Origin of the sequence: Sphingomonas sp. PP-CE-3A-406 (assembly GCF_003688625.1) — a bacterium.
Lineage (GTDB): Bacteria > Pseudomonadota > Alphaproteobacteria > Sphingomonadales > Sphingomonadaceae > Sphingomonas.
Window position 1 is genome coordinate 112,457 of sequence record NZ_RCWY01000003.1, and the last position, 108,630, is coordinate 221,086.

The 108,630-nt window shown below is 66.4% G+C and carries 114 protein-coding genes, 2 tRNA genes and 1 riboswitch (2 of these 117 only partly in view); of the genes, 53 read left to right on the forward strand and 63 right to left on the reverse strand.

Features of this window, described 5'->3' with window-relative positions:
* Nucleotides 1–831: the 3' portion of a glycosyltransferase family 2 protein gene (locus tag C8J44_RS12445; protein WP_121904811.1), read on the forward strand. 207 nt of this gene lie to the left of the window's left edge; 831 of the gene's 1,038 nt are visible here — the last part of the coding sequence; the start codon falls outside the window, past its left edge; the stop codon is at nt 829–831.
* 215 nt (nt 832–1,046) lie between these two features.
* Here C8J44_RS12445 and C8J44_RS12450 read toward each other — a convergent pair whose 3' ends face one another.
* Nucleotides 1,047–1,775 (reverse strand): bifunctional 2-polyprenyl-6-hydroxyphenol methylase/3-demethylubiquinol 3-O-methyltransferase UbiG, encoded by a 729-nt coding sequence (locus C8J44_RS12450; RefSeq protein ID WP_121904812.1) that lies wholly within the window; start codon nt 1,773–1,775, stop codon nt 1,047–1,049.
* A gap of 28 nt (nt 1,776–1,803) precedes the next feature.
* The gene (locus C8J44_RS12455; RefSeq protein ID WP_259466845.1) at nt 1,804–2,208 is read right to left on the reverse strand and encodes a GtrA family protein; all 405 of its coding nucleotides are present in this window, start codon (nt 2,206–2,208) and stop codon (nt 1,804–1,806) included.
* 111 nt (nt 2,209–2,319) lie between these two features.
* Between C8J44_RS12455 and C8J44_RS12460 the strand changes: the two genes are divergently transcribed.
* Nucleotides 2,320–4,110 (forward strand): AcrB/AcrD/AcrF family protein, encoded by a 1,791-nt coding sequence (locus C8J44_RS12460; RefSeq protein ID WP_259466846.1) that lies wholly within the window; start codon nt 2,320–2,322, stop codon nt 4,108–4,110.
* A gap of 120 nt (nt 4,111–4,230) precedes the next feature.
* Here the strand turns inward: C8J44_RS12460 and C8J44_RS12465 are convergent, their stop codons facing one another.
* The 6 genes from C8J44_RS12465 to C8J44_RS12490 all read right to left on the reverse strand — a co-directional run bounded on the left by C8J44_RS12465 (nt 4,231) and on the right by C8J44_RS12490 (nt 8,281).
* On the reverse strand, nt 4,231–4,851 hold the full coding sequence (locus tag C8J44_RS12465; protein ID WP_056053460.1) for a MarC family protein: 621 nt from the start codon (nt 4,849–4,851) through the stop codon (nt 4,231–4,233).
* On the reverse strand, nt 4,848–5,723 hold the full coding sequence (folD, locus tag C8J44_RS12470) for a bifunctional methylenetetrahydrofolate dehydrogenase/methenyltetrahydrofolate cyclohydrolase FolD (RefSeq protein WP_121904813.1): 876 nt from the start codon (nt 5,721–5,723) through the stop codon (nt 4,848–4,850). Before folD ends, C8J44_RS12465 begins: the two co-directional genes overlap by 4 nt.
* The gene (locus tag C8J44_RS12475; protein WP_259466847.1) at nt 5,720–6,031 is read right to left on the reverse strand and encodes a DUF167 domain-containing protein; all 312 of its coding nucleotides are present in this window, start codon (nt 6,029–6,031) and stop codon (nt 5,720–5,722) included. The genes folD and C8J44_RS12475 overlap by 4 nt, the downstream gene beginning before the upstream one ends.
* Nucleotides 6,028–6,330, reverse strand: a complete 303-nt coding sequence (locus C8J44_RS12480) for a YggT family protein (RefSeq protein ID WP_060526004.1) — start codon at nt 6,328–6,330, stop codon at nt 6,028–6,030. The genes C8J44_RS12475 and C8J44_RS12480 overlap by 4 nt, the downstream gene beginning before the upstream one ends.
* Nucleotides 6,331–6,547: 217 nt before the next feature.
* Nucleotides 6,548–7,465, reverse strand: a complete 918-nt coding sequence (gene argB, locus C8J44_RS12485; RefSeq protein WP_060526005.1) for an acetylglutamate kinase — start codon at nt 7,463–7,465, stop codon at nt 6,548–6,550.
* Nucleotides 7,466–7,633: 168 nt separating this feature from the next.
* Nucleotides 7,634–8,281 carry a queuosine precursor transporter gene (locus C8J44_RS12490; RefSeq protein ID WP_121904814.1) on the reverse strand — a complete coding sequence of 216 codons (648 nt, stop codon included), beginning with the start codon at nt 8,279–8,281 and terminating at the stop codon, nt 7,634–7,636.
* Between the two features lie 127 nt (nt 8,282–8,408).
* Between C8J44_RS12490 and C8J44_RS12495 the strand changes: the two genes are divergently transcribed.
* Nucleotides 8,409–9,674 carry a NupC/NupG family nucleoside CNT transporter gene (locus tag C8J44_RS12495; protein ID WP_121904815.1) on the forward strand — a complete coding sequence of 422 codons (1,266 nt, stop codon included), beginning with the start codon at nt 8,409–8,411 and terminating at the stop codon, nt 9,672–9,674.
* Between the two features lie 202 nt (nt 9,675–9,876).
* On the opposite strand, the gene C8J44_RS12500 is transcribed toward C8J44_RS12495, so the two are convergent.
* The 3 genes from C8J44_RS12500 to C8J44_RS12510 form a co-directional block, all read right to left on the reverse strand.
* Nucleotides 9,877–10,431, reverse strand: a complete 555-nt coding sequence (locus C8J44_RS12500; RefSeq protein WP_121904816.1) for a fasciclin domain-containing protein — start codon at nt 10,429–10,431, stop codon at nt 9,877–9,879.
* 83 nt (nt 10,432–10,514) lie between these two features.
* A complete protein-coding gene (gene dapF, locus C8J44_RS12505; protein ID WP_121904817.1) occupies nt 10,515–11,453 on the reverse strand; it encodes a diaminopimelate epimerase in 939 nt (312 codons plus the stop codon).
* Nucleotides 11,454–11,492: 39 nt separating this feature from the next.
* A complete protein-coding gene (locus tag C8J44_RS12510; RefSeq protein ID WP_121905438.1) occupies nt 11,493–11,957 on the reverse strand; it encodes a DUF6456 domain-containing protein in 465 nt (154 codons plus the stop codon).
* Between the two features lie 99 nt (nt 11,958–12,056).
* Between C8J44_RS12510 and C8J44_RS12515 the strand changes: the two genes are divergently transcribed.
* A complete protein-coding gene (locus tag C8J44_RS12515; RefSeq protein ID WP_121905439.1) occupies nt 12,057–12,617 on the forward strand; it encodes a helix-turn-helix domain-containing protein in 561 nt (186 codons plus the stop codon).
* Nucleotides 12,618–13,193: 576 nt separating this feature from the next.
* Complete coding sequence (locus C8J44_RS12520; protein WP_147453196.1) at nt 13,194–13,409, forward strand: hypothetical protein; 216 nt, start codon at nt 13,194–13,196, stop codon at nt 13,407–13,409.
* Between the two features lie 321 nt (nt 13,410–13,730).
* Here the strand turns inward: C8J44_RS12520 and C8J44_RS12525 are convergent.
* From C8J44_RS12525 to C8J44_RS12555, 7 genes are all read right to left on the reverse strand, one after another.
* Nucleotides 13,731–13,806 (reverse strand) — tRNA-Val (locus C8J44_RS12525).
* Nucleotides 13,807–13,858: 52 nt separating this feature from the next.
* Nucleotides 13,859–14,806: a MarR family winged helix-turn-helix transcriptional regulator gene (locus C8J44_RS12530; RefSeq protein WP_121904819.1), complete on the reverse strand. Its 948-nt coding sequence runs from the start codon at nt 14,804–14,806 to the stop codon at nt 13,859–13,861.
* A gap of 105 nt (nt 14,807–14,911) precedes the next feature.
* The gene (locus tag C8J44_RS12535; protein WP_121904820.1) at nt 14,912–16,411 is read right to left on the reverse strand and encodes an NAD(P)(+) transhydrogenase (Re/Si-specific) subunit beta; all 1,500 of its coding nucleotides are present in this window, start codon (nt 16,409–16,411) and stop codon (nt 14,912–14,914) included.
* A gap of 27 nt (nt 16,412–16,438) precedes the next feature.
* The gene (locus C8J44_RS12540; RefSeq protein ID WP_056487475.1) at nt 16,439–16,756 is read right to left on the reverse strand and encodes an NAD(P) transhydrogenase subunit alpha; all 318 of its coding nucleotides are present in this window, start codon (nt 16,754–16,756) and stop codon (nt 16,439–16,441) included.
* A 1-nt stretch (nt 16,757) separates the two neighbouring features.
* Nucleotides 16,758–17,210 carry an endonuclease domain-containing protein gene (locus C8J44_RS12545; protein ID WP_121904821.1) on the reverse strand — a complete coding sequence of 151 codons (453 nt, stop codon included), beginning with the start codon at nt 17,208–17,210 and terminating at the stop codon, nt 16,758–16,760.
* Nucleotides 17,207–18,328, reverse strand: a complete 1,122-nt coding sequence (locus C8J44_RS12550; RefSeq protein ID WP_121904822.1) for an NAD(P) transhydrogenase subunit alpha — start codon at nt 18,326–18,328, stop codon at nt 17,207–17,209. The genes C8J44_RS12545 and C8J44_RS12550 overlap by 4 nt, the downstream gene beginning before the upstream one ends.
* A 4-nt stretch (nt 18,329–18,332) precedes the next feature.
* Nucleotides 18,333–18,491, reverse strand: coding sequence for an aa3-type cytochrome c oxidase subunit IV (locus C8J44_RS12555; protein WP_404969226.1), 159 nt, complete (start codon nt 18,489–18,491; stop codon nt 18,333–18,335).
* Nucleotides 18,492–18,604: 113 nt separating this feature from the next.
* On the opposite strand from C8J44_RS12555, the gene C8J44_RS12560 reads away from it, so the two are divergent.
* Nucleotides 18,605–20,020, forward strand: a complete 1,416-nt coding sequence (locus C8J44_RS12560; protein ID WP_056053510.1) for a sigma-54 dependent transcriptional regulator — start codon at nt 18,605–18,607, stop codon at nt 20,018–20,020.
* 134 nt (nt 20,021–20,154) lie between these two features.
* Here C8J44_RS12560 and C8J44_RS12565 read toward each other — a convergent pair whose 3' ends face one another.
* The 7 genes from C8J44_RS12565 to glmM form a co-directional block, all read right to left on the reverse strand.
* Nucleotides 20,155–21,039 carry a bestrophin family protein gene (locus C8J44_RS12565; protein ID WP_060526015.1) on the reverse strand — a complete coding sequence of 295 codons (885 nt, stop codon included), beginning with the start codon at nt 21,037–21,039 and terminating at the stop codon, nt 20,155–20,157.
* Nucleotides 21,040–21,106: 67 nt separating this feature from the next.
* Nucleotides 21,107–22,165: a dihydropteroate synthase gene (folP, locus tag C8J44_RS12570; RefSeq protein ID WP_121904823.1), complete on the reverse strand. Its 1,059-nt coding sequence runs from the start codon at nt 22,163–22,165 to the stop codon at nt 21,107–21,109.
* A gap of 151 nt (nt 22,166–22,316) precedes the next feature.
* Complete coding sequence (locus C8J44_RS12575; protein WP_121904824.1) at nt 22,317–23,456, reverse strand: site-specific DNA-methyltransferase; 1,140 nt, start codon at nt 23,454–23,456, stop codon at nt 22,317–22,319.
* A gap of 176 nt (nt 23,457–23,632) precedes the next feature.
* Nucleotides 23,633–24,271: a ribonuclease HII gene (locus C8J44_RS12580; protein ID WP_121904825.1), complete on the reverse strand. Its 639-nt coding sequence runs from the start codon at nt 24,269–24,271 to the stop codon at nt 23,633–23,635.
* Complete coding sequence (locus C8J44_RS12585; protein WP_121904826.1) at nt 24,259–25,119, reverse strand: bifunctional hydroxymethylpyrimidine kinase/phosphomethylpyrimidine kinase; 861 nt, start codon at nt 25,117–25,119, stop codon at nt 24,259–24,261. Before C8J44_RS12585 ends, C8J44_RS12580 begins: the two co-directional genes overlap by 13 nt.
* A 331-nt stretch (nt 25,120–25,450) precedes the next feature.
* Nucleotides 25,451–25,666 (reverse strand): DUF1272 domain-containing protein, encoded by a 216-nt coding sequence (locus tag C8J44_RS12590; protein ID WP_121904827.1) that lies wholly within the window; start codon nt 25,664–25,666, stop codon nt 25,451–25,453.
* On the reverse strand, nt 25,666–27,006 hold the full coding sequence (gene glmM / locus C8J44_RS12595; protein WP_121886383.1) for a phosphoglucosamine mutase: 1,341 nt from the start codon (nt 27,004–27,006) through the stop codon (nt 25,666–25,668). The genes C8J44_RS12590 and glmM overlap by 1 nt, the downstream gene beginning before the upstream one ends.
* 69 nt (nt 27,007–27,075) lie before the next feature.
* On the opposite strand from glmM, the gene C8J44_RS12600 reads away from it, so the two are divergent.
* Both C8J44_RS12600 and C8J44_RS12605 read left to right on the forward strand, forming a co-directional pair.
* Entirely contained in the window at nt 27,076–28,347 is a 1,272-nt protein-coding gene (locus C8J44_RS12600) for a dicarboxylate/amino acid:cation symporter (RefSeq protein WP_121904828.1), read from the forward strand.
* On the forward strand, nt 28,322–29,314 hold the full coding sequence (locus C8J44_RS12605; protein ID WP_121886385.1) for an aldo/keto reductase: 993 nt from the start codon (nt 28,322–28,324) through the stop codon (nt 29,312–29,314). Before C8J44_RS12600 ends, C8J44_RS12605 begins: the two co-directional genes overlap by 26 nt.
* Before the next feature lie 118 nt (nt 29,315–29,432).
* Here C8J44_RS12605 and C8J44_RS12610 read toward each other — a convergent pair whose 3' ends face one another.
* Nucleotides 29,433–31,034 (reverse strand): peptide MFS transporter, encoded by a 1,602-nt coding sequence (locus tag C8J44_RS12610; protein WP_121904829.1) that lies wholly within the window; start codon nt 31,032–31,034, stop codon nt 29,433–29,435.
* 108 nt (nt 31,035–31,142) lie between these two features.
* Here C8J44_RS12610 and C8J44_RS12615 point away from each other — a divergent pair, with 108 nt between their 5' ends.
* Together C8J44_RS12615 and C8J44_RS12620 are read left to right on the forward strand one after the other, a co-directional pair.
* Nucleotides 31,143–31,718 carry a nitroreductase gene (locus tag C8J44_RS12615; RefSeq protein WP_121904830.1) on the forward strand — a complete coding sequence of 192 codons (576 nt, stop codon included), beginning with the start codon at nt 31,143–31,145 and terminating at the stop codon, nt 31,716–31,718.
* Nucleotides 31,719–31,756: 38 nt separating this feature from the next.
* Nucleotides 31,757–32,113, forward strand: coding sequence for a GntR family transcriptional regulator (locus C8J44_RS12620; RefSeq protein WP_056053547.1), 357 nt, complete (start codon nt 31,757–31,759; stop codon nt 32,111–32,113).
* Between the two features lie 283 nt (nt 32,114–32,396).
* Here the strand turns inward: C8J44_RS12620 and C8J44_RS12625 are convergent, their stop codons facing one another.
* Both C8J44_RS12625 and C8J44_RS12630 read right to left on the reverse strand, forming a co-directional pair.
* Entirely contained in the window at nt 32,397–33,212 is an 816-nt protein-coding gene (locus C8J44_RS12625; protein ID WP_121904831.1) for an arylamine N-acetyltransferase, read from the reverse strand.
* A gap of 624 nt (nt 33,213–33,836) precedes the next feature.
* Entirely contained in the window at nt 33,837–35,549 is a 1,713-nt protein-coding gene (locus C8J44_RS12630) for an acyl-CoA dehydrogenase (protein WP_121904832.1), read from the reverse strand.
* 46 nt (nt 35,550–35,595) lie between these two features.
* Here C8J44_RS12630 and C8J44_RS12635 point away from each other — a divergent pair, with 46 nt between their 5' ends.
* On the forward strand, nt 35,596–36,609 hold the full coding sequence (locus C8J44_RS12635) for an L-threonylcarbamoyladenylate synthase (protein ID WP_121904833.1): 1,014 nt from the start codon (nt 35,596–35,598) through the stop codon (nt 36,607–36,609).
* Nucleotides 36,610–36,735: 126 nt separating this feature from the next.
* On the opposite strand, the gene msrA is transcribed toward C8J44_RS12635, so the two are convergent.
* Nucleotides 36,736–37,278: a peptide-methionine (S)-S-oxide reductase MsrA gene (msrA, locus tag C8J44_RS12640; protein WP_121904834.1), complete on the reverse strand. Its 543-nt coding sequence runs from the start codon at nt 37,276–37,278 to the stop codon at nt 36,736–36,738.
* A gap of 59 nt (nt 37,279–37,337) precedes the next feature.
* Here msrA and galE point away from each other — a divergent pair, with 59 nt between their 5' ends.
* The gene (gene galE / locus C8J44_RS12645) at nt 37,338–38,336 is read left to right on the forward strand and encodes a UDP-glucose 4-epimerase GalE (RefSeq protein WP_056053559.1); all 999 of its coding nucleotides are present in this window, start codon (nt 37,338–37,340) and stop codon (nt 38,334–38,336) included.
* Entirely contained in the window at nt 38,333–39,166 is an 834-nt protein-coding gene (locus C8J44_RS12650) for a CoA ester lyase (protein WP_056053563.1), read from the forward strand. The genes galE and C8J44_RS12650 overlap by 4 nt, the downstream gene beginning before the upstream one ends.
* Here the strand turns inward: C8J44_RS12650 and C8J44_RS12655 are convergent.
* From C8J44_RS12655 to folK, 3 genes are all read right to left on the reverse strand, one after another.
* Entirely contained in the window at nt 39,146–39,736 is a 591-nt protein-coding gene (locus tag C8J44_RS12655) for a phosphatase PAP2 family protein (RefSeq protein WP_183128774.1), read from the reverse strand. The two genes, C8J44_RS12650 and C8J44_RS12655, sit on opposite strands and share 21 nt — an antisense overlap.
* 86 nt (nt 39,737–39,822) lie before the next feature.
* Nucleotides 39,823–39,898, reverse strand: a tRNA-Lys gene (locus C8J44_RS12660).
* 21 nt (nt 39,899–39,919) lie between these two features.
* Nucleotides 39,920–40,429 carry a 2-amino-4-hydroxy-6-hydroxymethyldihydropteridine diphosphokinase gene (gene folK / locus C8J44_RS12665; protein ID WP_121904836.1) on the reverse strand — a complete coding sequence of 170 codons (510 nt, stop codon included), beginning with the start codon at nt 40,427–40,429 and terminating at the stop codon, nt 39,920–39,922.
* Nucleotides 40,430–40,451: 22 nt separating this feature from the next.
* Between folK and C8J44_RS12670 the strand changes: the two genes are divergently transcribed.
* On the forward strand, nt 40,452–41,186 hold the full coding sequence (locus tag C8J44_RS12670) for a uracil-DNA glycosylase (RefSeq protein WP_121904837.1): 735 nt from the start codon (nt 40,452–40,454) through the stop codon (nt 41,184–41,186).
* A 111-nt stretch (nt 41,187–41,297) separates the two neighbouring features.
* Here the strand turns inward: C8J44_RS12670 and C8J44_RS12675 are convergent, their stop codons facing one another.
* Nucleotides 41,298–42,272, reverse strand: a complete 975-nt coding sequence (locus C8J44_RS12675) for an MBL fold metallo-hydrolase (protein WP_259466848.1) — start codon at nt 42,270–42,272, stop codon at nt 41,298–41,300.
* Between the two features lie 131 nt (nt 42,273–42,403).
* Between C8J44_RS12675 and C8J44_RS12680 the strand changes: the two genes are divergently transcribed.
* Nucleotides 42,404–42,979: a DUF4337 domain-containing protein gene (locus tag C8J44_RS12680; RefSeq protein ID WP_121904839.1), complete on the forward strand. Its 576-nt coding sequence runs from the start codon at nt 42,404–42,406 to the stop codon at nt 42,977–42,979.
* 105 nt (nt 42,980–43,084) lie between these two features.
* On the opposite strand, the gene aguB is transcribed toward C8J44_RS12680, so the two are convergent.
* Complete coding sequence (aguB, locus tag C8J44_RS12685) at nt 43,085–43,945, reverse strand: N-carbamoylputrescine amidase (protein ID WP_121904840.1); 861 nt, start codon at nt 43,943–43,945, stop codon at nt 43,085–43,087.
* A 173-nt stretch (nt 43,946–44,118) separates the two neighbouring features.
* Between aguB and ung the strand changes: the two genes are divergently transcribed.
* Both ung and C8J44_RS12695 read left to right on the forward strand, forming a co-directional pair.
* Nucleotides 44,119–44,814 carry a uracil-DNA glycosylase gene (ung, locus tag C8J44_RS12690; RefSeq protein ID WP_121904841.1) on the forward strand — a complete coding sequence of 232 codons (696 nt, stop codon included), beginning with the start codon at nt 44,119–44,121 and terminating at the stop codon, nt 44,812–44,814.
* On the forward strand, nt 44,811–45,107 hold the full coding sequence (locus C8J44_RS12695) for an alkylphosphonate utilization protein (protein WP_121904842.1): 297 nt from the start codon (nt 44,811–44,813) through the stop codon (nt 45,105–45,107). Before ung ends, C8J44_RS12695 begins: the two co-directional genes overlap by 4 nt.
* 36 nt (nt 45,108–45,143) lie before the next feature.
* On the opposite strand, the gene C8J44_RS12700 is transcribed toward C8J44_RS12695, so the two are convergent.
* The gene (locus tag C8J44_RS12700; protein ID WP_121904843.1) at nt 45,144–45,998 is read right to left on the reverse strand and encodes a hypothetical protein; all 855 of its coding nucleotides are present in this window, start codon (nt 45,996–45,998) and stop codon (nt 45,144–45,146) included.
* A 144-nt stretch (nt 45,999–46,142) separates the two neighbouring features.
* Here C8J44_RS12700 and C8J44_RS12705 point away from each other — a divergent pair, with 144 nt between their 5' ends.
* Both C8J44_RS12705 and C8J44_RS12710 read left to right on the forward strand, forming a co-directional pair.
* Nucleotides 46,143–46,391 carry a type II toxin-antitoxin system Phd/YefM family antitoxin gene (locus C8J44_RS12705; protein WP_121904844.1) on the forward strand — a complete coding sequence of 83 codons (249 nt, stop codon included), beginning with the start codon at nt 46,143–46,145 and terminating at the stop codon, nt 46,389–46,391.
* Nucleotides 46,388–46,654, forward strand: coding sequence for a Txe/YoeB family addiction module toxin (locus C8J44_RS12710; protein ID WP_121904845.1), 267 nt, complete (start codon nt 46,388–46,390; stop codon nt 46,652–46,654). The genes C8J44_RS12705 and C8J44_RS12710 overlap by 4 nt, the downstream gene beginning before the upstream one ends.
* A gap of 29 nt (nt 46,655–46,683) precedes the next feature.
* On the opposite strand, the gene C8J44_RS18285 is transcribed toward C8J44_RS12710, so the two are convergent.
* The 7 genes from C8J44_RS18285 to C8J44_RS12740 form a co-directional block, all read right to left on the reverse strand.
* Nucleotides 46,684–47,472 carry a hypothetical protein gene (locus C8J44_RS18285; RefSeq protein WP_147453197.1) on the reverse strand — a complete coding sequence of 263 codons (789 nt, stop codon included), beginning with the start codon at nt 47,470–47,472 and terminating at the stop codon, nt 46,684–46,686.
* A complete protein-coding gene (locus C8J44_RS12715) occupies nt 47,462–48,511 on the reverse strand; it encodes a DGQHR domain-containing protein (protein WP_121904846.1) in 1,050 nt (349 codons plus the stop codon). The genes C8J44_RS18285 and C8J44_RS12715 overlap by 11 nt, the downstream gene beginning before the upstream one ends.
* Before the next feature lie 48 nt (nt 48,512–48,559).
* Nucleotides 48,560–50,428 carry a phosphomethylpyrimidine synthase ThiC gene (thiC, locus tag C8J44_RS12720; RefSeq protein ID WP_121904847.1) on the reverse strand — a complete coding sequence of 623 codons (1,869 nt, stop codon included), beginning with the start codon at nt 50,426–50,428 and terminating at the stop codon, nt 48,560–48,562.
* A gap of 39 nt (nt 50,429–50,467) precedes the next feature.
* A riboswitch (TPP riboswitch) is annotated at nt 50,468–50,577 on the reverse strand.
* Between the two features lie 362 nt (nt 50,578–50,939).
* Nucleotides 50,940–52,004 carry a ferritin-like domain-containing protein gene (locus C8J44_RS12725; RefSeq protein WP_121904848.1) on the reverse strand — a complete coding sequence of 355 codons (1,065 nt, stop codon included), beginning with the start codon at nt 52,002–52,004 and terminating at the stop codon, nt 50,940–50,942.
* Nucleotides 52,005–52,052: 48 nt separating this feature from the next.
* Entirely contained in the window at nt 52,053–53,072 is a 1,020-nt protein-coding gene (locus C8J44_RS12730; protein ID WP_121904849.1) for a ferritin-like domain-containing protein, read from the reverse strand.
* A 205-nt stretch (nt 53,073–53,277) separates the two neighbouring features.
* Nucleotides 53,278–54,141 (reverse strand): MipA/OmpV family protein, encoded by an 864-nt coding sequence (locus tag C8J44_RS12735; protein WP_259466849.1) that lies wholly within the window; start codon nt 54,139–54,141, stop codon nt 53,278–53,280.
* Nucleotides 54,142–54,211: 70 nt separating this feature from the next.
* Entirely contained in the window at nt 54,212–54,721 is a 510-nt protein-coding gene (locus C8J44_RS12740) for a DUF2141 domain-containing protein (protein WP_259466850.1), read from the reverse strand.
* 411 nt (nt 54,722–55,132) lie between these two features.
* Between C8J44_RS12740 and C8J44_RS12745 the strand changes: the two genes are divergently transcribed.
* Nucleotides 55,133–55,333 (forward strand): hypothetical protein, encoded by a 201-nt coding sequence (locus tag C8J44_RS12745; RefSeq protein ID WP_060526054.1) that lies wholly within the window; start codon nt 55,133–55,135, stop codon nt 55,331–55,333.
* Here the strand turns inward: C8J44_RS12745 and C8J44_RS12750 are convergent.
* Nucleotides 55,317–55,865: a GNAT family N-acetyltransferase gene (locus C8J44_RS12750; RefSeq protein ID WP_121904850.1), complete on the reverse strand. Its 549-nt coding sequence runs from the start codon at nt 55,863–55,865 to the stop codon at nt 55,317–55,319. The genes C8J44_RS12745 and C8J44_RS12750 overlap by 17 nt on opposite strands.
* A gap of 530 nt (nt 55,866–56,395) precedes the next feature.
* Here C8J44_RS12750 and crtY point away from each other — a divergent pair.
* The 4 genes from crtY (at nt 56,396) to C8J44_RS12770 (ending at nt 60,933) form a co-directional block, all read left to right on the forward strand.
* Nucleotides 56,396–57,562: a lycopene beta-cyclase CrtY gene (gene crtY / locus C8J44_RS12755; RefSeq protein WP_121904851.1), complete on the forward strand. Its 1,167-nt coding sequence runs from the start codon at nt 56,396–56,398 to the stop codon at nt 57,560–57,562.
* Nucleotides 57,559–59,037 (forward strand): phytoene desaturase, encoded by a 1,479-nt coding sequence (locus C8J44_RS12760; RefSeq protein ID WP_121904852.1) that lies wholly within the window; start codon nt 57,559–57,561, stop codon nt 59,035–59,037. Before crtY ends, C8J44_RS12760 begins: the two co-directional genes overlap by 4 nt.
* Before the next feature lie 197 nt (nt 59,038–59,234).
* On the forward strand, nt 59,235–59,816 hold the full coding sequence (locus tag C8J44_RS12765; RefSeq protein WP_121904853.1) for a TIGR00730 family Rossman fold protein: 582 nt from the start codon (nt 59,235–59,237) through the stop codon (nt 59,814–59,816).
* Nucleotides 59,817–59,985: 169 nt separating this feature from the next.
* A complete protein-coding gene (locus tag C8J44_RS12770) occupies nt 59,986–60,933 on the forward strand; it encodes a phytoene/squalene synthase family protein (protein ID WP_121904854.1) in 948 nt (315 codons plus the stop codon).
* 72 nt (nt 60,934–61,005) lie between these two features.
* Here the strand turns inward: C8J44_RS12770 and C8J44_RS12775 are convergent, their stop codons facing one another.
* On the reverse strand, nt 61,006–61,326 hold the full coding sequence (locus C8J44_RS12775) for a hypothetical protein (RefSeq protein WP_259466851.1): 321 nt from the start codon (nt 61,324–61,326) through the stop codon (nt 61,006–61,008).
* Nucleotides 61,327–61,369: 43 nt separating this feature from the next.
* On the opposite strand from C8J44_RS12775, the gene C8J44_RS12780 reads away from it, so the two are divergent.
* The gene (locus C8J44_RS12780; RefSeq protein ID WP_121904855.1) at nt 61,370–63,199 is read left to right on the forward strand and encodes an ABC transporter ATP-binding protein/permease; all 1,830 of its coding nucleotides are present in this window, start codon (nt 61,370–61,372) and stop codon (nt 63,197–63,199) included.
* Nucleotides 63,200–63,693: 494 nt separating this feature from the next.
* Here C8J44_RS12780 and C8J44_RS18775 read toward each other — a convergent pair whose 3' ends face one another.
* The 4 genes from C8J44_RS18775 to C8J44_RS12795 all read right to left on the reverse strand — a co-directional run bounded on the left by C8J44_RS18775 (nt 63,694) and on the right by C8J44_RS12795 (nt 65,800).
* Nucleotides 63,694–63,918: a hypothetical protein gene (locus tag C8J44_RS18775; protein WP_259466852.1), complete on the reverse strand. Its 225-nt coding sequence runs from the start codon at nt 63,916–63,918 to the stop codon at nt 63,694–63,696.
* 261 nt (nt 63,919–64,179) lie between these two features.
* A complete protein-coding gene (locus C8J44_RS18780) occupies nt 64,180–64,767 on the reverse strand; it encodes a type I restriction endonuclease (protein WP_259466853.1) in 588 nt (195 codons plus the stop codon).
* Between the two features lie 89 nt (nt 64,768–64,856).
* Nucleotides 64,857–65,516 carry an SdpI family protein gene (locus tag C8J44_RS12790; protein WP_121904856.1) on the reverse strand — a complete coding sequence of 220 codons (660 nt, stop codon included), beginning with the start codon at nt 65,514–65,516 and terminating at the stop codon, nt 64,857–64,859.
* Nucleotides 65,498–65,800, reverse strand: a complete 303-nt coding sequence (locus C8J44_RS12795; RefSeq protein WP_121904857.1) for a metalloregulator ArsR/SmtB family transcription factor — start codon at nt 65,798–65,800, stop codon at nt 65,498–65,500. Before C8J44_RS12795 ends, C8J44_RS12790 begins: the two co-directional genes overlap by 19 nt.
* 279 nt (nt 65,801–66,079) lie before the next feature.
* Between C8J44_RS12795 and recQ the strand changes: the two genes are divergently transcribed.
* The 3 genes from recQ to C8J44_RS12810 are packed head-to-tail and all read left to right on the forward strand — an operon-like array spanning nt 66,080 to nt 68,702.
* Nucleotides 66,080–67,849, forward strand: a complete 1,770-nt coding sequence (recQ, locus tag C8J44_RS12800) for a DNA helicase RecQ (RefSeq protein ID WP_121904858.1) — start codon at nt 66,080–66,082, stop codon at nt 67,847–67,849.
* Nucleotides 67,846–68,274, forward strand: a complete 429-nt coding sequence (locus tag C8J44_RS12805; protein ID WP_121904859.1) for a TIGR01244 family sulfur transferase — start codon at nt 67,846–67,848, stop codon at nt 68,272–68,274. Before recQ ends, C8J44_RS12805 begins: the two co-directional genes overlap by 4 nt.
* The gene (locus C8J44_RS12810) at nt 68,271–68,702 is read left to right on the forward strand and encodes a hypothetical protein (protein WP_121904860.1); all 432 of its coding nucleotides are present in this window, start codon (nt 68,271–68,273) and stop codon (nt 68,700–68,702) included. Before C8J44_RS12805 ends, C8J44_RS12810 begins: the two co-directional genes overlap by 4 nt.
* 601 nt (nt 68,703–69,303) lie before the next feature.
* On the opposite strand, the gene C8J44_RS12815 is transcribed toward C8J44_RS12810, so the two are convergent.
* The 6 genes from C8J44_RS12815 to C8J44_RS12845 form a co-directional block, all read right to left on the reverse strand.
* Complete coding sequence (locus C8J44_RS12815) at nt 69,304–70,662, reverse strand: ammonium transporter (protein WP_121904861.1); 1,359 nt, start codon at nt 70,660–70,662, stop codon at nt 69,304–69,306.
* Nucleotides 70,663–70,673: 11 nt separating this feature from the next.
* The gene (locus C8J44_RS12820) at nt 70,674–71,012 is read right to left on the reverse strand and encodes a P-II family nitrogen regulator (RefSeq protein WP_056053652.1); all 339 of its coding nucleotides are present in this window, start codon (nt 71,010–71,012) and stop codon (nt 70,674–70,676) included.
* Nucleotides 71,013–71,313: 301 nt separating this feature from the next.
* On the reverse strand, nt 71,314–72,888 hold the full coding sequence (purH, locus tag C8J44_RS12825) for a bifunctional phosphoribosylaminoimidazolecarboxamide formyltransferase/IMP cyclohydrolase (protein ID WP_121904862.1): 1,575 nt from the start codon (nt 72,886–72,888) through the stop codon (nt 71,314–71,316).
* Between the two features lie 231 nt (nt 72,889–73,119).
* Entirely contained in the window at nt 73,120–74,856 is a 1,737-nt protein-coding gene (locus C8J44_RS12830) for a heparinase II/III family protein (RefSeq protein WP_259466854.1), read from the reverse strand.
* The gene (gene rpe / locus C8J44_RS12835) at nt 74,853–75,509 is read right to left on the reverse strand and encodes a ribulose-phosphate 3-epimerase (protein ID WP_121886421.1); all 657 of its coding nucleotides are present in this window, start codon (nt 75,507–75,509) and stop codon (nt 74,853–74,855) included. The genes C8J44_RS12830 and rpe overlap by 4 nt, the downstream gene beginning before the upstream one ends.
* A gap of 163 nt (nt 75,510–75,672) precedes the next feature.
* Entirely contained in the window at nt 75,673–76,950 is a 1,278-nt protein-coding gene (locus tag C8J44_RS12845) for an RsmB/NOP family class I SAM-dependent RNA methyltransferase (RefSeq protein ID WP_121904864.1), read from the reverse strand.
* A gap of 103 nt (nt 76,951–77,053) precedes the next feature.
* On the opposite strand from C8J44_RS12845, the gene C8J44_RS12850 reads away from it, so the two are divergent.
* Together C8J44_RS12850 and C8J44_RS12860 are read left to right on the forward strand one after the other, a co-directional pair.
* Nucleotides 77,054–77,212 (forward strand): DUF1674 domain-containing protein, encoded by a 159-nt coding sequence (locus C8J44_RS12850; protein ID WP_082441494.1) that lies wholly within the window; start codon nt 77,054–77,056, stop codon nt 77,210–77,212.
* Nucleotides 77,213–77,419: 207 nt separating this feature from the next.
* Nucleotides 77,420–79,273: an AsmA family protein gene (locus C8J44_RS12860; RefSeq protein ID WP_121905442.1), complete on the forward strand. Its 1,854-nt coding sequence runs from the start codon at nt 77,420–77,422 to the stop codon at nt 79,271–79,273.
* 180 nt (nt 79,274–79,453) lie between these two features.
* Here the strand turns inward: C8J44_RS12860 and C8J44_RS12865 are convergent, their stop codons facing one another.
* Both C8J44_RS12865 and tsaD read right to left on the reverse strand, forming a co-directional pair.
* Complete coding sequence (locus C8J44_RS12865; RefSeq protein WP_121904866.1) at nt 79,454–80,431, reverse strand: NAD(P)H-dependent glycerol-3-phosphate dehydrogenase; 978 nt, start codon at nt 80,429–80,431, stop codon at nt 79,454–79,456.
* Nucleotides 80,428–81,453: a tRNA (adenosine(37)-N6)-threonylcarbamoyltransferase complex transferase subunit TsaD gene (gene tsaD / locus C8J44_RS12870; RefSeq protein WP_121904867.1), complete on the reverse strand. Its 1,026-nt coding sequence runs from the start codon at nt 81,451–81,453 to the stop codon at nt 80,428–80,430. The genes C8J44_RS12865 and tsaD overlap by 4 nt, the downstream gene beginning before the upstream one ends.
* Before the next feature lie 60 nt (nt 81,454–81,513).
* On the opposite strand from tsaD, the gene hemC reads away from it, so the two are divergent.
* The 4 genes from hemC (at nt 81,514) to C8J44_RS18295 (ending at nt 86,354) form a co-directional block, all read left to right on the forward strand.
* Nucleotides 81,514–82,422: a hydroxymethylbilane synthase gene (hemC, locus tag C8J44_RS12875; protein WP_404969212.1), complete on the forward strand. Its 909-nt coding sequence runs from the start codon at nt 81,514–81,516 to the stop codon at nt 82,420–82,422.
* Nucleotides 82,419–84,104 (forward strand): uroporphyrinogen-III synthase, encoded by a 1,686-nt coding sequence (locus C8J44_RS18785; protein ID WP_259466855.1) that lies wholly within the window; start codon nt 82,419–82,421, stop codon nt 84,102–84,104. Before hemC ends, C8J44_RS18785 begins: the two co-directional genes overlap by 4 nt.
* Nucleotides 84,105–84,490: 386 nt before the next feature.
* On the forward strand, nt 84,491–85,183 hold the full coding sequence (locus C8J44_RS12885; protein WP_121904868.1) for a DUF4336 domain-containing protein: 693 nt from the start codon (nt 84,491–84,493) through the stop codon (nt 85,181–85,183).
* Between the two features lie 280 nt (nt 85,184–85,463).
* Entirely contained in the window at nt 85,464–86,354 is an 891-nt protein-coding gene (locus C8J44_RS18295) for a hypothetical protein (RefSeq protein WP_147453199.1), read from the forward strand.
* Nucleotides 86,355–86,522: 168 nt separating this feature from the next.
* Here C8J44_RS18295 and C8J44_RS12890 read toward each other — a convergent pair whose 3' ends face one another.
* Together C8J44_RS12890 and C8J44_RS12895 are read right to left on the reverse strand one after the other, a co-directional pair.
* Entirely contained in the window at nt 86,523–87,827 is a 1,305-nt protein-coding gene (locus C8J44_RS12890; protein WP_121904869.1) for an MFS transporter, read from the reverse strand.
* Nucleotides 87,824–88,147 (reverse strand): antibiotic biosynthesis monooxygenase, encoded by a 324-nt coding sequence (locus C8J44_RS12895; RefSeq protein ID WP_121904870.1) that lies wholly within the window; start codon nt 88,145–88,147, stop codon nt 87,824–87,826. Before C8J44_RS12895 ends, C8J44_RS12890 begins: the two co-directional genes overlap by 4 nt.
* 215 nt (nt 88,148–88,362) lie before the next feature.
* Between C8J44_RS12895 and C8J44_RS12900 the strand changes: the two genes are divergently transcribed.
* Nucleotides 88,363–88,977, forward strand: coding sequence for a class I SAM-dependent methyltransferase (locus C8J44_RS12900; protein WP_056053681.1), 615 nt, complete (start codon nt 88,363–88,365; stop codon nt 88,975–88,977).
* Between the two features lie 239 nt (nt 88,978–89,216).
* On the opposite strand, the gene C8J44_RS12905 is transcribed toward C8J44_RS12900, so the two are convergent.
* Nucleotides 89,217–90,377, reverse strand: a complete 1,161-nt coding sequence (locus tag C8J44_RS12905; RefSeq protein ID WP_121904871.1) for a phosphatidylserine/phosphatidylglycerophosphate/cardiolipin synthase family protein — start codon at nt 90,375–90,377, stop codon at nt 89,217–89,219.
* Nucleotides 90,378–90,495: 118 nt separating this feature from the next.
* Here C8J44_RS12905 and rpoZ point away from each other — a divergent pair, with 118 nt between their 5' ends.
* On the forward strand, nt 90,496–90,840 hold the full coding sequence (rpoZ, locus tag C8J44_RS12910) for a DNA-directed RNA polymerase subunit omega (RefSeq protein WP_056053686.1): 345 nt from the start codon (nt 90,496–90,498) through the stop codon (nt 90,838–90,840).
* 328 nt (nt 90,841–91,168) lie between these two features.
* Here the strand turns inward: rpoZ and C8J44_RS12915 are convergent, their stop codons facing one another.
* On the reverse strand, nt 91,169–92,107 hold the full coding sequence (locus C8J44_RS12915; protein ID WP_056053689.1) for a ribose-phosphate pyrophosphokinase: 939 nt from the start codon (nt 92,105–92,107) through the stop codon (nt 91,169–91,171).
* Nucleotides 92,108–92,203: 96 nt separating this feature from the next.
* On the opposite strand from C8J44_RS12915, the gene gltX reads away from it, so the two are divergent.
* From gltX to C8J44_RS12970, 11 genes are all read left to right on the forward strand, one after another.
* Entirely contained in the window at nt 92,204–93,529 is a 1,326-nt protein-coding gene (gene gltX / locus C8J44_RS12920) for a glutamate--tRNA ligase (RefSeq protein ID WP_121904872.1), read from the forward strand.
* 513 nt (nt 93,530–94,042) lie between these two features.
* Nucleotides 94,043–94,708, forward strand: a complete 666-nt coding sequence (locus C8J44_RS12925; protein ID WP_121904873.1) for an energy transducer TonB — start codon at nt 94,043–94,045, stop codon at nt 94,706–94,708.
* Nucleotides 94,709–94,763: 55 nt separating this feature from the next.
* Nucleotides 94,764–95,111: a hypothetical protein gene (locus tag C8J44_RS12930; protein ID WP_121904874.1), complete on the forward strand. Its 348-nt coding sequence runs from the start codon at nt 94,764–94,766 to the stop codon at nt 95,109–95,111.
* Nucleotides 95,108–96,091: a bifunctional diaminohydroxyphosphoribosylaminopyrimidine deaminase/5-amino-6-(5-phosphoribosylamino)uracil reductase RibD gene (gene ribD, locus C8J44_RS12935; RefSeq protein ID WP_121905444.1), complete on the forward strand. Its 984-nt coding sequence runs from the start codon at nt 95,108–95,110 to the stop codon at nt 96,089–96,091. Before C8J44_RS12930 ends, ribD begins: the two co-directional genes overlap by 4 nt.
* On the forward strand, nt 96,091–96,702 hold the full coding sequence (locus C8J44_RS12940) for a riboflavin synthase (RefSeq protein WP_121904875.1): 612 nt from the start codon (nt 96,091–96,093) through the stop codon (nt 96,700–96,702). The genes ribD and C8J44_RS12940 overlap by 1 nt, the downstream gene beginning before the upstream one ends.
* On the forward strand, nt 96,686–97,840 hold the full coding sequence (ribB, locus tag C8J44_RS12945) for a 3,4-dihydroxy-2-butanone-4-phosphate synthase (RefSeq protein ID WP_121904876.1): 1,155 nt from the start codon (nt 96,686–96,688) through the stop codon (nt 97,838–97,840). The genes C8J44_RS12940 and ribB overlap by 17 nt, the downstream gene beginning before the upstream one ends.
* Nucleotides 97,840–98,262 (forward strand): 6,7-dimethyl-8-ribityllumazine synthase, encoded by a 423-nt coding sequence (gene ribH / locus C8J44_RS12950; RefSeq protein WP_056064133.1) that lies wholly within the window; start codon nt 97,840–97,842, stop codon nt 98,260–98,262. Before ribB ends, ribH begins: the two co-directional genes overlap by 1 nt.
* The gene (locus C8J44_RS12955; protein WP_121904877.1) at nt 98,259–98,804 is read left to right on the forward strand and encodes a GNAT family N-acetyltransferase; all 546 of its coding nucleotides are present in this window, start codon (nt 98,259–98,261) and stop codon (nt 98,802–98,804) included. Before ribH ends, C8J44_RS12955 begins: the two co-directional genes overlap by 4 nt.
* The gene (locus C8J44_RS12960; RefSeq protein WP_121904878.1) at nt 98,797–98,997 is read left to right on the forward strand and encodes a DUF4169 family protein; all 201 of its coding nucleotides are present in this window, start codon (nt 98,797–98,799) and stop codon (nt 98,995–98,997) included. The genes C8J44_RS12955 and C8J44_RS12960 overlap by 8 nt, the downstream gene beginning before the upstream one ends.
* Nucleotides 98,998–99,096: 99 nt before the next feature.
* Nucleotides 99,097–99,912 carry a DUF1206 domain-containing protein gene (locus tag C8J44_RS12965; protein WP_121904879.1) on the forward strand — a complete coding sequence of 272 codons (816 nt, stop codon included), beginning with the start codon at nt 99,097–99,099 and terminating at the stop codon, nt 99,910–99,912.
* A 48-nt stretch (nt 99,913–99,960) separates the two neighbouring features.
* The gene (locus C8J44_RS12970; protein ID WP_056053716.1) at nt 99,961–100,335 is read left to right on the forward strand and encodes a hypothetical protein; all 375 of its coding nucleotides are present in this window, start codon (nt 99,961–99,963) and stop codon (nt 100,333–100,335) included.
* Nucleotides 100,336–100,338: 3 nt separating this feature from the next.
* On the opposite strand, the gene C8J44_RS12975 is transcribed toward C8J44_RS12970, so the two are convergent.
* Both C8J44_RS12975 and C8J44_RS12980 read right to left on the reverse strand, forming a co-directional pair.
* Nucleotides 100,339–100,833, reverse strand: a complete 495-nt coding sequence (locus C8J44_RS12975) for a hypothetical protein (RefSeq protein WP_259466856.1) — start codon at nt 100,831–100,833, stop codon at nt 100,339–100,341.
* Between the two features lie 260 nt (nt 100,834–101,093).
* Nucleotides 101,094–102,182, reverse strand: coding sequence for an alkene reductase (locus tag C8J44_RS12980; RefSeq protein ID WP_121904880.1), 1,089 nt, complete (start codon nt 102,180–102,182; stop codon nt 101,094–101,096).
* Nucleotides 102,183–102,233: 51 nt separating this feature from the next.
* On the opposite strand from C8J44_RS12980, the gene C8J44_RS12985 reads away from it, so the two are divergent.
* The 6 genes from C8J44_RS12985 to C8J44_RS13010 all read left to right on the forward strand — a co-directional run bounded on the left by C8J44_RS12985 (nt 102,234) and on the right by C8J44_RS13010 (nt 108,526).
* On the forward strand, nt 102,234–103,229 hold the full coding sequence (locus C8J44_RS12985) for a DMT family transporter (RefSeq protein ID WP_082444226.1): 996 nt from the start codon (nt 102,234–102,236) through the stop codon (nt 103,227–103,229).
* A complete protein-coding gene (locus tag C8J44_RS12990) occupies nt 103,226–103,879 on the forward strand; it encodes a COQ9 family protein (protein ID WP_121904881.1) in 654 nt (217 codons plus the stop codon). Before C8J44_RS12985 ends, C8J44_RS12990 begins: the two co-directional genes overlap by 4 nt.
* Nucleotides 103,880–104,052: 173 nt before the next feature.
* Nucleotides 104,053–104,328: a FeoA family protein gene (locus tag C8J44_RS12995; protein WP_060526089.1), complete on the forward strand. Its 276-nt coding sequence runs from the start codon at nt 104,053–104,055 to the stop codon at nt 104,326–104,328.
* Between the two features lie 9 nt (nt 104,329–104,337).
* Nucleotides 104,338–106,212 (forward strand): ferrous iron transport protein B, encoded by a 1,875-nt coding sequence (gene feoB, locus C8J44_RS13000; protein ID WP_121904882.1) that lies wholly within the window; start codon nt 104,338–104,340, stop codon nt 106,210–106,212.
* A 170-nt stretch (nt 106,213–106,382) separates the two neighbouring features.
* A complete protein-coding gene (gene ssb, locus C8J44_RS13005) occupies nt 106,383–106,988 on the forward strand; it encodes a single-stranded DNA-binding protein (protein ID WP_121904883.1) in 606 nt (201 codons plus the stop codon).
* Nucleotides 106,989–106,993: 5 nt separating this feature from the next.
* Nucleotides 106,994–108,526: a sensor histidine kinase gene (locus tag C8J44_RS13010; protein ID WP_259466857.1), complete on the forward strand. Its 1,533-nt coding sequence runs from the start codon at nt 106,994–106,996 to the stop codon at nt 108,524–108,526.
* On the opposite strand, the gene C8J44_RS13015 is transcribed toward C8J44_RS13010, so the two are convergent.
* Nucleotides 108,516–108,630: the end of a response regulator gene (locus C8J44_RS13015; protein ID WP_121905447.1), read on the reverse strand. It continues 272 nt past the right edge of the window; the window shows 115 of its 387 coding nt (coding positions 273–387); its start codon lies beyond the right edge, outside the window; its stop codon occupies nt 108,516–108,518. The genes C8J44_RS13010 and C8J44_RS13015 overlap by 11 nt on opposite strands.

Genomic DNA, 108,630 nt, shown 5'->3' on the forward strand with positions numbered 1-108,630 from the left:
CTCTCGCGCAACCACGGTCACCAGCTCGCGCTGACCGCCGGCCTGGACCTGTGCGCGGGCGAGCAGATCTTGATCATCGACGCCGATCTCCAGGACCCCCCCGAACTCCTGTCCGACATGCGCGCGGCGATGGCGGCGAGCCAGGCCGACGTCGTCTACGCAGTGCGCCGCCAGCGCGCGGGCGAGACGGTGTTCAAGAAGGCGACCGCCGCCGCCTTCTACCGCCTGCTGACCCGGATGACCGAGACGCCGATCCCGCTCGACACCGGCGACTTCCGCCTGATGAGCCGGCGCGCGCTGGACGCGTTCCTGTCGCTTCCCGAACAGGCCCGCTTCATCCGCGGGATGGTCGCCTGGATCGGCTTCAAGCAGGTGCCCTTCCCCTACGATCGCGCCGAGCGTCTCGCGGGCGAGACGAACTACCCGCTGGCGAAGATGATCCGCCTCGCGTTCGACGCCGTCACCGGCTTCTCGACCGCGCCGCTGCGGTTCGCCAGCCATGCGGGGCTCGCGCTGACCGGCGTATCGCTGCTCCTGTTCGTCTACATCGCGATCGGCTGGCTCTCGGGCAGCGCGGTGCAGGGCTGGACCTCGACGATGCTGGTCACCGTGTTCCTGGGCGCGGTGCAGATGTTCGTGCTGGGGATGATCGGCGAGTATCTCGGGCGGCTGTACGTCGAGTCGAAGCGCCGCCCGCTGTATATCGTTGCCGACGTTGCGGGGCCGATCCAGGGCAAGGCGACACTCGGATTCCGCGCGGAGCCGGTCGAGGCCCCCCTCCCCGACCGTCTCGAGCCTGCTGTTACCGCGGCGTCACCGCCCAAAGGTTAGGATAAGGTCACACCAAGAAACACTTCGACCGGCCGTGAATATGGGTCTTCATCGTCATACGCGTGCAAAGCCGGTCGGCGCCTGGGGTACACAGGCGATAGTGACGGCCTGAACGAACCGGATGACGAGCATGACACCGGCGGGGTGTGTAGGACAGCGGGAAATGCCCCGGTCTTCGCCTGAGAACGGGAAGAAGGCGGTACGTCCCTTGAGTGTCAGCGCGGCACCGCCAGCGTCACGATCGAGACGCCCGGGGTCATCGGCAGGCGACCGACCATGTGGCGTTCCAGGCGGAAGATCTTCTCGAACAGCGCGTTTACCAGCTTGGGTGGCGGGGAGTCGTCGCTGTCGTCGCGGCCCGAAAGGCGTCCGGCGATCCGCGCCGCCGCCGCCAGCGGGAACAGCAGCGAGTTGAAATAGCCGAGCTTTTCCGGCTTCAGGCCCGCCGTCTCGATCGCTGTCTTGAGCGTGGCCTTCGAATAGCGGCGGTGGTGGTGGTTCACGGTGTCGTGTGCGCTCCACATCCACTGGTGCGCCGGCACCGCGATCAGTATCTTGCCGCCGGGCGCGAGGCAATCCGCCATCGCCTTCAGCGCGGCGACGTCGTCCTCGATATGCTCGACCACGTCGAGCACTGCGATCAGGTCGTAGTGCGCGCGGGGAACACCCGGCAGCTCGGGCAAGGGCGCTGCGCCGACCGGCTTGCCGAGGCGTTCGCTGGCGATCTCGCGCGCCGCGGGATCGATCTCGATCGCGTCGATCTCGCCGAACTCGGCCAGCATCGGCAGGTTGTGGCCGGTGCCGCAGCCGATCTCGAGGATCTTCGCGTCCTTCGGCAACGCACCGTAGCGGGTCAGGTAATCGGCCAGGATGTCGCGGCGCGCGCGGTACCACCAGTGGGTGGAATCGTGGGCGGCCATCCGGTCGTAGACGATGCGGTCCATCAGTAAGTCGTCCAGTTCGTTGGCAGCATCAGTTGAAAACCCAGAGACGGTTGAGCACGAAACTCACGATCGCCGCGAGCAGCACGGCGGGGACGAGCGGGATCCACGGGTGCAGGTGGAACACTGCGGTGCCGACCCACGTGATCAGCGCGTTGAGCGCCAGACCTGCGCCCTGGACGATCACGAACTTCACATGCCGCCCGGCGCCCGGCTCCTTGGCGTGCCCCTTGAAGCTCCAGCGGCTGTGCAGGAAGAATCCGACCACGACGGCGACCACGAAGGCGAACGGCACCGCGGCCACCGCCTGGCGTGGCGGAAAGACATACGCGGTCAGCGGCAGGTAGACGAGCGAATACACCACGCTGGAAATCCCGCCGGCGATTCCGAAGCGCACGAGCTGGCCGAGCATGCCGCTCGCCCGTATCTGCTCCATCTGTCGCCAAATCGCCTGCATGCCCGCCTTGTTCTTTACCGATACCGCGATAGAGCGGCGCCGAAGACAAGCCCGCGCATCTAGTGTGCGTGCGGGCAGGAGGAAAGCGTTTTGGATCAGGCCCCCGCTTCTCGACAGCGCACGCTGCTGGACGAACTCGACCGGCATTGGATCGCGTTGACTTTGCTCGCCTGGGTGGCGGTGGCGGCGTGGTCGATGTTCGATCGCTGGGGCCAGATCCGCTGGCTGTCGCTCGGCGATACCGACGACAACATGCGGCTGATGCAGGTCCGCGCGCTGCTCGACGGCCAGGGCTGGTACGATCTGCGCAACTACCGGATGAACCCGCCGGTCGGCTTCGACATCCACTGGAGCCGGATCGTCGACCTGCCGATCGCCGGGCTGATCCTGTTCTTCCGCCTGTTCACGAGCAACAGCTGGGCGGAGCGGCTGGCCTGCGGGATCGCACCGTTGCTGCCGCTGTCGATCGCGATGCTGGGGATCGGCGCGACCGTGCGGCGGCTGATCAGCCCGTACGCTTGGCCCCTCGCAGTCGTGATCATGGTCGGCGCGACCGGCACCATGCTGATGTTCATGCCCGAGCGGATCGATCATCACGGCTGGCAACTCGCCATGCTGAGCCTGACGGTGGCGGGGCTGTGCGATACCAACGGGCGTCGCGGTGGCGCGATGGTCGGGCTCGCGAGTGCGGTGTCGCTGTCGATCGGGCTCGAGCTGCTGCCGTATGCGGCGATGGCGGGGGCGATCATCGCGCTTCGCTGGGTGTGGGACCGGTCGGAGGCCGAGCGGCTGTCGATCTATGCGCTGACGCTCGGCGGCGGCAGCACGTTGGGGTTCGCACTGTTCGCGTCGAACGCCAACCAGGCGATGCGCTGCGATGCGCTGACGCCGGTATGGCTGAGCGTAATGATCGCGGCGGGGATGCTGCTGTTCCTGCTGGCGCGTTTCGGTCCGGCGTCGCGGGGCGCTCGGCTAGCACTGGCGGTCGTGGCGGGTGCGGCGATCGTCGCGGGGTTCGCGCTGGTGTTTCCACAATGCCTGGGGCGGCCCGAGGGGATCTCGCCCGAGCTGCAACGCAACTGGCTGGACAATGTCCGCGAGGCCAAGCCGATCTACAAGCACAGCTTCCGCGTCGGGTTCGCGCTGGCGACGCTGCCGATCATCGGCCTGATCGGGGCGATCCTTGCGGCTTGGCGTGCGCGTCGCGACGACCGAGCCGTCGGCTGGGCGGCGGTGGCGCTGTTCACCGCGTTCGCGTGCGCGATGCTGCTGTGGCAGGTTCGCGCCGGACCGGCGGCGCAATTGCTGGCGATCCCGGGGGCGACCGCGCTCGGGTGGCTGATCCTGCCGCGGCTGCTCGGCAACCGGTCGGTGGCGGTGCGCGTGCTGGGGACGGTCGGTGCGTTCCTGATCGTGTCGGGACTGTTTGCCGGAATGGTGATCCAGTATTTCCCGATCGACCGGCCGAAGCCGTATGAAAAGCGCGTCAACATGGCGACCGGCAATTGCCTGCGGACGACCGTGCTGCTCGCGCTGAACAAATACCCCGCGCAGACCGTGTTCACGTTCGTCGACATGGGGCCGCGGTTGATCACGATCACGCATCATGACGCGGTGGCGGGGCCGTATCACCGCAACGGCGATGCGATCCTCGATGTCCAGCATGCGTTCGGGGGGACGCCAGACCAGGCGCATGCGATCATCAGGCGGCATGGCGCGACGATGCTGTTGCTGTGCCCCAATGCGGCGGAGTCGACCAACTACAAGGCGCGCAGCCCGAAGGGGTTCTATGCGCAGATGGCGAACAACGATGTGCCGGCATGGCTGACGCCGCTACCGCTGCCGGCGAAGTCGCCGTTGCGGTTGTTCAAGGTGGACTGAACCACCACCGTCATCCCCGCGGAGGCGGGGACCCATATCCTCTGAAGTCAGTGATAGATCGCACGGTCAGCCAGTATGGGTCCCCGCCTTCGCGGGGATGACGACTGGAGTTACGGCGAGTTAGCGCAGCACCTCGGTCAGGCCGTCGATCACGAACTGCACGGCCAGCGCGGCCAGCAGCACGCCGAGCAACCGTGTGATCACCGCCTCGATCTTCGCGCCCAGGATCCGCATGATCGGGCCGGCCGCCAGCAGCGCGACCAAGGTCAGCAGCAGGATCGTCACCATCGCGCCGAGCACCACGGCCGAGCGCTCGAGCCCGCTGTTGCGGCTCATCAACAGCATCACCGACGCGATCGAGCCGGGGCCCGCGATCATCGGCATCGCCATCGGGAAGATCGAGACGTCCTCGACCTCGGGATCGCTCGCCACCTTGGCGGCACGGTCCTCGCGGCGTTCGGTGCGCTTTTCGAACACCATTTCGAGCGCGATCAGGAACAGCATGATGCCGCCGGCGATCCGGAAGCTGGCGAGGCTGATGCCCAGACCCTTGAGCAACGCCTCGCCGAACAGCGCGAACACGAACAGGATCGCCGCCGCCACGCCGACCGCGCGCATCGCCATCGCGCGCTTCTGCACGGTCGAGGCACCGGCCGACAGACCCGCGTAGATCGGTGCACAACCGGGCGGATCGATGACCACGAAGAACGTGATCAGCGACGAGATGTAGAGCTCGATCACAGTGCGGCCTCGTCGATGGCGACGCCTTCGCGACGATCTGCGGATACCAGCGTGTTGCGGAGCAGGCAGGCGATCGTCATCGGCCCGACGCCGCCCGGCACCGGCGTGATCGCGCCCGCGACCTCAGCCGCACTGGCGAAATCGACGTCGCCGACAAGGCCGGCGTCGGTGCGGTTGATGCCGACATCGATGACGGTCGCGCCGGGTTTCAGCCAATCGCCCTTGATCATCTCCGGGATACCGACCGCCGCGACGACGATGTCGGCGCGGCGGATATGCGCGGGAACGTCCTTGGTGCGGCTATGGACGACGGTCACGGTGCAGCTTTCGCGGAGCAGCAACTGCGCCATCGGCTTGCCGACGATGTTCGAGCGACCGACGACGACCGCTTCGAGCCCGCTCAGCGAAGGCAGCACGCTCTTCAACAGCATGACGCAGCCGAACGGCGTGCAGGGGACGAAGCCGGGCAGACCGGTCGCGAGGCGGCCGGCGTTGATCGGGTGGAAGCCATCGACGTCCTTGTCGGGGTCGATCGCAGAGATGACCGCCTGCTCGTCGATATGCTTCGGCAGGGGTAGCTGGACGAGGATTCCGTCGATCGCCGGATCTGCGTTGAGCGTCGCTACCAGGGCGAGCAGGTCTTCGGCGGGGACGTCGGCGGGAAGGCGGTGCTCGATGCTTTCCATCCCGGCTTCGCGCGTCGCCTTGCCCTTCGAGCGGACATAGACGTTGGAGGCGGGATCCTCGCCGACCAGCACCACGGCGAGGCCGGGCGCGCGGCCTGCCTGCGCCCTGAAGGCGGTGACGCCGTCTGCGATACGGGCCCGGAGGCCGGCGGCGAAGGCCTTGCCGTCGATGATGGTCGCGCTCATGCCCGCGGCCCATAGAGCGCGGACGCGATTTCCGCCAGTACGGTGGAGCCGCCCTCGATGTGCAGGCGCTTAAGCCGCGCGGTTTCGCCGGAGACGATCGTGACGGCGCGCTTGGGTACGCCGAAGGTCTTGGCGACGAGCGCGACCAGCCCGGCATTCGCGGCGCCATCGACGGGGGCTGCTGCCAGCCTCGCGGCAAAATGCTCGGGCGTTCCGGCGGCGAGTGCGTCGCGACCACCGCGCGGCGTTACCCGGACGGCGATCGCGAGGCCGTCATCGACCGCGCGCCAGGCTGTCGGCCCTATCAATAGGCTGCGACGAGGTAGTTCTGCGCGATGTTCGGGATGACGATGTTGGTCAGGATGTAGAGGATCAGCAGCACGACCAGCGGCGACAGGTCGAGCGCGCCGAAATCGGGGAGCACGCGGCGGATCGGGCGATAGAGCGGCTCGGTGATCTTCTGCAGCGCGTTCCACACCGTGCGGACGAAATCGCTGTGCGTGTTGATGACGTTGAACGCGATCAGCCACGACAGCACCGCCTGGATGACGATGACCCACCAGACGAGGTTGAGCAGCAACTGGACGATCTGAAGAAGGGCGATCAAGGCAAGGGTCTCCGCTGGTGTGGTCCGGATATAAGGTGGCCGAGGGAGAACGAGAAGGCCTGTGGTGTCGCTGGCCTGCGCCCGGTGATTCGAGCCGCACCCTCTCCCTCAAGTTCCCGTCATCCTGGGCTTGACCCAGGATCCAGAGTCGCAAACGTTACCCTGGCGGCTCTGGATCCTGACTTTCGTCAGGATGACGGGCGTGAGAGGCGACCTCCTACCGCGAGCGCCCGTTCGCGCTGACCAGCGTGCCCGCGCCCTGCTTCGTAAAGATCTCCAGCAGCATCGCGTGGGGTACGCGGCCGTCGATGATCACTGCGGCATCGACGCCCGATTCGACCGCCGCGACGCAGGTGTCGAGCTTCGGGATCATGCCGCCGGTCACCGTGCCGTCGGCGCGGAGTTCGGCGATCCGCGCAGGATCGAGGTCGGTCAGCAGTTCGCCCTGCTTGTCGAGCACACCGACGATATCGGTCAGCAGGAAGAACCGCGCGGCACCCATCGCGGCGGCGATCGCGCCCGCCATCGTGTCGGCATTGATGTTGTAGGTGTGGCCGTCGGCGCCGATGCCGATCGGGGCGATCACCGGGATGATATCGGCCGCGATCAGCGTGTCGAGGATCGTCCGGTCGACTGCGATCGGCTCGCCGACGAAGCCCAGATCGACGTGCCGCTCGATCCCCTGGAGCTTGTCGGGCTCGCGGCCGTGGCCGACTTTCTGCGCGAGGACGAGGCCGGCGTCCTTGCCCGAGATGCCGACCGCGCGACCGCCCGCCTGGCCGATCCAGCCGACGATCTCCTTGTTGATCGAGCCCGCCAGGACCATTTCGGCGATCTGCGCGGTCTCCGCATCGGTGACCCGCAGGCCGTCGACGAAGCGCGATTCGACGCCGAGACGCTTCAACATCGCGCCGATCTGCGGCCCGCCGCCGTGCACCACCACTGGGTTGATGCCGACCGCTTTGAGCAGCACCATGTCCTCGGCGAAATCGCGCTGCAGCTCGGGATCGCCCATCGCGTGGCCGCCGTACTTCACGACGAACGTCTTGCCGGCGTAACGCTGCAGATACGGCAGCGCCTCGGTGAGCGTTTCCGCCTTGGCGAGCAGGGCGGGATCGGGCGTGTGATCGGTCATCCGCGTCCCTTAGCCAGTGCGAGAGGCCAGCGAAAGCATCGCCGCGCATCACCAAGTCCGTCATCCTGACGAAAGTCAGGACCCAGGATCACAAACGGCGTCTCTGGTGGCTCTGGGTCCTGACTTTCGTCAGGATGACGGAGGGAGGTGTCAGGGTGACGGAAGGGGTCAGACCCGGTCCAGCCGCCGCCCGAGCTTCACGAAGAACGTGATCATGAACGGCACCAGCACGATCGACAGCACGACCTTGGTCAGCATCTGCCCCTCCATCAGCGCGACGATCGGCCGTTCGCCGAGGAACGAGATGGTGATGAACAAAATCGTGTCGATGATCTGCGAGATAATGCTCGCGATCATGCCGCGCAGCCATACCAGCTTGCCGTCGCCGCTGCCGACCTGTCCCGACAGCTTCGAGAAGATCAGCACGTTGAGCGTCTGCGAAATTCCGTACGAGATCAGCCCCGCGATCATCATCCGCGAGCTTTGCCCGACCACGACCGGGAACGCGTCGACCGCGGGCGGGTACATCCCCGGATCGTGCGGCAGTGCCAGCACCAGGTGGATCAGCGCCGCCGACACCAGCAGCGGGATGAATCCCAGGCGCACCAGGAACGTCGCGGTCTTCTGGCCGTGCAGTTCGGCGATCGCGCTGCTCAACACGACCAACAGGAGGAAGCCGAAGATCCCCGCCTCGACCGCGAGCGGGCCGAGCGCGACCTGCTTCACCCCCAGCACGCCGGCGATGCACACCATGCCGCCGTACAACACCGAGAAAACGAAGAGCGAACGCGGGAACGCGGGAAGTGGTTTGTCCATCGCGCGGGACGCTAGCGAAAACCGCCGCCCCGTCAAATGACTAGCGACACGCGCGACGGCGTGTCATGTCGGCGGGCTTGCGCAGCCGGGGGGCCGCGTGTGTCATCGCAGGAAACGCAGGGCGTCCATGGAAAGACTAGTCATCGGCCTTGCAGGCATCGCCGTCATCCTCGGCATCGCCGTGCTGCTGTCGAGCGACCGCCGTGCGATCCGCCTGCGTATCGTCGGCGCCGCGTTCGCGTTGCAGGCCGGGATCGCGGTGCTCGTGCTGTATTCGAGCTTCGGCAAGGTCGTGCTCGGCGAGATGTCCGGCGGGGTCGCCAATTTGCTCGGCTATTCGCAGAAGGGCACCGAGTTCCTGTTCGGCAAGATGGCGACCCCCGAAATCGGCGGGCAGAGCTTCGCGATCGCCGCGCTGCCGGTGATCATCTTCTTCGCGAGCCTCGTCTCGATCCTCTATTATCTTGGCATCATGCAGTTCGTGGTGCGCTGGGTCGGCGGCGGGATCGAGAAGGTCATCGGCGTCTCGAAGGTCGAATCGCTGTGCGCGGCGGCGAACATCTTCGTCGGCCAGAGCGAATCGCCGCTCGTCATCCGGCCGTATCTGGCGGGGCTCACGCCGGCGCAGTTGTTCACGGTGATGACCAGCGGCATGGCCGGCGTCGCGGGCACCATTCTCGCGGCGTATGCGTCGATGGGCATCCGTATCGATTATCTGCTGGCGGCGAGCTTCATGGCGGCGCCGGGCGGCATCCTGATGGCGAAGATCATCATGCCCGACCGCGTGATGCCACCCGAGGGCGAACTGGCACTCGGCGACCAGCCGGGTGAATCGGGCGCGGGCGAGCCCATGCCGCAGGCGACGCATGACGAGGAAAAGCCCGCCAACCTGATCATGGCCGCCGCCCAGGGCGCGCAGACCGGCGTGCGGCTGGCCGTCGCGGTCGGCGCGATGGTGCTGGCGTTCGTCGCGCTGGTGGCGCTGGCGAACGGTTTGCTCGGTGGGCTCGGCAACATGATCGGGCTGCCGGGGCTTAGCTTCCAGGGGCTGCTCGGCTATGTGTTCGCGCCGATCATGTTCCTGCTGAACGTGCCGTGGAGCGAGGCCGGGATAGCCGGCGGGCTGTTCGGGCAGAAGATCGTGCTGAACGAGTTCGTCGCGTATATCTCGCTCGGTACGCAGCAGGGGCTGAGCGCGCGGACGATCGCGGTCATCACCTTCTCGCTGTGTGGGTTCGCCAACTTCTCGTCGATCGCGATCCAGATGGCAGTCACCGGCAGCCTCGCGCCGAACCAGCGTCCGATGATCGCCAAGCTCGGCCTGCGCGCGCTGGCGGCGGGGAGTCTCGCGAACCTGATGTCGGCCGCGCTCGCGGGCCTGCTGATCGGCTGAACCGTCCGTCATCCTGACGAAAGTCAGGATCCAGAGCCACGAAGGTGTTGATTGTTACCCTGGATCCTGACTTTCGTCAGGATGACGGGACTGGGATGACGCAGTCCCGAAACGCAATCGGGCCCGCCACCTTTCGGCAACGGGCCCGACGCAAACCACCTCGCGGGGGAAAAGCGAGGCAGCTATCTCGCGGAAGCGCCGATTACGGCAGCATCACCGTGTCGACGACGTGGATCACGCCGTTCGACTGCATGACGTTGGCGATCGTGATCTTACCCTTGTGGCCCTTGCCGTCCATGATGCCCCAGCCGCTGCCGACCTTCTTGAACATCAGCGGCTCGCCCTGCACGGTCGTGTAGGTCGCGGTGCCGCCGTTGGCCTTCGCCTTGGCGGCGATGTCGGCGGCGGTGATCGTGCCGGGGACGACGTGATAGGTCAGGACGCTGGCAAGCTGCGCCTTGTTCTCGGGCTTGAGCAGCGTGTCGACGGTGCCCGCCGGCAGCTTCTTGAACGCGGCGTTGGTCGGCGCGAACACGGTGAACGGACCCGGGCCCGACAGCGTCTCGACGAGACCAGCGGCCTTGACCGCGGCGACCAGCGTGGTGTGATCCTTCGAATTGACCGCGTTCTCGACGATCGTCTTGGTCGGATACATCGCGGCGCCGCCGACCATCGGGTTGGTCTGGGCTGCGACGATGGCGCCGCCGCTGACGGCAATTGCGGCCGCGACGATCGCGGTACGAATGAAGTGGTTCAAGGCTTCTCTCCTGCGTGCGGAGCCGGTGTGCGGCGCCACTGCGGGGAGATACGGACGTGCCGCGAGAAGGACGCAGCCGGTGTTCAGATCGTCGCGAGAAGTCCCGCCCAGGCCCCGATCTCATCGTCATGCCGCCGCGTGACGACCAGATCGCTCGCGGTCGCCGTGTCGAGATCGACCTCGATCGTGCCCGTCCACTCGAACGTCGCATTGCCCGACAGCGTCACCATCGCCGCCTCGCTCGCCTCGGCGCGAACCAGCCCGCCCTTGTTGAACACCGTCGTCGGCGTGTCGTACGCAATCCGCCCGGTCAGGCACGCGGCATAGGTCGACGCCGCCATCGCGCTGCCGCAACTGTCGGTCAGCCCGACGCCACGCTCGAACGTCCGCACGAACAGGTCGCGGTCACGCACCTCGACGAAACTGACGTTGGCGCGATTCGGCAGCCAGTCGGGCGCCGCCTCGCACGCTTCGCCGACGCGGATGAGTTCGGCTTCGTTGACGGCATCCACGAACGTCACGAGATGGGGGTTGGGCATCGCCACCGCCGTGAAGGCGCGGTCCGTCGGCAAGCGCGCTATCGGCGTATCGACGATGCGATCGGTCCCGACCGTCATCGGCCACGCCGCGACGTCCAGAGACGCGGGGCCGGCGATCTCGCGAACGGTGAACACGCCATCGGCGATATCAGCATCGCGCTCGACGGCCGCGTCGCTCGTCTTCAGCAGCGCCATAGCAGTCTCGGCACCCGTGGCCGCGAACCCCGCGCGCGCAACGCAGCGCAGGCCGTTGAGGCATGTCTCCGACTCGCTGCCGTCCGAATTGAACATCCGCATGCCGAACGCGTGGGTCTCGTCGCCGGCGGTCAGCAGCAGGAGTCCGTCGCCACCCACCGGTCCAGCGCGATCCGCCAACGCCCGCGCAACGGCAGCCCAAGCCGCATCGCCAAGAATCGACGCGCGTGCGTCGATCAACGGAAAGTCGTTGCCGGAGCCGTGGCATTTGATGAGGTCGAAGCGCATACCCGCCACTTAGTGCCGCCCGCGGACCAATGCGAGCGCCTAACCGATCCCGTAATGCGCGGCCAATCGATCGAGTGCGAGCGTCAGCACGACCCGCCCGGCGCGCGCCGGCCATTGCAACGCCTTCTCGGCCACCGGTAGCCCCTCCCCCGCGCAAACCACCCGCCAAAGGATATCCGCCAGCCCCGGCCCCGCTGCCGCCAACGCTTCGTCGAACCGACTCTTCGCCGCGATCTGCGCCGACGTCGGATCGAGCCCGTCATGGCCTCCCCCATCGACGCGCTCCGCCCAGCGCATCGTCACGCTGGGCGCAATCGACGCGCGTTCGTAGTCCGCGCGCAACCGCTCCCCCGCCTCGAACTGCCTCGCGTCGATCAGCGCGCGCGACCGCAGCCACCCGAGCGGCGACTCCGCGAGGTTCACGGTGACGGTACGACCGCGACGCATGCCGGCCGGCTGTGGAACACCCTCCGAATCGACCGTCCGCTCTACCAGTTCGCGCATCCGCCATCTCCCGTTGCGCTTGGCGGTTGCCATATCCGCATGGTTGTAGGACAGAAGAATAACCCATCTGGTTTGGAGTCGTTCGATGATCGCATTGCAATGATCACCGCCATTCGCGAAGTCCGCCGCGCCAAGGGGCTGACGCTGGAGGACGTCGCCAAACGCTGCGCTCCACCGACCACCGCGCAGACGATCGGGCGGCTGGAGACCGGCACGCGCACCGTGTCGATCGGCTGGCTCAACCGGATCGCCCCCGCACTGGGCGTCGAGGCGGGGGATCTCGTGACCTTGCCGGACCGTACCGACCTGCCCGTCGCCGCAATCCTGGACGGCCGTGGCGCGCATGCGCCGCGTCGCACCACGACGGCACCACCACCCCAGGTCGCGCCGGGCCAGATCGCGATTATCGTCGCGGGCGGGGTCGGCGACTATCGCACCGGTGACGTGATCTGGTGCGCGATGCTGGCCCCCGCCGATTTCGCAACCGCGCTCAACCGCGACGTACTCGTCCCGCAACCAGCAGGCCGGTTCGCGTTCGGCAGGCTGATCGCCGTCGCTGGCGCGGTGACGCTGTTACCGCCGAATACCGGTTCGCAATCCCTGAAGATCGAAGATCCCGGCTGGCTCGCAGTCGCAGTGCGACTGATCCGCGATCTTTGAGCGGTGGGCGATGACCCCGCACACGGGCCCGAGGAACAGCCTCGCCTCCTTGGATATGCCGTCTCAGTGCTCTTGGTTGCCTCTCGTGCGATCGGCTGCCTCCCTGCCAGAACGGCCTTCCGCAATGAGCGGGATTTAGCGCTCGCCCGCACCCGCGTCGCATTGCTCCGATTACGCGAAGGGTCGCAAGGTTCCTCGTAGACGGCGTCGCGGGGCAAAGACCGCGCTCCGCTCCGCCTTCCGATGAATGGCCGGAAGCGCCAGCCCCACCCCGACCAGAACTGACCAGATTAGACACGACACTGTTCCAGTCGTCCGCCGATCGATAAGTTCCGGCATATCGCCACGACCTGCACGCCTGACAGGATCGGGAGTATCGCTTCGGCTAGCGCCGATCGGCAGCCGTCAGCTGCCCGCGATGCTCTCGATTGTGGCGAAGGCCGCTCCCTGCGCTGGCGCGGCGACCTGCTCGCCACGCTCGTCGCGGAGCGTTACTGCTGATTACGAACGCTCGGGTGGACGCCGATCTCGTTTTTCAGGCGTTTGACTATCGACAACCCTGACGACGAGAGCCCGATGACAGACGCCGCAGACATTCTCAACGACATGATAATGGAGCAAACCCGCGAGCCGATGACTCGGGCAGATGCGGAAGAGCTGGCCTATCGATGGTATGACGTCGCTATCGGCAACGGTTCAAGCGCTGCAGAAATGGACGACGCTGCCGGAATGCCGGTCCCCGACTATATCCTGCAAACGTTCGGAGAAGCAGGCCAGGAACTGATTCTATAGTGCGCGCGAGACCAGCTCGACGTCGCCCCGAAGCTCGGTGACTTGGTAGGTATCAACATCCCATCGCGTTGCCTGGCACCGCGCGCCCCACCACGTTAGTCGTAAAGGTGATCTCGTTGCGGATGATCGCGTTGGCGGCGTTCGCCGCGTTGAACGTAAGCGCCCCGGCCCTTCGAGACGGCAAACTCGCTCGCCCGGCCCCGAAGTCCGCACGAAGAAGATTGAGGCACGGTCGACCGCGACCAACGGTAAAAATTCGCCGGAGTTCGTGTTGCCGGCCCATGCCGGCACCAACAGCGCAGCATGGTCAAAGGAAAAGGGTGGTGGGCGATGACGGGCTCGAACCGCCGACATTCTCGGTGTAAACGAGACGCTCTACCAACTGAGCTAATCGCCCCCTCTCGGGTGAGGGTGCGATGCCAAAGCCGGGCGGCCGGGGCAAGCTAAAATCACGGAATCCGCAGGTCGGCACCCCGTGTGGCCACAATATACCCGCGCATCGCCTCGCTTGCGCGGTCCGACAGCACCATGAAGGCGCGTCGCCGGTCGTGCAGGTCGGGACGGCGTTCGAATAGCCCGGTATCGGTCATCCGCGCGATCCAGCGCAGCGCGGTGGTCGGCGCGACCGCGGCGGCGATGCACAGGCTCGACACCGACACGCGGCCGCGCTCGAGTTCGGCGGCATAGAGATCGAGCAGCATGTCCCAGCCCGGATCCTCGAACAATGCGGTGCCGAAGAACTGGTCGCGCAGCCGCCGCGCGCGGATCGCCCGCCGGACGTCGGCTGCGCTCGGCTCGGCCAGCGACGGCGGCGCGCCGTAGCGGTTCGTCCGATCGCCGACGATCGGCGCTGTGGAGGCATCGCCCTCGATCTCCGCGCGCGTCAGTCTTGCCAGCGCCTCGGCTATCCGCGCAACTTCCGTGTTCAGGCGTTCCAGTCGCGTCCCATCGGTCTCGCGGCCGACATCGAACACGCCTGCGGGGCTGCGCACGCGTTCGGCGGCGACGACGATCGCCGCGACGCAGTCCGCGACGCTCGGGTCGACCAGCAGGATCGTCCCGCCGCCGAGCGTCGCCGCCGCCACCGCGTCGATCTGGTCGCTCCCCATCGCGACCACCAGCCCCGCCTCGAGCACGGCAGCGCGCTCGACGATCCGCGGCAGGTGTTCGGCAAGGACCGCGACGTCCACCCCCTCGGTCTCGACCACGACGACCTGCGGCGCGGCGTGCAGGCTGAACGGCGCCTGCCAGTCGATCCTCGCGACCACGCGCCCGTCCATCGCGGCGAGTGCAGCGGCGAACCGGTCGGGCGCGTCCGCACTCGCGACAAGGACTGCGGCGATCCCGGTATCGTAACGCGTGTCGGCAGGATCTCCGCCCGGTAGGATCATGATCATCTCCGCTGTGTCGCAAAGACTAACCTCGATCATCCTCAAAGCTACACGCGAACTGGGTCGAGTTTCGTTGTACTTTCACGCCTGCCCAGCAAGGTCGCGTTCGGCCTAGTCGAGCGCCTTGACGATATCCTCGACCATCTTCTTGGCATCGGCGAGCAGCATCATCGTATTGTCGCGGTAGAACAGCTCGTTATCGACGCCGGCATAGCCGACGCCGCCCATCGAGCGCTTGATGAACAATACCGTCTTCGCCTTTTCGACGTCGAGCACGGGCATGCCGTAGATCGGCGACGACTTGTCGGTCTTGGCCGCCGGGTTGGTCACGTCGTTCGCGCCGATCACGAACGCGACGTCGGTCTGCGCGAACTCGCTGTTGATGTCCTCGAGCTCGAACACGTCGTCATACGGCACGTTCGCTTCGGCCAGCAGCACGTTCATGTGCCCCGGCATGCGGCCCGCAACGGGGTGGATCGCATATTTCACGCGGACGCCCTCGGCCTTCAGCTTGTCGCCCATCTCGCGCAGCACGTGCTGCGCCTGCGCGACCGCCATGCCGTAGCCGGGGACGATGATGACCTGTTCGGCCTGGCTCATCAGGAATGCGGCGTCTTCGGCCGAACCGCGCTTCCACGGCCGATCGACGGCTGAGCCGCCACTTCCCGCGGCTGCATCGCTCGCTCCAAAGCCGCCCGCGATCACGCTGATGAAGCTGCGGTTCATCGCGCGGCACATGATGTAGCTGAGGATCGCGCCCGAACTGCCGACCAACGCGCCGGTGATGATCATCGCGCTGTTGTGGAGCGTGAAGCCCATCGCCGCGGCCGCCCAGCCCGAATAGGAATTGAGCATGCTGACCACCACCGGCATGTCCGCGCCGCCGATCGGGACGATCAGCAGGAAGCCGATGACGAAGCTCAGGATCACGACCGTCCAGAAGATCCACGGTGCCTGGTCGGTGACGAAGTAGGCGATCAGGCCGAGGATGGCAGCGAGCAGCGCGAGGTTGATGACGTGGCGGCCGGGCAGCATGATCGGCTTGCCGCCCATGTTGCCGTTGAGCTTGAGGAACGCGATGACCGAGCCGGAGAAGGTGATCGCACCGATCGCCACGCCTAGACCGAGTTCGATCCGGCTGACCGGGTGGATGACCGCGAACGGCTGGCCGATCAGCGGAATTACGAGGTCGGAGATCCCGAATGCCTGCGGGTTGAGATACGCCGCAACGCCAACCAGCACCGCGGCGAGACCGACGAGCGAATGGAAGGCGGCGACGAGCTGCGGCATCGCGGTCATCGCGATGCGACGCGCCGTGACGAGGCCGATCGCAGCGCCGACACCGATCGCCGCGAGGATTTCGACGACGGTGGTCCAGTCGATAGAGCGCACGACTATCGCCGGTCCGGTGTCTGCAACCAGAGCATGCTGGACGAAGGGCACATGCGTCACCAGCGTCGTCACCACCGCGATCGTCATGCCGATGATGCCGAAGCGGTTGCCGCGCTGGCTCGACGCCGGGCTCGACAGCCCGCGGAGCGCAAGGATGAAACACACCCCCGCGACCAGATAGGCTAGCGATGCCCAGGGGCTGACCGTCAGTTCATGCATCGCGCGTCCCCTTCACGTCCGTATCGCTCACTTGCTCGTGGCAGGCGCGACCGGCCGTTCCTTTTTCTTGTACATCGCCAGCATCCGCGCGGTGACCGCGAAGCCGCCGAAGATGTTGATGCTCGCCAGCACCACCGCCAGCAACCCGAGCGCCTTGGCCACGCCCGATCCGGCGCCGATGCCTGCCGCAGCCGCAGCAATCAGCGCGCCAACGATGATGACCGAGGAGATCGCATTGGTCACCGCCATCAACGGCGTGTGCAACGCAGGGGTCACCGCCCAGACGACGAAATACCCGACGAAACACGCCAGCACGAAGATCGACAGGATCGCGATAAAGTCCATCTTATTCCTCCCCGGCACGGGGAGGGGGACCGGCCGCAGGCTGGTGGAGGGGGCTGGCCGCGAACGATACGATCATCGTCACTACGGCTTCGATATCCCTCAGCACGTCGCCTGCTGCCACTCGCAGCACCCGGTGGCCATTCTGTTCGAAAAACTGGTCGCGATCGGCGTCGCGTTGGGGACGATCGCCGCGTCCATGGAATTCGCCGTCTACTTCGACCGCGAGCTTGGCGCCAGCGCAGTAGAAGTCGCAGACGTATGGACCGATGGGATGCTGGTGGCGGAACTTGACGCCGGTTTTCTTTCCCCGGAGCTGCTCCCATAGCAGCACTTCCGGGAGGCTCATTTCGCGCCGCAATTTGCGCGCCAGCGATACTTCTGGACGTAGCGTGTGCGGGACGCCCCCTCCACCGGCTGCGCCGGTCCCCCTCCCCGTACCGGGGAGGATTATCATGCCAGCAGCCTTGGGTTCACGATCCTGCCGCCTTGCGTCAGGCGGATTGCGTCGCCGATCTCGGCGTCGAGCACGGGTCGCCCAGCCTCCTTGTCCCAGAAGGCGTTGAGGAAGTTGTACAGGTTGCGTGAGAACAAGGCGCTGGCGTCTGCCGCCAACCGAGACGGCACGTTGCGATGCCCGACGATCTTCACGCCGTTCACCACGACCACTTCGCCCGCGACCGAGCCCTCGACGTTGCCGCCCTGTTCGACCGCGAGATCGACGATCACCGAGCCCGGCTTCATGCTCGCCACCTGCGCCGCCGAAATCAGGCGGGGTGCGGCACGTCCCGGGATCAGCGCGGTGGTGATGACTATGTCCTGCTTGGCGATGTGCCCGGAGACGAGTGCCGCCTGCGCAGCCTGGTATTCGGGCGACATCTCGCCGGCATACCCGCCCGTTCCCTCGCCCTCGATCCCCGCGACATTCTCGACGAAGATCGGTTTCGCACCCAGCGACTGGATCTGCTCGCGAGTTGCCGCGCGCACGTCGGTCGCCGACACCTGAGCGCCGAGCCGCCGTGCGGTCGCGATCGCCTGGAGTCCGGCGACGCCGACGCCCATCACGAACGCCTTCGCCGCACTGATCGTCCCCGCCGCGGTCATCATCATCGGAAACGCGCGACCATATTCGGCGGCGGCGTCGAGCACCGCCTTGTACCCCGACAGGTTCGACTGCGACGACAGGATATCCATCGACTGCGCACGCGTGATCCGCGGCATGAACTCCATCGCCAACGCCTCGTACCCCGCCGCGGCATAGGCGTCGACGCGGGCGCGCTCTGCAAAGGGATTGAGGCTCGCGACGATCCACACCCCCGGCGCGACCCCGTCCAGCGTTGCAGGATCAGGTCCTTGCACGCCCAGCACGATCTCCGCACCCGCCAGCGTCGCCGCACGATCGCCGACCGATGCGCCCGCATCGGCGTACGCGGCATCGGCGATCGACGCCGCCTCGCCCGCCTCCGTCTCGACCGCCAGCGTCGCGCCCAGCGCGATGAACTTCTTGACCGTTTCCGGCGTCGCGGAAACCCGCCGCTCGCCGTCCGCTTGTTCTTTCAGGACGGCGATCTTCATGTGCTTAGTGGATCAGCCAGATGACGAGCGCGACGACCAGCGCGCATCCGACCGCGCCCCATTTCATCATCCCCGTCACGCTCGAATAGGTCGCCGCATGCGCCTTCATGTCCCCGTTGCCGGCCATGGTTCGTGCCCCAATCCTGTGAGTGCCATCCTCTATGACGCAACCTTAACCTGCACGACTGCTATCGCCAAGCCCGGCCGCGCAGTGCTTTTAAGTCGCTCTTTACCCGGCTGCGCTATTGCACGTGCCGGAACGGGACAGGATTCGCCATGACGCGCAACGGGCAGCGCCTTCTACTGCTGATCGACGAAGAGCCTGCGCAGCGGCGGCTGGTGGCGGCGCTTGCCACGCGTGGCGGCTGGCGCGCGATCTTCGCGACCGACGGCGAGATGGCGATTGCGACGCTCGGGACGCAGGACGGGATGCAGCTCGATGCGATCGTCCTCGATCATTCGGCGCCCGACGCCGACGCGACGGGTCTCATCGCCGCGTTGCGCGAACGTCGGCCGGCGCTGCCGATCCTGATGCTGACCGCGAACGGATCGGTGTCTCACGCCGTCGCGGCGATGCGCGCGGGCGCCACCGACTTCCTAGTCAAGCCGCTCGCGCCCGACCGTTTTCTCGCCGCGCTCGATACCGCCGTCGGCGCCACGTCGACCGGCGAACTCCGTCCCCTTACCGAAAAGATACCTGCGCTGCTCGGGTTCGACGAGATCGTCGGATCGTCGCCGGATTTCCGTGCCGCGCTGGCCATCGCCGCCAAGGCTGCGCGGGCACGCGTCTCGGTGTTGCTGGAAGGCGAGATCGGCGTGGGCAAGGACGTCATCGCCGAGGCTATCCACGCCGCGTCGCCCCGCGCCAAGAAGCCCATGATGAGCGTCAATTGCGGTGAGGTCTCGGCCAACCTCGTCGAATCGGAGCTGTTCGGCCACGAAATGGGCGCGTTCACCGGTGCGTTCGAGCGCAAGACCGGTCGCTTCCGGGAGGCCGACGGCGGGACGCTGTTCCTCGACGAGATCAGCGAGATGCCGCTCGAGGCGCAGGCCAAGCTGCTCCACGTCCTCCAGACGGGCGAGGTCCACGCGATCGGCGCGCGCCATCCGCACGACGTCGATGTCCGGGTCATCGCCGCCAGCAACACGCCTTTGCTCGACGAAGTCGAGGCCGGCCGGTTTCGCGAAGACCTGTATTACCGGCTCAACGTGGTCCAGGTCATGATCCCGCCGTTGCGCGAGCGGACCGGCGACATTCCAGCACTGGCACGCCATCTGCTCGCGCGGATTGCCGAACAGCCAGGGTTGCGGTCGTTGGGCATTACCGACTCCGCGCTGGCGCTGCTGGTTCAGTACGACTGGCCGGGCAATGTTCGTCAGTTGCAGAACGCACTCTTTCGCGCGGCCGTGCTCTGCGAGGACGCTGCGCTGACCGAAGACGATTTCCCGCAGATCGCCGCGCTGGGCAATCGGCGCCGTATTCCCGCTACGGTTGCGGCCGGCGGCGGCGGCGTCACGCTGTTTCGCGCCGACGGCAACCTTCGCGCGCTCGAGGAAATCGAAGCCGACGTCATCCGTTTGGCGATCGGCCATTATCGCGGTCGGATGACCGAAGTCGCGCGGCGGCTCGGGATCGGGCGATCCACACTGTATCGCAAGCTTGGCGAACTGGGCATCGACAACGCCGCCTGACGTACGCCTCGTCTTTGGCAGGACGCTGTCGCCAGGTCTCGGTGCGTCTCGCAGGCCACATCCGAGGTACCTCGAGATTTGGCGGGGTCCCGCTTAGTCCGCAAATGTACGTCGATGAATGCCTGCGAAGAGCGTTACCAGAGCACGCCCTTGTCGGGCGTCAGCGGCTCGGGCGCTGGATCGCCGATCGCCTGAAGCAGGTCGATCTCGATCGTCCGGCACATCGCGTTCAGCGGCACGTCGTGGATCGTGTCGGCGAACGGATCGACCAGATCATCGCCGATCTGCAGCACGGCGAGGAACATCAGTCCGGCGATGGTCGAACCGACCGGCGTCGCATAGCCGAGCGTCTCGACCAGGCCGATCGGCAGCAGCACGCAGAACAGCCGCGTGAACAGGCTCGGGAAGAAGCGGTATTGATTGGGCAGCGGCGTGTTCTTGATCCGCTCCATGCCGCCCTGCGCGTTGGCAATATCGACGAGAATGGACTCGAACTGCATCTGCTGGATGGTGTCGATCCAGCCGTTGCGGCGCGCGATGTCGATCCGGCGGCCCGTGCCGTCGAGCAGGCCGTTGGCGATATTGGTGCGCTCTAGCGCGAACGATGCCTCCTCCTTCGACAGGAAGCGCAGCACCTCGGGCGGTGCGGGCTGTTTGCGCAACTGGCAGCGCAGCGCATTCACATAGGCGATCTGGCGGAGCACGATGGTCCGCTTCATGTCGTGGCCCTCGGGCTCGGGCAGCATGTTGCGCGCCATACGCGCGAGGTTGCGCGAGGCGTTGATCATCAGGCCCCAAAGACCACGGCTTTCCCACCAGCGCTGATACGCCGAGTTATCGCGAAAGCCGAGGAACAGCGCGAGTGCGGTACCGAACAGCGTCAGGGGCAGCGCGGGCGCGTGGAACGGCAGGACGTAATAGGTGATCGTGACGATCACATCCCAGACGAACAGGCCGAGCAGCGGGCGCCAGACTTCGCTCAGGATCTGACTGAAGCGCGGTGTTGCAGTGACGATCAAACGAAAGCTCCCTTGTTTACAGGGCTTTTAATGCGCGAACTGGCGTTTCGCTGCAATGCAGCGACGATCAGCCGCCTGCGAGCGATTGATCGCGCAGGCCGCGCCAGATCTTCACTGCCTGCACCGTTTCGGCGACGTCGTGGACGCGGAGAATCTGGACGCCCGCTTCCGCCCCTTTCAGCGCCAGCGCGAGCGAACCGGCGAGGCGCTGGTCGACCGGCGCTTCGTTCGAGAGCGCGCCGATCAAGCGCTTGCGACTCGCGCCGAGCATGATCGGGCAGCCGAGACCGTGGAAGATCGCCAGGCCGTTGAGCAGCGCGAGGTTCTCGGCGAGCGTCTTGCCGAAGCCGATGCCGGGGTCGACGATAATGCGCGACCGGTCGACACCACCCGCGACGACCGCGGCGATGCGGGTTTCGAGCCAGTCGAAGACATCGGTCAGGACGTTGGTGTAGCCACCATCGCCGTGTCCGCCTTTCTTGGGGTCGGGCGAGTGCATCAGGACGACGGGGCAGCCGCTTTTTGCGACGACGTCCAGCGCGCGATCGTCCCAGAGGAGCGCGGCGACGTCGTTGACGATGTGCGCGCCGGCGGCGAGCGTCGCCTCCATGACGGCGGCCTTGCGGGTGTCGACCGAGACGATCGCACCGGCGCGCGCGAGGCGTTCGACGACGGGGACGAGCCGCGCGATCTCGTCGCCTTCCCATACCGCGGGCGCGCCGGGGCGGGTGGACTCGCCGCCGACATCGATCAGCGTCGCGCCTGCGACGGCCATGTCGATGCCGGCCGCGGCGGCGGCGGCGGGGTCGTCGACATGCTTGCCGCCGTCGGAGAAGCTGTCGGGGGTGACGTTGAGAATGCCGGCGACGATCGGCTGGTCGAAGCGGAGCGTGCGTTCGCCGAGGTTGAGCGGTGCGCGGGGGGTGGTGATGGCGGCGTGGAGGTGTGCGGCGCGGTCGCCGAGGGTTGCGACGTCGGCGACGGGGATGCTGCGGCGGTTGCGGGCTTCGGTCACTTCATAGGCGGCGAACCATTGCAGGCCGCCCGCCAAGCGCGCGACGCTACCGTCTTTGTGGCCGATCGGCGTGTCGACGAACTGGACGGGGCGGAGGTGGAGACTGGTCATGATCCCCTTTTCCTCAAAACCGCTGGCCGTTCAAACTACCGTTCGTCCCGAGTAGGTTTCGAGCTCGTCGAGAAGCCATATCGAAGGACATGTACCTCGATACGAGCCCTCGACTACGCTCGGTCTCTACTCGGCACGAACGGAACTTTGCTCAGACAGTTGTCGCCAGCAGGTACGTCTGGCGGAGGTCGTCGATCGGTTTCAGACCCTTGTCGCTTTCGTAATGCCAGAAGCTCCAGCCGTTGCAGGCGGGGGCGTTCTGGAGCGTCGAGCCGAGCTTGTGGATCGAGCCGATCGTGCCGCAGTCGCTGAGCAGCGAGCCATCCGCGCGGATCGTCGCACGCCAGCGGCGCTTCGAGTCGGTCAGCACCGCGCCGGGGGCGAGATACGCGTTTTCGACCAGCACGCCGAACGCGACCTTGGGCTGCGTGCGCGGGCTCATCATCGTGGCGAGTGCCGATTCGTCGAGCGGCAGCGCGGCCTCGATCCGCTCCTGCGCGGCTTCGATGTAGTCGCCTTCGCGGTCGATGCCGATCCAGCTGCGACCGAGACGCTTGGCCACCGCGCCGGTCGTGCCGGTGCCGAAAAACGGATCGAGCACGACATCGCCGGGCTTCGTGCACGCGAGCAGGATGCGGTAGAGCAGTGCTTCGGGCTTCTGCGTCGGATGCACCTTGGTGCCGTTCTTCTTGAGCCGCTCGGCGCCGCCGCAGGTCGGGAATTCCCAGTCGCTGCGCATCTGGAGCTCGTCGTTGAGCGTCTTCATCGCGCGGTAGTTGAAGTGGTATTTCGCCTTCTCGCCCTTCGACGCCCAGATCAGCGTCTCATGCGCGTTGGTGAAGCGCGTGCCGCGGAAGTTGGGCATCGGGTTGGTCTTGCGCCAGACGATGTCGTTGAGGATCCAGTAGCCTAGATCCTGGACGGCGGCACCGACGCGAAAAATGTTGTGGTAGCTGCCGATGACCCAGAGCGCGCCGTCGTCCTTGAGGATGCGGCGTGCTTCCTTCAGCCAGGCGCGGGTGAAGCGGTCATAGGCGGCGAAGGTGTCGAACTTGTCCCAGTCGTCGGTGACCGCGTCGACATGGCTGCCGTCGGGGCGGTAGAGTTCGCCGCCGAGCTGGAGGTTGTACGGCGGGTCCGCGAAGATCATGTCGATCGAGTTCGACGGCAGCGCCTTCATCCGTTCGATGCAGTCGCCGCGCAGGATCTGGTCGAGCGGAAGGACGGCTTGAACCGCCGGCTCCACTGTCTTCTTCGCACGCGGCCGTGCGATCGTGTCGATCAAACCCATGTTTTCCGCCCCTTATCGACGCCCATAGCGGCGGAATTGCCCGACTCCGTCAAGCAAACATTCGTTAACGGCGTTTCGGTGCGATTCCGTCGCTGCGACCAAACGAGTCTTCGTTGCCCAGATGTTGAGTCGTGGGAGACTCGCGGCTCAAGCCCTTGGGGTGTGGCGCGAAAGACTCAGCTCGTCGTTTCCTGTGCGAAAAGTCCCTCGCGCGCTAGATAGGCGGCGGCGACGGGCGCGAAACTGCGGCGGTGAATCGGCGTGGGGCCGTGTTCGCGGAGCGCCTTCATGTGGTGCGCGCAGCCGTAACCCTTGTTCGAATGCCAGTTATACTCGGGATGCACGTCCGCCGCGGCGATCATGATGAGGTCGCGCGTGTGTTTGGCGACGATCGAGGCGGCGGCGATCGACAGCGACTTCGCGTCGCCGCCGACGAGCGGCGTGGCGGGGTAGGTCCAGCGGGGCAAGCGGTTGCCGTCGACGAGGACGTGGCCGGGGGCCTGGCCGAGTTCGATCGCCAGCGCGTCGACGGCGAGGGTCATTGCCTTCATCGTCGCCCAGTAGATGTTGAGCGTGTCGATCTCTTCGGGCTGGACGATGCCGATGCCGACGATCGCGCAGCCTTTGAGGCGGGCGCAAAGCCGTTCGCGCTCGGAGGCGGAGAGCTTCTTCGAATCGTCGATGCCGCGCGGGACGCCTTTTGCAGGAAGAATTACCGCCGCGGCCACCACGGGCCCTGCAAGAGGGCCCCGCCCTGCCTCATCAACACCGGCGACCGGGCCAATGCAGAGCTTTTCGTGTTTCATGCCGGGCATTGGCGGTCTTTCCACTGGTCGAACGGGCTGGTGCCGAGGGCGTGCCCCATCGGGCCGTGCCCTGCGCCAAGCCCTGGCGCGCTGGCAAGTGCGGCGCGGACGAACGCGATGGCGCGCTCGATTGCGGCGTCGAGCGGCAGGCCTTGGGCGAGGCCGGTGGCGATGCCGCTGGCGAGCGTGCAGCCGGTGCCGTGCGCGTGGCGGGTTTCGATGCGGGGGTTGGTCCAGCGTCTTTCGCCGGCGTCGGTGACGAGGCGGTCGGTGACGGAGGGGCCTTCGGCGTGGCCGCCTTTTATGAGGATGGCCGGGCCGAGTGCGCGGATCGCGGCTTCCCCGCCGAGGGCTGCGAGTTCGGGGAGGTTGGGGGTTACGAGCGTGGCGATCCGCATGAGGCGAGTGAAGGCGGCGATGGTGTCGCTGTCCGCGAGAACGGAGCCGCTGGTTGCGATCATCACGGGGTCGAAAACGATGGGGATGCTTGAACTTTGAGGACAGCCCGCCCCCCCTTGTTCTCCCGCGAAGGCGGGAGTCCAGTCTGGGCTCCCGCCTTCGCGGGAGAACAAGGAGGTCAGGTAGTCGGCGACGGCATTGGCGGTTTCCGCGGAACCGATCATGCCGATCTTCACGGCGTCGACGCCGATGTCCGAGACGACCGAGTCGATCTGCGCGAGGACCATGTCGGTCGGGATCTTGTGGACTGCCTGCACGCCTAGCGTGTTCTGGGCGGTGATCGCCGTTACCGCGGTCATCGTGTGGCCGCCGAGCATGGTGACGGTCTTGATATCCGCCTGGATGCCGGCGCCGCCGCCTGAATCGGAGCCGGCTATTATGAGAACCCGCGGCGTCATAAATCGTCCGAGATCGGGGCGAAGTGCACGAAGTGCAGACGCTGGCGCGGGTCTGCACTTTGCCTGAGGCGGGGTTGGACTGGGGATGCCGGACTGGGGTTGGCGCGGTTGGCGGTCATGGGATCGGCTATGGCATGATCGGTCGGATGTAGGACAGGGGTATGCCCCCCTTCGCCACCCCGGCGGAGGCCGGGGCCCAGTTGGGGGACGTTGCCGACTGAGGGTTGCGATCTGTTACCTGGACCTTTCCAACTGGGCCCCGGCCTCCGCCGGGGTGGTAGAAGGGGTTGGGGTGGTAGAAGGGGTTGGGTGGCGCTTACCCGAACCGCGCTTAGTGCCGCCGCGCGCCTGCCGGCTTTTGCGGTGGCGCCTCGCCCAGCCTTGTCGGCCGGTCGAGCAGTTCGCCACCGCAGTTGGGACACCGCTCGTCGAGCGCGTCGGCGCACTCCGCGCAGAACGTGCATTCGAACGAGCAGATGAACGCGCCGGGTGCATCGGCGGGCAAGTCGGTCGCGCAGCGTTCGCAGGTGGGGCGCATCTCCAGCATCAGGCGGCCGCCTTCCGTACGGCGTCGCAGATCCGATCGACGACCTGTTCGACCTGGGCGAGATCGTCGCCCTCCGCCATCACGCGGATCACCGGTTCGGTGCCCGACGGGCGGATGACGAGCCGGCCCTTGCCGGCGAGTTCGGCCTCCGCCTCGGCAATCACCGCCTTCACCGCGTCGTGATCGAGCGGCTTGCCGCCCGCGAAGCGGACGTTCTTGAGCAGCTGCGGCAAGGGCTCGAAGCGGTGGAGCACTTCGCTGGCGGGGGCGCCCGAGCGCTTGACCTCGGCGAGGATCTGGAGCGCCGCGACGAGGCCGTCGCCGGTCGTCGCATAGTCGCTGAGGATGATGTGGCCCGACTGTTCGCCGCCGACATTATAGCCGCTGGAGCGCATCTTCTCAAGCACATGGCGGTCGCCGACCGCGGTGCGGACGAGGCCCAGCCCTTGCGCGGCGAGATGGCGTTCGAGGCCGAGGTTGGACATCACCGTCGCGACAAGGCCACCGCCGGCGAGCCGGCCCTGGCGCGCCCAGCTGGCCGCGATCGTCGCCATCAGCTGGTCGCCGTCGACGATCGTGCCGGTCTCGTCGACCACGATCAGACGATCCGCGTCGCCGTCGAGCGCGATGCCGATGTCCGCGCCGCTGGCGACCACCGTCTCGGCAAGCGCCTGCGGGGCGGTCGAGCCGACGCCGTCGTTGATGTTGATGCCGTTGGGCGTGACGCCGATCGCGACGACGTCCGCGCCGAGTTCCCACAAGGCCGACGGGGCGACCTTGTAGGCGGCACCGTTCGCGCAATCGAGCACCACGCGCATCCCGTCGAGGCGGAGATTCTCGGGGAAGGTCGACTTGGCGAAATGGATGTACCGGCCCTGCGCGTCCTCGATCCGGCGCGCGCGGCCGATCTGGTCGGAGGGGACGAGCGGGATGTCACCGTCGATCAGCGCCTCGATCGCCGCCTCGGCCTCGTCGGACAGCTTGTAGCCGTCGGGGCCGAACAGCTTGATGCCGTTATCCGCGTACGGATTATGGCTGGCGGAGATCATCACGCCGATGTCGGCGCGCATCGACTGGGTGAGCATAGCCACCGCCGGCGTCGGCATCGGACCGACCATGACGACGTCCATGCCGACGCTGGTAAAGCCCGCGACCAACGCCGATTCGAGCATGTAGCCCGACAGCCGCGTGTCCTTGCCGATGACGACGCGGTGGCGGTGATCGCCGCGCTGGAAATACGCGCCGGCGGCCATGCCGACCTTCATCGCCATTGCCGCAGTCATCGGCGAGACGTTGGTGGCACCACGAATGCCGTCGGTGCCGAAATATTTTCTTGCCATCGCGCGTGCTTTCCGTCCCGTATCGGTGTCCGATCCGTTTGATAGCGCGGTACATCACGAAGGGCGAGCATGTCGCAGACTACACGGATTCTCGCCGCCCTGATCGGCGGCATCGCGATCGGCATCGCCGCGGCGGCGTGGTCGCCGGCGAATGCGATCGCGGCGACGGCGGTGACCCAGCCGATCGGCTCGGCATGGCTGCACGGGTTGCAGATGGTGATCGTACCGCTGGTCGTCGGGCTGCTCGTGACCGGCATCGGCGCGACCACCGAGGCGGCGCGCGCCGGACGGATCACCGTGCGCGCGATGGTGATGATCGTCGTCATCCTGTGGAGCACGACGATCATGTCGGCGCTGGTCATGCCGTTGATCCTCGACGCCTTCCCACTGCCGCACGCGTTAGGCTCCGCGTTGCGTGCCGCACTGACGGGTGCTGCGCCGGTCGGGCCGGTGCCGGGGATCGGCGCGTTCTTCGATACGATCGTGCCGACAAACATCGTCGCGGCCGCGTCCAGCGACTCGTTCCTGCCGCTCACCGTCTTCGCGCTGACGTTCGCGTTCGCCGTGACGAAGCTGCCCGACGATCGTCGCCGCGTGCTGACCGGGTTCTTCCAGGCGGTCGTCGACGCGCTGTTGATCATCATCACATGGGTGCTGAAGCTGGCGCCAATCGGCATCTTCGCGCTCGCCTACGGGGTTGGCGCGCGCACCGGGACGGCGGCGTTCGGCGCGCTGCTGCACTATATCGTCTGCGTCTCGGCGATCGGCTTCATCGTCCTGCTGTCCGCCTACCCGATCGGGATGATCGGCGGGCGGGTCGGCTTCGGCCGGTTCGCGCGTGCGGTCGCGCCGGCGCAGGCGGTGGCGATCAGCACGCAGTCGTCGCTCGCCTCGCTACCGGCGATGTTGAAGGCCTCGACCGATCTCGGCGCGTCGCCCGCCACCGCCGGGATCGTCCTGCCGCTGTCGGTCGCGGTGTTCCGCGCCACCAGCCCGGCGATGAACCTGGCGGTCGCGCTGTACGTCGCGCATTGGCTCGGGCTGCCGATCGGGCCGGGGCAGATGGCGGCGGGCGTGGCGACCGCGGCGATCACGACGATGGGGTCGATCTCGCTGCCCGGTACGATCAGCTTCGTCGCGTCGGTCGCGCCGGTGGCGCTGGCGATGGGCATCCCGCTCGAGGTGCTGGGTCTGCTCATCGCGGTCGAGACCATACCCGACCTGTTTCGGACCGTCGGGAACGTGACGATGGACACCGCCGTTACCATCTCCGTCGCAGCGCGGTCCGATCGCGTCGGCGCTCAGGAGAACACCCATGAAGTATCGCACGCTCGGCCCTGATTTCGAGGTTTCCGCGCTGGGTCTCGGTTGCATGCCGATGGCCGGCATCGGCAAGGGCATGTACGGCGAGGCGAACGCCGACGAGAGCATCGCGACGATCCACCGCGCGATCGAGCTGGGCGTGACGCTGTTCGATACCGCCGAAATCTATGGCCCGCTGGTCAACGAGGAACTGATCGGCAAGGCGATCCGCGGCAAGCGCGACGGCGTCGTGATCGCGACCAAGTTCGGCTTTCGCTACGACGAGAACGGGATGACGGGGGTGGACTCGACTCCGGCCAACGTGCGCCGGGCGTGCGAGGGATCGCTGAAGCGGCTCGGGGTCGAGACGATCGACCTGCTGTACCAGCACCGCGTCGATCCGGGGGTGCCGATCGAGGATACCGTCGGCGCGATGGCCGACCTCGTGCGCGAGGGCAAGGTGCGGCATCTCGGGCTGTCGGAGGCTGGGCTCGACACGATCCGGCGCGCTGCGGCGACGCATCCGATCGCGGCGCTGCAGAGCGAATATTCGCTGTGGGAGCGGGATGTGGAGGACGCGATCCTGCCGCTGTGTCGCGAACTCGGGATCGGGTTCGTGCCGTATTCGCCGCTGGGGCGCGGGTTTTTGACGGGGCAGATTACCGCGCGGTCGGATCTTCCCGAGGGTGACTATCGGCGCAACGATCCGCGCTATTCGGAGGAGAATTTCGCCAAGAACATGGAGATGGTCGCGGTGGTGAAGTCGATTGCCGATACGCATGGCGCTTCGCCGGCGCAGGTCGCGCTCGCGTGGTTGCTCGCGCAGGGCGACGACATCGTACCGATCCCAGGGTCGAAGCGGCGGGTTACGCTTGAGGACAGCATGAAGGCGGCGGACGTTGCGTTGTCGGCGGACGATCTGGCGAAGCTCGATGCGGCGGCGCCGCGGGGTGGGACGGCCGGGCCGCGCTACGGCGAGAAGGCGCTGTCGATGACGCGGATCTGACTGCTCCCCTCCCGCCTGCGGGAGGGGTCGGGGGAGGGGCGTGCCTCATTGGCCGCACGCCGGTACGTACGTCGCGCCCTCCCCTAACCCCTCCCGCAAGCGGGAGGGGAATTTTGCGTCAGCCTCGCGGCACCTGTTCGCCGCGGGTGTCGAGGCCGGCAGCGCCCGGCTCGCCGAGTTCGTTCTGGCCGGCCATCGCGTGATCGACCGCGCCCATCTGATCGAGATGCATCAGCTTGGTCACGAACGGCGCGAGCACCAGCACGACCACGCCGACGCCGATCGCGAACCAGCCGATCCGGCCGTAGACTTCGAGCACCCGCCCGACGCCAGCCCCCTCGCCGCCGGTCGCCTGCGCGATCAGGCCGGCGAGGAAATTGCCGCCTGCGGTCGCCAGGAACCAAGTGCCCATCATCAACCCGGTCATGCTCGGCACCGACAGCCGCGTCATCGACGACAGACCGATCGGCGAGAAGCAGAGCTCGGCCATCGAGTGCAGCATATAGAGCAGCACGACGAAGATCGCCGGGGTAAGCCCCTGTGCCGGCGCACCGAGCGTCAGCACGAAGAAGCCTGCGCCGACCAGGATCAGGCCGATGCCGAACTTGAACGGTGCGCTCGGCTCGAACCCGGCCTTGCCGAGCCTGGTCCAGAGCGCCGCGAACACCGGCGCCAGCGTGATGATGAAGAACGGGTTGACCGACTGGAACACCGAGGCCGGGATAGTCCAGCCGAACACGACGCGGTCGACCGACTGGTCGGTGTAGAGGTTGAGCGACGAGCCGGTCTGCTCGAACAGCGCCCAGAACAGCGGCGCCAGCGCGATCAGGAACAGCGCCGCGAAGATCCGGTCGCGGTCGACGCGCGGCAGCTTCGCCACCGCGGTCCATAGGATGTAGCCGACCGTGACGAGCGACGCGACGATCAGCGCGGTGCCGACCACGCCTTGGCTGCGCACCAGCCACCACGAGACAGCGACGCCGACGATCCCGCCGAGATAGATCAGCCATTCGATCGACAGCCCGGCAACCGGCTTCGACGCGAGCACGGCGGCGTCGGGCGCTTCGCCGACACCGTGCAGTTCGCGCTGAAACAGGATGAACATGACCAGCCCGAGCGCCATGCCGATGCCCGCGGCGCCGAAACCGTACGACCAGCCGACCGTCTCGCCGAGGATGCCGACCGCGATCGGGCCGACGAACGCGCCGGTGTTGATCCCCATGTAGAAGATCGAGAACGCCCCGTCGCGCCGCATGTCCTCGCGCGCGTAGAGCTTGCCGACGAGCACCGAGATGTTCGCCTTCAGGAAGCCGGTGCCGACGATGATGAAGGCAAGACCGAGATAGAAGCCGTTGAGGGCAGCGCCCTGCACACCCTGCGGCGCCTCGACGATCGCCAGCAGCAGATGGCCCAGCGTGATGAAGATGCCGCCCGCGAGCACCGCTTTGCGCGGCCCCAGGAAGCGGTCGGATAGATAGCCGCCGATGATCGGCGTGATGTACACCATCGAGGTATACGCGCCGTAGATCGCGTAGGACGGCTCATCGCCGAACAGGAAATGCTTGGTGAGATACAGCACCAGGATCGCGCGCATGCCGTAGAACGAAAAGCGCTCCCACAGCTCGACGAAGAACAGCATGAACAGCCCGCGCGGGTGCCCGAAAAACGTCTTCGCATCGGCAGGAACGCCGCTGCCCCTGATCGCGTGGGGGTTGGCCATGTGGTGATGAAGCTCCTTGGTGCGCCGCTGACGGGCGCTCGATCGCGCGCAACTTAACGACAAAGCCCGGACTGTAAATATCGCACATCAGGGCCTATCTGCCGGGACATGCTCAACGATCGCTCCACGCCGCTCTCGCTGCTTGCCACCCGCCGCTCGGGCAAGCCGCGCGATTTGATCGCGCCCGGCCCAGATTCCTACCAGCTGGCGACGATCCTGGAGATTGCGGCGCGGACGCCCGATCACGGCAAGCTCGCGCCGTGGCGATTCGTGGTAGTCGGCGACGAGCACCGCGCCGCTCTGTCGACGTTGATCACGGATGCGTACCTCGCAGAACGGCCTGCGGCGTCGCGGACCGAACTCGAGTCTCTCGACCAGTTCGCGCATCAGGCGCCGACCTTGGTGGTCGTGCTGTCGTCGCCGAAAGAGAGCAAGATTCCGTTGTGGGAGCAGGAGTTGTCGGCGGGCGCGGCGTGCATGAATTTGCTTCATGCGGTTCATGCGGAGGGATTTGCGGGCGGCTGGCTAACGGGTTGGCCGGCCTATTCGGACCTGGTGCGCGATGCGTTTGGGACGGCGGCGGAGCGGATCGCCGGGTTCATGTTCATCGGCACGCCGTCGCGCGCGCTCGACGAACGGCCCCGCCCGGATATGGCACGGCTGGTAAGCCATTGGGGTTCCTGAGGACTCGACTTCCCACGCAATTACTGTATTAAGTCACCATGACAGCGCTCAGCAGCGACGACAGCCCCGTATATATCCGCCTCCGCAGCACGATCGCTGCCGGGATACTTCGCGGCGACTATCGCGCGGGTGACCAATTGCCGTCGGTCCGCGCGTTTGCCGCCGAGCAGGGGGCCAATCCGCTGACGGTCGCCAAGGCGTATCAGAGCTTCCAGGACGACGGCTATGTCGAGGTGCGACGCGGCGTCGGGATGTTCGTGATGCCGGGTGCCGCGGAAGCTTTGCGTGTAGCGGAGCGCGAGAATTTCGTGACGACGCAGTGGCCGCGGATCTTGGGGCATATCGATCTGTTGGGGTTGGATGCGCATGATTTGCTGGAGCGTGAGCGGGCTTAGTCGCTGCGAAGGATTTCCTTCGCCTCCCCTGCCCCTTGCGTTTGTCCTCACCCTCTCTCATTCGTGCCCCCCTCCCCCGTTCGTCCTGAGTAGTCATCGAGTAGCGGCGCAGCCGCGTATCGAGAGGACGTATCGAAGGACAGGTTGGCGTGCGGAACCCATGCTTCGATACGAGCCCTCGATACGCTTCTTCGAAGCTACTCGGTCGCTACTCAGCACGAACGGAAGGGAGATGGCGCGGCGGTACGAGGTGCGAAATCCGAGGTTCGGTTCTGCGCGGTGGTCAGAACAGCCCCAGCGCGGCGACATCCTCGACGCTAAGGTCGATCCCGAACAACAGGCTCATGCGGATGCGATAGACGCGCGGATCGGTGATCTCGCCGACCGTCGTATCCGTCCCCGAACGCCGCCGGTAGTTGCGGCCGATCAGCGATGCGAAGCCGTTCGGCAGCACGATGCTCGCGATGGGCGTATGCGTGAAGCGGCTCGACGGCGCGGTCGAGGTCCAGTGGTTCGATAGCGCGAGATCGGCGTCGAAGACGTGCGCGAGCGTGAAGCTGTATTGCGGCTGGAATCCCTCGCCGATCCCGCGGCCGTCGGTGGTCATCGGATCGCCGTTGCGGAGCAGCATCCAGCCGTGTTCGGTTGCTTCGAGGCGGAAGCGGGCGCCGTCTGGGGCTGTGCCCTCCGCGCCATCGGCGAGCGGGAGGACGGGCGTATAGCTGCCGCCGAAGCCGGTGTCGGCGATCCAGTCCTGCCCGTCGATCGTCACCAGCGCGAAGGTGTGGGTGAGCGGCGGCACGTCGGTTGCGACGATCCAGACGCGGGCGAGCAGTGGGCGGGCGGTGAAGCCGAGCTCGGCCAGCGCGTCGAGGAAGAGGCGGTTGTGCTCGAAGCAATAGCCGCCGCGGCGCGCGGTCACGAGCTTGGCGAAGACCGATGTGCTGTCGATCGCGATGCCGCGGCCGAGGACGACGTCGAGATCCTCGAACGGGATCGAGAGACGGTGCGCGTGCTGGAGGCGGCCGAGACCGATCGAATCGAGCGTCGGCCGCGCGGGCATCGCGACACGGAGGAGATAGGCGTCGAGGTCGAACATCGGTCGGGCTTTCAGAGATTTCCGCCTATCCATACCGTTCGTTGCGCGGGGCCGTCGAGTGGTTGGGAACCAGATGTTGCAAGCGATGCAGCGCGCGCGCCCCGTTCGTGCTGAGCGCAGTCGAAGCACCTGCGAGTTGGGCACGCCCTTCGACTACGCTCAGGGCGAACGGGATGTGGGGTGCCCCCCTGTTTCCTTCGTCACCCCGGGCTTGTTCCGGGGTCCACCGTTCCGCATTCCCAATTCTCTCGGATCTGCGGAACGGTGGATGCCGGAACGAGCCCGGCATGACGGTGTGGTTTGGGGCTGTCCCGACCGAGAGGCGCTGGACGTCGATCCCCCCCCCCCCCCGCAAGGGGAAGGTGGCTGGCGCTTGCCAGACGGAGGGGGCGGTAAGGGGTTACCGTCGTTGCGCGTCCTCCCCCTCCGTCACCTTTGGTGCCACCTCCCCCTTGCGGGGGAGGATCGCGAGGGGCCGCGCGTTGGCACGTACGGGCGGGGGAATGTCCGTCACACAGCCTCCCCGTCATCCTGGGCTCGACCCAGGATCCAGAGCCAAGGGCGTTGCCGTGCCTGGCTCTGGATCCTGACTTTCGTCAGGATGACGGGGGAGTGGGGACGAGATCAGGCCGCGAACAGGTCCGCTTCGATCGAGTAGAGCACCGCCGCGCTTGCATTGGCGGCCGCGGTGAGGCCCATCGCCTCGGGCACGATCTGGTCGAGGTAGAAGCGCACCGCCGCGGTCTTCATCCGGCCGAAATCGTCGCTGCGGGCTACCCCGCCCTGCCGTTCCATCAGCCAGCCGCAGGTGGCGACCGACAGCATCGTGAGGAACGGGTAGCTCGCCGCCAATTTGTCGTCGGCGTCCGCGGTGGCGAGCTTCCGCCCGATCGCTTCGCAGGCATCGACCAGCGCTAACAGCCGTTCGTCCTTCGCCTCCCCGCGGATGTCGGCGATCAGCGCTGCGAATGCGCCGCCATTGTCGAGCCCCAGTTTCCGCCCGACCAGATCCGCCGCCTGGATGCCGTTGGTGCCCTCGTAGATCGGCGTGATGCGGGCATCGCGGAAATACTGTGCGGCGCCGGTTTCCTCGACATAGCCCATGCCGCCGTGGACTTGGATGCCGAGCGATGCGACTTCGTTGCCGAGATCGGTGCCGTGCGCCTTCGCTAGCGGCGTGACGAGTTCGAGGCGATTCCGCGCGGCGTGGTCGCCGAGATTGGCGCGGTCGACCTGGCCCGCCGCGTAATAGACCAGCGCACGCGCCGCCTGCGTCTGTGCCTTCATTCGCATGAGCATGCGGCGGACGTCGGGGTGTTCGACGATCTTGACCGAGTCCTTGCTGGGCGAACCGGCGCGCGCCGACTGGACGCGGTCGAGCGCGTAGGCGACCGCGCCCTGCGTCGCGCCCTCGGCGACCTGGACGCCCTGGAGGCCGACGTTGAGGCGCGCGTTGTTCATCATCGTGAACATCGCGCGGATGCCGCCGAGCTCCGCGCCGATCAGCTCGCCGATGCAGTCGTCGTTGTCGCCGAAGCTCAGCACGCAGGTCGGCGATGCGTGGAGCCCCATCTTGTGCTCGATCGAGACGACGCGGACGTCGTTGAAGTCGCCGGGGGTACCGTCTTCGTTCAGGCGGAACTTGGGGACGAGGAACAGCGAGATGCCCTTCGTACCAGCGGGGGCGCCGGGGGTCCGCGCGAGGACGAGGTGGACGATGTTCGGCGCCATGTCGTGATCGCCGAACGAGATGTAGATCTTGGTACCCTTGATGCTCCACTTACCGTCACCCAGCGGGGTAGCCGTCGCGCGCAATGCGCCGACGTCGGAGCCCGCCTGCGGCTCGGTGAGGTTCATCGTGCCGGTCCATTCGCCGGTCGCGAGATGGGGGAGATACAGCGCCTGCTGCTCAGGGGACCCGTGATGCTGGAGCGCCTCGATCGCGCCGACGGTCAGCGTCGGGCACAGCGCGAAACCCATGTTGGCAGAGCCGAGCGTGTCGAGCACCGCGGTCTGGATCGCGAACGGAAGGCCCTGCCCGCCCCATTCCTCCTCGACGCCGATTCCGCCCCAGCCGCCATCGACATAATCCTTGTACGCCTGCGCGAAACCGTCGGGCATGACCACGCCGTCGGGGGTCCATTTTGCGCCGACGGTGTCGCCGGTGCGGTTGAGCGGTGCCCATTCGCCCGACGCCAATTGCCCCACGCCTTCGAGGACCGCATCGACGACGTCGTCGCTGGCGGCGGCATAGCGCTCGGTCGCGGCGATCTCGCCGATCCGCACGACATGGTCGAGCACGAAACGCTGTTCGGTGGTTGCTGGAGTGAAGGCCATCGCATCCTCTTATCGCTACGGTTTGGACCCGCTATACGCCTGTGGAATGACCCGTCCACACCCTCGGATTTTACCCTACGGCACGGCCGCGATCGCCGAAGCCGCCGCGCTGATTCGCGATGGGGGGATCGTCGCGGTGCCGACCGAGACGGTGTATGGGCTGGCGGCGGACGCGACAAATGCGGAGGCAGTGGCGCGAATTTACGCCGCCAAGGGGCGCCCGAGTTTCAATCCGCTGATCGTGCATTTGGCGGACCTGGCGGCGGCGGAGCGGATTGCGGTGTTCGATGCGGAGGCGCGGGCACTGGCGGCGGCGTTCTGGCCCGGGCCGTTGACGCTGGTGCTGCCGGTGCGGGGGGATTCGGGAATCGCTTCGCTGGTGACGGCGGGGTTGGATACGATCGCGATCCGGGTGCCGCGGCATCGGGCCATGCAGGGGTTGATCGCTGCGTCGGGGCGGCCGTTGGCGGCGCCTTCGGCCAATGCGAGCGGGGGGATCAGTCCGACCAGCGCTGCGCATGTCGCGGCGAGTCTGGGGGGGAACGTGCCGTTGATCCTCGACGATGGGGCTACCGAGGCGGGGTTGGAGTCGACCATCGTGGCGGGACGGACGGTGCTGCGGCCGGGGCCGGTGACGGCCGGGGCTATCCGGCAGTATTTAGAGCACCTCCCCGGCGGAGGCCGGGGCCCAATTGGAACGTCGGATATAATAAAGCGCGACGCCGATCATGACAGTCCCCCAACTGGGCCCCGGCCTTCGCCGGGGGGGGATGCAGTTACCGCGCCGGGGCAGCTTGAGAGCCACTATGCGCCGAGCAAGCCACTCCGGTTGAATGCGACCGAAGCTGCCGCGGGCGAGTGGTTGATAGGGTTTGGTGACGTCGGGGGAGACGTCACTCTATCTGGCACAAACGACTTAGTCGAAGCCGCGGCGAAACTGTTCGACCTGCTCCATGCAGCGGACGCAAACGATCGCCCGAAGATCGCCATCGCGCCGATCCCGATCGACGATATCGGCGAAGCGATCAACGACCGCCTTCGCCGTGCTGCACACCGTTAAAATAAGAGTGATTCACGCGAAGGCGCAAAGGCGCGAAGAGATTTTCAATCTTTCGATAGGCCGGGACGGACCTATCGAATCCCATCATCTTTGCGCCTTCGCGCCTTCGCGTGAACCCATTCTGTCTTACGCGTTCACCACCGCCTTGGACCGTGCGGCGAAGCTCTTGCGCAGCTTCTGCAGCTTGGGGGGGATTACCGCCATGCAGTACGGGTTTGAGCGGCCCGAGGTTTCCCAGTAATCCTGGTGATAGCCCTCGGCTTCGTACCACGTGTCAATCGGCTCGATGGTGGTGACGATCGGCTTCGGCGAATCCGCCTGCGCGCGCTGCAACGCCGCTTCCATCTCCGCCTTCTGCGCGTCGTCCGCGGGGAACATCGCCGAGCGGTACTGCGTACCGACGTCGTTGCCCTGCCGGTTGAGCGTCGTCGCATCGTGCGTCGCGAAGAAGATGTCGAGCAGGTCGCCGAGCTTCAGCTGCTCCGGGTCGAAGCCGATCCGGATCGCCTCGGCATGGCCGGTGTCGCCACCGCACACCTGCTTGTAGCTCGGGTTCGGCACGTGCCCGCCGATATAGCCGCTTTCGGCGCTCTTCACGCCGATCACGTCCTTGAATACCGCCTCGGTGCACCAGAAGCAGCCGCCGGCGAGCGTTACATAATCCGTCATCACGATCTCCTTTCTCCCAAGATAGGAAGTCGCTACCGCGCAACAAAGAGGAGACGCGTATGATCGACGGTAAGGTTATGGTCACCGGCGGCGCCGGCTATATCGGCAGCCACGCGGTGTTGGCGCTGCTCGACGCGGGCTACGATGTCGTCGTGCTCGACAATCTGGTCACCGGGTTCGACTGGGCGGTCGACGCCCGCGCCGCACTCGTAGAGGCGAACGTCGCCGATGACGCGAAGGTCCGCGCGGCGATCCGCGAGCATAACGTCAAGGCGATCATGCATTTCGCGGGCTCCGTCGTGGTCCCCGAATCGGTCAGCGATCCGCTCAAATATTACCGCAACAACACCGCCGCGAGCCGCGCACTGATCGAGAGCGCGGTGGTCGAAGGCGTGCCCCACTTCATCTTCTCGTCGACTGCCGCGACCTATGGCACGCCAGAGAAGGTACCCGTCGCGGAGGGCGATCCGACCGTGCCGATCAACCCGTACGGCATGTCGAAGCTGATGACCGAGGCGATGCTGCGCGATGTCGCCGCGGCGCACCCGATGAACTATGCCGCACTCCGGTACTTCAACGTCGCCGGCGCCGATCCGCAGGGGCGCAGTGGCCAGTCGACGGTCGGCGCGACTCACCTGATCAAGATCGCGGTCGAGGCCGCGACCGGCAAGCGTGACGCGGTCGGCGTCTACGGTACCGATTTCGACACGCCCGACGGCACCGGCGTGCGCGACTACATCCACGTCACCGACCTTGCCGCTGCGCATGTCGCTGCGCTGGACGTGCTGATCGCCGAACCCGCCAAGAGCCACACGCTCAACGCGGGCTATGGCAAGGGCTTCTCGGTGCTCGAGGTGCTCGATGCGGTCGACAAGGTCACCAACCGGACGATCGAGCGTCGTCTCGAAGGGCGTCGCGCGGGCGATCCGGCGATGCTGATATCGGACAATCGCGCGATCCTGGAGACGCTCGACTGGACGCCGCGGCATGCCGATCTCGACGGGATCGTTCGCGATGCGCTGGCGTGGGAGCGCGCGCTGGCGGAGAAGGGGCGGTGAGACTCCGCTCGCTGCTGTTCGTGCCGGGCGATCGTCCCGAGCGGATGGTCAAGGCGCTCGGGCTCGGGGCGGACGCGCTGATCCTCGACCTGGAGGATTCGGTCGCGCCCGCCGGCAAGGTGGCAGCACGCGAACATGTGGCGACGTTCCTCGCCGAGCCTCGGACGGTGCCGCTGTTCGTGCGGATCAATCCGCTCGACTCCGGGCTCGCAGACGATGATCTCGCGGCGGTCCTCCCCGGCAAACCCGACGGCATCATGCTGCCAAAGGCAGAAGGCGGCGCATCGCTGGCCGCGCTCGATGCCAGGCTGAGCGGCGACATCGCGATCCTGCCGATCGCGACCGAGACGCCCGCGGCGATCTTCGCGCTCGGCAGCTATGGCGGCGTGACGCAGCGGCTTGTCGGGCTGACCTGGGGTGCGGAGGACCTGCCCGCCGCGATCGGTGCGGCGACCTCGCGCGAGGCGGATGGATCGTACACCGCGCCGTACCAACTCGCCCGGTCGCTGACCTTGTTCGGCGCGCATGCCGCGGGGGTGGCGGCGATCGAGACGGTCTATCCCGACTTTCGCGATCTGGACGGTCTTGCCGCCTATGCCGCGCGCGGGCGGCGCGACGGGTTCACGGGGATGATGGCGATCCACCCGAGCCAGGTCGCGGTGATCAACGCCGCCTTTACGCCGTCGGCTGAAGAGCGTGGCAAGGCGCAGGCGATCGTCGACCTGTTCGCCGCCAATCCGGGTGCGGGTGCGCTCCAGTTGGAGGGCAGGATGGTCGACGCGCCGCATCTGAAGGCGGCGAAGGCGCTGCTAGCGCTCGCCGCCGATTGACTCGCGTACGCGGGCGGTAGCGAGCCACCAGGCGAGCGCCCAGAGCGTGCCGAAGCTCCATCCGGCCAGCACGTCGCTCGGCCAGTGGACGCCGAGATACACCCGACTGCAGCCGATCGCGCCGACCAGCAGGATCGCGACGATCAGCAGATAGCGCCGGGTCGCGCGGTTCTCCGTCACCTGCGAGGCGAGGCCGGCGAGCGTGAGATAGACGATCGCGCTGTTCGCGGAATGCCCGCTCGGGAAGCTCATGTTGGTGACGGTGACGAGGTGTTCGACGATGTCGGGACGGGGGCGGTTGACCTGCGCCTTGACGAAATCGACCACCAGCCCGCCGGTGATGCTCGCGGCCAGCGTCGCCAGTGCGGTCAGCCATAGCCGCTGGACGATCAGCAGACCGGTGACGACGACCACCACGATCGTCAGCACGATGCCGCCGCCCAGCGCGGTGACGTCGATCGCGACGTTCGGCAGCCAGGACGGCCCATGCCAGGCGCGCAGCCCGAGGATGATCGCACGATCGAACGCGAACGGCCAATGATCTACCGCGAGACCGACCAAGAGAATCAAGATGATGCCGACGGCTGCGACCGATGCGCCCGCGAGAATCGCCGGGACATGCCGCCGCCTGCTCGGCGCAACGCCCGAGGCATCGATGGTGGGTCCGCCGGGGCTCGAACCCGGGACCTCTCGATTAAAAGTCGCTTGCTCTACCAACTGAGCTACGGACCCCCGCCATCGTGGACCGCGCACCTAATCGCGTGGCCGCTTTCGGTCAACCGATTGCGCCAATTGCCGGATCGTTCGCCCCGTCAGCGGATCTCGCCATTTTGGGATCAGGCTGGCGAGGGGACCGAGGACGAAGCTGCGGGTGCGAAACGCGGCGTGGGGAACGGTGAGCCCGGGTGACGACCACGCGCCGCCAGACCAGAGGATGATGTCCAGGTCCAGCACGCGGCTGCCCCAGCGGCGGCCGGGGCGGCGGCCGAACGTGCGCTCGATGTGTTTGAGGCGGACCAGCAGCGCGGCGGGGTCCTCCTGCGTTTCGATCAGCGCGACGGCGTTGGCGTAGCGGCGGTTCGAAGGGCCAAGCGGTGCGCTGGCGACGGTCGGCGATCGTGCGACGACATTGCCGAGGGCCTTCAGCGCGGCGGCAATCTCGCGCTCGGGGCTCCCGTGACGGCCGCGGCGGTTGGAGCCGAGCGCGATCGCGTAGGTGGTTGTGGCCTCCGCGATCGTCGGGTGCGGGGTTGCAGGCGACATTTGGTCCGCCTAGCGCAATCCCATGGATTCCACACCTTACGCTTCCGAGCTTCCCGAAACCGTCGACGAGACCGGCGACGGCGACGTTACGACCGTCTTCGCGCCCGTCTCCGCGCTGCCCGAGACCGAGCCGCCGCATGACTGCCCGCTATGCCCGCGCCTCGTCGGCGTGCGCGAGCAGTTGCGGACCGAGTTCCCGACCTGGTGGAACGCGCCGGTCCCTGCGTTCGGCGATCCGGCCGCGTGGCTCGGCATCATTGGTCTCGCGCCTGGGAAGCACGGCGCTAATCGCACGGGCCGCGCGTTCACCGGCGATTATGCAGGGCAGTTCCTGTACGAGACGCTCGGGCGGTTCGGGCTTGCGACGGGGACGTATGGCGCCAAAGCCGAGGACGGACTGGCGCTCGATGGCGCGATCATCCTCAACGCGGTGAAGTGCCTGCCGCCCGAGAACAAGCCGACGCCGGAGGAAATCCGCACCTGTCGGCCGTTCCTGGAGACGCAGGCGGATGCGGTGCCGACCGCGCGCGTGTTCGTCGCACTGGGCCATATCGCGCATCAGTCGGCGGTGAAGATGCTCGGTGGGCGGTTGCCGAAAGCGCGCTTTGCCCACGGCGCGGAGCATGTGATGCCCGATGGTCGCATCCTGATCGATAGCTTCCATTGCTCGCGGTACAACGTGAATACAGGCGTGCTGACGGCGGACATGTTCGACGCGGTGTTCAAGCGGGCGCTGGAGTTGCGCGGGGCGGTCTGAAGCCCTCTCCGTCATCCTGACGAAAGTCAGGATCCAGGATGACAGTACACGGCGCTGCTTGGCTCTGGATCCTGACTTTCGTCAGGATGACGGCGTGGGTTGGCAGCGCTTTTACTCGATCACCCAGGCCTCGCCGGCCTCTGGCGTGCGGAAGCGGTTCGCGGGGATGTGTTCGCGGATCAGCGCGGCGCGGAGATGCTCGGGCGGCTCGTTGATACCCTCTGACGTCAGCTCGAACGTGCCCCAGTGGACGCCGATCGCATAGGCCGCGCCGAGCTGCTCGAACGCGGTCACCGCCTGGTCCGGGCCGATGTGGTTGTCGGTTTCGTGCCCTGCGAAATGATAGGCGCCGATCGGCAGGATCGCGAGGCGGACCGGCCCCGCGCGGCGCGCCTCGGTGGCCCAGCGCATGTCGCCGGGACCGGTGTCGCCCGCGAAATACAGGTTCCCACCGGGCAGCGTCACGGTGAAGCCTGCCCATAACGTCTTGTCGCGGTCGCCGGGGTCGTATTCGCTCCAGTGATGCGCGCGGTCGACGATCACATCGATGCCGGGACGCAACGCCACCCGCCCGCCCCAGTCGCGCGCGACCGCATGGACGCCGCTGCGCGCGAGGATCTGGTCGTTGCCGAGGCCGGTCACGATCAGTGGTTTGTCGCGGTGCCAGAGTTTTCGCATCGCGGTCATGTCGAGATGATCGCGGTGGTCGTGGCTGAGCAGGATCAGGTCGATCTTCGGCAGGTCCGCGAGACGCACGCCGGGTTCGCGGACGCGCTTCACGCCGACGAACTGGACAGGGGACGATCGTTCGAGCCACATCGGATCGGTCAGGATGTTGAGCCCCTGGGTCTGCACCAGCACGGTCGAATGGCCGATCCAGGTGACGCGCATCGTCCGGCCCTCGACACGGGCCGGGGGCCGCGTCGGGGTAACGGGCACCTCGGGCCAAGTGCGGTAGGGCGGCTTCACGAGATTGCGGAGCAGCGCGACCGGGCCTTGCTTCTGCTCGCCGGTACTGCCCTGCACGCCGTCGGGGTTGAAGAAGCGCGTTCCGTTGAAGTGATCGCTCGGCGGAATGCTCTTCACGGACGGGGTGGAGCAACCGGCGAGGAGCGCGAAAGCGAGCAGTATCGAGCGGGTTCGGATCATTTCGCGCTGACGAATATGTCACCCGATCATCAGGGTCCAGTCACGCGCGCAGGGCCATAGCGACGAGCATGGACGATGATTTCGAAGTGCGCGGGTTGCATGAGCAACTGTCGGAAGAGCGCGCGGCCAAGGGTGAGGCGTTCGACCAGCGGATCGCGTTGTTCACCGCGATCCTGGCGACGCTGGCGGCGGTGACCAGCTTTCTCGGCGGGCATACGCAGAACGAGGCGCTGCTCCACAAGAACGAGGCGGTGCTGATCAAGGCGCAGGCGTCGGATGCGTGGGGCTATTACCAGGCGGAGGATTTGAAGCGGCATATCGCGCAGATGGAGGTTGATCTCGCGCCGCCCGGGTTCGGTGCGACGCAGATGGCGACGCACCGGGCGGATATCGCGCGGTACAAGGCGCGGGGGACGGCGTTGAAGCGGGAGGCTGAGACGCTCGATCGACGCTCGGCGGCGGCGGATGGGGAGTCGGACGAGGCGCTTCGGCCGCATACGAAGCTGGCGCTGGCGGTGACCGCGATCCAGGTGGCGATCGCGCTGGCGTCGATCACCGCGCTGACCGGGCGGCGGTGGTTGCTGTGGGTTGCGGGGGCGGCTGCGCTGGTGGGGGCGGTGTTGGCCGGGCTGGCTTGGTTCTGACGCCCCCCAAAACTCCTTCATCCTGGGCTCGACCCAGGATCCAGAGCCGCATGCGCAGCACGTCGTAACTCTGGATTCCAGCTTTCGCTGGAATGACGGGACGGGTCAGATGTCCTGGACCAGGCGGCCGTACAGGTCCGGACGGCGATCGCGGAAGAAGCCGAAGGCGGCGCGGTGGCGCTTGACGATGTCGAGGTCGATCGTCGCGGTAATCACGCCTTCGTCGTCGCGGCCTAGCTCCGCCAGGATGTCGCCGCGCTCGTCGGCGATGAAGCTGGTGCCGTAGAAGGTCTGGCCGTGCTCGACGCCGACGCGGTTGGCGGCCACGATCGGGACGACGTTGCTGACCGCGTGGCCGACCATGGCGCGGCGCCACAGTCGCGCGGTGTCGAGCGAGGTGTCGTGCGGCTCGCTGCCGATCGCGGTCGGGTAGAACAGGATTTCCGCGCCCATCAGCATCATCGCGCGCGCCGTCTCCGGGTACCACTGGTCCCAGCAGACGCCGACGCCGAGCGTCGTCCGCCCCGCCTCCGACGCATGCGGCCAGACCTTGAAGCCGGTGTTGCCGGGGCGGAAGTAGAACTTCTCCTCGTAGCCGGGGCCGTCGGGGATGTGGCTCTTGCGGTAGACGCCCTGGATGTTGCCGTCGGGCCCGATCATCGCCAGGCTGTTGTAATGGTGCGGGCCGTCCGCCTCGAAGAAGCTGGTCGGGATGGTGACCTTGAGCGCTTCGGCGAGCGCCTGCATCGCGAGCACCGCCTTGTGCTCGCCGACCGGGGCGGCGTTGGCGAACAGGCCCTCGTCCTCGACGCGGCAGAAATATTCGCCTTCGAACAGCTCTGGCGGCAGGATCACCTGCGCGCCTTTCGCGGCGGCCTCGTGGACGAGGCGCGACACGTTGGCGATGTTGTGGTCGATGTTGGGCGTGAAGCCCAGCTGCAGCGCGGCGACGGTGATCTCGGTCATGGCGGCGCATATAAGGTGACGCGCCATGGAGTGCGAGCCTTCTTGCTGTTCCCCCGCGGAGGCGGGGGTCCAGGGTAACGGGGGGTGTCGTTTGTGATCCTGGGCCCCCGCCTTCGCGGGGGAACTAGGAGCGGCGATTGACACTGCCCTGCCCTGTCCGACATGCGACGGGGATGATCGATCATACGCTCCCGCCAAGCTGGCAGTCGCTCGCCGCCGAGTTCGAGGCGCCGTACATGCAGGCGCTGGGTGCCTTTCTGGAGGCCGAGCGGGCGGCGGGGGCTCGGGTGTTTCCCGAGGATGCGGACCGGTTTCGGGCGCTAGAACTGACGCCGCTCGATCAGGTGCGGGTCGTGATCCTGGGGCAGGACCCGTACCATGGCGAGGGGCAGGCGCACGGGCTGAGCTTCTCGGTGCGGGAGGGGGTGCGGACGCCGCCTAGCCTGGTGAATATCTACAAGGAGCTGGAGGCGGATCTCGGGGTTCCGCGAGCCCGCCACGGCATGCTCGATCACTGGGCCGCACAGGGCGTGCTGTTGCTCAACGCGGTGCTGAGCGTGCGGATGGGCGAGGCTGCGTCGCACAGCAAGCGCGGGTGGGAGCGGTTTACCGATGCGGTGATCGCGGCAGTGAACGCGCAGGACAAACCGGTCGTGTTCCTGCTGTGGGGGGCGTATGCGCAGAAGAAAGCGGCGTTCGTCGACGACATCGCGAAGGGCGGGCGGCATCTGGTGATCCAGTCGGCGCATCCTTCGCCGTTGGCGGCGCGGACCGGGTTCTTCGGATCGCGGCCGTTCAGCCGGGCCAACGCCTTTCTCGAAACCAACGCGCGCCCTCCTATCGACTGGGCGCTGCCGGAGACTGAATGATGAGTGACGAATATGTCTATGACGAAGCGACCGGCGAGTGGGTCGCTGGCGGTGCTGCAACCGCGGTTGCGGACGACGCGGTCGTGGTGCGGGACTCGGTCGGTAATGTGCTGGCGGACGGCGACCAGGTGACGCTGATCAAGGACCTGACCGTGAAGGGCGCGGGGCAGACGCTGAAGCGCGGCACGCTGATCAAGTCGATCCGGTTGACCGGCGACGCGCAGGAGATCGACTGCCGGTACGAGGGGATCAAAGGGCTGGTGCTGCGCGCGGAATTCGTTCGGAAGCGGTAGGTTGGGCGATGGCCGGCGCCAAAGGTCACGATAAAGTTACGCTCGGAAACGGCGCCGGCCGCGACCTTCATGGTCATCCTCACCTTCGTCTTCGGCGCGGACCCTTTCCGGATATTTCGGCGGGATCGTCGCCTTGGCCGCCGCAAGCTGTGCCTCGAAATTCGGGCCGAGTGGTGAGGGAGAGGGTGGCGCGGGACGGGGCCTGGCCACGGGTTCGGCGCGGATATCGGCGACTTCGAGCGCCGTCGCCAGCGCCTCGGGGGCCATCAGGCGGTGCGGTTCGGCGGGCATCGGCGGCGCGAGCGCGGCGAGCGTGGTCTCGACCGGCGGTACCGGGATGGGCGCCGGCGCCGGCGACTGGCCGGGGGTGCGATAGCGATCCGGTTGGTGCGCGCGCAGGAGGAACATCAGCAGGCGATCGTTGTAGCGGATACGCTGGCCGACGCGGTTGCCGTCGCGGTCGAACACCGGCTCGGGCGATCCGTTGATCGCGCGGTCGAAGGCGAGATCGACCAGCCGCAGCGACGCGGTCTGCACCGCCGCATCCCACGCCGCCGCGAACGCGCCGCCATCGGCCGCGCGGCGCAGGCGGTAACACGAGGTCGCCGACATGTTCACCTCGATCGCGGCCTGCGTGACCGAGCCGGTATCCGCCAGCACGCCGATGAACGCCTGCTGCGTCGCGACCGTCCAGCCATCGTGCCGCACCTTCCGGCGGACCGGTACCCAGTCGTATTCGGCGAGGTCGAAGTCCTCGACCGTCGGGAGATGCTCGGCCTCGATGATGGTCATCGCGGTGGTCCGTGTCGGCTCGGGAGTGGCCGGTTCGAGAGTGGGGGCGATGTCGGGCATGACATCGCGGCGAGCGCGCGTGCGCGTGGGTTTGGTCATGGCCGGAGCGGATCAGGCGGGCGGCGTGTAGGACAGCATTTGCGTGGGCTGTTGGACTTTTTGTGGAGAGGGTGTGGCGCGAGAGCATCCGTCACGACAGCCGACATTCTCGACATCGAGCAGAATGTCGCGCATCCTTGCCCTATGCAGACCGTGACCTATTCCGAAGCGCGCGAGAACCTGAAAGCGGTGCTCGACAAGGTCGTAGCGGACCGGGGCCCCGTTATGATCACGCGCGAGCGCGGCGAGAATGTCGTGCTGATCTCGGCGAGCGAATGGGCCGGGATGGAGGAGACGCTCTATCTGTTGCGCTCGCCCAAGAACGCCGAGCGGTTGCTGGAAGCGGTCCGCGGGTTCGAGGCCGACGATGCAGAGGCAGTTCCTTTTCCGTGAACGTAGCCTTCTGGCCTACGGCTTGGGAGGACTATCGTCACTGGCAGGATCATAACGCGAAACTGGTCGACGTGTTGCACACGCTGATCGAGGAATGCCGACGCAATCCGTTCAAGGGCACCGGCAAACCCGAACCCCTCGGCGGCAATCTGTCAGGCTGGCGGTCGCGCCGGATCAGCCATGAGCATCGCCTGGTTTACCGTGTGGCGGGCAGCGGCGATGTTCAGACGTTGCAGCTCGCGCCGTGCCGGTATCATTACTAGAACTTAGATAATTTTGAATGGCTCCCGAATTAAAAGAGCTGCTTCAATAGTTTTCCCGCTTGTGAACGCTCTGTCAAAATTTGAGCAGATTTTTTAAAGTCTGCGCTCAAACTTATACCACTAGCCTTAACGCTACGAGAAGTTAACTGAAGTCGCTTAATTGGAATAGCCAACGCAGCATAATCTGGGTCAAAGCAAAAATATGGCTCATCGTCGGCAAGGTACATGGACACCTGATCTTCTATATCCATCTGGCTTACAGGAAAAAAAGGATTGAAACCTGTAAGCTCTGGAGGGCGACGCATTTTGTATTGAACAATCTCTCTTAGGTTCTTCATCCAAAGATAAACATTGATACTCTCGATGCTCGCGCCTTGAAGAATATCAACAGCCGATAGGTGCTTGGTTGCTAGCGCTATCGCGATGCCGTGATCGCCTTTAGCAGTCTTATTATTGAACCGGCTAACTGCAAGGCCGGTAGCGCCGCTTGTAGTAAATACTTTATTACACCTGATAATAGACAACCCTTTCAGGTGAAGCTCCACCCGCAAGGCATAGAATATAGAATAGTAAAGTTTTACGGCCGACCACAGAAAGTTACCATTGCTTATATCGACCAACGCCTGCAAAAGGGTTAAAACACTTCTTTCAAACTGCCCTTGAATGTCTTCCTGTATTTTATCCGCCAATACATTGGAGTCATTTAAAGACAACTTGAGAGAGATAAGCGCGTCGATATGTTCAACAAATCGTTCTGGATTTTGACACCCTAATTTATGCTCAAAAAAAGTTTGAACAGCTGATCTTTCAAAATGCATATGCGTCTTTGCTATCTATAACTCTAGACATTCCTTTTTCGAGATACTGATAGACGTTTTTACGGGCAGTTTTCCCATCTTGCCCCTGCAAATCCTCCCAGCGAAGCAGTTCCCTAGAACTTAGCCCCAATATCTCTGTAATGGCCTGCACAGAAAAAGAGCCTCGCTCCGCGCATTTAAAGATCAATTTATCAAGAAGAAAATCTATAGCTCCGTTAAAGCCAGCAGCTTTGAAGAAGGGATTCTGAGATGAACTCGCCCAGGTTTTATCTGTTACATATGCATTTTTAATAGCACTAAAATAGTTGCTCACTACCGTAGCCTGATGATCAAGAGACTTAAGCTTCCTCTTGGGAAACTCCCCGTCTGGCTCGAAACCTTTTTTAAGCGCCGTTACGAATGTGGAAAGCTCGATTTTGCCCGCCCCTCGAGGCGCACCTGGAAACTTTATTAAGTTATAAAGGGGTGACTTAGGCTCGTCATTGAGCTGATTGGCAATATCACGCGCCCTATTAATCGCATGATTTGGATCATTGCCAGTCTCACCAAACAGGTCGAACAGTAGACTCTTTGGAACTGGCCTTTGCTCAGTATTAATATTTAAAAATATTGTCGCAGCGTGCTTTGTAGTTAATCCAATGCACAGTGTAACTATTACTACGCGACCGCCAACCGAAGAATCATCTTCCATTGCATCTTCAAGACCTGCCAGTCTGTGCTGGCCATCTATTGCCTGCGCTGCAGCACTTACCAAGCTAAAACTTATCTTGTTGTTTTTAACAACAACCTTGTTGGAGGCATCAGTCCAATTCAATATAAAAGAATTGAAGAAAGTGTTACCCTCGAGAATATAATCCTTAATGCTTTGTATTCTGCGAGTGTTTAAGGGCCGCTGGACCGCTCCTTCTTCGTCATCTCTGCCGCGAACTGCTACGTAATATATGTGGACCAGATCCTTAACTGGCATCGCAAACGTGTAGGCGGTTACCCCACCAAGCTCGACCGGAATGCATTCCGCGGTAAATTTCTGATCCGACATTCGGCTGACCCTATCATGCTCACATTTGCAGTGATCATAGACCGATCATCAGTCTGCCTGCAAATAAATCTCCCCGCCCCTTTCCTTGAACACCTCGGCCATTGTCACCATTCCAGCTTCCGCGTCGCGATCAGCAGCCAGGAAGGTATCCGCCGGTGCGTTCTGCTTGGCCGCGAAGTCCCTCACTTCTTGGGTGATCTTCATCGAGCAGAATTTTGGGCCGCACATGCTGCAGAAATGGGCGGTTTTGGCGCCCTCGGCTGGCAACGTCTGGTCGTGGTATTGTTCCGCGGTGTCGGGGTCGAGGGAGAGGTTGAACTGGTCTCTCCAGCGGAACTCGAAGCGGGCGCGGGACAGGGCGTCGTCGCGCATCTGGGCGGCGGGGTGGCCTTTGGCGAGGTCGGCGGCGTGGGCGGCTAGTTTGTAGGTTACTACGCCGACCTTTACGTCGTCGCGGTCGGGGAGGCCTAGGTGCTCTTTCGGGGTGACGTAGCAGAGCATCGCGGTGCCGTACCAGCCGATCATCGCGGCGCCGATGCCGCTGGTGATGTGGTCGTAGCCGGGGGCTATGTCCGTCGTCAGCGGCCCTAGCGTGTAGAAGGGCGCTTCGCCGCAGACTTCGAGTTGCTTGTTCATGTTCTCCTTGATCTTGTGCATCGGGACGTGGCCGGGGCCTTCGATCATGACCTGGACGTCGGACTTCCATGCTCGATGCGTAAGTTCGCCGAGTGTGTAGAGTTCGCTGAACTGCGCTTCGTCGTTGGCGTCGGCGATGCTGCCGGGGCGCAGGCCGTCGCCGAGGCTGTAGGCGATGTCGTACGCCTTCATGATCTCGGTGATCTCGTCGAAGCGCTCGTAGAGGAAGCTCTCCTTGTGGTGGCTGAGGCACCATTTCGCCATGATCGAGCCGCCGCGCGAGACGATGCCGGTGACGCGTTTCGCGGTCATCGGGATGTAGGCGAGGCGCACGCCGGCGTGGATCGTGAAGTAGTCGACGCCTTGTTCCGCCTGCTCGATGAGCGTGTCGCGGAAGATCTCCCAGGTGAGGTCCTCGGCGACGCCGCCGACCTTTTCGAGCGCCTGGTAGATGGGGACGGTGCCGATCGGGACGGGTGAGTTGCGGAGGATCCATTCGCGGGTGTCGTGGATGTTGCGGCCGGTGCTGAGGTCCATCACCGTGTCCGCGCCCCAGCGGATCGACCAGACGAGCTTGTCGACTTCGGCGGCGACGTTGCTGGCGACCGCGCTATTGCCGATGTTGGCGTTGATCTTGACGAGGAAGTTGCGGCCGATCGCCATCGGCTCGGATTCGGGGTGGTTGATGTTGTTGGGGATGATCGCGCGGCCGCGGGCGATCTCGTCGCGGACGAATTCGGGGGTGACGAAGTCGGGGATGCTTGCGCCGAAGCTTTCGCCGTCTCGAACGTAGTCTTTCAGCATGGCGCGGCCGAGGTTTTCGCGGGTGGCGACGTATTCCATTTCCGGGGTGATGATGCCGCGGCGGGCGTAGTGCATCTGGCTGACGTTGGCGCCGGCGCGCGCGCGGAGGGGGCGCTTGATGGTGGCGGGGAACTGGGGGACACCGCCTGAGCGGTCGGGACCGAGCTGGCCGTTGTCTTCGGGGCGGAGTTCGCGGGCTTCGTAGGATTCCACGTCACCGCGGGCTTCGATCCAGGCGCGGCGGAGTTGGGGGAGGCCGGCGTTGATGTCGATTTTCGCGCGGGGGTCGGTGTAGGGGCCGCTGGTGTCGTAGACGCGTAGCGGGGGCTCGCTGCAGCTTGGGTCTAGGACGATTTCGCGCATGGCGACGCGGACGTCTGGGCTGGAGGGGACCGCTACGTGGATTTTCCGGGAGCCTCGGATCGGGCCGGTGGTGACGCCGATGTCTGCGGTCTTGGATTGCGTATCGATGGCCATGCGCTTGCTCCTACGGGTCTCGGAGCAAGGATTGCGGTTCTGTGGCGACCGCTCCCTCCCTCCGCCGGTATCAACCGGATCAGGTTCAGCGGGTCGAAGGCTCCTGCCTTCCTCTCAAGCGCGGTGACAGCGCTCCCCCGGGGTAGGGTGAGCATAGGCGGCTGGGGATGGGGTGCAATGGGAAACTTGGGGGGGGGGTGCGCGGGCGTGATGGGATCGGCGCGATCTCGTTCGCCGCCCCGGCGGAGGCCGGGGCCCAATTGGCAAGGCGGATATGACGAAGGACCGTCTATCGTTACCGGCGTCCCCCGATTGGGCCCCGGCCTTCGCCGGGGTGGTGTTTCTGTGCGTGGTTAGGGGCGCTAACGAGAAAGGCCGCTGCCCTAGCTGGGGCAACGGCCTTTCCTGCTACTCCGCGCGCCGTCAGTCGTAGCAAAGCTACGCCCTGTGGCGTGCTGTGCTGCGCTGGCCGCGCTTGGGCGAGTCTTGCGCCAGCTTGGCGCAAGCCGCCCTAAGCGTTTGCTGCAGACGTCCGGATCGAGCCGTTGACGCCGGCGGGGAAGAAGCCGCCGAGCGAGACCGCGGCCTTGCTGAGGTAGACGATGTTGAGCACCTGGCCGGTCGAACGGCTGTAGGCGAGGCCGTTGGCATCGGTCGGGACGATGTTCGAGATCGTCGCGTCCGACCCGGTGATGCCCTGGTCGTCGTCGCCGATCACGCCGGTCGACGCGTTGGTGACGGTACCGTCGAGGCTGTCGCGCGCGTCGCTGATCTTGTTCGCGTTGGTGATCAGCGCGGTGACCGGGTTCGGCGTCTGCAGACCCTTGCGGTAGAGGATCGTGCGGATCAGGCCGGCGTGATAGGCCTCGGCGGCGAGGATGCCGGCAGCCGCCTCGAGATAGGTCTTGTTACTGATCAGCGGTGCCGCGCCCTTGTACGCCGAGACGCCGACGTCCTCGAAGATGTACGCGCCGAGCAGGAAGCTGTTGTCGTCCGCATAGGGATCGAACACGCCGGTGTTCGCATCGACCACGCCTGCCGCGCGGGCGGCGAGGCTGAACGCGCCGGGGGCGGCGGCCGTGCCACCCGAGATGTTGATCGCCGGCTGCGCTGCGGCCGACGCACCGAGTGCGCTGCGCAGGAACGCGACGTGCGCGACTTCGTCGATCGCGATCTCACGCGCATATTGCTGAACGACGGCATCCTGGAAGGCGACCTGGCGCGGGAAGCCTGCGCCGGTGCCGGTGACGACCGCGCCCTGCGTGCCGACGCCGGTCAGCAGGCTGGCGTTGAGGCCGACGCCGAACGCGGCATAGGCGTAGAACTGCGCTTCGAGATATTCGAGGTTGAGCGCGAAGTTGAGCACGTCCGGGTCGGTCACGCCGGTCGCCGGGGTCGGCGTGGGAGTCGGGGTCGGCGTCACGCTATTGTTGTCGTCACCACCGCAGGCGGCGAGCAGCGAGGCGCCGCCGAGGGCGACCGCGCTGCCGCCGGCGAACCGGAGGAAGCTGCGGCGTTCGTTGCGGCGGGTTTCGATCGCGTCGAAGATCTCGAGCGTATTCTTGATGTCGGTCATTGGGTTAATCCCCTGAATAGCGAAGAAAGCGAAGGGCGTTGGGCTGGATCAGCTCGCCGCGACGCTCGTCTTGATGTTGCCGTTCATGCCCGACGGGTAGAACCCGCCTGCCGAGGCCGCACCGCTGTTGAGATACACGATGTTCAGCACCTGGCTGGTCGAGCGGCTGTACGCGATGCCGTTGGCATCGAGCGGGACGATGTTCGACGTCGTGACCGCGACCTGCGTCGTCGCGAGGTTGGTCGGCGTCTGGCTGTAGGGCGAGATGCCCTGATCGAGATCGCCGGCACCGAACATCATCGTGTTCGCGCCACCGCCGTCGAGGCTGTCGCGCGCCTTCGAGATCGCATCCGCCGAGGTCCGCAGCGCCGGCGTGTCGATACCCTTGCCGTACAGCGTCGTGCGGACGATCGCGGCGTGATACGCCTCGACCGCGAGCAGGCCGGCGGCCGCCTCGAGATACGCCTTGCTGGTAAGCAGCGGGGCGGCGCCCTTGTAGGCGGTCACGCCGACGTCCTCGAAAATGAACGCGCCGAGCAGGAAGTTCTCGTCGGAGAAATAGGGGTCGAACGCGGTGCCGGCGGGGACGAGACCCGCGGCCTGCGCGGCGGTCGAGAACGCGCTGGTCGGCGAGACGCTGACGTCGATCGCGGGCTGCGCGACGGCGGAATTGCCGAGCGCCGAGCGGAGGAACTTGACGTGCGCGATCTCGTCCTGCGCGATCTCCCGCGCATATTGCTGGACGATCGGGTCGGTGAAGGTGACCTGACGACCGCCGAGAACCGCGCCCTGCTGACCGGTGCCGGACAACAGGCTGTTGTCGAGACCGGTGCCGTAGGCGGCGTACGAGTAGAACTGCGCCTCGAGATATTCGAGGTTGAGCGCGAAGTTCAGCACGTCCGCGTCGGTGATCGTCTGTGCCGATGCCGAACTGGAGAAGGACAGCGCGGTCGCACCGGCCGCGGTGATCGCCGCCGCGCCGAGCGCGTTCTTGAAGAACTCCCGGCGCTCGCTGCGTCGCTCTACGCGCGCATCGAGGGCTTCGATCAGGTGCATGCTCTCGGTCATGGCAGGGTCCTCCCCTTGTGGGTGATACGGTCGGGTATCGTATTGTTCTTATTGACTTAATCGCGATGTATGACGGTTTAAGGTCCGTAATCGCAAAGTCCAGTCCACAACGAGGTACGCACGAAAAACCCGCCCGGATGCGCCGGGCGGGTGATTTTATTCGCAAGACCTGCGAGCCTGCCGAAACAGACCCGGCAGGTTGGGATCAGAAGGTGTAGGTCAGTCCGACCGCGCCCATCCACTGATCCGCCGAGCCGACATCGGCGACGATCGGGCTGTCCTTGTACTTGCCGAGCAGGCGACCGTAGAGCACGCCGGCGCCGATGCCGAAGCCGTGGCGAAGATCGCCCGACAGGCTCTGCACCACGAACAGCGACGCGTTGATCTCGCGGAAGCCGCTGTCGTTGACGTCGTAGGTGCGCAACCCGCTGTTCAGCGTGCCGATCGGCGTCACCGCCGAATAGGTGCGGCCAAAGCCCTTGCCGACGTAATCGCCGGACACGCCCATCGAGACGAGCGTACGGACCGACAGCGGCGTCGTGTAGTTGATCTGCGGCGTGATGACATAGCTGTCATAGGTGTCCGAGACGTCGTGGACATAGGCTACGCGTGCGGTAAGCGTGTCGTAATCGCTGGTGATGACGCCAGTCTTGCCGATGCCGACATAGCCGCCGACTTCGTACGCGGTGTCGATCTTGCCGAGCGCGCGGACCTGGCGGTTGTCGACCTTGCCGGTACGATCGGTACGAATGCCGCCGATGACGCCGAGTTCGTAGTTGATGCCGACGTTGCCCGTGTTGGGGATCAGGTTGACGTACAGCTGCGTGCCGCGGGTGAAGAAGTCATGGCCGCGCACCGTGCCGATCACCGCGCCGACGGGCGAGAAGTCGTTGCTGTCTGCACCATCGTAATCGGGCAGCGACGCAACGCCGACCGCGACCGTCACGCGGTTGTTGTCACGCGCGCTGGTGATCGGCGGCGACGGGTTGGGGTCGGTCTGCGCGAGCGCAGGCGTGGCGGTCAGGAGCACCGCGATTGCGGCAGACGTAAAGAGAGTGAATGCGCGCAAGGAAAAAGCTCCGGACAAAAAGGTTCCACGGCGCAACGCGGGGAAACCCAATTCGGTCCGTGACGATCGTTCAGAAGATGTAACGCATTTTTACCTGTTGCATATCGGCATCACCGGCGAGCGTGAACTCGGCGGCGGAAAAGCGTGGTGGGCCGAACCGGACCGCGGCGTTGCGCGAGAAACCATAGCCCTCGCGCGGGATGCCGGCGATCGTATCGAGCTTGGCGTTGTTGTTCTCGTCGTGGATGATCGCGAGCGCATAGGCGCGTTGCGGCAGACCGGGGAAGCTGGTCGCGTGGACGCTGGCGGGGATCGACCGGGTCATCGCGTTGGCATCGTCGACACAGGCCGGGAAGTTATCGGGATCCGCGGTGAGGCAGATCCGAATCGTCCCCTTCGCCGAGCGCAGATTGTCGACTTCGACGTCGAGCCGCGTGACCGGCGCGGTCGCGGTCAGCATCATCCACACCGCACCGAGACCCGCCGCGCCGTACAGCCGCCGCGGCATGGTCCGCCCAGTCTTCAACACCGCGTTCGCCGGTGTCGCAGAGCCGATCCCAGGTTCGGAAATGATGGCCATGTTTGCACCCGTATCGTTCATGATGTCGCCGATGGCGACCGACCGTGATCGGCCGTGCCCCCATTGCTCTCCGCCACATGAACCGCGGGAAAACCTCCCGCACCACATGATAGCCTCAGCCCATACCCGTCGCGGCCGTCATCGCCAAACCTGGCATGCCGACGGGTGGCGGAATTGCCGGGACCCGTAGCGCAAGTACCACAGCGTCCGTTGGCGGTCGGTCGGGAGCGGGGCTGTGAGGGGATATTCCGCAGCATGGACGTAGTTACATCCGCTGCTCTGTTCTCCGGGGTGACGGCGCAGGCCCGGTCCTGGAAAATCCTGGCGTTGCAATAGGCTCTATGCAGTGCGTGGAATCCTGATAGCTTCCTTCCCCAGAGCAGGATGACCTGCCAATTCGGAGAGTGATGCATGGCAAACCATAGCGCCGCGCGCGGGGATACGGGCCGGAATATTGGCCGGGATACGGGCAAGGACCACAAAAGGCTGATCTACGTGATCGCCGGCAGCATCCTGGCGTTGGGGCTGGTATTGATGGCGTTCTATGACCGGGCGGGCGATCCGATGCCGATCGCGTCGGTGCAGACGCCGGTCGTCACCGCGCAGAAATAGCGCCGGGCGCGGCGCGGTCGAAGATCAGGATCGGCGCGTCGCGGTACGTGCCCGTCGTGCGCAGGCGGTAGCCGAGGCGCTCGGCGAGCCGGATCGAGGGGGCGTTGGCGGGGTCTATGATGCAAGTCGTCGCGGGGATACGCGTGTCGGTCCAGGCAAGGATCGCGGCGAGCGCTTCGGAGGCGTAGCCCTTGCCTTGCGCGTCGCCGGTCAGCGTCCAGCCGACTTCGGGTGCTGCGTCGATCGAGGGCTCGATCGCGCGGCGGGCCTCGATCAGGCCGAGTTCGCCGATCAACTGGCCTGTGGCCGTATCGCGGGCGATCCAGCTGCCGTAGCCGAACACAGTCCATTGGCCGATCGAGCGGAGCAGGCGGATCCAGACGTCCTCGCGGGTGCGCGGCTGGCCGCCGATCATCACGTAGACGCGCGGGTCGGTCCACATCGCGGCGCAGTCTTCGAGGTCGGTGGCGGCGTGGGCGGTTAGCGTCAGGCGCGCGGTGGTGAGCGTGGGGGCGGATTTGGGGGCGTGCATTCTTGCTGTCTAAGGGTGATCTTGATCGAGGGGTATCCGTTGCTGGGCCGCTCCGCTTTCTGGAGGGAGGGGTATCGTCGCCACGTACTCTCCCCTCCCTGGAAGGGAGGGGTCGGGGGTGGGTCGGCCAGCTTTAGCCACTCGCGTGCGGTATGCGGACGCCGACCCACCCCCAGCCCCTCCCTTCCAAGGAGGGGGGCAAGAGCGGCTTTTCCCTGCGGACGGCGCGATCCTCGATCGTTCGGTCCTCCCCCCTCCAGGGGATTCAGCAATCCTCCCCCGCCAGGGGGAGGTGTCGCCGGAGGTGACGGAGGGGGAGGCCCCGGCACGGCGGTTCCCTGTCCTCCCCCTCCGTCAGGCAAACGCCTGCCACCTCCCCCTTGCGGGGGAGGATCGGTAGGTTATCCTTTCCTGTCTGCCGCCCCACCTCCCTCGCCTCCCCCACGCGTCTGGCAATGCAGGTTGTCTTAGGCCGCGATTGCTTCGGAAAGCCTGTTTTCGTGCTCGCTGCTTTGCGCTAGTCCGAGCGGATGGCATCGACGATCTCCTGCGACGTCGCGATCGTCGGCGCGGGCCTGGCCGGCGGGATGATCGCGCTGGCGCTCAAGGCCAGGCACCCCGCGCTCGACGTGCGGCTGATCGACTCCGCAACGGTCGTCGGCGGCAATCATCTCTGGTCGTTCTTCGGCAGCGACGTGGCGCAGGCGGATCGCTGGATCGTCGCGCCGCTCGTGGTGCATGCGTGGCGCGGGTATGACGTGCGGTTTCCGGCGCATGCGCGGACGATCGACGCGACCTATTATTCGATCGAGAGCGAGCGGCTCGACCGCGAGGTACGCCGCGTGCTGCCGCCGCATGCGTTGATGCTGGGACGGAAAGTGTCGGGCGCGAGTCCGACCGCGGTGGTGATGGCGGATGGCGACCGGATCGAGGCGACCAGCGTGATCGATGCGCGAGGACCGGGCGATCTGTCGCTGCTCGATCTGGCGTGGCAGAAGTTTCTCGGGCGTGAACTGGCGCTGAGCGTGCCGCACGAAAGCCTGCGGCCAATGGTGATGGACGCGACCATTCCGCAGATCGACGGGTATCGGTTCGTCTACTGCCTGCCGTTCAGCGCGGACCGGATGTTCGTCGAGGACACCTATTATAGCGACACGCCGGATCTCGATATTCCGGTGCTGGGCGAGCGGATCGATGACTATGTCACGGCGCGCGGCTGGTCGGTCGATAGCGTCGTGCGCGAAGAGTCGGGCGTGCTGCCGGTGGCGATGGGTGGTGATTTCGAGGCGTATTGGCGCTCTGGCGGAGCGCATGTCGCCAAGGCCGGAATGCGTGCGGGGATGTTCCATCCGACCACGGGGTACTCGCTGCCCGATGCGGTGCGGACCGCTTCGATGCTGGCGGGCCTCGACGATTTCTCGGGCGCGAAACTCCACGATGCGACGCATGCGATGGCGCGGGCGACGTGGAAGTCGCGCGGCTTCTACCGGATGCTCGACACGATGTTGTTCCGTGCCGCCGAGCCGGAGGAACGCTACCGCATCCTCGAGCGCTTCTACCGTCTCTCACCCTCGCTCATCGGCCGTTTCTACGCCGGACGCTCGACGCTCTCCGACAAGGCTCGCGTTCTCACCGGCAAGCCCCCCGTCCCCATCGTGCGCGCCGTCCGCGCCATCGCAGGCAGTATGTCATCATGAAGACCGCAATAGTCATCGGCGCAGGGTTTGGCGGGCTGGCGCTCGCGATCCGGCTGCAATCCGCGGGCGTGCAGACGACGATCGTCGAGAGCCGCGACAAGCCGGGTGGGCGCGGGTATTATTGGGAGCGCGACGGCTTTACCTTCGACGCAGGGCCGACCGTCATCACCGATCCGGATTGCCTGCGCGAGCTGTGGGCGCTGACCGGGCGGGACATGAGCGAGGACGTGACGCTCGATCCGGTGCTGCCGTTCTACCGGCTGAACTGGCCCGACGGGACGAACTTCGACTACACCAACGACGACGTGCAGATGCGCGCCGAGATCGAGAAGCTGCATCCCGGCGACTGGGCGGGGTACGAGAAGTTCCTGCAATATTCGGCAGGGGTGTTCCACGAGGGCTATGAGAAGCTCGGCCATGTCGCGTTCCTCGACTTCGGGTCGATGATCAAGGCGGCACCGGCGCTGGCGAAATACCAGGCGTGGCGGTCGGTCTATTCGATCGTGTCGAGCTTCGTGAAGTCGGAGAAGCTGCGCGAGGCGTTGTCGTTCCATACGCTGCTGGTCGGCGGCAACCCGATGACGACGAGCGCAATCTATGCGCTGATCCACAAGCTGGAGCGTGATGGCGGGGTGTGGTTCGCGCGTGGCGGGACCAACCGGCTGGTGGCGGCGCTGGTGACGCAGTTCGAGCGGCTGGGCGGCGTGCTGCGGCTCGACGATCCGGTGACGTCGATCGAGACTCTGGGCGATCGCGCGACGGGCGTGACGACGGCGAGCGGGTGGTCGGGTCAGGCGGATGCGATCGCGGCGAACAGCGACATCATGCACACCTATCGCGACCTGCTGGCGACCTCGCGCAGTGCGAAGCGGAAGACCGGGTCGCTCGAGCGGAAGAAATATTCGCCGTCGCTGTTCGTCGTGCATTTCGGGATCAAGGGCACGTGGCCGGGCATTCCGCACCACATGATCCTGTTCGGGCCGCGCTATAAGGGGCTGCTCGAGGACATCTACGATCACGGCGTGCTGTCGGAAGATTTCTCGCTGTACCTGCATCATCCGACCGTCACCGATCCTTCGCTGGCGCCGGAGGGGCATTCGACGTTCTATGCGTTGGCGCCGGTGCCGCATCTCGGGAAATTCCCGGTCGACTGGGACGAGATCGCGCCGATCCTGGAGAAGCGCATCCTCGACGAGATCGGGCGGCGGTTGATCCCGGACATTTATGAGCGGATCGTGACGAAATTCTCGTACGCGCCGAAGGATTTCGCGGAGGATCTCAATGCGCATCTGGGTAGCGCGTTCTCGCTGGAGCCGGTGCTGGCGCAGAGCGCGTATTTCCGGGTGCACAACCGCGACGAGCATATTCCGAATTTGTACTTCGTGGGGGCTGGGACGCATCCGGGGGCTGGGATTCCTGGGGTTGTGGGGAGTGCGAAGGCGACTGCTCGGTTGATGCTTGAGGGCGAGAAGTAGGAAATTTGTTCGCGCAGAGGCGCGGAGGCGCGGAGATTGTTGCATCCGGTTTTTCGGTCGGCAGACACAACTATCTGTTCGTCGAAGGTGATCGGGCAGTCGCTGCGCGACAAGCGCCACATCTCCGCGCCTCTGCGCCTCTGCGCGAACAAAATCTTCCCTTGCAGCACCGTGCGCGCTTCCCCTAGCGAGGCGGGATGAAGAGACTTGCTGTGTATTGCGGGTCGGCTACGCCGGCTGATCCCACCTACATCGAGGGCGCTCGCGCGCTGGGGCTGGCTTTTGCCGCGCGGGGGATCGGCCTTGTTTATGGCGGTGGGCGGACCGGGCTGATGGGTGCGATTGCGGATGGCGCGCTTGAGGGCGGCGGGGAGGTTATCGGGGTTATTCCTCAGGCGCTGGTCGATGCGGAGGTCGCGCATCGTGGGCTGACCGAGTTGCACGTCGTCAGCGGCATGCATCAGCGCAAGCAGATGTTTACCGATCTTTCCGACGGGTTCGTGACGATCCCGGGCGGGACGGGGACGATGGACGAGCTGTGGGAGGCGCTGAGCTGGGCGCAGCTTGGCTATCATGCGGATCCGGTCGGGTTGCTCAATACCGCCGGCTATTACGACCACCTGATCGCGTTCTGGGAGAAGATGGGCGAGGTTGGGTTCCTGCGGCCGCAGCACCGGGATCTGCTGATCGTGGCGGATACGCTGGAGGTGTTGCTCGACCGGATGGCGGAGCATGTGCCGACGCAGCCGATCGTGCGGATGAACGCGTCGGATCTGTGAGGGTCTTCGGATCGCACGTCGACACCCTGCTCCACCCCGGCGGAGGCCGGGGCCCAATTGGGGAACGTGAATTGGTTTGCGTTGCGCATCGTTACTTCAACCTTTCCAATTGGGCCCCGGCCTCCGCCGGGGTGGTGCCTGTAATAATGGTAGCGTTGGGGGGTAGGGCGTGAACCACCCCCTGCCCTCGCGCGAGGCGATCGTGGCTACTGCGCATGAGTCGATTTCGCGCGGGTCGAAGAGTTTTGCCGCCGCCAGCCTGTTGTTCGACAAGCCGACGCGCGAGCGGGCGTGGCTGTTGTACGCGTGGTGCCGGCGGTGCGACGATATTGCCGATGGTCAGGATCATGGGCATGGCATGACCGTCGTCGAGGACGCCCCGGCTCGGCTGGTCGCGCTGTCGGCGATGACCGAGCAGGCGCTGGCGGGCGAAGTCGTCGGCGAGCCGGCGTTCGATGCGCTGCGGATCTTTGCCGCCGAGACTCGGCTCCCGAAGCGATTCGCGCGCGATCTGGTCGAGGGGTTTGCGCTGGATGCGCGCGAGTGGCGGCCGCGGTCGGAGAACGACCTGTACAAATATTGCTACCATGTCGCGGGTGTCGTCGGGTGCATGATGGCGATTGCGATGGGGGTCGATCCCGACGACGAGGACACACTCGACCGTGCGTGCGACCTGGGGATGGCGTTCCAGCTCGCCAATATCGCGCGCGATGTCGAGGAGGATGACCGGGTCGGGCGGTGCTACCTGCCCGAGGAATGGCTGGTCGAGATGGATTTTCCACCGGGGCAGCACATGAAGCCGCCGTTTCGCTCGCGCCTCGCGGTGCTGACGAAGCGGATGGCGGATCGGGCTGCGGCGTTCGAAGCGAGTGCGCGGGAGGGGACGCCGGCGCTGTCATTTCGCTCGGCCTGGGCGGTGTTGTCGGCGGCGGGAATTTATGGGGCGATCGGGCGGACCGTGGCGGCTCGGGGGGAGCACGCTTGGGATCACAGGGTGACGACGTCGGGGATGCAGAAGCTGGGGTTTATCGCAACGGCGGCGCGGGAGGCGGCTCGGCGGGACACGCTGTATCCGCGGACTAAGCGGGATACTCGGTTGTGGACGCGGCCTAGGTAATCATCAATGGTAGTTTGTTCTCCCGCGAAGGCGGGAGTCCAGTCTGGGTCCCCGCCTTCGCGGGGAAACAGTCTAGCCCTGTGGCTTAGCCTTGCCGGTCTTGGCCATCAACTGGCCTTGTGCACGGCAGTTCGCACCGATCATCGGGTACGGAACGTCGGTGTTCTGCGCCAACTGGTCGGGCAGCGCCGCGCGGCACTGGGCCATCGTTTCGTAGCGCGCCGGGATCACGCGAGCCTCGGTGCAGTTCACATTGCCGTCACCGCAGCCCATGATGGCCATGACGTAGAACAGCGGTTCCATTTCATTCTCCAGTGGCTCGCGGTGGCAGGCGACGTGGCCGACATCGGACACGATAACAAAAGCGACGAAGTGGCAGGATTGTTCCGCCAACTGCTTTCGCCGGGGCTTGACTGCGCCTACATCGCATCGATCCATGCCACCTGACACCTACACCTCCACCCGCGCGGACCAGCCGTTGCTGCCGACGCTCCGCCGCTTCCTGCCGTTCCTGTGGCCGGCGGGGCAGCCCAAGCTGAAGGCGCGGATCGTCGTCGCGATGCTGCTGGTGATCGCGTCGAAGCTGATCCAGGTTTTCGGCGCCGCGTTCACGTTGAAGTACGCGGTGGACCGGATGGCGGGGAACGATCGCGGGGCGGTGACGCTCGTCGTGTTGCTGGTGGTCGGGTACGCGGCGTCGCGGTTCGGGACGACATTGTTCGACAATCTGCGCAACGCGGTGTTCGAGCGCGTCGGGCAGGACGCATCGCGGCGGCTGGCGGCGCAGGTGTTTCGCCATCTGCATGCGCTGAGCCTCGATTTTCACCTGTCGCGGCGGACGGGCGCGGTCACCAAGGTGGTCGAGCGTGGGACCAAGAGCATCGATACGATGCTGTATTTCCTGCTGTTCAACATCGCGCCGACGGTGTTCGAGCTCGTGCTGGTGCTCGGGCTGTTCTGGACCAAGTTCGGCTGGCCGCTGGTCGTCGCGACCGTCGTGATGGTGGTCGGCTACATCCTCTTCACTCGGATGGTGACCGACTGGCGCAATGCGCTGCGCGCGCGGATGAACGACCTCGATACCGGCGCGGTCGCGCATGCGGTGGATTCGCTGTTGAACTTCGAGACGGTGAAATATTTCGGCGCCGAGGAGCGCGAGGCGCGGCGCTACGACAGCGCGATCACGGCATATTCCGAGGCGGCGGTGAAAAGCGAGAATTCGCTCGCGTGGCTGAACCTCGGCCAGGCGCTGATCACCAACGTGATGCTGGCGGGCGGCATGGGCTTCGTCGTGTGGCGGTGGAGCCGCGGCGAGGCGTCGGCGGGCGACGTGGTGTTCGTGTCGACGCTGCTGGCGCAGCTGTTCCGGCCGCTCGACCTGCTGGGGATGGTGTATCGCACGATCCGGCAGGGTGCGCTCGACATGGCGGCGATGTTCGACCTGATCGATACGCCGGCGACCGTGGTCGATGCGCCGGGCGCGCCAGCGCTGGCGGTGAGCGCGGGGCATGTGCGGTTCGAGGGGGTGTCGTTCGGGTATGATGTCGGGCGGCCGATCCTGCGCGATCTGGATCTGGATGTGCCGGCGGGATCTACGCTGGCGGTGGTGGGGCCGTCGGGGGCGGGGAAGTCGACGCTCGCGCGGTTGCTGTACCGGTTCTACGACCTGACGGGCGGGCAGATTACCGTCGACGGGCAGGACATTTCGGAGGTTCGACAGGCATCTTTGCGCGCTGCGATCGGGATCGTGCCGCAGGATACGGTGCTGTTCAACGACACGATCGGGTATAATATCGCCTATGGTCGTGAGGGTGCGGAGACGCCTGAGGTCGAGGTTGCGGCGAAGGGTGCGGCGATTGCCGGGTTCATCGAGCGCCAGCCGCTCGGGTATGAGACGCGGGTCGGCGAGCGTGGGTTGAAGCTGTCGGGTGGCGAGAAACAGCGCGTGGCGATCGCGCGGACGCTGCTCAAGAACCCGCCGATCTTGATTCTGGACGAGGCAACGTCGGCGCTGGACAGCCGGACCGAGGCGGAGATCCTCGACACGCTGGAGGCGATCGAGCGCGGGCGCACGACGATCGTGATTGCGCACCGGCTCTCCACGGTGGTGCATGCGGACCAGATCGTCGTGCTGGAGGCGGGGCGGATCGTCGAGAAGGGAACGCATGGCGAGCTGCTGCGGGAGGGCGGCGTGTATGCGGAGATGTGGAACCGACAGGCGCAGGAGCGGGCTGGTGATGACGATGGGGCGTTGGCGGCGGAGTAGGTGCGCGGGTAGCCGTGGGTAGCCGACGGTTATAGCGTGCCGCCGCTCCCGCTGCGTCGGGAGTGTTCCGTTCTCATCCCGTAAAGCAAGTACGTCGGTCTCATTCGAACGGCAGCCTCCTTGTTCTCCCGCGAAGGCGGGAGCCCAGTCTGGGTCCCCGCCTTCGCGGGGAAACACGTTTGGTGACGGCCTTTTGGGACTCTTACGTTTCTCAGACCGCCACCCCGGCGAAGGCCGGGGCCCAATTGGAAAGGTGGTAATAACGACGCGCTACCATCCGTTAGCAACGTTCCCCAATTGGGCCCCGGCCTTCGCCGGGGTGGTTGGTGTCTGGGGGATGAATGGAGCGCTAACGGCGAGTAGCGCGGAGTGCGGTAACGCTTCCGTTCCCTTGCGAACGCGGGGGGGCAGGAAGGGCGGACGGGGCGCTGCTTGATCCTGGGCCCCCGCTTTCGCGGGAACGGAGGTGAGGCGTTGCTTCATTCCATGCCGGACTACGCCGGAATCGACGGGTCCAGTTCGCGCAAGCGCGCCTCGATCGCGCTCGAATATTGGTAGATATGCGTCAGGTCCGACAGCAGATGCCGCGTTTCGTCCTTGCCGGCGAACATCCCGAGATACTTGGTGGTAATCCCGTTGAAGTGCATCCGCGCGACCGTTTTCCGATTATTGTCGTCGAGCAGGATCGCGCAATACGACTTCGCGTCGCGGACGATCACGCGTTTCGGGTCGACCAGGCGCGAGGCGATCGCCTGGATGATGTGGAAGCCGGAAATCTCCTCCTGCGTGGTGACGATGCCGTCGCCGTCCGAGGGGTCGTCGGACGCCCCCGCAGGCAGGTCCTCGACCGGGCTCGACGCCTTCAGCGCCGACGACAGGCGTTCGTTGACGAAATCGCGTATCAGAGCGGCGATCGCCGGCGCGAGCAGCTTGGCGAAACCGTCCTTGATCGCAGGCGTCAGGCGCCCGCCATGGACGCGCTACGCCATCATCCGGACGAACTCGTCGGAGGGCTCGGCGAACTCCTTCTCCAGTTCGAGACGGATCAGCGACTGCGTCTTGAGGTTGCCGGCCTCCTGGACGATCTTGTCGATGTCGAACGCGGCCTTGGTGAATTTCTCGAGCGTGCGGATGTCGCCGGGCTTGATCGCGTCCATCGTGAAGGTGAAGAACGGCTTGTCGTCCATCTTGTTCGGGCGTTCGATGTCCGAATAGAACTGGTACACGACGCCGTTGGTGAGCACCGCGAGACGCGCGTCGGTGACGCTGAAATAGCGGAAGAGTTGGCCGGCGTGATTGACGTTGAGCTGGACCGACGAGGGCTTGCACTCGATCAGGATCGACACTTTCCCGCCCGCGCAGATCGCGTAGTCGACCTTCTCGCCCTTCTTGGTGCCGACGTCCGCGGTGAATTCGGGGACGACCTCGGACGGGTTGAAGACGTCGTAGCCGAGCGACTGGAGGAACGGCATCACTAGCGCGGTCTTCGCCGCTTCCTCGGTCAGGAGGACTTCGCGGTGTTCGATCGTGCGCTTTTGCAGCTCGGCCAGCCTGATGTTCAGTTCCATGCGCGTCCCCCCGGATTGAACGTGGGAGGATGCGCAGGGAAGTTGTGCCGGTCCATGACGGGACCACGACAACCCGACCGGATCTCGATCTATTGCGCGCGGCGGGTGCGGCGCCAGTAGAAGAACGAATAGAGAACCGGCGTCGCGACCATCACCAGCAGCAGCGCGCGGAAGACGGCCGTGCGGGTTTCGCCCTGCATCGGCAGCGCGGCGAGGACGATGATCGCGAGACCCGCGGCCATCATGATGCGGCTGGCATAGCGATGCGTGGCGATCCAGTTGTCGGGATCGACGATCGCCCAGGGGGTGCGGATGCCGACGAAGAAGCCGGGGCGCGACTTGGGCAGGACGTTGCCGATCGCGACGAGGAACGCGCCCAGGCCGGCGAGCATCGTCGTCGGGGGAAACACGAAACCGAACGCCGGGGCGGCGACCAGCGCTTCGGACAAGGCCATCATGCCAAGCAGCCCGGCCCAGGCGGTGCGATAAAGCGGCGCGGACTGTTCGAGCTTGTCCTGCAACGGTTCGAGCGACGGCAGTGCCGCCATGAACAGCGAGAGGCCGACTGTCAGCGCGACGGGCGTGAACAATGCCCTGCTCGCGCTGGCGAAGCGATCGGGCAGGCCGTTGCCGCCCCAGTGGGTCGGTAGTTGCGTGCCCGCGGGGAAGCGGCCGAGCGCGATCGCGGCGACGATCGCCAGCGTCGCGGCGGTCAGCGCCGACGCGATCATCAGGTCCCGGTAACGCATGTCTCGCTGCCCTTTTCGTGTGCGTCGCCGACGCGGAGCCGGCCCATGAAGCCCATCACCACCTCCTCCATCACCGACAAATCGAGCGTGTAGACGATCGACGTGCCGCGATTCTCGGCCTGGATGAGGCCGGCGGCCTTCAGCTTGGCGAAGTGGTTCGACATGGTCGGCTTCGACACCGCGAATGCTTCGGCAAGCGCGCCAGCGGTCATCGCGCCGCCTTTGAGCAGTTCGAGAATACGGCGGCGCGTCGGGTGCGCGAGGGCGTCGAAGACCGAGTCCATGTGCTTGGTTTATTCGTGAAGCAGCTAATTAGCAAGATGGCTAACTATTTGAGTGCAGTCGACTAGAGATAGACGCACCTCCCCGGCGGAGGCCGGGGTCCAGTTGGAAAGGTTGTCGTAACAACTGGATGCTCTCAGTCGGCAACGTCTCCCAACTGGACCCCGGCCGCCGCCGGGGAGGTGCATGCTAAGAGGGTCGGGGTGTTAAACCCCCGGCCTCCTCGCGATAACACCCCCAGTCTCCTCGACATCGCCCCGAGGATCGCTACCTAGGCGGCAATGGCACTCGACCCCCTCCCCGATCTCCAGCGCATCTTCGGTTTCCCCGATTTCCGCGGCGTGCAGCGCGATGTCGTCGACCGGGTGCTCGCGGGGCAGCGGACACTGGCGGTGATGCCGACGGGCGCGGGGAAGTCGCTATGCTACCAGTTGCCGGCGACGATGCTGGAGGGGACGTGCGTGGTCGTGTCGCCGCTGATCGCGCTGATGCACGACCAGTTGCGCGCGGCCACCGCGGTCGGGATCAAGGCGGCGACGCTGACATCGGTCGATACGAACCGCGAGGAGACGATCGCGCGGTTCCGCGCGGGCGATCTCGACCTGCTATACGTCGCTCCGGAACGGGCTTCGAACGAGAGTTTTCGCAACCTGCTCAGCCAGGCCAAGCTCAGCTTGTTCGCGATCGACGAGGCGCATTGCGTCAGCGAGTGGGGGCATGATTTCCGGCCGGACTACCGGTTGCTGCGGCCTCTGCTCGATAGTTTTCCGGATGTGCCGCGGCTCGCGCTGACCGCGACCGCCGACGCGCATACCCGCGCCGATATCCTCGAGCAGTTGGGGATCTCGCAGGAGGGGCTGATCGTGTCGGGGTTCGACCGGCCGAACATCCGCTATGCGATTTCGGGGCGCGACAACGTCAATCGGCAGATCGCGGATATCCTCGAGAAGATCCCGGGGCCGGGCATTGTGTACGCGCAGACGCGGGCGGCGACCGAGAAGCTGGCGGAGGCGCTGGGGCGGAGCGGGCGGCCGACGCGGGCGTATCATGCCGGGCTCGATCCGCAGGTTCGCGCGAAGAACCAGGCGGATTTCGTCGCGAGCGAGGACATGGTGATCTGCGCTACGGTCGCGTTCGGGATGGGGATCGACAAGCCCGACGTGCGGTTCGTGGCGCATGCCGGGCTGCCGAAATCGATCGAGGCCTATTACCAGGAGACCGGGCGCGCGGGGCGTGATGGCGACCCGGCGATCGCGCATCTGTTCTGGGGCGCGGAGGATTTCGCGCGTGCCCGGCAGCGGATCGGCGAGGTCGAGCCCGAGCGGCAGGCGGGCGAGCGGCAGCGGCTGACCGCGATGGGCGGGCTGGTCGAGACGGCCGGGTGCCGGCGGCGGATCCTGCTCAAGCATTTCGGCGAGGAGCGGCTCGAGGATTGCGGGAATTGCGACAATTGCCTCGGTAACGTCGATGCGGTGGATGCGACCGAGACTGCGCGCAAATTCCTGTCGGCGGTGTTCCGCACCGGGCAGATGTTCGGCGTGGGGTACATCGAGGGGATCCTGACGGGGGTGTCGTCGGAGCGCAGCCTGATGAACGGGCATGAGGCGCTGTCGGTGTACGGGATCGTCGATGGCGACGAGGTGGCGTTGCTGAAGCCCGTTTCGCGCGCGCTGATGCTGAAGGATGCGCTGCGCACCAATCCGCATGGCGGGCTTGAGTTCGGGCCGGCGGCGAAGGCTATCCTCAAGGGCGAGGCGGCGGTGTCTATCGTCGTGCCGCCCAAACGCGAGCGGCGGCGGAAGGGGGCGGTTGGCGCTGTGCCGAACCCGGTCGACGATCCGCTGTTCGAAGCGTTGCGCGTGCGGCGGCGCGATCTGGCGAAGGAAGCGGGCGTTCCGCCGTATGTGATCTTCCACGATTCGGTTCTGCGTGACATTGCGCGGCAGCGGCCGGCGTCGCGCGCCGAGCTCAGCCTGTTATCAGGCATTGGCGCGCGGAAACTCGACGCCTATGGGGATGCCTTCCTCCAGGTGATCCGCGAGTCCGCATGATACGGCATATAAACGAAAGTATTTCGGTCGCGCCGCAGATCGCGGTCGAGCAGGTCGCGGAGATCGCTGCGGCTGGGTTCAAGACCATCGTCAACAATCGTCCGGATGACGAGGATGCGGGGCAGCCTTCGGGTGACGCGATCCGCGCGGCGGCGGAAGCGGCTGGGCTCAGATACGTCTCGATTCCGGTGACGCATGCGGGGTTCTCGCATCCGCAGATCGACGCGATGACGCAGGCGCTGACGGATTCGGACGGGCCTGTGCTGGCGTATTGTCGATCGGGGACGCGGAGCTGCAATTTGTGGGCGCTGGCGGCGGCGAAGGCGGGGCGGAATCCGAACCTGTTGCTCGCGCAGGCCGAGGACGCCGGGTATGATCTGCGCGGTATCCGCCCGATGCTGGACGCGCTCGCAGGGCCGCGATGAGCCAGGTCGCGATCGGGCCCTATCTGGTCGGGCCCTATGCGATCGGCGGCTCGGTCGTGGCCGTGCTGGTGATCGTTGGTCTCGTCACTGCCTGGGCGTTCGTTCGGGGGCGACGGGTCGTAAAGATCGAGACGCCGGAAGAGGCGGCGGACGCGGCGCAGGCGCAGTTGCACGGGTTCGCGGTGGCGGGCGCCGTGGTCGGCGCGGATGGCCAGGGTGCGCTGGCGGTGGCGGACGACGGGCGGGTCGCGGCGGTGAAGCGGGTCGGCAAGCGGCTCGCGGTGCGCGAGGTCGCGTGGCGAACGGTGCGCGCGACGCACGAGGGGATTTTAGTCGAGACCGGCGACAAGATGCTCGGCGCGGTGATGCTGTCGCGGGTCGATGTGCTCGATATCCGGCGGTTGGCGCCGAAGGGCGTGCGGGTTTAGGCGCGGGCTTTTGTTGGGGTCGCCGCTTATGCGCTCCCCCGTCTTTCGCCCCGCTCCCCCTCCCCGTTCGTTCTGCGTAGCTGCTGAGCTTGTCGAAGCGGCGTATCGAAGGACAGGTTGGCCCACGGGGCCTGTGCTGCGATACGCGCCCTCGATACGCTCCTGGCGGAGCTACTCGGACGCTACTCAGCACAAACGGGGGTGTTTGCACTGGTCGTATCGGGGCTCCGTCGGGGAAGTGCTGGCGCATAGGACTTGAGTGTCGACCGATGCGGGGAGACGGCACTCTTCTGCTCCCCTTCCGCTTGCGGGAGGGGTCGGGGGAGGGGTTAGCCTCATGGACCGGACGCCGGTACGTACGTCGGCCCCTCCCCTAACCCCTCCCGCAAGCGGGAGGGGAATCTAACCGTCGTCGCCTTGCTTGGTCCTGGGCTCCCGCGTTCGCGGGAGAACAACGAGCTTAAGCGCTCGCTCCCCCACAAACTCGATCGAAGTACTACTTCGATCGCCATAAAAAATGGCCCGGTGTGTTGCCACACCGAGCCAAGGTTGTCCGCAGGAGGAACGTCGTGGGTGCGGGCTCGGGTGGCCCGCTACCGAACTAGTCGTAGGCGCGTTCGCCGTGCTCGCCGAGATCGAGGCCTTCGCGCTCGACTTCCTCGGAGACCCGCAAGCCGGTCAGCGCCTTGGCGATGTAGATCGCGATGACGGTGCCGATCGCCGCCCAGACGATCGTCGTGGCGACTGCCGCGACCTGGACGAAGAGCTGGTGGCCCATGTCGAAATCGGGCTTGCCGGGGCCGCCGAACGCTGGCGAGTAGACGATGCCGGTGCCGATCGCGCCGATCATGCCGCCGATGCCGTGGATGCCGAACGCGTCGAGCGCATCGTCATAGCCGAGCTTCGGCTTGAGGACCGTCACGGCGTAGTAGCAGACCACCGACGCGACCGCGCCGAGGATGATCGCACCGAACGGGCCCGAGTTGCCCGCCGCCGGCGTCACCGCGACGAGGCCGGCGATGATGCCCGAGCAGAAGCCGAGTGCCGAGCCCTTGTGGCCGTTGACGCGCTCGATCAGCATCCAGGCCAGGCCCGCCGAGGCGGTGGCGACGAAGGTGTTGAGCATCGCGAGCCCGGCCGAACCGTTCGCCTCGAGCGCCGAGCCGGCGTTGAAGCCGAACCAGCCGACCCACAGCAGCCCGGTGCCGATGCCGGTCATCGTCAGCGAATGCGGCGCCATGCGATCGGTGGGATAGCCGAGGCGCTTGCCGAGGATCAGCGCCGCCACGAGCGCCGAGACACCGGCGTTGATGTGCACCACGGTGCCGCCGGCGAAATCGAGCGCGCCCATCTTGAAGAACTTGCCGCCCGATGCCCACACCATGTGCGCGACCGGGAAGTACACGATCGTCAGCCAGACGATGGCGAACACCATCACCGCCGAGAACTTCATCCGTTCGACGACCGAGCCGAGCACGAGCGCGACGGTGATCGCGGCGAACGTCATCTGGAAGCAGATGAAGACATATTCGGGGATCGCGACGCCCGCGGTGAATGTGGCCGCGGTAGAGTCGGGCGTGATGCCGCGGAGCAGCGCCTTGCCGAAGCCCGAGATATACTCGCCGCCGCCGTCGCCGAACGCCATCGTGTAGCCGTACATCACCCACAACAGCATCGCGAGACACGCGACCGCGCCGATCTGGGTCATCGTCGACAGCATGTTCTTCGACCGGGTGAGGCCGCCGTAGAACAGCGCGAGGCCGGGGACGATCATCATCAACACCAGCAGCGTCGACGTCATCATCCAGGCGGTGTCGCCCTTGTTCACGGTCGCGACCACGGGCGCAGCGACCGGGGCTACGGGTGCCGCGACGTCCTGCGCCCAGGCGGGTGCTGCGGCGATCATCGCCGCGCCGAACCCTAGAGCCGCGACGGCGGCCTTTTTCAAATCATGCTTCATCTCGTCCCCCCTCAGAGCGCTGAATCGTCGGTTTCGCCGGTGCGGATCCGCACTGCCTGGCCGACGTCGAGCACGAAAATCTTGCCGTCGCCGATCGCGCCAGTGTTCGCCGATGCCTGGATCGCCTCGACCACGCGGTCGGACAGGCTGGCGGCGCAGACCACCTCGATCTTGATCTTCGGCACCATGTTGGTGCTGTACTCGGCCCCCCGATAGATCTCGGTCTGGCCCTTCTGACGGCCGAACCCCTTGACCTCGGTGACCGTCATGCCCGCCACGCCGATCGTGGTGAGCGCTTCGCGCACCTCGTCGAGCTTGAACGGCTTGATGATGGCAATGACGAGTTTCATCGCGCCCCTTCCCCAGTTGTATGGTGAGAGCCTCGCAATGTGCGTGCCAGTTGCGGTGCGGAGGGGTGAGGTGTGCTCGGAGAGCGGGCAGCGGGGGTTTTGCGGTTAAAACTTGTGCAGTGCGGTGCGGGTGCTCGAAAAACGGGCACCTCCCCGTCATGCCGGGCTTGCTCCGGCATCCACCGATCGGCGTACTCGCCAGCGTTTGGTTTGCGGGACCGTGGATGCCGGAACGAGCCCGGCATGACGGAGTGGGTGGGGGCGGCGGGGTTTGCTTGCCCCCGCCGGCCCCATGCCCAACTCAGTGGCGGAAGTGGCGCATGCCGGTGAAGACCATCGCGAGGCCGGCTTCGTCCGCTGCAGCGATGACGTCGGCGTCGCGGATCGAGCCGCCGGGCTGGATCACTGCGGTCGCACCGGCTTCCACCGCCGCGAGCAGGCCGTCGGCGAAGGGGAAGAATGCGTCGGAGGCGACCGCCGAGCCGATCGTGCGCGGGGTCGACCAGCCGGCCTTCTCTGCCGCGTCCTTCGCCTTCCATGCGGCGATGCGCGCGGATTCGAGGCGGTTCATCTGGCCCGCGCCGATGCCCGCGGTGCTGCCGTCCTTGGCGTAGACGATCGCGTTGGACTTGGTGTGCTTGGCGACGGTCCAGGCGAAGCGGCAGTCGAGGAGTTCCTGCGGCGTCGGCTGGCGCTTGGTGACGACCTTCAACTCACCCGGCGTGCCGTTGTCGCGACCCTGGACGAGCCAGCCGCCAGCGATCGACTTTGCCGTCAAGCCGAGGCGGGCGGGATCGGGGAGGTCGCCGGTCAGCAGCAGGCGGAGGTTCTTCTTGGCGGCGAACAGCGCGATCGCGTCCTCGTCGGCATCGGGGGCGACGACGACTTCGGTGAAGATGCCGGTTATCTGGCGCGCGGTCTCGGCGTCGAGCGTGCGGTTCACGGCGATGATGCCGCCGAATGCCGACACCGTGTCACAGGCGAACGCCGCGGCATAGGCGTCGGCGAGCGTGGCGCCGGTGGCGACGCCGCAGGGGTTGGCGTGCTTCACGATCACCACCGAGGGCTCGGCGTCGCGGAATTCGGCGATGAGTTCGAGCGCGGCGTCGGCGTCGTTGAGGTTGTTGTAGCTGAGCGCCTTGCCCTGGAGCTGGCGGGCCTGGCCGATGCCGCGGACGTTGCCTGTTGCCGTGTAGAAGGCGGCGGACTGGTGCGGGTTCTCGCCGTAGCGCAAGCTGTCGCCGCGCTTCAGCGTGATCGGCAGGGTGGCGGGGAATTCCTCGGCCTGATCTACCGTGCCGAACCATGTCGCGATGGCGGAGTCGTAGGCGGCGGTGGTGGCGAAGGCCTTGGCTGCGAGCTTCTTGCGGTCTTCGAGTGTCGTGGTGCCGCCGGAGACGAGTGCGTAGTCGGCGGGGTCGGTGACGATCGCGACATAGGCGTGGTTCTTGGCGGCCGAGCGCACCATGCTGGGGCCGCCGATGTCGATGTTCTCGATGATGGTGTCGCGGTCGGCACCCTTCGCGACGGTGGCTTCGAACGGGTAGAGGTTGACGATCACGAGATCGATCGCGCCGATCTTGTGCTCGGCCATCGAGGCGGCGTGGCCGGCATCGTCGCGGACCGCGAGCAGGCCGCCGTGGACCATCGGGTGGAGCGTCTTGACGCGGCCGTCCATCATCTCGGGGAAGCCGGTGAGTTCGCTGACGTCACGCACCGTGAGGCCGGCGGCGCGGAGCGCGGTGGCGGTGCCGCCGGTGGAGACGAGTTCGACGCCGTGGCTCGCCAGCGCCTTGCCGAGATCGACGATCCCGGTCTTGTCGGAGACGGACAGGAGCGCGCGCCGAATGGGGAGGGTGTTCGGGATGCTGGTCATGAGGGTCTTTCGTCGGGGGTCGCCGTGCGGCGGTGCCTTAGCGTTGGTTGACGTTGGGGAACAGGCTCCTTTGCTCTGTCCAGCCACTCAACAAAGGTAGTTCCTCCCCGGCGAAGGCCGGGGTCCAAGTGGAAAGGTGGCAATAACGGAGTGCCGTCCCCGGTTAGCGACGTTTCCCAATTGGGCCCCGGCCTTCGCCGGGGTGGCGCGTTAATCTCGATGGTGTGGCAGTCAGGCCTTCTTCAGCGCCCAGCTCACACTCGCGCCGCCGGCCGCGGCTTCGCCTGTGATCATCAGTTGCTGCGTCGCGACCGGGCGACCGTCGGCGTCGATCCAGACGCTGTCCTCGACCACCAGCGCGCCGCCGCGGCAGCGGAATTGCCACAAGGGACCGCCCGGCAAGCGGAGGATCGCGCCGAGGCCGTCCGCGGTAGGGGAGACCTGCACGCCCTCCCCCAAATGGAAGCGGATCGCGAACAGCGACAGGCCGGCGCGGCGTTTGCGGCCCTGCGGCAACAGCGCGTCCTCGCCGCGGAGTTCGCGGCCGTCGCCGGTGAGCATCAGCTGGCGGCGGTGGAGGAAGCCCCAGCGGCGGACGTAACCGTCGTGGCTCGCCTCGATCCGGCTGGCGGCGTCCGATTCCTGGCGGCTGAGCTCGACTTCGCCCACGCCGCGGCCGAGCGTGCCGTCGGCGAGGATCGCGGTCGAGTTGCTGTCGGCGATCGTCAGCGTCGAATGCGCGGCAGTCGAGCGCAGGCCCTCGACCATCGCGGGGGGGAGTTGCGCGATGCCCGCGCGTGCGCCGCCGCAGTTGACGACGATCCGCGCCGGGCCGTCGGAGAATTCGAACGCGAGCGTCGAAGCGCAGCCGCCTTCGACGAGGCGGGCGATCGGCGGCGGGGCGGCGTCGACGATCAGGACTGCGGTGCCGGCGGCGAGGCGTTGATAGCCCCAGTCGCGGGCCTGACGGAGGGGGCGGGTGCGGACGCCGCTGGCTTCGATGACCGCGGCGACCTGCGTTTCGCTGGCGGGGCCGCCACCCTGCCAGCTCGACAGGCCACGATCGGCGTGCGCTACGCCGAGCAGGGCCGCGACCATCCGGGTGAGCGTGACCGCGACCGTCTCGGGGAGTTCGGCGCTGCGGGCGGCGTAGCTTTCCTGGAGGAGCGTGAGCAGCTGGATCGAATCGAGCAGCATCGCCGGGCTGCGCGACACCGAGCCGCCATCGTCGAACAGACCGGTGCCGAGCGCGCGGAGCAGGCCGGCCTCACCGAACGCCTGCCGCGGCTCGCCGCCGGGGATAAGGAGTCCGGCCGCGACGACTCCGCACCACGCGGCGATGCGCGGGGCACCCGCCGGGGCCTTGTCGGCGTTGCGATCGAGGTGGAGCGCGCCCTTTGCGAGCGCGTTCAAAACCTTCGAGCGATAGATCTGGTCGGAGGACGACAGGATCAGCGGCGCGTGCGCGGTCCAGGCGAGGATGCGGCGGCCCCACAGGTCGGGGCGCCACGCGATCCCGCCCTGCGTGTCGGCGTGCGCGGTCAGCCAGAGGCCCATGAGGTATTCGGCGATCGGCGCACCCCGCGCGCGGGTCGCGACGGTCGACAGGTCGCGTAGCCACCCGAAACTGTGGAGGTATTCTGCGAACGGCTTGGGGAGCGGCTTCGCAAGATCGAGCGTCTCGATATCACGCGCTTCGCCGCGGAACGAGAGCACGCCCTCCAGCAGCATCGTGCCGCGCGGAATGTCGCCGAGGATGGGGTCGTCGGGGACCGCGATCAGCTTCAGCGGGTAGCGACCCTTGAGGCGCAGCGTGTGGAGCGGCGTGCGCCACGTCAGGCGGTGGAAGCGCTCGGCCAGCCGATCGGCGAGCGACAGTCCCTTGTCGCCGCCGAGACGGATCAGGCGGCGGCCTTCGTCGATCCCGTCGGGGGCGGGATCGGTTACAAGATCGGGGGCTTCGTTCACCCCCGCAACGCGGCGATGTTGGCGGCGTAGTGGTCGGGGCCGCCGCGGAAGACCGAGGTGCCCGCCACCAGCGCGTCGGCACCGGCCTCGATACAGCGTTTCGCCCATTCCGCGTCGACGCCGCCATCGACTTCGAGATCGATCGCGCGGCCGCTCTTTTCGATCATCGTGCGGATCGCGCTGATCTTCTTGAGCTGGCTCGGGATGAAGCTCTGGCCGCCAAAGCCGGGGTTGACGCTCATCACGAGGACGAGGTCGACCATGTCCATGAGGTAGTCGAGCATCTTCGCCGGCGTGCCGGGGCAGATCACGACACCCGCGCGCTTGCCGAGGCTCTTGATGTGCTGGAGCGAGCGATGGATGTGCGGGCCGGCTTCGTAGTGCACGGTGATGCAGTCGGCGCCGGCCTCCGCGAACGCGTCGAGATACGCGTCGACGGGGGAAATCATCAGGTGGACGTCGAACGGCTTGGTGGTGACGCCGCGGACCGACTTCATGACCGCGGGGCCGAACGAGATGTTGGGGACGAAATGGCCGTCCATCACGTCGATGTGGATCCAGTCGGCGCCGGCCGCGTCGATGGCACGCACTTCCTCGCCGAGCTTGGCGAAGTCGGCGGAGAGGATCGAGGGGGCGATGCGGACGGGTTGCATGGGATTGTCCTAGCGCGGGATTCGCGTGGTGCGAAGGCCTTGGTTTTCGCCCCTCCCTGGAAGGGAGGGGTTGGGGGTGGGTCGGGTTCCGCGTGGTCGAACCGTTGGGGCTCGAACGGGCCTACCCACCCCCGGCCCCTCCCTTTCAGGGAGGGGGGAAGAGTTAGGCGCGCTTCAATCTTGCGATGAAGAAGCCGTCGCAGCCGCCTTGGTCCGCCAGCATGCCGGGAAGCGTGCGGATGGTACCGGTTTCCGTGGGCGTGATACCGGCGGGGAGTTCGGACTGGTCTACCGGGGCGATCGTGTAGTCGCTGCGGGCGGCGAGGAACGCGTCGAGTTGCGCCTCGCCTTCCGATGGCTCCAGCGAACAGGTGGCGTAGACCAACGTGCCGCCGGGCTTCACCCAATCCGCCGCGCGCGCGAAGATCCGCGCCTGCAATGCTGCGGTCTCGGCGATGATCGAGGGGCGGACGCGGTGGAGGACGTCGGGGTGGCGGCGGAAGATGCCCGTGGCGCTGCATGGCGCGTCGATGAGGATCGCGTCGGCGGGCTCGGCGGGCGCCCAGTCGAGGATGTCGGCGTTGACGACCTCGGCCTTCAGGTGCGTGCGGTAGAGGTTCTCGCGCAGGCGCTTGATGCGGCTCTGCGAATTGTCGACCGAGGTTACGGTCCAGCCTGCGCTCGCGAGTTGCAGCGTCTTGCCGCCGGGCGCTGCGCAGAGATCGAGGACATGCCCCTCGCCTTTCCCCAGCAGGCGCGCGGGGAGCGAGGCGGCGATGTCCTGCACCCACCAGGCGCCGTCGCCGAACCCTGCCATATCGGGGACGGAGTCGTGGTCGCCCAGGCGGAGATGCCCGGGCATGAAGCTCTCGCCGCCGAGCTTCTCGCGCCAGCCTTCGGTCTCGGACGGGTCGGCGATCGTCAGGTCGAGCGGCGGCACCTGCGCGATCGCGCGGCCGGCGGCGTCGACCATCTCCTCGCCCCACGCGGCTTCCCAGCGGAGTTCGACGGGCACCGGCAACGTCGGTACCTCGGGGAGCAGCATGTTTGCGCGGAACAGCGTGCCGAACACGCCGTGGACGAGTTTGCGCGGGCCGCCGTCGACAAGCGGCAGCACGGTCGAGATCGCGGCGTGCGAGGGGGTGCCGAGGATCAGCACCTGGACGAGCGCGATCCGCAGCGCCATCCGCGCCTTCGCGTCGTCGGGCAGGTTGGTCTTGGTGACCGAATCGATCATCGCGTCGAGATCGGGTAGGCGACGCAGCGTCTCGGCGGCGATCGCGTGGGCGAGGCCGCGGTCGGGGCCGTGGATCGCGCGGGTTGCTGCGGGCAGAGCGGATTCGAGCGACTCGCCGCGACGCAGGACGGCGTCGAGCAGGCGGAGTGCTGCACGACGGGTGGGGACGCCGAGCGGCTCGGGAGCGTGGGTATAGTCGGGCATATAAGGTCCTTCGCGTTCGGTTTGCTGCGCGGCTTGTGGCAAAGCGGCGCGACAGGGCCCATGTGGCGGTTACGACGCCAACACGCAAATCCGGAGAGCCGCGATGGGCCAGCGCCCCGATCATCTGAAGCCACCCGAGTATCTGGCGAAGAATACGCCGGTCCCGAAACCCGAGGCGATTGTGCCCGACAAGGACCCCGAGCCCCGCGATCCTACGCGCTATGGCGATTGGGAGCTGAAGGGCATGGCGATCGATTTCTGAGGGGTGCGCGCCTCTTCGCTCAACGTCCCCCCCTCCGTCATCCCCGCGCAGGCGGGGATCCAGATACTCCACGGTCGGCGATTACATCGCACCGTCAGCCAATATGGGTTCCCGCCTCCGCGGGAATGACGGCGTTGATGCACGAAATCTGCGGCAGCGGTCCTGACGCAGGCGGAACGATTTCCCCGGCGGCGCGTCGCCGCTATGATGAGGGGATTCTTCGAGAAACGCTGGGTTAAAGTCACCGGCATCGTCGTCGCGAGCGTGCTCGTGCTGGGGCTGGTGGGGCTGGCCGCGTTTCCGTGGGGATCGCTGAAGGGCGTGATCGAGCGGCAACTGACCGCGCGGTTCGGGCGCCCGGTGACGATCGGCGGGATCGAGCGGGTCGACGCGTTCGGGTTCAATCCGACGATCCGGATTACCGACGTGCGGATCCCGCAGGCCGACTGGGCGGGCAAAGGCGACTTCGTTCAGCTGCGCGAGGCCGAAGCGACGTTCTCTGGCATGGGCCTGCTAAAGGGTGCGTTCGGGCCGCGCGACGTGAAGGCGCGCGGACTGCATCTGGTGCTGGTGCGCGACAAGGACGGCCGCACCAACTGGGAACGGCCAGGCAAGCCCAAGGGCGGCGGCAGTTCGACCGATCTCGACGGGCTGACGATCAGCGACAGCGTGATCGAGTATCGCGACGACAAGCAGGATCGCTTCGTCACCGCGCGGTTCGTGTCGGATCCGGTCCACGGTATCCGCGCGAACGGGTCGGGCACGATCCGCGGGGCGGCGGTGCGGATCGCGGTCGCGGGGCCTTCGGTGGAGAAGTTTCAGGGCAAGCCTTGGCCGTTCACCGCGTCGATCGATGGCGATGCGCTTTCGATTGCCGCCAAGGGGCTGATGGACCGGCCGCTCGATACCGACGCGATGAGCCTCGACGTGACGGCGCGCGCGGCCGATCTCAAGCTGATCGACGCGGTGATCGAGGCGGGACTGTTCCGCACGCAGCCGGTGTCGTTCAGCGCACACGTCCGCCACGACCAGCCGAAATGGACCATCACGCAGTTGAAGGGCGTGGTCGGGCGGTCGGATTTCGCGGGGCACGTGACCGTCGACAAGCAGGCGGGGCGCAGCAAGGTCGATGGCGACATCGTCTCGCGGCAGTTCGATTTCGGCGACCTCGCGTCGGACGCGGGCAAGGCGGAGGGCGCGGCGCTGGAACGCGCGATCGGGCCGCGGCTGGTGCCGAATACGCGGATCGATATCGGCAAGATCGACAGGACCGATGCGCGGATGGGGTTTCGGATCGGGCGGATCGTGAGCGCGAAGGGTGCGTCGCCGATCCTGTCCGCGAAGGGCGTGCTGGCGATCGATCACCAGCTTCTGACTCTGAGCGAGCTGGTCGCGCGACTGTCGCATGGCAACGTCACCGGCAAGGTGACGGTCGACCAGCGCGGCGACCGGAAGGTGCCGACGGTCGATATCGACCTCAGGTTGCGGGGCAGCGTACAGGCGCTAGCGGGCGGCGGTGGCGATTTCAGCGGTAATGTCAGCGCGCGGGTGCGGCTGAAGGGACCGGGCGAGACGATTCGTGCGGCTGTCGGGCGGTCGAACGGGACGATCGGGTTCGTCGCGCGGGATGGGCAGTTGCCGCAGGGGATTGCGGCCGCGTTAGGCTTCGATGCGGCGCGCGCGCTGCTGGCTAAGGATGGCGAGCGGGCGGGGCTGCGGTGCGTGGTGTTGAAGCTGGACGTGACGCGCGGGCGCGGGCGGGTCGATCCGATGATCGTCGATACGACGGCCAGCCAGTTGCGGGGACAGGGGAGCGTGGTGTTTCCGGGGGAGACGCTGAACATCCGGCTGACGGGCACGCCGAAACAGCATGCGCTGCTGCGGCTGCCGGGGTCGGCGTACATGACCGGGACGATCGAGCGGCCCAATGTGACGATCCCGCCCGAGGTGAAGTCGGTAGGGAATATCTTCAAGGCGATCGGGCGGGCGATCACCGGGAAGCAGGGGCCGACGGCGAGCGACGCGGATTGCTCCGGGTTGGCGGCGCGGGTTTTGCGGTAGTGTCCACCCAGTCACCCCGGACTTGTTCCCTTGTTCAAATACCCACCCCGGCGAAGGCCGGGGCCCAATTGGGCGACCGAGGTAACGGCGGGCAGCCCTGCGTTACATCGACCTTGCCAATTGGGCCCCGGCCTTCGCCGGGGTGGTAGTGAAAGCGCGGTCGAGCGCGGTAACGGGAGTTTAGCCCGCCTCGCCCTTCAGTGGCCGCGCGAGGAGGTCGCCGATGACGTCGCTTACCGGGGCGCCTTCCAAGAGGCGGCAGACGGCTTCGGTGATCGGCATGTCGACCCCGGCGTCTCGCGCGGCGTCGCGGAGGACGGGGGCGGTGAAGGCGCCTTCCGCGACGGTGCGGCGATCGGCGAGCAGCGTTGCGGCGGAGTCGCCTCTCCCGAGACCGACGCCTAGCGAGAAATTGCGGGAGCTGGTCGAGGAGCAGGTGAGGACGAGGTCGCCCAGCCCCGACAGCCCCGCGAGCGTTTCCGCGCGGGCACCGCGAGCGAGGCCAAAGCGGGTCATCTCGGCGAACCCACGTGCGATCAGCGCAGCGCGCGCGTTCTGGCCGAGCCCTGCCCCCTCGACCACGCCGCAGCCGATCGCGAGGACGTTCTTTACAGCGCCACCGATCTCCGCGCCGGCGACGTCGGTCGAAGCGTAGGTGCGGAAATGACGCGCCGCCAGCCGCGCGGCGAGGCGTTCGCCGAGGTTGGCATCCTCGCACGCCAGCGTGACCGCGGTGGGTAAGCCGGCGGCGACTTCGTGCGCGAAGGTGGGCCCGGAGAGGACGGCGATCGGTGCGTTCGGGTGGACGGCGCGCGCGACTTCGCCGACGAGACGCTTGCTGCCGGCCTCGATGCCCTTGGCGCAGAGGACGAGCGGGATGCGTCCGACCGGAGCGGCGGCGAGGACACTGCCGACGTGCTGCGCGGGGGCAACGACTAGGATCGCGTCCATGTCGGCGAGCGCCGCGAGGTCCTCGGTGGCGCGGATCGTCGGGGAGAGCGCGACTCCGGCGAGGAACAGGCTGTTCTCGTGGTGGGCGTTGATCGATTCGACGACGGCGGTTTCGCGGGCCCAGAGGACGACGTCGCGACCTTCGTGCGCGGCGACCTGCGCGAGCGCGGTGCCCCAGGCTCCGCCGCCGATGACGCCGATTTTCATGCCTTCACTCCTGCGCCACGCACCGCTTCGGCGTTCGGATCGAGCGGCCAGCGTGGGCGGGCGGCGACGTCGAGCGGATCGGTGAGGCCGGCGGCGAAGCGCTCCGCGCCTGCCCAGCCGATCATCGCCGCGTTGTCGGTGCAGAGCCAGAGCGGCGGTGCGACGAAGCGGAGGCCGTGCGCGCTGGCGAGCGTCTGCAATGCCGAGCGGACTGCGGTGTTCGCGGCGACTCCGCCCGCGACGACCAGCGCAGTGGCGCCGTGCGAGGTGCGGAGTGCCTTGGTCGTGCGGTCGATCAGGCAGTCGACGACCGCGGCCTGGAACGAGGCGGCCAAGTCCTCGGGCGAATATTGGCCGACGACGCGTGCGACCGCGCTCTTCAGGCCGGCGAACGAGAAATGCGGTTCGGCCGAGCCTTTCAGCGGTCGCGGCAGCGGGACCGCCTTAGGGTTGCCGAGCGCGGCAGCGCGTTCGACTGCGGGGCCGCCGGGGAAGCCGAGACCGAGCAGCTTGGCGGTCTTGTCGAAGGCTTCGCCCGCGGCGTCGTCGATCGTGGTCGCCAACCGCCGATACGCGCCGACGCCCTCGACCAGCAGCAACTGGCAATGGCCGCCGGATACGAGCAGCAGCAGGTACGGAAATTCGAGATCCGGGTCGGACAGTCGCGGCGAGAGCGCGTGGCCTTCGAGATGGTTGACCGCGATCAACGGCTTGCCCGCGGCGTGCGCGAGCGCCTTGCCGGTGACGAGCCCGACCATGACGCCGCCGATCAGCCCCGGCCCGGCGGTCGCGGCGATCGCATCGACATCGGCCAGCTTGAGTCCCGCGTCGGCGAGGGCTGCGACGATCAGCGGCTCGAGTGCCTCGACATGCGCGCGCGCGGCAATTTCGGGGACGACGCCGCCGAACGGGGCGTGCGCGGCTTCCTGCCCGAGCAGCCGGTGCGCGAGGACCTGACGGTCGCCGGTGACGAGCGCGGCGGCGGTTTCGTCGCAGGAGGATTCGATGCCGAGGATGATCATCGCGTGTCTGTATATGCGTGCGCCAAGCTTGTCGAAGGGGCCACCTTTATGCATGGCGCGATGATGACTCGTTTTCGGCTCGGTACGCGCGGTTCGCCGCTCGCTCTCACCCAGGCAGGCATGGTGCGCGATGCGCTGTGCGCGGCGCATGGCTGGTCGCCCGACATGGTCGAGATCGTCGTGATCCGCACCACCGGCGATCGCGTGCAGGACCGCGCGCTCGCCGAGATCGGCGGCAAGGCGCTGTGGACCAAGGAACTCGATCGCGCGCTGCACGACGGCGACATCGACGGCGCGGTGCATTCGATGAAGGACGTCGAGACGATCCGGCCCGCGACGCTGAAGATCGCGGCGATGCTGCCGCGCGCCGACGTGCGCGACCGACTGATCGGCGCGGAAACGCTCGCCGACCTGCGCCCGCATGCGGTCGTCGGGACGAGTTCGCCGCGGCGGCGCGCGCAGATGCTGCGGCTGCGGCCCGATCTGGAGATCGTGCTGATCCGCGGCAACGTCGACACGCGGCTCGGCCGGGTCGCGAGCGGCGAGATGGATGCGACGCTGCTCGCCGCCGCCGGGCTCGACCGGCTCGGGCGCGACGACGGCCATGCGATCCCGACCGACGTGATGCTGCCGGCACCGGCACAGGGTGCGGTTGGCGTGGAGGTGCTCGCCGGGAGCGCGGCGGGCGAGATCGTCGCGGCGATCGACCACCACGATACGAGCGCGTGCGTGCTGACCGAGCGTGCGTTGCTCGCGCGGCTGGGGGCGGATTGCCATTCGCCGGTCGCGGCGCTGGCATCGCTCGCAGGCGAGACGCTGACGTTGCGTGCCGAGCTGATCGCCGAGGACGGCGCGTGCGATGTCGCGGGATCGATCGAGGGCACGGTCGACGACGATCTCGGGACGGCGCTTGCGGAGGATCTGCTCGCGCGCGCGCCGGCCAGCGTCCGGCGGTTGTTCGCCGCATGAAACCCGTCGTGGTGCTGCGGCCGGAACCCGGCAACACGCGCACCGCGACATCCTTGCGCGCGCTTGGGCTGGAGGTGCGGCAGGTTCCGTTGTTCGGGGTCGTGCCGGTCGACTGGACGCCGCCCGATCCTGCCGGGTTCGACGGGCTGTTGCTGACCAGCGCGAACGCAGTGCGGCATGGTGGCGCCGGGCTCGACGCGTTCAAGCGGTTGCCGGTCGTCGCGGTCGGTGCCGCGACCGCGGAGGCGGCGGCAAAAGCCGGGTTCGCGGTCGCGGTCACCGGTTCCGACGACGCGCGGGCGGTGGTGGCGGACGCGCGCGACCGCGGCTTTGCGCGGCTGCTTCATCTCGCAGGGCGCGACCGACGAGAGACCGGCGAGGGCGTCGCGGCAATCACCGTCTATGCGAGCGACACCGTGCCGGTCGGCACCGAGGGTGCGCGATCGTTCGATGATGCGATCGTCCTGGTCCATTCGGTGCGCGCCGCAACGCGTCTGGCCGAGCTGGTCGATGCGGCGGGTACTGCTCGCCAGAGGATCTCGCTGGTCGCTATCAGCCAGGCGGTCGGCGACGCGGCGGGGCACGGTTGGCAAGACGTGACGATCGCACCGCAACCGACCGATTCGGCGGTCGTCGCGCTCGCTGCTGCGCACGCGAACACGCGCGCGATTGACCAGCGCGCGCGCGGCGGGGATAAGCACGCCATGAGCGACTACGTGCCGACCGATCGCCCACGGGCACGCGGACCCAAAATGGGTGTGATCCTTGCCCTTGTCGGCCTCGCGTTCGTCGCGGGGCTGGGCCTGATGGGCTATGCCGCGAAGAAGCTGCCGTGGTTCGGCGGGCATGCGACGACCGCCGGGATGACGACCGCCGCGCAGAAGGCGGCGGCGGGCAGCTCGGGGTATATCCCGTCGCAACCGCTCGGCCCCAACGGCGAGCCGCAGGCCCCAGCCCCGATCGATACCGCCGTGCTTGCGACGCGCGAGGCGACACTGGCGGCGCAATTGACCGCGCTGGAGACGCGCACCGCGACGATCGCTACCGATGCGTCCGCCGCCGCCGGTCAGGCGACGCGCGCGGAAGGCCTGCTGGTCGCATTCGCCGCGCGGCGTGCGCTCGATCGCGGCGTGACGCTCGGCTATCTCGAGGAGCAGCTGCGGTTGCGGTTCGGTCAGGCGCAACCGCGCGCGACGACCACGCTGATCCAGGCGGCGCGCCAGCCGGTGACGCTCGAGGACCTGCGCCAGGGGCTCGATACGATCGCGCCGGACATTACGTCGACCACCGGCGACGGCTGGCTCGACACGATCCAGCATCAGATCGATTCGCTGGTCGTGCTGCGCAAGGCCGGCACGCCGTCGACGATGCCCGCCGATCGGCTCGCCCGCGTCCGGCGCCTGCTCGAAGCGGGCCAAGTCGAGGCGGCCCGCGCGGAAGTCGCACGGCTGCCGGGCGCGAATCAGGCGAGCAACTGGATGGAAGCCGCAGGCCGCTACGTCCAGGCGCGGCATGCCCTCGACGTGATCGAGAACGCGGCGCTGATCGGCCAGGCCGGGCAACCGCAGCCTGCACCGGTGGTGATGCCCTCGGCGGTCACCGAGACATCGACGGTGACTGACGAGAGCGCGGGATCGCAGGCTGCCGTGCCGAAGACGCCTGGGCAAGCTACGGGCCAGTAACGGCGGGCGATTTCAAAGACTGTCGACGCTGCTATCGCAGCGTACCGCGCATGATGTTATCGCTGGTCATCTTGTCGAGTTCCGCAGCCTAGGATCTGTGCGCGGATAAGGTTCGACTGTTGCAACCTATGATCTGACGCCGGCGCCCGTCACGGATGGAATGGAAGCTTTCGGCCCTGCCATTAAAGCAATAGCCGCCGTCCTGCCGCGTCACCGGCTTTTCCCCAATACGATCGAGAAATAGGCTACCACCTTGTTGGCAAAAGATGGCGCGATAAGGAAAAGACGAGAGTCCGGTTTTGCAAGGAAGACGCCTATAGCCGGCATTGCGTAACCTGCACTGCTTCAGGCGCGCACTGAATTCGAGCTGGCAACAGGGGGCACGAATGCTGCGACACTTCGGTGAAGAGATATGGATCGCTGATGGGCCGACAGTGTCCGTCGCCGGCTTCGCCTATCCCACGCGGATGATCGTCATCCGGCTGTCCGATGGCGCATTATTCGTCTGGTCGCCCACGCCACTATCCATCGAGCTTCGTGTCGCCATCAATCGCTTGGGGTCGGTCCGTCACATCGTTGCTCCGAATACCTTGCATCATATGTTCGTTGGCCAGTGGCAAACGGCGTACCCGGCAGCACTATCATATGCGGTGCCGGCGCTGCGCACCAAGCGGCCGGACTTAAAGTGGGATCGTGACCTTGGGGACGTGCCCGAAGCGGCATGGTCGAGCGAGATCGATCAGGTCGTCGTGGGAGGAAATAGGATCACGACCGAGGTCGTGTTCTTCCATCACCAAAGCCGAACCGCGATCTTTACCGACCTTATCCAACACTTTGAGCCCGGTTGGTTTGGAGGATGGCGAGGCATCGTCGCAAAGCTCGATCTGCTTACCGCGATCAGGCCAACCGTTCCCCGGAAATTTCGAATGACGTTTCGCGATCGGAGCGGCGCTCGAAATGCGGTGCAGCGTATCATGGCATGGCCCACGGTGGCGGTACTGACGGCACATGGCGCGCCGATCCCGCATGACGGTCGCGATGCAATTGCCCATGCTTTCGAGTGGTTGCTCCGCAAATAGCGCCTTTTCCCGATAAGGATCAGATTGCCCGATAAGGATCAGATTGGTTGTCACGCCTACCAGCGAGTGGGTATTGGCAGAGCTTGATGACTGGACAACAGTTCGACGGTAGCCAAGCAGAAAATCGTAGATCGTCAGCCTGGATCAACGGGAACTGCGAGACGCTTCGTTGGAGGTAGATCAAGCAATGTTCAGTCGAATAATTGCCATTTTCCTACTGGCGTCGACCGCGCCATCGGCCGCAACTGATCGTGCTCTTGAACGAGCATCAAACGGCGAGATGACGGCCATTTTCAACGCGAACCAGACAGCGCGACAAGACCCGAACATCGATTGGGCGCTCGCGGCGGCACCACCCGCGAGACGGTTCGAAACCACGCTGCGACCGGTAAAGTGCGCTGCCATCACCGGGGCGGACATGCTTCTCGATCGCTCGAATCTTCGCTGGATCGTGGTCGGCGAAATGCACGGCACCCGTGAAACACCGGAGATCTTTGGTGATCTCGCATGCTTGGCCTCGTCGTCCCATCCGGTAACCGTCGCAGTCGAGCAGACGACAGTTGATCAGCCCGCTATCGACGATTTCATCGGGTCCAGCGGCGATGCAGCGGCAACATCACGGTTCCTGACGAGCAGACTATGGACCCAGCCCATGAAGGACGGCAGGTCCAGCGAGGCATACTTCCACCTTTTCCAAAGATTACGCGTGCTGCGGGCGGCGGGGCGGATCACCAGCGTCGTTGCTTTCCAGCCTTTGTACAATCCCGGCCCCGCCGGATTTAAGGCTGGCGATTACGAGAATGCACTCGCCTCGTCACTGGTGAGCAGAGCAGGACAGAACGCGCGCGTGCTCGTCTTGGTCGGGAACATGCATGCGATGCGAACGGCGCCAGCCTGGGCCAAGTCAGCCTATCTGCCAATGGCCGGCTATCTTCCCACCGAAACCAGCATCAGTCTCGATGCAAGATGGAATGGAGGATCATATTGGGCCTGTCCGTCGGACACCAGTTGCGGTCCTCAAACTGCGGCTTCGTCAGGACCGACGCCGGCTCGTGGGATAATTATTGACGGTCCCGGTGGACCTTATGACGGCGCACTGAACCTTGGTGTCCGGGTGACAGCCTCACCGCCGCAACCTCAGGCTGCAACTGGACGTTTCCTGAAGCCATAACGAGCTTGTTTTGCTTCGCCCCGGTCCGATTGGAACGGCCAAGCCTTCGCGTAAGCGACGAGTAACGTGAAAGCGCCCGTGACCGTTGCACAAACGACCTTTCGCAAAGGGCCGCTTTCCTGAACCCTCTTCCCGAACATCGAACGGGCGGTCTCGGCTTAGCCAATCTTATCGCGCATCGCGCAGTGCGACGTACGCGTAGCCGATCATCATCACGCAGGCCGCGCCGGCGACGAGATAGGGTAGCGAGTGCTGTGCTTCGTACAGGCCGACGCCGATCGACGGGCCGAGCACGAAGCTCGCGCCGTTGATCGACGTCACCTTGCCGGCGACCGAGCCTTGCGCGTTCGCGCCTACCGCCAACGACGCGCCGGCGGTGAAGCCCGGGCGCGTGAAGCCGAAGCCGAGGCTCGCCAGCGCGTAGGCGGTCGCGATCGTGTAGAGCGACGTTGCGATCCCGGTCAGCGCGGTGCCGGCCGCCGCTAGGACCAGTCCGGTCAGCACGAGTTGCCGCGGGGTCATGTTCAAGCGTGGGATGATGCCCCATTGCGCGAGCAGTGCGGCGCCGGCGCCCATCATCAGGACGATGCCGGTCGGCTCGAGCGCGAGCGCGGGCGCCAAATGGAGACGGTCGATCACGAGAAAGCCGATCGCCTGCCCCGTCATCGCCTGCGCGTGGCCCATCACCAGCCCGGCGATCATCCACGCGCGGATGCGGGGGTCGGTATAGCCGACATGCTCGACATGCGATCCCGTCGCCGCTGCGACCGAGGCGCCGGTCGGGGCACCGCCGATCGAGGGATAGGCCGAACTCGCGCCGTGCGTCTCGTGAGGGGCGACGATCTTGTCGTCGGGCAGCATCCGCCGCACCGTGATCCACACCGCCACGCCGAACACCGCGAACAGGAACGCGGGGCCTGCCAAGCCGATCTCGACTCCGCCGATCGAGCCGAGGATCAGATACGGCGCGATCGCGGGTCCCAGGATGGTGCCGAGCCCGAATGCCGAGGCGAGCAAGGTCAGCGCCTTGGTCCGCTCCTCGCGCGTCGTCTCGCCGGCGACGAGCGCCTGTACCGCGGGCGGTGCGGCCGCGCCGAACGTGCCGTAGATCAGCCGCCCGCCGATGAAGCACAGAAACGCGGTCGTGCCACCGATCCACGCGTTGATCCCCGCGAGCAGGAACACGCCGCACAGCGTCAGCGATACGCTGAACCCGCCGACGCCGAGCAGGATCATCGCGCGCCGGCCGTGCCGGTCCGATCGGTTCGCCCAGAACGGTGCGGCGATCACCCACAGCAACGCCGATACCGAGAACGCCGCCGCCACCGCGCTGTCGGCGACGCCGAGCGACCGCCCGAGCGCGGGCAGCACAGACTGCAACGCGGTATTCCCTGCCGCGATCGTCAGCATCACGAGGAACATCAGCGCGAAGCGGCGATCGATCTTCGGGCCGTCCGTCGAGGCTTCGGTCATGACCGCGTCCAGGCATAGGCGCGTTCGACCCGCGTCACGGTCACCGAATAGTGGTCGTACCAGAGTGCCCGCCCGCGCTCGCGAATCGCAGTGTGCTCGGGATGGTCGCGCCAGGCGATCGCCGCGGCGTCGTCCGCCCAATAGCTGACCGTGATGCCCCTGCCGTCCGCTTCGCGTGCGCTGTCGACACCGTGATAGCCGGGCTGTGCGGCGGCCAGAGCGTCCATCGCCGCCGCCGCCTCGCCATAGCCGGCGGCGTCTGCGCCGTTACGGATCGAGGTGAAAATAACCGCAATCTGGCCTGTACGATCGTCGTTCATGATCCGTGCTTAAGCGATGCGGTACGCTTGGCAAGCTAAGCAGCGAGGTAGGGGTTTAGGTCACGACAGGGCGGGCGGAAGCGCCTGGTGCGGCACGACTTCGCCTTCGGTTCGTCGCCCGATGCAACCCGCGGCCTTGAAACGCGTTCGGAATTCGTGCGACGGGAGGGCCAAAGCCTCGCCAGCGTGCGGGACCCCTGACCGTAAGGAATGCGATGCCCAGTTCGACCACCGCCACCCGGCGTGCGCGCAGCCGCCCTGCAGGCGTGCCGTCCCCGTGGCAGATGTTCTTTTCGGGGTTCCTGAAGCACCCCGTCATGGTCGGCTCCATCGTGCCGTCGTCGGACAAGCTGATTCGGAAAATGCTGGGGCCGGTCGACTGGGCGAACTGCAAGCTGTTCGTCGAATACGGCCCGGGCGTCGGCACGTTCTGTCGGCCGATCCTCGACCGGATGGCGCCCGATGCGACGCTGATCGTGATCGATACCAATCCGGAATTCATCCAGTATCTGCGTCACACGATCACCGATCCGCGGTTCGTCGCGGTGCTGGGCTCGGCCGACGCGGTCGAGACGATCGTCGCCGACCACGGCTTCGAGAAGGCGGATTACGTGCTGTCGGGGCTGCCGTTCTCGACGCTGCCCGCTGGCATCGGCCCGGCGATCGCGGCGGCGACGCACTCGGTCCTGCGCATCGGTGGCGCGTTCCTGGTCTATCAGTTTTCGCCCAAGGTGAAGGACTTCCTGACGCCGCATTTCGAGTCGATCGACCACGACATGGAGTGGTGGAACGTGCCGCCCGCCCAGCTGTACTGGGCATGGAAGGCCTGACGCAGGCGCGGCCACGCCCGCGCCGCTGCGCAAAGCGAAGCGTAGGCGCGGCGTCAGGCCCGGCCGGCGGGTCGGCTGGATAGCCGAACCCGTCCGACGGCGGCTTTGCCGGCGGCGCTGATGTGGTCCTAATTAGGCCCCAGGGGCGCTGACGCTGTTCTGTGGGGCTCTGGATCCTGACTTTCGTCAGGATGACGGAGTGGGCCAGAAGGCCCTCGCCACCGCCCCCGCCCCCGCCCCTACTCGTCGATCCCGAAGTTCAGCCCGCGCGACAGGCTCGGGTCCACCACCGCGACCAGGAAATACGCGCCGAGCTGCTTCAGGCGCTGCACCCAGCCGGTGTTCGCCTTGTACAGCGCCGCGGTGACCTCGACCGATTTCGCGACCTCGCCGTCGACGTAGCGCCGGACATGGCCCGCGAACGCCGCGTCCTCGATCCGCAGCATGAGCTCCATGTTGATGAACAGGCTGCGCATGTCGAAGTTCGCCGAGCCGATATGGACGACGTCGTCGATCACGTAGAGCTTGGTATGCAGCTTGGTCGGCTGATATTCGAACAGCCGCACGCCCTTGCGCAACAACCCGGCATAGGTGAACCGCGCCGCGGCGATCGTCGCGTTGTTGTCCGATTTGCTCGCGGTGACGACCCGGACCCCGGCGTTGCGACGGCCGGCGTGATCGAGCCGCCGCAGCAGCGCGGGGCTCGGCGTGAAATAGCCCGCGATGACGTCGATCCGCGAGCCGCGCCGCATGTCGTCGCGCACCGCGCGCGCCCAGGGCGAGAGCTTTCGCGTGGGGCCGCCGATCAGCCAACGCGTCGTCCCCTGCGTCTCGCTCCACTTCGCCAGCGCGGCGGTCAGGCGTCGCAGCTTGCCCTTGGGCTCGTGGATCCACGCCTGCAACGCATCGAAATAGCCCGCCAGCCGCCCAGCGGCAGGGCCCTCGACCAGCAGCCCCAGATCGCGCCACGCCTGTTCGGCGGCGGTACCGAAATAATCGTCCTCGATGTTAAAGCCACCGATGATGATCCGCGATTCGTCCGCGAGCGCGAGCTTCTGGTGATTCCGCAACAGATAGCGTCGGCCGAACCGCGCGGAGAACCGGCACACCGACACGTTGGCGGCCTCGAGCGGTTCGAAGAACGCGTGCGACGCGTCGTCGCTGCCGAACCCGTCGACGATCAGCGATACCTCGACGCCGCGCTGGGCGGCCGCGATCAGCGCGGCGTTGACGCGCTTGCCCGAGTCATCGTCGGCGTAGATGTAATACAGCACGCGCAACGTGCGCTCGGCGCCGTCGATCAGCGCGAGCACCGCATCGAGCCGCCGGGGGCCGGTGTCGAGCAGCGTCAGCCGGTTGCCATCGACGGTGAAGCTGGGTTGTTCGGCGGGTTCGTCCATGCGCCGCGTGATGGACACGAGGCGGGCCGGTGGCAACCCGCGGCGGATTTCTTGACTATGCGGGCCATACCCCCTAGGCGACGCATTCTCATTCTATCGTTGTTACGAAGGAAGCCGCATGGCGCGCGTTACCGTCGAGGATTGTGTCGACAAGATCCCCAACCGGTTCGACCTGGTGTTGTTCGCGGCCCAGCGTGCGCGCCAGATCTCGGGCGGCGCCGAACTGACGCTCGAGCGCGACCGCGACAAGAACCCAGTCGTCGCGCTGCGCGAGATCGCCGACGAGAACGTCAAGCCGGCGCATCTCAAGGAACAGGTCATTCAGGGCCTGCAGAAGGTTCGCGTCGACGACGACGACGAAGTCGATGCAGTCGGCAGCCTGTCGGCGTCGGCTGAGGCGCTTCGTCTGACTGCCGCCGCGCCGCCGCGGAACCAGAATCTGGGTGCCGATTACGAGGGCTGATCGGCTCTTCTGATTGGTATCGTGAAAGACCCGCGGCACGCCGAGTGCCGCGGGTCTTTTCGTGTCTGGCGCTGTGAGTTGGTGTGAAGGCGTTCACGAACCCCTTCCGTCATCCTGACGAAAGTCAAGACCCAGAGCCACAGGCGCCATCGTTCGTAACCCTGGATCCTGACTTTCGTCAGGATGACGGAGGCAGAGGTGGTCTCAGTTGGCGCGCCGTCGGCAAAGCCGTCGTCGGACGGTTCGGCTTTAGCCGACCGCCGGCCGTGCCGGGCGCTGCCCGCCTTTAGCGGGCATCGGCGCGGCGTGGCCGCGCCTGCGCCCGTCATCAGTCAAACAGGCTCGACACTGACGTCTCGTCCGCAATCCGCTTGATCGCCTCGCCGAGCAATGGCGCGATCTGGAGATGACGGATCTTGCCGTGCGCGCCCTTGATCACGTCGTGGTTGCCGATCGAGTCGGTAATGACGAGTTCGCGCAGTTCCGAGCCCTCGACGCGCGCGACCGCGCCGCCCGACAGCACGCCGTGCGTGACATAGGCGACAACGTCCTCGGCGCCCGCTTCCTTCAACGCCGCCGCGGCGTTGCACAGCGTGCCCGCCGAATCGACGATGTCGTCGACCAGGATGCAGAAGCGCCCCTCGACCTCGCCGATGATGTTCATCACTTCCGACTCGCCAGCACGCTCGCGGCGCTTGTCGACGATCGCGAGCGGGGCGTTGTCGAGCCGCTTGGCGAGCACGCGCGCACGGACCACGCCGCCGACGTCGGGCGACACGACCATCAAATTCTTGCCCTTGAACCGCGCGAGGATATCCGCGGACATCACCGGCGCCGCGTAAAGATTGTCGGTCGGGATATCGAAGAAGCCCTGGATCTGGCCGGCATGCAGGTCGACCGACAGCACGCGGTTCGCGCCCGCCACGGTGATCAGGTTGGCGACGAGCTTGGCCGAGATCGGCGTGCGCGGGCCGGGTTTGCGGTCCTGCCTGGCGTACCCCATGTACGGGATCACCGCGGTAATTCGCCGCGCCGACGCACGCTTCAGCGCGTCGATCATGATCAGCAGTTCCATGAGATTGTCGTTGGCGGGGTAGCCGGTCGACTGGATCACGAACACGTCCTCGCCGCGGACGTTCTCGTTGATCTCGACGAAGACCTCCTCGTCCGCGAACCGCCGCACGCTGACGTCGGTCAGCGGGGTTTCGAGATAGGCGGCGATCTCCTGCGCGAGAGGCAGGTTCGAATTGCCGGTCATCAGTTTCATGAAAGTCTTCCCCGCTCGATCACGCGCACCCCTTAGGCGTACGAATCGTGTGGTGGAAGGGTTTGCCCGACGACGCACTCCCACTAGAGCGGCGAGATGACCGTGATCACCCGTTTCGCCCCCTCGCCCACCGGCCGGCTGCATGTCGGCAATATCCGCACCGCGCTCCACAACTGGATGTTCGCGCGGGCCAATGGCGGGAAGTTCGTGCTCAGGATCGACGACACCGATCCCGAACGCAGCGAAGAACGTTTCGTCGACGCGATCCGCGCCGATCTCGACTGGCTCGGGATGACGCCCGACGCGGAGGAGCGGCAGTCGGCACGGTTCGCTTTGTACGAGGCGCGGTTCGCCGAGTTGGTCGCGAGCGGGCATGTCTATCCCGCGTACGAGACGTCGCAGGAGCTCGACCTGAAGCGGAAGATACAGGCCGGGCGCGGGTTGCCGCCGATCTATGATCGTGCTGCGCTTGCGTTGGACGACGACGCGCGGGCGAAGCTGGAAGCGGACGGTGTGAAGCCGCATTGGCGGTTCAAGCTCGATCACGACTCGGCGATCGCATGGGACGATCTGATCCGCGGCGCGGCGCATTTCGAGGCGAAGACGATGAGCGATCCGGTCATCCGGCGCGCGGACGGATCGTGGCTGTATATGCTGCCGTCGGCGATCGACGATGCCGAGATGGGGGTCACGCACGTGGTGCGCGGCGAGGATCATGTGTCGAACACTGCGCTCCAGTTGCAGATGTTTGCCGCGCTCGGCGTGGCCCCGCCGCGGTTTGCGCACGAGGCGTTGCTGACCGGTGCGGAGGGGAAACTGTCGAAGCGACTCGGCTCGCTTGGCGTGGATCATTTCCGCGAGGTCGGGATCGAGCCGCAGGCGGTGCGTGCGCTGCTCGCGCGGATCGGGACGAGCGATCCGGTCGAACCGATCGCCGACGCTGCGCCGCTCATCGCGGGGTTCGATTTCGCGCGGTTCGGGCGCGCGCCGGCCCGGTTCGACGAGGCGGAACTGGCGGCGTTGAATGCGCGGATTTTGCATGCGCTGCCGTATGAGGCGGTGGCCGCGCGGTTGCCTGGGGGCATGGACGTGGCGGCTTGGGAGGCGGTGCGGCCGAACCTGGTGACGCTGGCGGATGCGGCGGACTGGTGGGGTGTGATCGAGGGGCCGGTCGCGGTCGAGGGCGACATCGATGCGGCGTATCTCGATCAGGCGCTGGTGGCGGCTGGGGAGATCGACTGGTCGAGCGATCCCTGGCACGCGCTGACGGCTCGGTTGAAGGCGGAGACGGGGCGGAAGGGTAAGGGGTTGTTCCTGCCGCTGCGTCGCGCGCTGACCGGGCGTGATCATGGGCCGGACATGGCGGCGTTGTTGCCGCTGATCGGGCGGGAGCGGGCTTTGGAGCGACTCGCGGCGCGCTGATCGAGCGTCCCCGAAGGTCGCCCGAAAAAGCCTGTTCTCCCGCGAAGGCGGGAGCCCAGACTGGGCTCCCGCCTTCGCGGGAGAACACGGAAGGGCGGGCTGCGGTGGAATTGACCGCAACGGACTATACTGTGCCGACGGTCACTTTGCCCGCGCTCGAAAAAAGCACCGCCCTTCCCTCTTACCACCACCCCGGCGAAGGCCGGGGCCCAATTGGGGGACGTCGCCAACGGGCGCCACACTCCATTATTCCAACCTTTCCAATTGGGCCCCGGCCTTCGCCGGGGTGGTGCACATGGCCGAAGAATGTGACCGCCAGCGCAGTACGATAGGTTAGCCGAGCCAATTGGGGCCCACCGGCAGACATCGCCCGAGGACGGCGAAACGAAGTCAATTTACCTTGCCCCAGCACACCTCCTCCAAACCCCTTGCCCCCAAAATGTAATGATGTACCGTCGCAACCGGCGGTACCTATCTCGCCGCCATCCTCGAGGAGAAGCGAAGGAGACGGTAATGTACGCGGATCGACTGAACCGGACGGGCGGATTCAATCCCGGGAGCCTCGGCGTCGCGCTGGCGATCAACTGCGCGGTCATCGGAGCCTTGGTCTTCGCAGCGCCGAACGTGCTGCCGTTCGTGCCCGACAAGCCACTCGTCACCTATGTGCCGTACACCCCGCCGCCGCCGCCCGAGCCAACCCCGCCCGCCGATCCGCTGATCCGCCAGCAACCGCGCCCTGCCCCGCGGCCCGACGCACCGATCCCGCAGGTACGGACGCAGACGGAGACCGGCTTCACGGTCGTCCCCGATCCGCTCCCCTACACGCCGCCGATCGGAGTCGAAGGCACTGGCACCGGCACCGTCGCGGTCGATCCGCCGAAACTGCCGCCGCTGTTCGTCCAGCCCGGCATCGACCCGCGCTATGCCGCCGATTTCCAGCCGAGCTATCCATCCGAGGAACGCCGCGCCGAACGCGAAGGCAAGGTGGTGGTACGTGTGCTGGTCGGCATCGACGGTCGCGTAAAGCAGGTCGAGCGAGTCAGCGCGACCACCGACGCGTTCTACCGCGCGACGTTCGACCGCGCGCTGGCGAGATGGCGGTTCAAGCCCGCGACACGCGACGGCGTTCCGGTCGAGGCGTGGCGATCGATGGCGCTGACGTTCGTGCTCCAGAACTGAAGCTTGCGAGGTGCGGGGCTGGCCTAGCCGGCTCCGCCCCCCTATCTTGGCGCGCATGGGCTTTTTCAGTCGTTTCACGCCGATCGTCGCCTATCGCGACCTGCGGCTCTTCCTCAGCCAGCGCCGGCCGTACGAGCTCGTCTTTCTCGTGGCGGCGCTCTGCGTCACCAGCTTCCTGATCTACGCGTTCATGAAGGATTCGTACGTCGAGAAGGAATACCGGCCGAAGATCATCTACGTCGAGCAATGGCCCGCGGATCGCACCGATGCGCAGATTATCGCGCAGCAGAAGATCGACGCGCCGATCAAGGCCAAGGCGCTCGCCGAGCAGAAGGCGCGCGAAGACGCACAGCGCGCGTCGTTCAAGCGGCTGGACGACAAGCTGAAGGCCATGGGAATCTGACCCAGGCGGACGCGCGTTGGATGGGCGCCGCGCTCGCGCTCGCCGAGCGGGGCCGCGGACGGACCGCGCCCAACCCCAATGTCGGCTGCGTGATCGTGCGCGAAGACCGCGTGGTCGGGCGCGGCTGGACGCAGGTCGGCGGACGTCCGCATGCCGAGGCGATGGCCTTGGCTGAGGCTGGTGCGAAAGCACGAGGGGCTACGGCTTGCGTGACACTGGAGCCGTGCGCACATCGGTCCCCGCGCGGGCCGGCGTGTAGCGACTTGCTGATCGAGGCAGGCATTACGCGTGTCGTTGCCGCCCTCGGAGACCCCGACGCACGAACGGCAGGCCAGGGTTTTACCCGGCTGGAGGCCGCTGGCATTGCGGTGACGCGGGGTGTTCGTGCGAACGAGGCCCGCCGTTCGATGGCCGGCTTTCTCACCCGGCAAGCGCTCGGCCGTCCGCACGTCACCCTGAAGCTCGCGACGTCGCTCGACGGCTGCATCGCGATGGCGGACGGGTCGAGTCGCTGGATCACCGGTCCGCAGGCGCGGATGCATGCGCATCTCGAGCGGAGTCGGCACGACGCGATTCTCGTCGGTCGCGGCACGTACGAGGTAGACGCACCGCGACTCGATGTGCGGCTACCCGGGCTGGAAGCTCGCGGCCCGATGCGCGTGCTTTTATCTTCGACCGTCCAAGACGTGCCCGGCTGGACCGTCATCGCCGCACCGCACGACATCGCTATGCCCCCACGCGTCGACCACATCCTCGTCGAAGGCGGCGCGGCCGTAGCGTCGGCGTTCCTCGCGGCCGATCTGGTCGACCGACTCCTCTTCTACCGCGCACCGATCCTGATCGGCGGCGGCAATCCCGCACTCCGCGACATCGGCCTTACCGACCTGAGCGCGGCGCATGGCCGCTGGGCAATCGTCGATGCGCGGCAACTTGGCATGGACCGGCTCGAGGTCTACGAGCGCGAACGAAACGAGGCATAATGTTCACCGGAATCATCACCGACATTGGCACGGTCGCGCGCGTGGAGTCGCCCGGCGACACGCGGATCATCGTCCGCACCGCCTACGATACCGAAACCGTCGATCTCGGCGCGTCGATTTCGTGCTCGGGCGTCTGCCTGACCGTCGTCGACAAGGGGCCGAATTGGTTCGCGGTCGACGTCTCGGGCGAGACGATCAGCCGCACCGCCAAGGATCAGTGGACCGAAGGGCGCCAGTTCAACCTCGAACGTGCGATGAAGCTCGGCGACGAACTCGGCGGCCATATCGTCACGGGCCATGTCGATGGCCTCGGCACCGTCGTGGCTGTGAGCGAGGACGGCGGCTCGCACCGCGTCACGATCCGCGCCGGCGCCGACATCGCGCCGTTCATCGCCCCCAAGGGTTCGGTCACGATCGACGGCGTCTCGCTCACCGTCAACAGCGTCCGCGACGTTGATGGACAGGTCGAATTCGGCCTCAACATCATCCCCCACACCTGGGCCGTCACCACACTCGGAACGATCCACGTGGAACAATCGGTCAACATCGAGATCGACGTCCTCGCCCGCTACCTCCAAAGAATGGAGCATTACCGTGCCGCTGCCCGCTGAGCTCGCCCGTCTGAAGCATGGGTATCTCTCCAGCCCGGAAGAGATCATCGACGAGGCGCGCAACGGCCGGATGTTCATCCTGGTCGACGACGAGGATCGCGAGAACGAGGGCGACCTCGTCATCCCCGCGCAGATGGCGACGCCGGAGAAGATCAACTTCATGGCCAAGCACGGCCGTGGCCTGATCTGCCTCGCGCTGACCAGGGAGCGCACCGAGGAGCTTGGGCTCGAGCTGATGAGCCGCAACAACGGCACGCGGCACGAGACCGCGTTCACCGTGTCGATCGAGGCGCTCGAGGGTGTCACCACCGGTATCTCGGCCGCCGATCGCGCGCGCACGATCGCGGTCGCCGTCGATGCGACCAAGGGCAAGCCGGATATCGTTACCCCCGGCCACGTCTTCCCGCTGGTCGCGCGCGACGGCGGCGTGCTGATCCGTGCTGGGCATACCGAGGCTGCGGTCGACGTCGCGCGGCTTGCCGGGCTCAACCCCTCGGGCGTGATCTGCGAGATCATGAACGAGGACGGCACGATGGCGCGGATGGACGACCTCGTCACCTTCGCGCAGTTCCACAACGTCAAGATCGGCACGATCCGCGACCTGATCGCGTATCGCCGCCGCCACGATCACCTCGTCGAGAAGCGCGCCGAGGCGAAGTTCACCTCCGAATGGGGTGGCGACTGGAGCGCGCTGACGTTCTGGAACAAGGCGACCGGCACCGAGCAGGTCGCGCTGGTCAAGGGCAAGATCGACCCCGCCAAGCCGACGCTGGTCCGCATGCACGCGCTGTCGCCGTTCGCGGATATCTTCGGCGAATCGGGTGATCGCGGCCGGATCCTCGCACGCTCGATGCAGATGATCGCGGACGAGGGCGCGGGCGTGATCGTCGTCATCAACCGTCCGCGCAGCAACACCTTCACCTCCGCGGTGATGAAGAAGGCGGGTGCGGAGATTACCCCGGACATGGAGGAACTGCGCGACTACGGCGTCGGCGCGATGATCCTGACTGAACTCGGCGTCCACGACATGGTGCTGATCACCAACACGCATCACACGCTGGTCGGCCTCGACGGCTACGGCCTGTCGATCGTCGGCGAGCGCCCGATCGCGTCCCTGAACACGGAAAAGAGCAACTGATGGCGCATCTCCTCATTGTCGAAGCCCGGTTCTACGATCACCTCAACGATCTGTTGGTCGAAGGTGCGAAGGCCGCGATCGAAGCCGCCGGCCATACGCACGAGACGATCACCGTACCGGGCGCGCTCGAAGTCCCCGGCGCGATCGCGCTGGCGGCCGAGAGCGAGACGTTCGACGCCTATGTCGCGCTGGGCGTCGTGATCCGCGGCGAGACCTATCATTTCGAGATCGTCGCGGGCGAGAGCGCACGCGGGATCATGCAGCTGACGATGGACGGCCTGCCGATCGGCAACGGCATCCTGACCACCGAGAACGAAGCGCAGGCGTTAACGCGTGCGAAGCCCACCGAAGGCGACAAGGGCGGTGGCGCGGCGAATGCGGCGCTGGCGATGCTGGCGCTCAAGGACCGCTTCATCGCATGACCGCGCCGGTGCTCCTGACGGAGCGCCTGTTGCTCCGGCCCTTGGGACCGGAGGATGCCGAGGCATGGTACGCGTTCCACGCCGATCCCGTCACGATGCGCCATCTCGGCGGCGTTCAGTCGCGTAGCGTCGCCTGGCGTGGGCTGTGCGCGATGGCGGGCGCGTGGAGCATTCGCGGCTTCTCGATGTTCGCGGTGACGCGACGCGATACCGGCGAATGGATCGGCCGCGTCGGTCCGTGGCAGCCCGAAGACTGGCCGGGCACGGAGATCGGCTGGGGACTGGCATCGCAGTTCGCGGGTCACGGGTTCGCGCGCGAGGCTGCGACGGCGACGATCGACTATGCGGTGGATGTGCTCGGCTGGACCGACATCATCCACACCATCGCACCGGACAACGCCGAGTCGATCGCGCTTGCGCAACGGCTCGGGTCGACCAACCGCGGCCCAACGACACTCCCCCCGCCGCTCGAAGCGCTGCCGGTGGACGATTGGGGCCAGAGCGCCGCTGACTGGCGAGCGCGGAGAGCAAGGCATGGGTGACGTAGTCAATCTGCGCCTCGTTCGAAAGCAGCGGACTCGCGAAATGGCTTCGTCGAAGGCGGATCAGAACCGCATCCTGTTCGGGCGGACGGCGTCGGAGAAGGCAGTGGACGCTGCTGTGAAGGCCCGGACCGAGAAGACGCTCGACGGTGCGCGGCGCGATGATCGCAAGCCCGACACACCTATCACATAATCTCACCCTTCCCTCGGTGAAGACGACGGCCTCGCGCTGACCCGACGCCGGAACGTCACGCCCCCCGCGCCGTTATGCCCCCGTAACAAAGGGGCTGTCATGATCTCGGATGCGAATGCGACATTGCTCGCCAAGCTCGGCTTTGCCGCGCGCGGCGTGGTGTACCTGCTGGTCGGGTGGTTCGCGGTCGATGCCGCACTCCGCGGGGGCAGGATCGCCGACAACCAGGGCGCGATCGGGTCGATCGCGGACGAGGCGTTCGGGCCGGTGCTGCTCGCGATCGTCGCCGCCGGCCTGCTCGGCTACGCGGTCTGGCGCCTGACCGAGGCGGCGGCCAATCCGGAGCAGATCGGCAGCGACGTCAAGGGTAGCCTCAAGCGGATCGGTCACGTCGTCAGCGGTATCGCGCACCTGATCCTCGCCTGGACCGCCGCGAAGCTTGCGATGAAGACCGGATCGCGCGACGCCGCCGTCTCGCCCGGCGACGAGAGCGCGCGCGACTGGACCGCGTTGCTGCTCGACCAGCCGGCCGGGCGCGTTCTGGTCGGCGCGGTCGCAGTCGGGATCCTCGTTGCGGCGTTCCAGCAGGCGCAGAAGGCGTGGCGCGGCGACTTCATCCACGACCTGCGCGGCGACGCCCCCGCCCCCGGTTACGTCTGCACGATGGGCCGGATCGGCTATGGCGCGCGCGCGCTCGTGTTCCTGATCGTCGCCGGATTGTTCGCGCTGGCAGCCTGGACCGCGCATGCGAGCGACGCGGGCGGCGTCGCGGAGGCACTGGAGCGGCTGCAATCGCAACCGGGCGGCACGTGGTTGCTCGCGCTGACCGGGATCGGGCTGGCGCTGTTCGGTGCCTACAGCTTGGTCGAGGCGCGATTCCGGCGGATCCACGTCGATCTTCCGGGTACCAACTAAAGTGAAAGATAACATATCGTTAAGGTACCGGCGTTACCGGGGATGAATATGTACACGATCACCTTCGACGTTCCGAGCAAGACGCTCACCATCGTCACCGAAGGGTTCTGGTCGGTAGCGACCACCGCGGCATTCTCCGCCGAGCTGCTCGCGCGCGGTACGGCGGCCCGGCTGTATCATGGTCGGTTCGTCGTGCTGGCCGACCTGCGCAAGGCGGCGATCCAGCCGTTGAAGGTCGTCGATGCGCTGGAGGCGATGATGCCCAAGGCGCTCAAGGTGACGTCGGCACCGATCGCGGCGGTCGTCGCGTCGCATCTGGCGAAGCTCCAGACCGAACGCTATCTGAAGGCCGAGAACTGCCGGACGTTCCTCGACATCGACGAAGCGAAGGCGTGGCTGGCCGGGGATCGTACCGCCACCTGACTCCTAGTCCTGCGGGGCCGTTTCCAGCAACGCCGCCTCGACCTCTTCGATCGCGATGCCGAACGCGCCGGCAAGCCCCGCCACCGACGCGCCGCGATCGGCGAGCGTGCGGATCCGCGCGGTGTCGACGATCGTCTTGTAGCTACGCGTGTCGCGGTCGGTCTTCGATTCCGCGCCGCTGCGCGCTAGCGCGCCCGAGCGGCGGCGTTTGGAAATCTTCAACGCCTCGACATCGTTGGTCGGCGGCGCATCGAGCCGCGCCTTGATCCGCTGATCCTCTTCGATACGCCGGCTTTCGCGGGCGCGTTCGCGTTCCTGGGACTGGAGATCGCGTTGTGCGGCACGCGATTCGGATCGCTGTTCGGACGCGGCAAGCCGCTCCTTCGCGCGCTGCTCGCGGCCGTTGGCACGCTCCTCCGCGCGCTTTGCGGCCCGGTCGGCGGTGCCGGGCATGAGCGGCCCCGTTCCCCTGCCGCCACTCGGCCAGCCGTCGGTCATCACACATCCTGTCACCGGTGCGCCACCAGTGACGCGGAAGCGCGCTGCTAAGCGATGGCAGCGCGGGTGACTAGGCCGAGGATCACATTGAATGGCGAGCAACCAGCTTCGTCATGCCGGGCTTGTTCCGGCATCCACCCTTCCGCAAAATCGATGGGATCGATCGTGCGGAGCAGTGGGCCCCGGAACAAGCCCGGGGTGACGGGGTGGTTTGGGCAATCCGGGCGGATCAACGCTCGACGTCGATCCGCCTTGAAAGCTTAGGCGTTGGCGGTCTCGAGCGCGGGGTAGTCGATGTAGCCCTCGGGACCCTGGCTGTACCACGTCTTCGCATCGTCCTTCGCGAGCGGCGCGCCGGTGCGCAGGCGCTCGGGGAGGTCGGGGTTGGCGATGAACGTGCGACCGAAGGTGATCGCGTCCGCATTGCCCGAATCGAGCTCGGCCTGTGCCTCCTCGACGGTCGTGTAGTCCGAGTTCACGATGAGCACGCCCTTGAACACTTTCCGGATCGCCGGGCTGAGCTTCGGTACGTCGGTCTTGCCGAAGGTGCCGTCGGGGCCGGGCTCGCGCAGTTCGAGGAACGCGATGCCGAGGTCGGACAGCGCCTTCGCCGCTGCGGTGAACAACGCCTCGGGGTTGCTGTCGTCGACACCCTGCGAGTCACCGTTCGGCGACAGGCGGACGCTGACGCGGTCAGCCCCTGCGACCGAGATCACGCGCTCGGCGACTTCACGGAGCAGGCGGACGCGGTTCTCGATTCCGCCACCATATTCGTCGGTGCGGAAGTTCGCGTTGTCGCGCAGGAACTGGTCGATCAGATAGCCGTTCGCCGCGTGAATCTGCACACCGTCAAAGCCGGCCGCGAGTGCGTTCTTCGTCGCCAGCTCGTAGTCGGCCAGCAAACGCGGGATCTCGTTGGTCTCGAGCGGACGCGCGACCTCGAAATCCTTCTTGCCCTCGAACGTGTGCGCCTGGCCTTCGGTCGCGGTGGCCGACGACGACACCGGCTGCGTCTCGTACACCGACGAATGGCCCTGGCGACCCATGTGCCACAGCTGCGCGACGATCCGGCCACCAGCAGCATGGACCGAGTCGGTGACGGGCTTCCAGGCGGCGACCTGCGCATCGGTCCACAGGCCCGGCGCGAACGGCCAGCCAAGACCTTCACGGCTGATGCCGGTGGCTTCCGAGATGATCAGGCCGGCGCTCGCACGCTGCGTGTAATACTCGACCATGATATCGGTCGGCACCGCATCCCTGTCGGCACGCCCGCGGGTGAGCGGCGCCATGATGATGCGGTTCGGCGCTTCGACGGCACCAAGGGTAATCGGATCGAAAAGGCTAGGCATGGAAGCTCCTTATTGGCCTGACGGGCGGAAGATAGGAGGCTACAGGGCGGCATGCATCGCCCCGACCCGCAAAGATTATCTAGCGTGCCCGATACGCCGCACGGTTTGACGCCGGTTGTGGAAAGTGTTGCCGCGCCGGGACTTATCGCCTTCGCGGCGCTGGTAGTGGCGAACGTCGCGCTGGCGTTCGGGCCGTGGTTCGTGCGCGCGACCGAGGTCGGGCCGGTGGCCGCCGGGTTCTGGCGGCTGACGCTGGCGGTACCGTTCCTGGTCGTGCTCGCGGTCCAGCAGGGCGCGAGACCGATGCGGCTCGGGTGGAAACTGTGGGCGGGGCTGCTCGCGGGCGGGGTGTGCTTCGCGGCCGATCTCGGCACGTGGCATCTCGGGATCCTGCGGACGACGCTCGCCAACGCGACGCTGTTCGGCAACGTCGCGACGCTGATCTTCCCGATCTACGGATTCCTGATCGCGCGCAGTTGGCCGACGCGGACGCAAGGGTTCGCGCTCGCGTTGGCGGCGGCGGGTGGCGCGTTGCTGCTCGGGCGGTCGTATCAGCTCGATGCGAAGAACCTCGCGGGCGATCTGTTCTGCCTGCTCGCGGGGCTGCTCTACACCGTCTATTTCGTCCTGATGGCGCAGGTGCGGGCGACGCTGGCGCCGCTGTCCGCGCTGACGCTGGCGACGACCGCGGGGATCGTGCCGCTGCTCGTGTTCGCGCTGGCGATGGGCGAGCGCATAGTGCCGACGCATTGGGGGCCGCTGATCGGGCTCGCCCTGTGCAGCCAAGTGCTCGGGCAAGGCCTGATGATCTATGCGCTCGGGCGGTTCACCCCGCTGGTGATCGGGATCGCGCTGCTGATCCAGCCGGTGGTCGCTGGCGTGGTCGGCTGGCTGGTGTACGGCGAACGACTGGGCGCGGCGGATCTGGTCGGCGTCGTGATGGTGGCGGTCGCGCTGGTGCTCGTCCGCCGAGGGCCGCCCCCGATCGCGCTCCCCCTTGAAGACGCGCTTGATACGCCTGATTTTGAACGGCAGGAGACGGTATGACCCAGGACCTTACGCTCGATGAAATCCGCGCCCTGCTGGCGCCCGGCATCGCTGCCAACGCGGCGTTCGACGGCTGGAGTGACGCCGCGCGCGACATGGCTGCGGACGCGGAAGGGATCGACACCGACATCGCCGCGCTCGCGTTCAAGGACGGCCCGGTCGACATGATCGACGCGTGGTTCGCACATATCGACGGCGTGATGCTCGCCGCGGTGCCGCCGGAACGCCTTGCAATGATGAAGATCCGCGACAAGATCACCGCGCTGGTCGAGGCGCGGTTGGACGCGACGTCGATCGACCGCGAATCGTTGCGGCGTGCGCTGGCGATCCTCGCGCTCCCGCAGAACCTGGCGAAGGCGACGCGGCTTGGCTGGCGTACGGTCGACACGATCTGGCGCGCGGCCGGCGATGTCGCGACGGACTATAATTACTACACCAAGCGGACGATCCTGCTCGGGGTGTATGCGTCGACGATCACGGTCTTTCTGGACGACGAGAGCGAGGGCCTTGCCGAGACCCGCGCGTTCCTTGGTCGGCGGATCAATGGGATCATGCAGTTCGAGAAGGCCAAGGCCGGTTTCCTCAAGCGCACCGAACACGGTTTCAGCCTGTCGCGGTTTGTCGGCCGGTTGCGCTATCCGACCGCCTGAGGCGGGTCGTTAATCCCGTCGTCCTGGGCTCGACCCAGGATCCAGAGCCAGGAACGACCCGCTATGTGACTCTGGATCCTGACTTTCGTCAGGATGACTGGACGTCGAGACGGTCGTGACCAGCGGCGGTTAGGGCTTCCCTTCCGCGGGGGTTACTGATAATCAGTCGCATCATGGACACTCGCCCCGATCGTTCCGTCAGCCTCGAAACGCTGCCTCGCAAGCAGCATGCGATTGTCGCCGCAATCGAATGGGCGCGGCTCGCTGGGCCCGAGGCGCGTCGGTTGCGCGAGTTGGGCTTCGACGAAGGTGTCGATGTCGAGGTTCTGCACCGTGCGACGTTGGGTCAGGGGCCGATCGCCTGCCGCATCGGCCGGATGACCGTCGCGCTCCGCCGCGCGGTCGCGGGCGCGATCCACGTCTCGCCAATGCCTGCCGCGGCTGAATAATCCCATAAAATGAACGCAGCACCGCTGGTTGCGCTGGTCGGCAATCCCAATGCCGGCAAGAGCGCGCTGTTCAACGCGCTCACAGGTGCGCGCCAGAAGGTCGGCAATTATCCCGGCGTCACGGTCGAGCGGAAGGTCGGGCGGCTGATGCTCGACGACGGTCGGCCCGTAGAGCTGGTCGACCTACCCGGCGCGTACAGCCTCGAACCTTCCTCCCCCGACGAGCGCGTGACTCGCGACGTCGTCACCGGCACGCAGGACGGCGAACGCCTTCCCGACGCGCTGGTGGTGGTCGTCGATGCCGCCAATCTCGACAACCATCTCCGCTTCACGCTCCAGCTGATCGCGCTCGGCCTGCCGGTCGTGGTCGCGCTCAACATGGTCGATCTCGCCGAGCGCGACGGCCTGAAGCTCGACCCGAAAGTGCTCGAACGCGAACTCGGCGTGCCGGTGATCCCGACCGTCGCGGTGCGCAAGCGCGGCCTCGACGAGTTGAAGGCGGCCTTGTCCGGCATTGTCGTCAACGGCCCGATGCGCCTGCGTAAATCAGACGGGAGCGTGCAGGACGACATCGTCACGCTCCAGCGCCGCGCGCGCCAGATCGCGACGTCCGCGACCGTCTCCGAGACGCAGGTCCGCCGCTGGACGCACATGCTCGACGCGGTCGCGCTGCACCCGGTCGCCGGCCCGATCCTGCTGCTCGCGATCATGTTCCTGATGTTCCAGGCCGTGTTCAGCTGGGCACAGCCGTTCATGGACGCGATCGATGCGGGCTTCACCGCGTTGCAGGGGTTCCTGACCGCCGAACTCCCCGATTCGCTGCTCCGCTCGCTGCTGGTCGACGGGGTGATCGCGGGCGTCGGCGCGGTGATCGTGTTCCTGCCGCAGATCCTGATCCTGTTCCTCTTCATCCTCGTGCTCGAGGCGAGCGGCTACATGGTCCGCGCGGCGTTCCTGATGGACCGGGTGATGGCGAGCGTCGGGCTGTCTGGCCGCGCGTTCATCCCTTTGCTGTCGAGCTTCGCCTGCGCGATCCCCGGGATCATGGCGACGCGGACGATCGACGACGAGAAAGACCGCCTGACGACGATCCTGATCGCGCCGCTGATGACGTGTTCCGCGCGCCTGCCGGTCTACACGCTCATCATCGGCGCATTCATTCCGAACACGAAGATCCTGCCGTTCGTCGGGCTCCAGGGCATCGTCATGCTCGGCCTGTACGTGATGGGCATCGTCGGTGCCTTCGTCGCCGCGCTGGTGCTGCGCCGGACAGTGACCAAGGGCGTGTCGTCGGGCTTCATGATGGAGATGCCCAAATACCAGTGGCCGCAGTGGCGCGACGTCGGCATCGGGCTTTGGAGCCGCGCGCAGATCTTCCTGAAGCGCGCCGGCGGGATCATCCTGACCTCGACGATCATCCTGTGGGTGCTGCTGAGCTTCCCCAAGCCGCCCGAGCAGCCCGCCGGCGCGCCGAAGATCTCTGCGGTCGATTACTCGGTCGCCGGCCGCATCGCCAACGGCATCGCGCCGATCTTCGCGCCGATCGGCTTCAACCGCGACATCGTCCTCGCGCTGATCCCGGCGATGGCCGCACGCGAAGTCGCGGTCGCGGCGATCGGCACGGTCTATGCGATCGACGATCCGGACAGCAACCAGGGCGGCAAGGCGATGGTCGAGAACCTGCGCGGCCGCTGGAGCCTGCCGACCGCGCTCGCCTTCCTGATGTGGTTCGTGTTCGCGCCGCAGTGCATTTCGACGATCGCCGTCACCCGTCGCGAGACCAATGGGTGGAAATGGCCCGCCTTCATGGTTGGCTATTTGTTCGCCGCCGCGTACATCATGGCGGGTATCACATACTGGCTGGCGGTAGCCGCGGGTTTGTAGGTGATGCACTGAGCGGACTCCAAATCCGTTCAAGGCGTAGGTCCTGGTCCTTCTCCCCAGAAGCGATCATCCCTTCCACCGGGTAATCTGCACCCAGGTCCTACGCCGTTACCGTATATTCGTTCATGCTCGTCTGAGCAATCAAACCTTACTAGTGGAGTCCTGGGTTCGTGGCAGGCAGCGTCAACAAGGTCATCATCGTCGGCAATCTGGGTCGCGACCCGGAGAGCAAGGCGTTCCAGAACGGCGGCAAGGTCGTCAATCTGCGCATCGCGACATCCGAGTCCTGGAAGGACAAGATGTCGGGCGAGCGCAAGGAAAAGACCGAATGGCATTCGGTAGCGATCTTCAACGAAGGTCTCGCGAACGTCGCCGAAAAGTATCTCCGCAAGGGCTCGAAGGTCTATATCGAGGGCGCGCTCCAGACCCGGAAGTGGCAGGACGCGCAGGGCCAGGACAAATATTCGACCGAGATAGTGCTGCAGGGCTTCAACAGCGTGCTGACGATGCTCGACGGCCCGAACGGTGGTGCAGGCGGGGGTGCAGGCGGCGGCGGTGGTAGCCGCGGCGGTGGCGACGACTGGGCCGGCGGCGGTGGCGGCAACGACTTCGGCGGTGGTTCGTCGGGCGGCGGCGGCGGCGGTTACGGCGGCGGCGGCGGTGGTCGCGGCGGCAGCGCACCCTCGGGTGGCGGTAGCGGTGGCGGCGCCCGCGGCGGCAGCTTCGGCCAGACCGGCGGCTTCTCGGACGATCTCGACGACGACGTGCCGTTCTGATCTCCGTGACGACGCTGGATTCCGTCCCCGCGACCGCCGTGTTCGACGAGGCCGAGCGCTCGCGCGTCATCGCGGCGTACGACGTCGCGGGCGCGCGTGCGAAGGGCCAGCTCGACGACATCGTGGCGTTCGCGGCCGAGCTGTGCGGCGCGCCGGTCGCGTTGCTGAGCCTGGTCGAGGACGAGTATCAGCGCTTCCTGTCGCGTACCGGCACCGACCTCGAGCAGACGCCGCGCAGCATGTCGTTCTGCGCGCACGCGATGCATCATCACGAGGTGATGGAGGTGGCGGACACGCTGGAGGATCCGCGCTTCGTCGACAACGCGCTGGTGACCGGGCCGCCCTATGTGCGGTTCTATGCGGGGGCGCCGCTGGTCTCCAGCGAAGGCGTGCCGCTGGGCGCGCTCTGCGTGCTGGCACCCCGCCCGCGCGAGGGGCTCACCCGGTTCCAGCGCGACGGCATGACACTGCTGGCGAAGGCGGCGATGGGCCGGCTCGACGATCGCCGTTCGGCGCGCGAGCAGGCGATGGCCGACGCCGAGGCGCGTCGTACGTTGGAGGCGAGCGATCTGAAGTTCCGCACGCTCGCGGACACGATGCCGCAGATGGTGTGGTCGACGCTGCCCGACGGCTTCCACGACTATTTCAACGCGCGCTGGTACGAGTTCACCGGCACGCCGGTGGGGACGACCGATGGTGAGGGCTGGAACGACATGTTCCACCCCGAGGACCAGGATCGCGCCTGGTCGGTCTGGCGCCAGTCGCTCGACTCGGGCGAGCCGTACAATATCGAATACCGGCTGCGACATTACGACGGAACGTATCGCTGGGTGCTCGGCCGCGCGCTGCCGGTGCGCGACGAGAGCGGCACGATCACGCGCTGGTTCGGGACGTGCACCGACATCCACGAGCAGAAGCTCGCCTATGAAGAGCGCGAGGTCATCAGCCAGGAGCTGAGCCATCGCATCAAGAACATCTTCGCGGTGATCGCCGGGCTGATCGCGTTTTCCGCGCGGGGGAAGCCCGAGTTCATGGGCATCGCGACCGACCTGCGTCACCGCATCAACGCGCTCGGCCGCGCGCATGATTTCGTCCGCCCGCATAGCGCCAACTCGCGTCCGGCCGCCGCGCAGAACAGCCTGCACGGCCTATTGCAGGAGTTGTTCGAGCCGTATCAGCGGATCGACGGCGCACGCCTCAACGTTACCGGCGACGACGTGACGATCGACGATCGCTCCGCCACGCCGCTCGCCCTGCTCTTCCACGAGCTTGCCACCAATGCGACCAAGTACGGCGCACTCGCGACCGAGCTGGGCACTGTCTGGATTACCGTCGCGGCGAACGATGAGTCGGTGACGCTGCATTGGCGGGAAGTGGGCGGCCCGGCGGTCACCAAGCCGACCATGGCCGCCGGCTTCGGCACGCAGCTAATCGAAATGAGCGCCGTGCGTCAGTTGGGCGGCACGGTGAACCGGATCTGGAACGATGACGGCCTGATCGTCGAGATGACTATTCCTAAGCCAGCGTTCAGCCGCTGACGACCCTGATCACGTCGTCGTTAGCGATCGCCTCCTCCTCGCACGCTAACGCCGCTGCAGCTAGGATCGCGGCGTCGCTGAACGGCTTACGGATATAGCCGAGG

Excerpts from the sequence above, each read along its gene's own strand:
- hemC (WP_404969212.1), top strand. The coding sequence starts at position 81,514 with ATGATGACTCGTTTTCGGCTCGGTACGCGCGGTTCGCCGCTCGCTCTC.
- C8J44_RS12700 (WP_121904843.1), bottom strand. The coding sequence starts at position 45,998 with ATGACCAAACCCACGCGCACGCGCGCTCGCCGCGATGTCATGCCCGAC.
- C8J44_RS12980 (WP_121904880.1), bottom strand. The coding sequence starts at position 102,182 with ATGCCTAGCCTTTTCGATCCGATTACCCTTGGTGCCGTCGAAGCGCCG.
- C8J44_RS12590 (WP_121904827.1), bottom strand. The coding sequence starts at position 25,666 with ATGCTGGAGATGCGCCCCACCTGCGAACGCTGCGCGACCGACTTGCCC.
- C8J44_RS18780 (WP_259466853.1), bottom strand. The coding sequence starts at position 64,767 with ATGGAACTGAACATCAGGCTGGCCGAGCTGCAAAAGCGCACGATCGAA.
- C8J44_RS12530 (WP_121904819.1), bottom strand. The coding sequence starts at position 14,806 with ATGATCATGATCCTACCGGGCGGAGATCCTGCCGACACGCGTTACGAT.
- C8J44_RS12750 (WP_121904850.1), bottom strand. The coding sequence starts at position 55,865 with ATGCACGCCCCCAAATCCGCCCCCACGCTCACCACCGCGCGCCTGACG.
- C8J44_RS12955 (WP_121904877.1), top strand. The coding sequence starts at position 98,259 with ATGACCGCGCCGGTGCTCCTGACGGAGCGCCTGTTGCTCCGGCCCTTG.
- C8J44_RS12515 (WP_121905439.1), top strand. The coding sequence starts at position 12,057 with ATGATCACCGCCATTCGCGAAGTCCGCCGCGCCAAGGGGCTGACGCTG.
- C8J44_RS12610 (WP_121904829.1), bottom strand. The coding sequence starts at position 31,034 with ATGGCCAACCCCCACGCGATCAGGGGCAGCGGCGTTCCTGCCGATGCG.
- C8J44_RS12815 (WP_121904861.1), bottom strand. The coding sequence starts at position 70,662 with ATGAAGCATGATTTGAAAAAGGCCGCCGTCGCGGCTCTAGGGTTCGGC.
- C8J44_RS12865 (WP_121904866.1), bottom strand. The coding sequence starts at position 80,431 with ATGAAAATCGGCGTCATCGGCGGCGGAGCCTGGGGCACCGCGCTCGCG.
- C8J44_RS12975 (WP_259466856.1), bottom strand. The coding sequence starts at position 100,833 with ATGACCGACGGCTGGCCGAGTGGCGGCAGGGGAACGGGGCCGCTCATG.
- C8J44_RS12890 (WP_121904869.1), bottom strand. The coding sequence starts at position 87,827 with ATGACCGAAGCCTCGACGGACGGCCCGAAGATCGATCGCCGCTTCGCG.
- crtY (WP_121904851.1), top strand. The coding sequence starts at position 56,396 with ATGGCATCGACGATCTCCTGCGACGTCGCGATCGTCGGCGCGGGCCTG.
- C8J44_RS12545 (WP_121904821.1), bottom strand. The coding sequence starts at position 17,210 with ATGATAATCCTCCCCGGTACGGGGAGGGGGACCGGCGCAGCCGGTGGA.
- recQ (WP_121904858.1), top strand. The coding sequence starts at position 66,080 with ATGGCACTCGACCCCCTCCCCGATCTCCAGCGCATCTTCGGTTTCCCC.
- thiC (WP_121904847.1), bottom strand. The coding sequence starts at position 50,428 with ATGGCCATCGATACGCAATCCAAGACCGCAGACATCGGCGTCACCACC.
- C8J44_RS12780 (WP_121904855.1), top strand. The coding sequence starts at position 61,370 with ATGCCACCTGACACCTACACCTCCACCCGCGCGGACCAGCCGTTGCTG.
- C8J44_RS12535 (WP_121904820.1), bottom strand. The coding sequence starts at position 16,411 with ATGCATGAACTGACGGTCAGCCCCTGGGCATCGCTAGCCTATCTGGTC.
- C8J44_RS12845 (WP_121904864.1), bottom strand. The coding sequence starts at position 76,950 with ATGCCCGACTATACCCACGCTCCCGAGCCGCTCGGCGTCCCCACCCGT.
- folP (WP_121904823.1), bottom strand. The coding sequence starts at position 22,165 with ATGACCAGTCTCCACCTCCGCCCCGTCCAGTTCGTCGACACGCCGATC.
- C8J44_RS12930 (WP_121904874.1), top strand. The coding sequence starts at position 94,764 with ATGGGCTTTTTCAGTCGTTTCACGCCGATCGTCGCCTATCGCGACCTG.
- C8J44_RS12635 (WP_121904833.1), top strand. The coding sequence starts at position 35,596 with ATGACCCGTCCACACCCTCGGATTTTACCCTACGGCACGGCCGCGATC.
- feoB (WP_121904882.1), top strand. The coding sequence starts at position 104,338 with ATGAACGCAGCACCGCTGGTTGCGCTGGTCGGCAATCCCAATGCCGGC.
- C8J44_RS12900 (WP_056053681.1), top strand. The coding sequence starts at position 88,363 with ATGCCCAGTTCGACCACCGCCACCCGGCGTGCGCGCAGCCGCCCTGCA.
- C8J44_RS12715 (WP_121904846.1), bottom strand. The coding sequence starts at position 48,511 with ATGTCGGATCAGAAATTTACCGCGGAATGCATTCCGGTCGAGCTTGGT.
- C8J44_RS12985 (WP_082444226.1), top strand. The coding sequence starts at position 102,234 with ATGCATCGCCCCGACCCGCAAAGATTATCTAGCGTGCCCGATACGCCG.
- C8J44_RS12940 (WP_121904875.1), top strand. The coding sequence starts at position 96,091 with ATGTTCACCGGAATCATCACCGACATTGGCACGGTCGCGCGCGTGGAG.
- C8J44_RS12580 (WP_121904825.1), bottom strand. The coding sequence starts at position 24,271 with ATGCCCGGCATGAAACACGAAAAGCTCTGCATTGGCCCGGTCGCCGGT.
- C8J44_RS12490 (WP_121904814.1), bottom strand. The coding sequence starts at position 8,281 with ATGGACAAACCACTTCCCGCGTTCCCGCGTTCGCTCTTCGTTTTCTCG.
- dapF (WP_121904817.1), bottom strand. The coding sequence starts at position 11,453 with ATGCGCTTCGACCTCATCAAATGCCACGGCTCCGGCAACGACTTTCCG.
- C8J44_RS12620 (WP_056053547.1), top strand. The coding sequence starts at position 31,757 with ATGACAGCGCTCAGCAGCGACGACAGCCCCGTATATATCCGCCTCCGC.
- C8J44_RS12885 (WP_121904868.1), top strand. The coding sequence starts at position 84,491 with ATGCTGCGACACTTCGGTGAAGAGATATGGATCGCTGATGGGCCGACA.
- aguB (WP_121904840.1), bottom strand. The coding sequence starts at position 43,945 with ATGACCGAGATCACCGTCGCCGCGCTGCAGCTGGGCTTCACGCCCAAC.
- C8J44_RS12600 (WP_121904828.1), top strand. The coding sequence starts at position 27,076 with ATGTCGCAGACTACACGGATTCTCGCCGCCCTGATCGGCGGCATCGCG.
- tsaD (WP_121904867.1), bottom strand. The coding sequence starts at position 81,453 with ATGATCATCCTCGGCATCGAATCCTCCTGCGACGAAACCGCCGCCGCG.
- C8J44_RS12625 (WP_121904831.1), bottom strand. The coding sequence starts at position 33,212 with ATGTTCGACCTCGACGCCTATCTCCTCCGTGTCGCGATGCCCGCGCGG.
- C8J44_RS12960 (WP_121904878.1), top strand. The coding sequence starts at position 98,797 with ATGGGTGACGTAGTCAATCTGCGCCTCGTTCGAAAGCAGCGGACTCGC.
- rpe (WP_121886421.1), bottom strand. The coding sequence starts at position 75,509 with ATGCAACCCGTCCGCATCGCCCCCTCGATCCTCTCCGCCGACTTCGCC.
- C8J44_RS12850 (WP_082441494.1), top strand. The coding sequence starts at position 77,054 with ATGGGCCAGCGCCCCGATCATCTGAAGCCACCCGAGTATCTGGCGAAG.
- C8J44_RS12495 (WP_121904815.1), top strand. The coding sequence starts at position 8,409 with ATGGAAAGACTAGTCATCGGCCTTGCAGGCATCGCCGTCATCCTCGGC.
- C8J44_RS12765 (WP_121904853.1), top strand. The coding sequence starts at position 59,235 with ATGAAGAGACTTGCTGTGTATTGCGGGTCGGCTACGCCGGCTGATCCC.
- glmM (WP_121886383.1), bottom strand. The coding sequence starts at position 27,006 with ATGGCAAGAAAATATTTCGGCACCGACGGCATTCGTGGTGCCACCAAC.
- C8J44_RS12965 (WP_121904879.1), top strand. The coding sequence starts at position 99,097 with ATGATCTCGGATGCGAATGCGACATTGCTCGCCAAGCTCGGCTTTGCC.
- ung (WP_121904841.1), top strand. The coding sequence starts at position 44,119 with ATGATCGATCATACGCTCCCGCCAAGCTGGCAGTCGCTCGCCGCCGAG.
- argB (WP_060526005.1), bottom strand. The coding sequence starts at position 7,465 with ATGACCGATCACACGCCCGATCCCGCCCTGCTCGCCAAGGCGGAAACG.
- C8J44_RS12560 (WP_056053510.1), top strand. The coding sequence starts at position 18,605 with ATGACGCGCAACGGGCAGCGCCTTCTACTGCTGATCGACGAAGAGCCT.
- C8J44_RS12795 (WP_121904857.1), bottom strand. The coding sequence starts at position 65,800 with ATGGACTCGGTCTTCGACGCCCTCGCGCACCCGACGCGCCGCCGTATT.
- C8J44_RS12695 (WP_121904842.1), top strand. The coding sequence starts at position 44,811 with ATGATGAGTGACGAATATGTCTATGACGAAGCGACCGGCGAGTGGGTC.
- C8J44_RS12550 (WP_121904822.1), bottom strand. The coding sequence starts at position 18,328 with ATGAAGATCGCCGTCCTGAAAGAACAAGCGGACGGCGAGCGGCGGGTT.
- C8J44_RS12630 (WP_121904832.1), bottom strand. The coding sequence starts at position 35,549 with ATGGCCTTCACTCCAGCAACCACCGAACAGCGTTTCGTGCTCGACCAT.
- C8J44_RS12860 (WP_121905442.1), top strand. The coding sequence starts at position 77,420 with ATGAGGGGATTCTTCGAGAAACGCTGGGTTAAAGTCACCGGCATCGTC.
- C8J44_RS12455 (WP_259466845.1), bottom strand. The coding sequence starts at position 2,208 with ATGGAGCAGATACGGGCGAGCGGCATGCTCGGCCAGCTCGTGCGCTTC.
- C8J44_RS12615 (WP_121904830.1), top strand. The coding sequence starts at position 31,143 with ATGCTCAACGATCGCTCCACGCCGCTCTCGCTGCTTGCCACCCGCCGC.
- C8J44_RS12895 (WP_121904870.1), bottom strand. The coding sequence starts at position 88,147 with ATGAACGACGATCGTACAGGCCAGATTGCGGTTATTTTCACCTCGATC.
- C8J44_RS12680 (WP_121904839.1), top strand. The coding sequence starts at position 42,404 with ATGGACGATGATTTCGAAGTGCGCGGGTTGCATGAGCAACTGTCGGAA.
- gltX (WP_121904872.1), top strand. The coding sequence starts at position 92,204 with ATGACCGTGATCACCCGTTTCGCCCCCTCGCCCACCGGCCGGCTGCAT.
- C8J44_RS12745 (WP_060526054.1), top strand. The coding sequence starts at position 55,133 with ATGGCAAACCATAGCGCCGCGCGCGGGGATACGGGCCGGAATATTGGC.
- C8J44_RS18285 (WP_147453197.1), bottom strand. The coding sequence starts at position 47,472 with ATGCATTTTGAAAGATCAGCTGTTCAAACTTTTTTTGAGCATAAATTA.
- folD (WP_121904813.1), bottom strand. The coding sequence starts at position 5,723 with ATGAGCGCGACCATCATCGACGGCAAGGCCTTCGCCGCCGGCCTCCGG.
- C8J44_RS12605 (WP_121886385.1), top strand. The coding sequence starts at position 28,322 with ATGAAGTATCGCACGCTCGGCCCTGATTTCGAGGTTTCCGCGCTGGGT.
- C8J44_RS12990 (WP_121904881.1), top strand. The coding sequence starts at position 103,226 with ATGACCCAGGACCTTACGCTCGATGAAATCCGCGCCCTGCTGGCGCCC.
- C8J44_RS12760 (WP_121904852.1), top strand. The coding sequence starts at position 57,559 with ATGAAGACCGCAATAGTCATCGGCGCAGGGTTTGGCGGGCTGGCGCTC.
- C8J44_RS12740 (WP_259466850.1), bottom strand. The coding sequence starts at position 54,721 with ATGGCCATCATTTCCGAACCTGGGATCGGCTCTGCGACACCGGCGAAC.
- C8J44_RS12705 (WP_121904844.1), top strand. The coding sequence starts at position 46,143 with ATGCAGACCGTGACCTATTCCGAAGCGCGCGAGAACCTGAAAGCGGTG.
- C8J44_RS12520 (WP_147453196.1), top strand. The coding sequence starts at position 13,194 with ATGACAGACGCCGCAGACATTCTCAACGACATGATAATGGAGCAAACC.
- purH (WP_121904862.1), bottom strand. The coding sequence starts at position 72,888 with ATGACCAGCATCCCGAACACCCTCCCCATTCGGCGCGCGCTCCTGTCC.
- folK (WP_121904836.1), bottom strand. The coding sequence starts at position 40,429 with ATGTCGCCTGCAACCCCGCACCCGACGATCGCGGAGGCCACAACCACC.
- C8J44_RS12995 (WP_060526089.1), top strand. The coding sequence starts at position 104,053 with ATGGACACTCGCCCCGATCGTTCCGTCAGCCTCGAAACGCTGCCTCGC.
- galE (WP_056053559.1), top strand. The coding sequence starts at position 37,338 with ATGATCGACGGTAAGGTTATGGTCACCGGCGGCGCCGGCTATATCGGC.
- msrA (WP_121904834.1), bottom strand. The coding sequence starts at position 37,278 with ATGACGGATTATGTAACGCTCGCCGGCGGCTGCTTCTGGTGCACCGAG.
- C8J44_RS12790 (WP_121904856.1), bottom strand. The coding sequence starts at position 65,516 with ATGCGTTACCGGGACCTGATGATCGCGTCGGCGCTGACCGCCGCGACG.
- C8J44_RS12905 (WP_121904871.1), bottom strand. The coding sequence starts at position 90,377 with ATGGACGAACCCGCCGAACAACCCAGCTTCACCGTCGATGGCAACCGG.
- C8J44_RS12730 (WP_121904849.1), bottom strand. The coding sequence starts at position 53,072 with ATGACCGAGAGCATGCACCTGATCGAAGCCCTCGATGCGCGCGTAGAG.
- C8J44_RS12725 (WP_121904848.1), bottom strand. The coding sequence starts at position 52,004 with ATGACCGACATCAAGAATACGCTCGAGATCTTCGACGCGATCGAAACC.
- rpoZ (WP_056053686.1), top strand. The coding sequence starts at position 90,496 with ATGGCGCGCGTTACCGTCGAGGATTGTGTCGACAAGATCCCCAACCGG.
- C8J44_RS12670 (WP_121904837.1), top strand. The coding sequence starts at position 40,452 with ATGGATTCCACACCTTACGCTTCCGAGCTTCCCGAAACCGTCGACGAG.
- C8J44_RS12915 (WP_056053689.1), bottom strand. The coding sequence starts at position 92,107 with ATGAAACTGATGACCGGCAATTCGAACCTGCCTCTCGCGCAGGAGATC.
- C8J44_RS18295 (WP_147453199.1), top strand. The coding sequence starts at position 85,464 with ATGACGGCCATTTTCAACGCGAACCAGACAGCGCGACAAGACCCGAAC.
- C8J44_RS12540 (WP_056487475.1), bottom strand. The coding sequence starts at position 16,756 with ATGGACTTTATCGCGATCCTGTCGATCTTCGTGCTGGCGTGTTTCGTC.
- C8J44_RS18785 (WP_259466855.1), top strand. The coding sequence starts at position 82,419 with ATGAAACCCGTCGTGGTGCTGCGGCCGGAACCCGGCAACACGCGCACC.
- C8J44_RS12820 (WP_056053652.1), bottom strand. The coding sequence starts at position 71,012 with ATGAAACTCGTCATTGCCATCATCAAGCCGTTCAAGCTCGACGAGGTG.
- C8J44_RS12585 (WP_121904826.1), bottom strand. The coding sequence starts at position 25,119 with ATGACGCCGCGGGTTCTCATAATAGCCGGCTCCGATTCAGGCGGCGGC.
- C8J44_RS12450 (WP_121904812.1), bottom strand. The coding sequence starts at position 1,775 with ATGGACCGCATCGTCTACGACCGGATGGCCGCCCACGATTCCACCCAC.
- C8J44_RS12970 (WP_056053716.1), top strand. The coding sequence starts at position 99,961 with ATGTACACGATCACCTTCGACGTTCCGAGCAAGACGCTCACCATCGTC.
- C8J44_RS12810 (WP_121904860.1), top strand. The coding sequence starts at position 68,271 with ATGAGCCAGGTCGCGATCGGGCCCTATCTGGTCGGGCCCTATGCGATC.
- C8J44_RS12510 (WP_121905438.1), bottom strand. The coding sequence starts at position 11,957 with ATGCGCGAACTGGTAGAGCGGACGGTCGATTCGGAGGGTGTTCCACAG.
- C8J44_RS12575 (WP_121904824.1), bottom strand. The coding sequence starts at position 23,456 with ATGGGTTTGATCGACACGATCGCACGGCCGCGTGCGAAGAAGACAGTG.
- C8J44_RS12805 (WP_121904859.1), top strand. The coding sequence starts at position 67,846 with ATGATACGGCATATAAACGAAAGTATTTCGGTCGCGCCGCAGATCGCG.
- C8J44_RS12925 (WP_121904873.1), top strand. The coding sequence starts at position 94,043 with ATGTACGCGGATCGACTGAACCGGACGGGCGGATTCAATCCCGGGAGC.
- ribH (WP_056064133.1), top strand. The coding sequence starts at position 97,840 with ATGGCGCATCTCCTCATTGTCGAAGCCCGGTTCTACGATCACCTCAAC.